Origin of the sequence: Pannonibacter sp. SL95 (assembly GCF_026672425.1) — a bacterium.
Taxonomy (GTDB): Bacteria; Pseudomonadota; Alphaproteobacteria; order Rhizobiales; family Stappiaceae; genus Pannonibacter.
Window position 1 is genome coordinate 394,597 of sequence record NZ_JAPPRC010000006.1, and the last position, 113,307, is coordinate 507,903.

General features: G+C 64.0%; 104 protein-coding genes, 1 pseudogene and 1 riboswitch (2 of these 106 cut by a window edge). Of the genes and pseudogenes, 51 read left to right on the top strand and 54 right to left on the bottom strand.

Annotation, left to right across the window (positions count from 1 at the left end; translation table 11 throughout):
- On the bottom strand, nt 1-342 hold the 5' portion of the coding sequence (gene bfr, locus OVA12_RS18900; RefSeq protein ID WP_106755220.1) for a bacterioferritin. The gene continues 147 nt to the left of window position 1, outside the view; the window shows 342 of its 489 coding nt (coding positions 1-342); it begins with the start codon at nt 340-342; its stop codon lies beyond the left edge, outside the window.
- A 181-nt stretch (nt 343-523) separates the two neighbouring features.
- Between bfr and OVA12_RS18905 the strand changes: the two genes are divergently transcribed.
- On the top strand, nt 524-1,738 hold the full coding sequence (locus tag OVA12_RS18905) for a TsoY family (seleno)protein (RefSeq protein ID WP_268140050.1): 1,215 nt from the start codon (nt 524-526) through the stop codon (nt 1,736-1,738).
- A 113-nt stretch (nt 1,739-1,851) separates the two neighbouring features.
- On the opposite strand, the gene OVA12_RS18910 is transcribed toward OVA12_RS18905, so the two are convergent.
- Together OVA12_RS18910 and OVA12_RS18915 are read right to left on the bottom strand one after the other, a co-directional pair.
- Nucleotides 1,852-2,400 (bottom strand): prolyl hydroxylase family protein, encoded by a 549-nt coding sequence (locus tag OVA12_RS18910; protein ID WP_268140052.1) that lies wholly within the window; start codon nt 2,398-2,400, stop codon nt 1,852-1,854.
- 68 nt (nt 2,401-2,468) lie between these two features.
- Nucleotides 2,469-3,362 carry a DMT family transporter gene (locus OVA12_RS18915; protein ID WP_268140054.1) on the bottom strand — a complete coding sequence of 298 codons (894 nt, stop codon included), beginning with the start codon at nt 3,360-3,362 and terminating at the stop codon, nt 2,469-2,471.
- Nucleotides 3,363-3,497: 135 nt separating this feature from the next.
- Here OVA12_RS18915 and OVA12_RS18920 point away from each other — a divergent pair, with 135 nt between their 5' ends.
- On the top strand, nt 3,498-3,929 hold the full coding sequence (locus tag OVA12_RS18920) for an Lrp/AsnC family transcriptional regulator (protein ID WP_106755223.1): 432 nt from the start codon (nt 3,498-3,500) through the stop codon (nt 3,927-3,929).
- A gap of 12 nt (nt 3,930-3,941) precedes the next feature.
- Here the strand turns inward: OVA12_RS18920 and mutY are convergent, their stop codons facing one another.
- Nucleotides 3,942-5,042: an A/G-specific adenine glycosylase gene (gene mutY, locus OVA12_RS18925; protein WP_268141428.1), complete on the bottom strand. Its 1,101-nt coding sequence runs from the start codon at nt 5,040-5,042 to the stop codon at nt 3,942-3,944.
- 209 nt (nt 5,043-5,251) lie between these two features.
- Here mutY and OVA12_RS18930 point away from each other — a divergent pair, with 209 nt between their 5' ends.
- From OVA12_RS18930 to OVA12_RS18965, 8 genes and pseudogenes are all read left to right on the top strand, one after another.
- Nucleotides 5,252-5,776: a DUF721 domain-containing protein gene (locus tag OVA12_RS18930; RefSeq protein WP_268140056.1), complete on the top strand. Its 525-nt coding sequence runs from the start codon at nt 5,252-5,254 to the stop codon at nt 5,774-5,776.
- A 169-nt stretch (nt 5,777-5,945) separates the two neighbouring features.
- Complete coding sequence (locus OVA12_RS18935; RefSeq protein ID WP_268140058.1) at nt 5,946-6,587, top strand: DsbA family protein; 642 nt, start codon at nt 5,946-5,948, stop codon at nt 6,585-6,587.
- 66 nt (nt 6,588-6,653) lie between these two features.
- Nucleotides 6,654-10,111: pseudogene (gene smc, locus OVA12_RS18940) on the top strand (chromosome segregation protein SMC).
- Nucleotides 10,112-10,316: 205 nt separating this feature from the next.
- On the top strand, nt 10,317-10,739 hold the full coding sequence (locus OVA12_RS18945; protein WP_268140060.1) for an AtpZ/AtpI family protein: 423 nt from the start codon (nt 10,317-10,319) through the stop codon (nt 10,737-10,739).
- 77 nt (nt 10,740-10,816) lie between these two features.
- Nucleotides 10,817-11,566, top strand: coding sequence for a F0F1 ATP synthase subunit A (locus OVA12_RS18950; RefSeq protein WP_268140062.1), 750 nt, complete (start codon nt 10,817-10,819; stop codon nt 11,564-11,566).
- 69 nt (nt 11,567-11,635) lie between these two features.
- Nucleotides 11,636-11,863, top strand: a complete 228-nt coding sequence (locus tag OVA12_RS18955; protein ID WP_106755230.1) for a F0F1 ATP synthase subunit C — start codon at nt 11,636-11,638, stop codon at nt 11,861-11,863.
- Between the two features lie 81 nt (nt 11,864-11,944).
- A complete protein-coding gene (locus tag OVA12_RS18960; RefSeq protein ID WP_268140065.1) occupies nt 11,945-12,502 on the top strand; it encodes a F0F1 ATP synthase subunit B in 558 nt (185 codons plus the stop codon).
- Between the two features lie 16 nt (nt 12,503-12,518).
- The gene (locus tag OVA12_RS18965; protein ID WP_268141430.1) at nt 12,519-12,998 is read left to right on the top strand and encodes a F0F1 ATP synthase subunit B family protein; all 480 of its coding nucleotides are present in this window, start codon (nt 12,519-12,521) and stop codon (nt 12,996-12,998) included.
- A gap of 90 nt (nt 12,999-13,088) precedes the next feature.
- Here the strand turns inward: OVA12_RS18965 and OVA12_RS18970 are convergent, their stop codons facing one another.
- From OVA12_RS18970 to OVA12_RS18985, 4 genes are all read right to left on the bottom strand, one after another.
- Complete coding sequence (locus tag OVA12_RS18970; RefSeq protein ID WP_268140068.1) at nt 13,089-13,739, bottom strand: ribonuclease HII; 651 nt, start codon at nt 13,737-13,739, stop codon at nt 13,089-13,091.
- Nucleotides 13,740-14,139: 400 nt separating this feature from the next.
- Entirely contained in the window at nt 14,140-16,443 is a 2,304-nt protein-coding gene (locus tag OVA12_RS18975; RefSeq protein ID WP_268140070.1) for an NADP-dependent malic enzyme, read from the bottom strand.
- Nucleotides 16,444-16,586: 143 nt separating this feature from the next.
- Nucleotides 16,587-17,267, bottom strand: coding sequence for a hypothetical protein (locus OVA12_RS18980; RefSeq protein WP_268140072.1), 681 nt, complete (start codon nt 17,265-17,267; stop codon nt 16,587-16,589).
- Between the two features lie 91 nt (nt 17,268-17,358).
- Entirely contained in the window at nt 17,359-18,582 is a 1,224-nt protein-coding gene (locus tag OVA12_RS18985; protein WP_268140073.1) for an aminotransferase-like domain-containing protein, read from the bottom strand.
- 258 nt (nt 18,583-18,840) lie between these two features.
- Here OVA12_RS18985 and moaB point away from each other — a divergent pair, with 258 nt between their 5' ends.
- Nucleotides 18,841-19,398 (top strand): molybdenum cofactor biosynthesis protein B, encoded by a 558-nt coding sequence (moaB, locus tag OVA12_RS18990; RefSeq protein ID WP_268140075.1) that lies wholly within the window; start codon nt 18,841-18,843, stop codon nt 19,396-19,398.
- A gap of 429 nt (nt 19,399-19,827) precedes the next feature.
- Here moaB and OVA12_RS18995 read toward each other — a convergent pair whose 3' ends face one another.
- Nucleotides 19,828-21,504: an electron transfer flavoprotein-ubiquinone oxidoreductase gene (locus OVA12_RS18995; protein WP_268140078.1), complete on the bottom strand. Its 1,677-nt coding sequence runs from the start codon at nt 21,502-21,504 to the stop codon at nt 19,828-19,830.
- A 328-nt stretch (nt 21,505-21,832) separates the two neighbouring features.
- On the opposite strand from OVA12_RS18995, the gene OVA12_RS19000 reads away from it, so the two are divergent.
- The 4 genes from OVA12_RS19000 (at nt 21,833) to OVA12_RS19015 (ending at nt 24,599) form a co-directional block, all read left to right on the top strand.
- On the top strand, nt 21,833-22,753 hold the full coding sequence (locus tag OVA12_RS19000; protein ID WP_268140080.1) for a uracil-DNA glycosylase: 921 nt from the start codon (nt 21,833-21,835) through the stop codon (nt 22,751-22,753).
- A gap of 108 nt (nt 22,754-22,861) precedes the next feature.
- Entirely contained in the window at nt 22,862-23,455 is a 594-nt protein-coding gene (locus OVA12_RS19005; RefSeq protein ID WP_268140082.1) for a PilZ domain-containing protein, read from the top strand.
- An 85-nt stretch (nt 23,456-23,540) separates the two neighbouring features.
- Complete coding sequence (locus tag OVA12_RS19010) at nt 23,541-24,392, top strand: S49 family peptidase (RefSeq protein ID WP_268140084.1); 852 nt, start codon at nt 23,541-23,543, stop codon at nt 24,390-24,392.
- Between the two features lie 21 nt (nt 24,393-24,413).
- Nucleotides 24,414-24,599: a hypothetical protein gene (locus tag OVA12_RS19015; protein WP_268140086.1), complete on the top strand. Its 186-nt coding sequence runs from the start codon at nt 24,414-24,416 to the stop codon at nt 24,597-24,599.
- An 89-nt stretch (nt 24,600-24,688) separates the two neighbouring features.
- Here the strand turns inward: OVA12_RS19015 and thiE are convergent, their stop codons facing one another.
- From thiE to OVA12_RS19030, 3 genes are all read right to left on the bottom strand, one after another.
- Nucleotides 24,689-25,330, bottom strand: a complete 642-nt coding sequence (gene thiE / locus OVA12_RS19020) for a thiamine phosphate synthase (protein ID WP_268140088.1) — start codon at nt 25,328-25,330, stop codon at nt 24,689-24,691.
- Nucleotides 25,317-26,120: a hydroxyethylthiazole kinase gene (thiM, locus tag OVA12_RS19025; RefSeq protein ID WP_268140090.1), complete on the bottom strand. Its 804-nt coding sequence runs from the start codon at nt 26,118-26,120 to the stop codon at nt 25,317-25,319. The genes thiE and thiM overlap by 14 nt, the downstream gene beginning before the upstream one ends.
- 173 nt (nt 26,121-26,293) lie before the next feature.
- A riboswitch (TPP riboswitch) is annotated at nt 26,294-26,389 on the bottom strand.
- 68 nt (nt 26,390-26,457) lie between these two features.
- Nucleotides 26,458-26,847 carry a hypothetical protein gene (locus tag OVA12_RS19030; RefSeq protein WP_268140092.1) on the bottom strand — a complete coding sequence of 130 codons (390 nt, stop codon included), beginning with the start codon at nt 26,845-26,847 and terminating at the stop codon, nt 26,458-26,460.
- A gap of 301 nt (nt 26,848-27,148) precedes the next feature.
- On the opposite strand from OVA12_RS19030, the gene OVA12_RS19035 reads away from it, so the two are divergent.
- The 3 genes from OVA12_RS19035 (at nt 27,149) to OVA12_RS19045 (ending at nt 30,873) form a co-directional block, all read left to right on the top strand.
- Nucleotides 27,149-28,078: a glycine--tRNA ligase subunit alpha gene (locus OVA12_RS19035; RefSeq protein ID WP_442793924.1), complete on the top strand. Its 930-nt coding sequence runs from the start codon at nt 27,149-27,151 to the stop codon at nt 28,076-28,078.
- Between the two features lie 276 nt (nt 28,079-28,354).
- Complete coding sequence (locus OVA12_RS19040) at nt 28,355-28,912, top strand: LemA family protein (RefSeq protein WP_268140096.1); 558 nt, start codon at nt 28,355-28,357, stop codon at nt 28,910-28,912.
- An 11-nt stretch (nt 28,913-28,923) separates the two neighbouring features.
- The gene (locus tag OVA12_RS19045) at nt 28,924-30,873 is read left to right on the top strand and encodes a DUF2207 domain-containing protein (RefSeq protein ID WP_268140098.1); all 1,950 of its coding nucleotides are present in this window, start codon (nt 28,924-28,926) and stop codon (nt 30,871-30,873) included.
- A 5-nt stretch (nt 30,874-30,878) separates the two neighbouring features.
- Here the strand turns inward: OVA12_RS19045 and OVA12_RS19050 are convergent, their stop codons facing one another.
- Entirely contained in the window at nt 30,879-32,444 is a 1,566-nt protein-coding gene (locus OVA12_RS19050) for a putative bifunctional diguanylate cyclase/phosphodiesterase (RefSeq protein ID WP_268140100.1), read from the bottom strand.
- Nucleotides 32,445-32,934: 490 nt separating this feature from the next.
- On the opposite strand from OVA12_RS19050, the gene glyS reads away from it, so the two are divergent.
- On the top strand, nt 32,935-35,019 hold the full coding sequence (gene glyS / locus OVA12_RS19055) for a glycine--tRNA ligase subunit beta (RefSeq protein WP_268140102.1): 2,085 nt from the start codon (nt 32,935-32,937) through the stop codon (nt 35,017-35,019).
- Nucleotides 35,020-35,176: 157 nt separating this feature from the next.
- A complete protein-coding gene (gene hisC / locus OVA12_RS19060) occupies nt 35,177-36,232 on the top strand; it encodes a histidinol-phosphate transaminase (RefSeq protein ID WP_268140104.1) in 1,056 nt (351 codons plus the stop codon).
- Nucleotides 36,233-36,367: 135 nt separating this feature from the next.
- On the opposite strand, the gene OVA12_RS19065 is transcribed toward hisC, so the two are convergent.
- The 10 genes from OVA12_RS19065 to OVA12_RS19110 all read right to left on the bottom strand — a co-directional run bounded on the left by OVA12_RS19065 (nt 36,368) and on the right by OVA12_RS19110 (nt 47,423).
- Nucleotides 36,368-37,579: a cell wall hydrolase gene (locus OVA12_RS19065; protein ID WP_268140106.1), complete on the bottom strand. Its 1,212-nt coding sequence runs from the start codon at nt 37,577-37,579 to the stop codon at nt 36,368-36,370.
- Nucleotides 37,580-37,815: 236 nt separating this feature from the next.
- Nucleotides 37,816-38,802: an NUDIX hydrolase gene (locus tag OVA12_RS19070; protein WP_268140108.1), complete on the bottom strand. Its 987-nt coding sequence runs from the start codon at nt 38,800-38,802 to the stop codon at nt 37,816-37,818.
- A 19-nt stretch (nt 38,803-38,821) separates the two neighbouring features.
- Complete coding sequence (locus OVA12_RS19075; RefSeq protein ID WP_268140110.1) at nt 38,822-39,328, bottom strand: tyrosine phosphatase family protein; 507 nt, start codon at nt 39,326-39,328, stop codon at nt 38,822-38,824.
- Between the two features lie 54 nt (nt 39,329-39,382).
- Nucleotides 39,383-40,045 (bottom strand): HD family hydrolase, encoded by a 663-nt coding sequence (locus OVA12_RS19080; RefSeq protein WP_268140112.1) that lies wholly within the window; start codon nt 40,043-40,045, stop codon nt 39,383-39,385.
- Between the two features lie 34 nt (nt 40,046-40,079).
- Nucleotides 40,080-40,976 carry a CAF17-like 4Fe-4S cluster assembly/insertion protein YgfZ gene (ygfZ, locus tag OVA12_RS19085; protein ID WP_268140113.1) on the bottom strand — a complete coding sequence of 299 codons (897 nt, stop codon included), beginning with the start codon at nt 40,974-40,976 and terminating at the stop codon, nt 40,080-40,082.
- A 264-nt stretch (nt 40,977-41,240) separates the two neighbouring features.
- A complete protein-coding gene (locus OVA12_RS19090) occupies nt 41,241-41,936 on the bottom strand; it encodes a class I SAM-dependent methyltransferase (RefSeq protein ID WP_442793925.1) in 696 nt (231 codons plus the stop codon).
- The gene (locus OVA12_RS19095; RefSeq protein ID WP_268140115.1) at nt 41,929-43,215 is read right to left on the bottom strand and encodes a DUF3419 family protein; all 1,287 of its coding nucleotides are present in this window, start codon (nt 43,213-43,215) and stop codon (nt 41,929-41,931) included. The genes OVA12_RS19090 and OVA12_RS19095 overlap by 8 nt, the downstream gene beginning before the upstream one ends.
- Before the next feature lie 410 nt (nt 43,216-43,625).
- Nucleotides 43,626-44,888 carry a L,D-transpeptidase family protein gene (locus tag OVA12_RS19100; RefSeq protein ID WP_268140117.1) on the bottom strand — a complete coding sequence of 421 codons (1,263 nt, stop codon included), beginning with the start codon at nt 44,886-44,888 and terminating at the stop codon, nt 43,626-43,628.
- 308 nt (nt 44,889-45,196) lie between these two features.
- Entirely contained in the window at nt 45,197-46,534 is a 1,338-nt protein-coding gene (locus OVA12_RS19105) for a dihydroorotase (protein ID WP_268141434.1), read from the bottom strand.
- Between the two features lie 130 nt (nt 46,535-46,664).
- Nucleotides 46,665-47,423, bottom strand: a complete 759-nt coding sequence (locus tag OVA12_RS19110) for a hypothetical protein (RefSeq protein ID WP_268140119.1) — start codon at nt 47,421-47,423, stop codon at nt 46,665-46,667.
- A 257-nt stretch (nt 47,424-47,680) separates the two neighbouring features.
- Between OVA12_RS19110 and OVA12_RS19115 the strand changes: the two genes are divergently transcribed.
- Nucleotides 47,681-48,322 carry a LysE family translocator gene (locus OVA12_RS19115; protein ID WP_268140121.1) on the top strand — a complete coding sequence of 214 codons (642 nt, stop codon included), beginning with the start codon at nt 47,681-47,683 and terminating at the stop codon, nt 48,320-48,322.
- Nucleotides 48,323-48,398: 76 nt separating this feature from the next.
- On the opposite strand, the gene OVA12_RS19120 is transcribed toward OVA12_RS19115, so the two are convergent.
- The 4 genes from OVA12_RS19120 to OVA12_RS19135 form a co-directional block, all read right to left on the bottom strand.
- Complete coding sequence (locus tag OVA12_RS19120; RefSeq protein ID WP_268140123.1) at nt 48,399-48,671, bottom strand: hypothetical protein; 273 nt, start codon at nt 48,669-48,671, stop codon at nt 48,399-48,401.
- A gap of 201 nt (nt 48,672-48,872) precedes the next feature.
- A complete protein-coding gene (locus OVA12_RS19125; protein WP_268140124.1) occupies nt 48,873-49,337 on the bottom strand; it encodes a TIGR02301 family protein in 465 nt (154 codons plus the stop codon).
- An 86-nt stretch (nt 49,338-49,423) separates the two neighbouring features.
- Complete coding sequence (locus tag OVA12_RS19130; RefSeq protein ID WP_268140125.1) at nt 49,424-49,912, bottom strand: NUDIX domain-containing protein; 489 nt, start codon at nt 49,910-49,912, stop codon at nt 49,424-49,426.
- A gap of 44 nt (nt 49,913-49,956) precedes the next feature.
- The gene (locus OVA12_RS19135; RefSeq protein ID WP_268140127.1) at nt 49,957-50,469 is read right to left on the bottom strand and encodes a hypothetical protein; all 513 of its coding nucleotides are present in this window, start codon (nt 50,467-50,469) and stop codon (nt 49,957-49,959) included.
- A gap of 161 nt (nt 50,470-50,630) precedes the next feature.
- Between OVA12_RS19135 and OVA12_RS19140 the strand changes: the two genes are divergently transcribed.
- The 5 genes from OVA12_RS19140 (at nt 50,631) to OVA12_RS19160 (ending at nt 56,074) form a co-directional block, all read left to right on the top strand.
- Entirely contained in the window at nt 50,631-51,392 is a 762-nt protein-coding gene (locus OVA12_RS19140; RefSeq protein ID WP_268140129.1) for an SOS response-associated peptidase, read from the top strand.
- Nucleotides 51,393-51,457: 65 nt separating this feature from the next.
- A complete protein-coding gene (locus tag OVA12_RS19145; protein ID WP_268140130.1) occupies nt 51,458-52,573 on the top strand; it encodes a GNAT family N-acetyltransferase in 1,116 nt (371 codons plus the stop codon).
- A 70-nt stretch (nt 52,574-52,643) separates the two neighbouring features.
- Nucleotides 52,644-53,471 carry a methyltransferase gene (locus tag OVA12_RS19150; protein ID WP_268140133.1) on the top strand — a complete coding sequence of 276 codons (828 nt, stop codon included), beginning with the start codon at nt 52,644-52,646 and terminating at the stop codon, nt 53,469-53,471.
- A 199-nt stretch (nt 53,472-53,670) separates the two neighbouring features.
- On the top strand, nt 53,671-55,059 hold the full coding sequence (locus tag OVA12_RS19155; protein ID WP_268141436.1) for a cytochrome ubiquinol oxidase subunit I: 1,389 nt from the start codon (nt 53,671-53,673) through the stop codon (nt 55,057-55,059).
- 10 nt (nt 55,060-55,069) lie between these two features.
- A complete protein-coding gene (locus tag OVA12_RS19160) occupies nt 55,070-56,074 on the top strand; it encodes a cytochrome d ubiquinol oxidase subunit II (protein WP_268140136.1) in 1,005 nt (334 codons plus the stop codon).
- 47 nt (nt 56,075-56,121) lie between these two features.
- Here OVA12_RS19160 and OVA12_RS19165 read toward each other — a convergent pair whose 3' ends face one another.
- Nucleotides 56,122-57,081 (bottom strand): IS110 family transposase, encoded by a 960-nt coding sequence (locus OVA12_RS19165; protein WP_268134326.1) that lies wholly within the window; start codon nt 57,079-57,081, stop codon nt 56,122-56,124.
- 475 nt (nt 57,082-57,556) lie between these two features.
- Between OVA12_RS19165 and OVA12_RS19170 the strand changes: the two genes are divergently transcribed.
- Nucleotides 57,557-58,348: a DUF1194 domain-containing protein gene (locus OVA12_RS19170; protein ID WP_268140139.1), complete on the top strand. Its 792-nt coding sequence runs from the start codon at nt 57,557-57,559 to the stop codon at nt 58,346-58,348.
- A gap of 342 nt (nt 58,349-58,690) precedes the next feature.
- Here the strand turns inward: OVA12_RS19170 and ribB are convergent, their stop codons facing one another.
- The 3 genes from ribB to OVA12_RS19185 form a co-directional block, all read right to left on the bottom strand.
- Entirely contained in the window at nt 58,691-60,010 is a 1,320-nt protein-coding gene (ribB, locus tag OVA12_RS19175; RefSeq protein WP_268140141.1) for a 3,4-dihydroxy-2-butanone-4-phosphate synthase, read from the bottom strand.
- 69 nt (nt 60,011-60,079) lie between these two features.
- Nucleotides 60,080-61,162, bottom strand: coding sequence for a chorismate synthase (gene aroC / locus OVA12_RS19180; RefSeq protein ID WP_268140143.1), 1,083 nt, complete (start codon nt 61,160-61,162; stop codon nt 60,080-60,082).
- A 39-nt stretch (nt 61,163-61,201) separates the two neighbouring features.
- Complete coding sequence (locus tag OVA12_RS19185; RefSeq protein WP_268140145.1) at nt 61,202-62,458, bottom strand: DUF3095 family protein; 1,257 nt, start codon at nt 62,456-62,458, stop codon at nt 61,202-61,204.
- A gap of 265 nt (nt 62,459-62,723) precedes the next feature.
- Between OVA12_RS19185 and OVA12_RS19190 the strand changes: the two genes are divergently transcribed.
- On the top strand, nt 62,724-62,990 hold the full coding sequence (locus OVA12_RS19190; protein ID WP_268140147.1) for a DUF1344 domain-containing protein: 267 nt from the start codon (nt 62,724-62,726) through the stop codon (nt 62,988-62,990).
- Between the two features lie 19 nt (nt 62,991-63,009).
- Here the strand turns inward: OVA12_RS19190 and OVA12_RS19195 are convergent, their stop codons facing one another.
- From OVA12_RS19195 to fabI, 3 genes are all read right to left on the bottom strand, one after another.
- Nucleotides 63,010-63,522 (bottom strand): GNAT family N-acetyltransferase, encoded by a 513-nt coding sequence (locus tag OVA12_RS19195; RefSeq protein WP_268140149.1) that lies wholly within the window; start codon nt 63,520-63,522, stop codon nt 63,010-63,012.
- 50 nt (nt 63,523-63,572) lie between these two features.
- Nucleotides 63,573-64,193: a histidine phosphatase family protein gene (locus tag OVA12_RS19200; protein ID WP_268140152.1), complete on the bottom strand. Its 621-nt coding sequence runs from the start codon at nt 64,191-64,193 to the stop codon at nt 63,573-63,575.
- A gap of 324 nt (nt 64,194-64,517) precedes the next feature.
- The gene (fabI, locus tag OVA12_RS19205; protein ID WP_106755375.1) at nt 64,518-65,336 is read right to left on the bottom strand and encodes an enoyl-ACP reductase FabI; all 819 of its coding nucleotides are present in this window, start codon (nt 65,334-65,336) and stop codon (nt 64,518-64,520) included.
- Nucleotides 65,337-65,527: 191 nt separating this feature from the next.
- Here fabI and OVA12_RS19210 point away from each other — a divergent pair, with 191 nt between their 5' ends.
- From OVA12_RS19210 to OVA12_RS19220, 3 genes are all read left to right on the top strand, one after another.
- Nucleotides 65,528-66,940: an FAD-binding oxidoreductase gene (locus tag OVA12_RS19210; protein WP_268140156.1), complete on the top strand. Its 1,413-nt coding sequence runs from the start codon at nt 65,528-65,530 to the stop codon at nt 66,938-66,940.
- 784 nt (nt 66,941-67,724) lie between these two features.
- The gene (locus tag OVA12_RS19215) at nt 67,725-68,570 is read left to right on the top strand and encodes a hypothetical protein (RefSeq protein WP_268140159.1); all 846 of its coding nucleotides are present in this window, start codon (nt 67,725-67,727) and stop codon (nt 68,568-68,570) included.
- Nucleotides 68,571-68,586: 16 nt separating this feature from the next.
- Entirely contained in the window at nt 68,587-69,312 is a 726-nt protein-coding gene (locus tag OVA12_RS19220) for a 3D domain-containing protein (RefSeq protein WP_326493924.1), read from the top strand.
- A gap of 283 nt (nt 69,313-69,595) precedes the next feature.
- On the opposite strand, the gene OVA12_RS19225 is transcribed toward OVA12_RS19220, so the two are convergent.
- From OVA12_RS19225 to OVA12_RS19280, 12 genes are all read right to left on the bottom strand, one after another.
- A complete protein-coding gene (locus OVA12_RS19225) occupies nt 69,596-70,831 on the bottom strand; it encodes a class I SAM-dependent RNA methyltransferase (protein WP_268140161.1) in 1,236 nt (411 codons plus the stop codon).
- 50 nt (nt 70,832-70,881) lie between these two features.
- A complete protein-coding gene (locus OVA12_RS19230) occupies nt 70,882-71,625 on the bottom strand; it encodes a TlyA family RNA methyltransferase (RefSeq protein WP_268140163.1) in 744 nt (247 codons plus the stop codon).
- A 30-nt stretch (nt 71,626-71,655) separates the two neighbouring features.
- Nucleotides 71,656-71,793 carry a hypothetical protein gene (locus OVA12_RS19235; protein WP_268140166.1) on the bottom strand — a complete coding sequence of 46 codons (138 nt, stop codon included), beginning with the start codon at nt 71,791-71,793 and terminating at the stop codon, nt 71,656-71,658.
- 21 nt (nt 71,794-71,814) lie between these two features.
- Nucleotides 71,815-72,438: an SCO family protein gene (locus tag OVA12_RS19240; RefSeq protein WP_268140169.1), complete on the bottom strand. Its 624-nt coding sequence runs from the start codon at nt 72,436-72,438 to the stop codon at nt 71,815-71,817.
- Nucleotides 72,439-72,450: 12 nt separating this feature from the next.
- Nucleotides 72,451-72,969: a copper chaperone PCu(A)C gene (locus tag OVA12_RS19245; protein ID WP_268140171.1), complete on the bottom strand. Its 519-nt coding sequence runs from the start codon at nt 72,967-72,969 to the stop codon at nt 72,451-72,453.
- Between the two features lie 63 nt (nt 72,970-73,032).
- On the bottom strand, nt 73,033-73,422 hold the full coding sequence (locus OVA12_RS19250; RefSeq protein ID WP_268140174.1) for a hypothetical protein: 390 nt from the start codon (nt 73,420-73,422) through the stop codon (nt 73,033-73,035).
- Nucleotides 73,423-73,517: 95 nt separating this feature from the next.
- Nucleotides 73,518-74,750 carry an MFS transporter gene (locus tag OVA12_RS19255; RefSeq protein ID WP_268140176.1) on the bottom strand — a complete coding sequence of 411 codons (1,233 nt, stop codon included), beginning with the start codon at nt 74,748-74,750 and terminating at the stop codon, nt 73,518-73,520.
- A gap of 149 nt (nt 74,751-74,899) precedes the next feature.
- A complete protein-coding gene (dxs, locus tag OVA12_RS19260; protein WP_268140178.1) occupies nt 74,900-76,819 on the bottom strand; it encodes a 1-deoxy-D-xylulose-5-phosphate synthase in 1,920 nt (639 codons plus the stop codon).
- Nucleotides 76,820-77,256: 437 nt separating this feature from the next.
- Complete coding sequence (locus OVA12_RS19265) at nt 77,257-78,396, bottom strand: helix-turn-helix transcriptional regulator (protein WP_268140180.1); 1,140 nt, start codon at nt 78,394-78,396, stop codon at nt 77,257-77,259.
- Nucleotides 78,397-78,473: 77 nt separating this feature from the next.
- Nucleotides 78,474-78,725 carry an exodeoxyribonuclease VII small subunit gene (locus OVA12_RS19270; RefSeq protein WP_268140182.1) on the bottom strand — a complete coding sequence of 84 codons (252 nt, stop codon included), beginning with the start codon at nt 78,723-78,725 and terminating at the stop codon, nt 78,474-78,476.
- Nucleotides 78,726-78,870: 145 nt separating this feature from the next.
- Nucleotides 78,871-79,800, bottom strand: coding sequence for a histone deacetylase family protein (locus OVA12_RS19275; protein WP_268140184.1), 930 nt, complete (start codon nt 79,798-79,800; stop codon nt 78,871-78,873).
- Between the two features lie 727 nt (nt 79,801-80,527).
- Complete coding sequence (locus tag OVA12_RS19280) at nt 80,528-81,517, bottom strand: L-threonylcarbamoyladenylate synthase (RefSeq protein ID WP_442793926.1); 990 nt, start codon at nt 81,515-81,517, stop codon at nt 80,528-80,530.
- Nucleotides 81,518-81,701: 184 nt separating this feature from the next.
- Between OVA12_RS19280 and OVA12_RS19285 the strand changes: the two genes are divergently transcribed.
- Both OVA12_RS19285 and OVA12_RS19290 read left to right on the top strand, forming a co-directional pair.
- The gene (locus OVA12_RS19285) at nt 81,702-83,480 is read left to right on the top strand and encodes an acyl-CoA dehydrogenase (RefSeq protein WP_268140188.1); all 1,779 of its coding nucleotides are present in this window, start codon (nt 81,702-81,704) and stop codon (nt 83,478-83,480) included.
- A 20-nt stretch (nt 83,481-83,500) separates the two neighbouring features.
- Nucleotides 83,501-84,247 carry a crotonase/enoyl-CoA hydratase family protein gene (locus tag OVA12_RS19290; protein ID WP_268140190.1) on the top strand — a complete coding sequence of 249 codons (747 nt, stop codon included), beginning with the start codon at nt 83,501-83,503 and terminating at the stop codon, nt 84,245-84,247.
- Between the two features lie 93 nt (nt 84,248-84,340).
- Here OVA12_RS19290 and OVA12_RS19295 read toward each other — a convergent pair whose 3' ends face one another.
- Both OVA12_RS19295 and OVA12_RS19300 read right to left on the bottom strand, forming a co-directional pair.
- A complete protein-coding gene (locus OVA12_RS19295) occupies nt 84,341-85,324 on the bottom strand; it encodes a J domain-containing protein (protein WP_268140193.1) in 984 nt (327 codons plus the stop codon).
- Nucleotides 85,325-85,464: 140 nt separating this feature from the next.
- Entirely contained in the window at nt 85,465-85,911 is a 447-nt protein-coding gene (locus OVA12_RS19300) for an RT0821/Lpp0805 family surface protein (RefSeq protein WP_268140195.1), read from the bottom strand.
- 124 nt (nt 85,912-86,035) lie between these two features.
- Between OVA12_RS19300 and pdxH the strand changes: the two genes are divergently transcribed.
- Nucleotides 86,036-86,674 (top strand): pyridoxamine 5'-phosphate oxidase, encoded by a 639-nt coding sequence (gene pdxH / locus OVA12_RS19305; protein ID WP_268140197.1) that lies wholly within the window; start codon nt 86,036-86,038, stop codon nt 86,672-86,674.
- Between the two features lie 33 nt (nt 86,675-86,707).
- Here pdxH and OVA12_RS19310 read toward each other — a convergent pair whose 3' ends face one another.
- Nucleotides 86,708-87,682, bottom strand: a complete 975-nt coding sequence (locus OVA12_RS19310; RefSeq protein ID WP_268140199.1) for a magnesium transporter CorA family protein — start codon at nt 87,680-87,682, stop codon at nt 86,708-86,710.
- 171 nt (nt 87,683-87,853) lie between these two features.
- A complete protein-coding gene (locus OVA12_RS19315) occupies nt 87,854-88,261 on the bottom strand; it encodes a hypothetical protein (RefSeq protein WP_268140201.1) in 408 nt (135 codons plus the stop codon).
- A 265-nt stretch (nt 88,262-88,526) separates the two neighbouring features.
- On the opposite strand from OVA12_RS19315, the gene OVA12_RS19320 reads away from it, so the two are divergent.
- Nucleotides 88,527-89,252, top strand: a complete 726-nt coding sequence (locus OVA12_RS19320) for an HAD family hydrolase (protein WP_268140203.1) — start codon at nt 88,527-88,529, stop codon at nt 89,250-89,252.
- A gap of 184 nt (nt 89,253-89,436) precedes the next feature.
- The gene (locus OVA12_RS19325; protein ID WP_268140205.1) at nt 89,437-90,399 is read left to right on the top strand and encodes a DUF1499 domain-containing protein; all 963 of its coding nucleotides are present in this window, start codon (nt 89,437-89,439) and stop codon (nt 90,397-90,399) included.
- 4 nt (nt 90,400-90,403) lie between these two features.
- Here OVA12_RS19325 and OVA12_RS19330 read toward each other — a convergent pair whose 3' ends face one another.
- Nucleotides 90,404-91,315 carry an MBL fold metallo-hydrolase gene (locus OVA12_RS19330; RefSeq protein WP_268140207.1) on the bottom strand — a complete coding sequence of 304 codons (912 nt, stop codon included), beginning with the start codon at nt 91,313-91,315 and terminating at the stop codon, nt 90,404-90,406.
- A gap of 168 nt (nt 91,316-91,483) precedes the next feature.
- Here OVA12_RS19330 and OVA12_RS19335 point away from each other — a divergent pair, with 168 nt between their 5' ends.
- The 9 genes from OVA12_RS19335 (at nt 91,484) to phoB (ending at nt 101,014) form a co-directional block, all read left to right on the top strand.
- Nucleotides 91,484-91,957: an SRPBCC family protein gene (locus OVA12_RS19335; protein ID WP_268140208.1), complete on the top strand. Its 474-nt coding sequence runs from the start codon at nt 91,484-91,486 to the stop codon at nt 91,955-91,957.
- 118 nt (nt 91,958-92,075) lie between these two features.
- Nucleotides 92,076-93,428: an ATP-binding protein gene (locus tag OVA12_RS19340; RefSeq protein ID WP_268140210.1), complete on the top strand. Its 1,353-nt coding sequence runs from the start codon at nt 92,076-92,078 to the stop codon at nt 93,426-93,428.
- A gap of 81 nt (nt 93,429-93,509) precedes the next feature.
- Complete coding sequence (locus OVA12_RS19345; RefSeq protein WP_326493925.1) at nt 93,510-94,532, top strand: PstS family phosphate ABC transporter substrate-binding protein; 1,023 nt, start codon at nt 93,510-93,512, stop codon at nt 94,530-94,532.
- 266 nt (nt 94,533-94,798) lie between these two features.
- On the top strand, nt 94,799-95,830 hold the full coding sequence (locus OVA12_RS19350) for a substrate-binding domain-containing protein (protein WP_268140212.1): 1,032 nt from the start codon (nt 94,799-94,801) through the stop codon (nt 95,828-95,830).
- A 69-nt stretch (nt 95,831-95,899) separates the two neighbouring features.
- Nucleotides 95,900-97,369, top strand: coding sequence for a phosphate ABC transporter permease subunit PstC (gene pstC / locus OVA12_RS19355; RefSeq protein WP_268140213.1), 1,470 nt, complete (start codon nt 95,900-95,902; stop codon nt 97,367-97,369).
- Complete coding sequence (gene pstA, locus OVA12_RS19360) at nt 97,366-98,724, top strand: phosphate ABC transporter permease PstA (RefSeq protein ID WP_268140215.1); 1,359 nt, start codon at nt 97,366-97,368, stop codon at nt 98,722-98,724. Before pstC ends, pstA begins: the two co-directional genes overlap by 4 nt.
- Before the next feature lie 21 nt (nt 98,725-98,745).
- Entirely contained in the window at nt 98,746-99,534 is a 789-nt protein-coding gene (pstB, locus tag OVA12_RS19365; RefSeq protein WP_268141442.1) for a phosphate ABC transporter ATP-binding protein PstB, read from the top strand.
- Nucleotides 99,535-99,569: 35 nt separating this feature from the next.
- Nucleotides 99,570-100,280, top strand: a complete 711-nt coding sequence (phoU, locus tag OVA12_RS19370) for a phosphate signaling complex protein PhoU (protein ID WP_268140217.1) — start codon at nt 99,570-99,572, stop codon at nt 100,278-100,280.
- Between the two features lie 35 nt (nt 100,281-100,315).
- The gene (gene phoB, locus OVA12_RS19375) at nt 100,316-101,014 is read left to right on the top strand and encodes a phosphate regulon transcriptional regulator PhoB (RefSeq protein WP_268140219.1); all 699 of its coding nucleotides are present in this window, start codon (nt 100,316-100,318) and stop codon (nt 101,012-101,014) included.
- A 211-nt stretch (nt 101,015-101,225) separates the two neighbouring features.
- Here the strand turns inward: phoB and OVA12_RS19380 are convergent, their stop codons facing one another.
- Complete coding sequence (locus tag OVA12_RS19380) at nt 101,226-101,762, bottom strand: GcrA family cell cycle regulator (protein ID WP_268140220.1); 537 nt, start codon at nt 101,760-101,762, stop codon at nt 101,226-101,228.
- A gap of 429 nt (nt 101,763-102,191) precedes the next feature.
- On the opposite strand from OVA12_RS19380, the gene OVA12_RS19385 reads away from it, so the two are divergent.
- The 5 genes from OVA12_RS19385 to OVA12_RS19405 all read left to right on the top strand — a co-directional run bounded on the left by OVA12_RS19385 (nt 102,192) and on the right by OVA12_RS19405 (nt 110,349).
- Nucleotides 102,192-103,394 (top strand): aspartate aminotransferase family protein, encoded by a 1,203-nt coding sequence (locus OVA12_RS19385; protein ID WP_268140222.1) that lies wholly within the window; start codon nt 102,192-102,194, stop codon nt 103,392-103,394.
- A gap of 4 nt (nt 103,395-103,398) precedes the next feature.
- On the top strand, nt 103,399-104,322 hold the full coding sequence (gene argF / locus OVA12_RS19390; RefSeq protein ID WP_268140225.1) for an ornithine carbamoyltransferase: 924 nt from the start codon (nt 103,399-103,401) through the stop codon (nt 104,320-104,322).
- A 10-nt stretch (nt 104,323-104,332) separates the two neighbouring features.
- Nucleotides 104,333-105,316, top strand: a complete 984-nt coding sequence (locus OVA12_RS19395; RefSeq protein WP_268140228.1) for an Hsp33 family molecular chaperone — start codon at nt 104,333-104,335, stop codon at nt 105,314-105,316.
- Between the two features lie 190 nt (nt 105,317-105,506).
- A complete protein-coding gene (locus OVA12_RS19400) occupies nt 105,507-106,937 on the top strand; it encodes an efflux RND transporter periplasmic adaptor subunit (protein ID WP_268140230.1) in 1,431 nt (476 codons plus the stop codon).
- Complete coding sequence (locus tag OVA12_RS19405; RefSeq protein ID WP_268140233.1) at nt 106,927-110,349, top strand: efflux RND transporter permease subunit; 3,423 nt, start codon at nt 106,927-106,929, stop codon at nt 110,347-110,349. The genes OVA12_RS19400 and OVA12_RS19405 overlap by 11 nt, the downstream gene beginning before the upstream one ends.
- 36 nt (nt 110,350-110,385) lie before the next feature.
- Here the strand turns inward: OVA12_RS19405 and OVA12_RS19410 are convergent, their stop codons facing one another.
- The gene (locus tag OVA12_RS19410; RefSeq protein ID WP_268140235.1) at nt 110,386-111,027 is read right to left on the bottom strand and encodes an alpha/beta family hydrolase; all 642 of its coding nucleotides are present in this window, start codon (nt 111,025-111,027) and stop codon (nt 110,386-110,388) included.
- Between the two features lie 95 nt (nt 111,028-111,122).
- Nucleotides 111,123-112,208 (bottom strand): transporter substrate-binding domain-containing protein, encoded by a 1,086-nt coding sequence (locus OVA12_RS19415; protein ID WP_326493926.1) that lies wholly within the window; start codon nt 112,206-112,208, stop codon nt 111,123-111,125.
- 38 nt (nt 112,209-112,246) lie between these two features.
- Here OVA12_RS19415 and OVA12_RS19420 point away from each other — a divergent pair, with 38 nt between their 5' ends.
- Nucleotides 112,247-113,307: the 5' portion of a glycosyltransferase family 2 protein gene (locus tag OVA12_RS19420; protein ID WP_268140237.1), read on the top strand. 712 nt of this gene lie beyond the right edge of the window; 1,061 of the gene's 1,773 nt are visible here — the first part of the coding sequence; it begins with the start codon at nt 112,247-112,249; its stop codon lies off the right edge, out of view.

The following is a 113,307-nucleotide window of genomic DNA, read 5'->3' on the forward strand; positions in this document are numbered from 1 at the left end:
GAAGTCGCCTTCTTCACGGCAGATTTCGCGCGACTTGGCGTAGGACGCACGGGCGTCGTATTCGCCGGCGAGGTCGCACTCCAGCACTTCCTTCACGCTCTGGCCGATGCGCAGGGGCGCCAGCTTCTGCATGTTCGGATGGCCTTCGAGAAAGATGATGCGCGTGGTGATCTTGTCCGCGTGCTGCATCTCTTCGATCGATTCGGCGCGCTCCTTCTTGGCCAGGCGCGTGAAGCCCCAGTCGTCCAGCAGGCGGTAGTGCAGCCAGTACTGGTTGATGGCGCCAAGCTCGAGAAACAGCGCCTCGTTCAGACGCTCGATGACTTTCGCACTGCCCTTCATGATGCGGCCTACTCCCTGGCTCGAAATCGTTAAATGAATCTAGAACGGTTCTAAGTGAATGTCCAGCGGCTCCTGCAACTTAAACGGAGGATCCCTGAACCCCGATCCACGTAGTTCTGCGCGGTAGCCGAAATCCCTCCCGGCCTGATATATTCAAAAAAATGAAACTAAGGAGGGTTCCATGCCGTTCCGTCTTCCTGATCTGGGCAATCGCTACACCCCGCAGTATTTCCTTGCAGCGCTCGGGGCTGGCGGCATTGCGGTGACGTTCTTTCTCTATCTCATGTTCTGGATCCCGCATCCGGGTCAGACTGTGCCTGTCTTCGAAGATGTCGCCAGCGCTTATGCCGATGGCTCGTGGCTCCTGCGCGGCATGATTGTGCTTGCCTATGCGGGGGTCGCTTTCTTCGCGCTGCTGCACATCCGGCTGATGGTCTGGAATGTCCGCCAGTTTGTCGCCTGGCGTCAGACACCAGCCTTTGCGCAGTTGAAATCGGGCAACGGCGAAAGCCTGCTGATGACCGTTCCGCTGGCGCTCGCCATGTCCGTCAATGTCGGCTTCATTGCTGGTCTGCTGTTCGTGCCCGGCCTGTGGTCCGTGGTGGAATATCTGTTCCCGCTGGCGCTCGTCGCCTTCGCCGGGATCGGGGTTTACGCCCTGTCGCTGATCGGCGCGTTCCTTGGCCGGGTGCTGACCGCTGGCGGATTTGACTGTGCCCGCAACAACAGTTTCTCGCAGGTGATGGCGGCCTTCACCTTCGCCATGGTGGCCGTTGGTCTGGCTGCGCCCGCATCGATGAGTGCGACACCGCTGACGGTTGCTGCCAGCTACATGGCCTCGACCTTCTTCCTCGCCGCGGCCACCCTGGTGGGGGCTGTGGGCATCGTGCTTGGCTTCCGGTCGATGCTGGAAAACGGCGCCAACGACGAGGCCGCGCCCAGCCTCCTGGTCGTCATCCCCTTCGCCACCGTGGCGGGGATCGCCCTGATGCGGCAGGCGCATGGTCTGCATGGCCAGTTCGACGCCCATGCCGGGGCCGCTGACAGTTTCACCCTGCTCACCTGGCTGCTCGCGGTGCAGGTGCTGTTCGGTCTTCTGGGGCTCACGGTGCTGCGCCGCCAAGGCTACATCGGCCGCTTCATCACCGGCCCGGCGAAGTCGGTCGGCTCCTATGCCCTGGTTTGCCCCGCCGTTGCCCTTTCGGTGCTCCTGCAGTTCTACATCAACAAGGGGCTGGTCGGGATCGATCTGATCGCCAAGTTCTCGGTCGCCTACTGGCTCGTCACGGCGCTTGCGCTGGCCCTGCAGGCCCTGTCGATCTGGCTGGTCTTCCACCTCAACAGCCGCCACTTCTCCAGTCCCGTCAGCAAGGCAACCCTTGCGCCAGCCGAGTAGTGGGCCAGATCGCCGAGTGCCCGTCCTTCAGCGGAAGGACTGGCCAAGAAAGCGAGAATGGGTCCGTCCTTCAGCGGAAGGACTGGCCAAGGAAGGTAGGATGGGTCCGTCCTTCAACGGAAGGACGGACCATGGCACCAGCAGGTCAGCGAGTAGCGGCGGCCACGTGTCACCGGGGCCACCCGGTGCAGCATGAAACTGGCAAACAGCGTTGCGGTGCCGATCGGACGCGGCGCAGACCATTCCGCACTGCCAAGGTTGAGGTCCAGCGCGCCGCCGTCATAGAGCGCGGGATCTGACAGCTGCACGACGATGGTCAGCTTGCGCTGGCGGGCGATGGCGCCGTCACCGATATCGGAATGCCAGTCGTAATGCCCTTCGTCGCTCTCGTCGTAGCTTGCGACCTGCAGCCGTTCATGGAAATCGGTGATGTCGAAGCGGAAGGCCTCGCGGTTGGCCTCGGCCACACCGCGCATGATGCGCTCCATGACGAACAGCGCGTCGCCCTGATCGTCGAGCCAGTTGATCCGGGCCCGGCGGATTGAGGCTTGTTGTACGCCGCCAACGAGCCCGCCTTCGCGCATCTCGCCGCTTTCGGCAAGATCAATGATACGGGCGCATTCGTCCGGCGTGAAAAGGGCAGGGATCGTATGGGTGAACATGGGCAGCACCTTTGTTGGTTGCCTGCCCATATGCCCGCTTCCCTGCCCAAGGCAACTGCTTTGTTGTCTCAGCGCGATGCCTCGACTGTGCGCGTCCTGCGCTGGCCCCAGCCCAGCGTCATGCCGGCTGCGGCCAGCAGGATGACGGCCATGCCCAGCCCCTGCACCGGCTGCAGGCGGGTGCCCATCGCAAAGACGTCCACCAGGATGGTCACGACCGGATAGACAAAGGCCAGCGCGCCCTGCTGCGAGGTCGGCAGGCTCTGGATGGCTGCGTAGAGCAGGGCATACATCAACCCGGTGTGGATGAGCCCCATGCTGGCCAGCACGGCCCAGGTCTCAGGCGTTGCCGGCAGACCATTGGCCAGGACGAACGGGGCCAGCATGACGCTGCCGACGCTGACGTGGATGAGTGCGATCAGCTGCGGCGGCACGCCTTTCAGCGCCTTGGTGGTGATCGCGGCGGTGGCCCAGCCGAGCGCGGCCAGCAGCGCCATGGCAATGCCCGGCAGATAGTCATCGGAGACGTAGGTCGCATCCGGCCGGTTCAGGACGATGGCCACAACCCCGGCAAAGGCGAGGCCGAGCCAGCCGAGCTTTACCACAGTGATCCGCTCGCCGAAGAACACCGCGCCAAAACACAGCAGCATGAAGGGCTGCGTGTTGTAGACGACCGTCGCCACCGAAACCGAGGCGCGGCTGTAGCTGCCAAACAGCAGCAACCAGTTGAGCACCAGCGCAACCCCGCTGAGCCCGGCCATCAGCAGCTGTTTTCGCGTCAGGCGCACCCGCAGCAGTCCCAGCGCCGCGCACAGGATCACCAAGGCCCCGGCGCCAAACACGCAACGCCAGAACACCACCGTCAGCACCGGCTCTCCGGCCATGACGACAAACCAGCCGATGGTTCCTGAAATCACCATCGCTGCCACCATCTGGATCGTGCCGCGTGTCTGGTCCTGCATGTCCTTGCTCCTGTCTCGATGTGGATGCAGTTTAATCGCTTTGGTGAAATCGGTACTGGTGTATGGAAAGGGGTTTTGCCAGAATGACCTTCGAATTAAAGGTTTAGATGGAAAAACGCTTTTGGAGGCGTGGCAATGGACGAGATTGACCGAAAAATTCTTCAGGCGTTGGTACAGGATGCCCGGATGCCGCTGAAACAGCTTGCAGAAGCAGCCGGTCTCAGCGGCCCGGCAACCTCCGACCGGCTCCGCCGTCTGGAACAACGGGGCATCTTGCGCGGCAGCACGATTGATATTGATCCAGCTGCGCTTGGCTATGGTCTGGAAGCCGTCGTCCGCATCCGCCCCATGCCGGGCCAGTTGCATCTGGTTCAGCAGATGATCCAGGAGACGCCGGAAGTGGTCGAATGCGACAAGATCACCGGCGATGACTGTTTCGTTGCCCGCCTGTTCGTCCGCTCCTTGAATGACATCGATGGCATTCTCGACCGGATCGCGGAACGGGCCTCCACCAGCACGTCACTGGTCAAGGCAAAGGTCATTTCCCGCCGTCCACCGGCATTCTGAGCGCCGGTTCGATCAGCCCAGCCCGTGCGCGATGACCTTGCGCATCACGGTCGGCAGGGCTTCCCCCTCAAGCGCGTCCAGCGTGGACCACCACCAGCCCTCGGGAAGGTCGCCAGCGCCGAGTTCCGCCGTGAACACCGTCACCTCCAGGTGGAAATGCGTGAATGTGTGGCCGACACTGCCGCTGCGCTTGTGCCATTTCGCGGCGACAGGCGCTTGCATCACGGCGGAGGCAACGTCGAAGTCCACCGTCCATTCGCTGCCCGGCACTTCCGCCATGCCGCCCAGCAAGCCCTTCGGCGGGCGCTTGCGCAGCGCCACGGCGCCATCGCCGGCCCGCCGCAGGACAAAGGCTGCCCCGGTCCGTGTCGGCTTGGCTGTCTTGGCTGCCTTCCTCGGCAGGGTCTCGGCCACGCCTGCGGCCCGCGCCGCACAGGGCTCCATCCACGGGCACAGCGCACAGGCCGGCCGCTTCGGCGTGCAGATCGTCGCGCCAAGGTCCATCACGGCCTGGGCAAAGTCGCCAGGCCGGTTCTGCGGCGTCAACGCGCCCATCGCCGCCTTGATCTCGGGCTTTGCTGCTGGCAGCGGCGTCTCGATCAGCCGCAGCCGGCTCATCACCCGCTCGACATTGCCATCCACCACGGCTGCCGGCCGGTCGAAGGCGATGGCCGCAATCGCGGCAGCAGTGTAGGGGCCGATGCCGGGCAGGGCCTTCAGCCCGTCTTCCGTCTCGGGAAACCGGCCGCCGTGGTCCCGCGCCACCGCTTCGGCGCAGGCCTGCAGGTTGCGGGCGCGGGAGTAATAGCCAAGCCCCGCCCAGGCCCGCATCACATCGTCCGCCTCGGCGGCCGCCAGCATCTCCACCTTCGGCCACTTCGCCGTAAAGGCGGTGAAATAGTCCTTCACGGCGGCCACGGTGGTCTGCTGCAGCATGATTTCCGACAGCCACACGCGGTAAGGGTCAGGCACCACGCCCACCTTGCGCTCATGCGGCGGCACACGCCAGGGCAGGTCGCGGGCGTGGCGGTCGTACCAGGCCAGCAGGGCATCGGTCAGCTGTGCGGGAGGCTGCCCGGCAGCGGCCGGGCGGGCAGGGGTGGTTCGCGTCATGCCGGCAAGGGTGGCGCGGTCCCTCCCGAAATCAAGCAATCCCCGCGCTGCCCCTTGGACAGGCTGGGGATAAACCCGCTTCAGCCTGTGGATGCAGCACGCCAAACGATACCGTCTTGATTTTGTCCTAAAGGCCCGTGACCCTTGGGTCAGGCATGACAGGATGCCGGGGCCGGCGCCGCGGGTGAGTGCGGCAGCGGATGGTGACGATGAGTTGGGACAGCAAGGGGCCCGCACGCGGTGGTTCCAGACCGCTCGCGGACCTGATCGGCAAGGCGATGCAACCGGCCTTCCGCAAGCGTGGCTTTGCCACGGCGGATCTGGTTGCCTCCTGGCCGGACATTGTCGGGGAACGTTATGGCGAACGGGTTAGGCCCGAACGCCTCCTCTGGCCGCGCCCTGTCGAGCGCGACGGCGAGACCGTGCCCGAGCCCGCGACGCTGGTGGTCAACACCGATGGCGCAACGGCCCTGCTGCTGACCCACGAGATGCCGCAGATCCTCGCCCGCATCAATGGCTACTTCGGCTGGGCAGCCGTCGGCCGCATCCGCATCGTTCAAAAACCCGTGAGCGTTCCGGTGCGCAAACGCCGGCCGCAGGTGCGTGACCTGACCGAGGCAGAGCAGCGCGAACTTGATGCCCGGCTGGACGGTGTCGAACACGAGGGCCTGCGCAAGGCTCTGGAAAAGCTGGGATCGCAGGTGATTGCCCGCAACCGGCCGCAGCGCAGCTGACGGCTCGGCCACCGTCCCGCTCCTGCGACTGTCGGTCCCATGCGTTGACAAGACCCGGCGCCTTTGCCTTCGCACTGCCGCCACAATTGCCATGTTCGGTTGACGGGTTCGCGACAAGCGGGCACACAGCAACGCATATCGTTTTTCTTGGCAAGGCAGGACCACGCCCGTGAAATTGACCCGCAGAACGCTTCTGGCCAGCACCATGGCCCTCGGACTTGGCACCACACTGTCGGCTGCCTTCCCGCTTGTTGCCCTGGCCGAGACGGTCGATGTCGCGAAGCTGATGGAGCCGTCGCCGCTCGGCGAGAAGTCCCTCGGCAAGGAAGACGCGCCGGTCACCATCGTTGAATATGCTTCGATGACCTGCGGCCACTGCGCCAACTTCCACAAAACTACCCTGCCGGAAATCAAGAAGCAGTACATTGACACCGGCAAGGTTCGCATGATCTTCCGCGAATTCCCGCTGGATCCGGTCTCTGCGGCCGGTTTCATGCTCGCCCGCTGCGCGCCGGAAGAGAAGTACTTCGACGTGATGGACGCCCTGTTCGCCGATCAGCGCGCCTGGGCCTTCACCAATGACCCGTACAACTCGATGCTGAACTTCTCCAAGCAGCTCGGATTCACACAGGAGTCCTTCGAAGCCTGCTTGACAAACCAGTCCCTGCTGGACGGAGTGAACGCAGTGCGCGACAAGGGCGGCAACGAGTTCAAGGTGGACTCCACCCCGACGTTCTTCATCAACGGCGAGAAAGTATCGGGAGCGCTCAGCTTTGAGGAAATGTCGAAGATCATCGACAAGAACCTCTGATTGCCTTGACCGGCGGGCCCACGCCCGCCGGACCGCTCCTGCCTGCCTTCAGCCGGAGGCGCGGCCGTGAAATTCAACAAGCTGCGCGTCGTCGGTTTCAAGTCCTTTGTCGAGCCGATGGAGTTCGTCATCGGCGACGGGCTCACCGGCGTGGTCGGGCCCAACGGCTGCGGCAAGTCCAATCTCGTCGAGGCCCTGCGCTGGGTCATGGGCGAGAACTCCTACAAGAACATGCGCGCGTCCGGCATGGACGACGTCATCTTCTCCGGATCGCTCAACCGCCCGGCCCGCAACACCGCCGAAGTCACGCTGTTCCTGGAGAACTCCGACCGCCGCGCCCCCTCCGGCTTCAACGACGCCGACATGCTGGAGGTCAGCCGCCGGATCGAACGCGAGGCGGGCTCGGTCTACCGGATCAATTCCAAGGACGTCCGTGCCCGTGACGTCCAGCTGCTCTTCGCCGATGCTTCGACCGGCGCCCGCTCGCCCGCCATGGTGCGCCAGGGCCAGATCGGCGAGCTGATCTCCGCCAAGCCGACCTCGCGCCGCCAGATCCTGGAAGAAGCTGCCGGCATTTCCGGCCTGCACAGCCGCCGCAATGAAGCTGAAATCCGCCTGCGCGCGGCCGAGCAGAACCTCGAACGCCTCGAGGATGTGCTGGTCCAGATCGATGCGCAGATCGACAACCTGCGCCGCCAGTCGCGTCAGGCCGCCCGCTACCGCAACCTGTCGTCGGAAATCCGCACCGCCGAGGCCGGCATCCTGTTCCTGCGCTGGACCGAAGCCCGAGCCAGCCTCGAGGAGGCGGACCGGCTCTATGCCGCCGGCCGGGGGGAGGTGGTCAAGGCCGCCGAAGCGCAGACGGAAGCCGCCAAGACCCAGGCCATCGCCGCCCATCGCCTGCCCGAGATCCGCGACGCGGCGGCCCGCGCCGGTGCCGCGCTGCAGCGGCTGGTCATTGCCCGCAATGAACTCGACGCCGAGGATCGCCGCGTCCGCGAAAGGCTCGTCGACCTCGACCGCCGTCTTGGCCAGCTCGTTGGCGACATCGCCCGTGAGGAACAGCTCGTCGCCGAGAATGACGAGGTTCTGGAGCGTCTTGCCGAGGAACGGGCCGAGCTGGTCGAGGAAAACGAGACCGCGATGGAACGCGCGGAACTTGCCGGCGAGCGCGTTGCCACTGCAAGCGAAGCAGTTGCGGCGCTGGAAGACAGGCTGACGGTCGCCACCCGCGCCGCCGCAGAACTGGCCGCCCAGCGGCAGCAGTTCCAGCGCAGCGCCGAAGAAACCCGCCAGCGCGCCGAGCGCCTTGGCTCGCAGGCCGAAGCGATGCCGCGCGTGTCCGCGATGCCCTGCGCGCTGAAATGGCTGCCGCCGATGGGGTGGCGGAATGTACCGAGCTGCTCGAGGAAGCAGAGGCCGCTGTCATGGCTGCCGAAGAAGCCGCCGAGATTGCCGAGCTGCGCACCGCATCTGCACGCGAGGCCGAACAGAATGCCCGCGCCCCGCTTGCGGACGCCGAGCGGCTGCAGTCGCGGCTTGAGACCGAGGCCCGCACCCTTGAAAGCGTGCTGGCGACTTTTGCCGGTGCCTTCACGCCGGTCGTCGATGCACTGACGGTGGAACCCGGTCTCGAAACCGCACTGGGCGCCGCGCTCGGTGATGACCTCGAAGCCTCGCTGGATGCTTCCGCGCCCGTGCGCTGGACGGGAGCGGCCATCGCTGCGGGTGATCCATCCTTGCCGGCCGGGGCTGTGGCCCTGTCCCGCCACGTTGAGGCCCCTGCCGCGCTGGCGCGCCGGCTGGCCCAGATCGGTCTCGTCGATGCCGGTACTGGCGCTGATCTGGCTCGCGCTCTCGCGCCCGGCCAGCGTCTGGTGACCCGCGAAGGGCATCTGTGGCGCTGGGATGGGCTTGAGGTTGCCGCTGATGCGCCGACACCGGCCGCGCAGCGCCTTGCCCAGAAAAACCGCCTTGCGGCGCTCGGTGAAGACATTCGCGTCGCCCGCGACAAGACAGCCGCTGCCCGCAGCACGCTGGAAAACGCCGGGCGCATCGTGCGGCAGGCCGGCGAAGCCGAGCAGGAGGCCCGCCAACGCCTGCGAGACCGGCAGCGCGCCGCCGCCGAAGCCCGTGAAGCGCTGCTGGCCGCCGAGCGTGCCGTCTCGCAGCTCGCCCTGCGCCTGCAAGGGGCCGAGGATCTGGCCCGCCGTCTTGCCGAGGAAGCCGAGGAGGCCCGTGAGCGCCATGCAGAGGCGGTCGAGCGGCTGGAGCAGCTGCCCGATGCTGACGAGCACATCGAGACGATCCAGAGCCTGCAAGGCGAGATCGCCACGGCCCGTGCAGCCCTGTCGGAGGCGCGGCTTCTGGCCGATGGGCTGGCGCGCGAGAAGCAGCTGCGCGACCGCCGTCTGGAGGCCATCGCCCGCGAGACGGAAAGCTGGAAGGCCCGCGCGCGCAATGCCGCAAGCCAGATCGAAACCCTGCGCCAGCGCCGCGAGGAAGCCGAAGAGGAACGGCAGGAACTGATCGAGGCCCCGGAAGACATAGAGTTGCGCCGGCGAGACGTGCTGACGGCCTTGTCCAAGGCCGAAGAGGTGCGCCGCGCCGCCGATGATGATCTGCTACGGGCCGAATCGGCCCAGTCCGGCGTCGATCGTCTGGCGCGCGAGGCGCAGGAGGCGCTGGCCAAGGCCCGCGAGGCGCATATTCGCGCCGAGGAACGGCTTGAGGCAGCGCGTCAGCGGGTGCAGGAAATCGAGGCCCGCATCGACGAGGCCCTGGGGGCGCCGCTGGACCAGCTTGCCAGCCTCGCCGGCCTTGCAGAAGGCGCGCCCTTGCCCGATCTCGATGGCCTGGAGCGCAAGCTCGACCGGCTCAAGGCAGAGCGTGAGCGCCTCGGTGGCGTCAACCTGCGCGCCGAGGACGAACTGACCGAGATCGACGGTCAGCGCTCCACCCTGGCTGGCGAGCGCGACGACCTGATCGAGGCGATCAAGCGGCTGCGCACCGGCATTTCCAACATCAATCGCGAGGCCCGCGAGCGACTTCTGGCGTCATTCGAGGTGGTCAACGGCCACTTCCAGCGGCTGTTTACCCACCTCTTCGGCGGCGGCACGGCCGAACTGCAGCTGGTTGACAGCGACGATCCGCTCGATGCCGGCCTCGAAATCGTCGCACGCCCCCCGGGCAAAAAGCCGCAGACCATGACGCTGCTCTCCGGCGGCGAGCAGGCCCTGACCGCAATGGCGCTGATCTTTGCCGTGTTCCTGACCAATCCGGCGCCGATCTGCGTTCTGGACGAGGTCGATGCACCGCTGGATGACGCCAACGTCGAACGTTACTGCGACCTTCTGGAAGAGATGGCGCGGCGCACAGAAACCCGCTTTGTCGTCATCACCCACAACCCGATCACCATGGCACGGATGAACCGCCTGTTCGGCGTGACGATGGCCGAGCGCGGCGTCTCCCAGCTCGTGTCGGTCGACCTTGAAACGGCGGAACGATTCCGCGATGCGGGATGATGGCCCGGCCCTGACGGGTTTGTCCTCGTCAATCCCTGCGGCACAGTGCCCTGACGAACCTGTCACAATCGCCGAAACCATCAGAATTTCAGATATTTACATAATATTACCGTGTTCTTGACACTGCGCCGGGTGCCGACTATTGTGCGCGCGGCTTGAGGGGGTCTCGGGAGCCATCAAAACCTCGGTTGGATATGGGGCAGTCATGAACCAGTCGTCGCAACCAGGTGGAGATAACGGTGCTGGACGGGACCTGTCTGAAGCCGAACTGTCTGCACGACGGGAAAAGCTGACCCGGAAGCTCGACGAGCATCGCCTGAGCGAACAACGCGCTGAGGCCCGCCAGACGAGCAGCACCGGTGCCGGAATGGCGCAGGCTATGAAGCTCTCTTCCGAGTTCATAGCCGGCATTGCGGTCGGTGCGATGATGGGGTGGCTCCTGGATCACTGGGTCGGGACGTCGCCATTCGGGCTGATCGTCTTTCTTCTCCTGGGATTCGCGGCTGGTGTGCTGAACGTCATGCGTTCGGCGGGCATCGTTGCGGAGCTGGGGCGGCCAGGTTCAGGGCCTGAAGTGCAGAAAAAAGTCGAAAGCCGTGGTTCCGAGCAGGATTCCGGCGACAAGTGACTTGACGCGTTCCATGCGCGAAGACTAAGAGCCCGCGCAGAATGCGCTCATGAACGATTAACGGCGAAGGTAGACCGGTGGCGAACGATCCGATCCATCAGTTCCACATCAAGACTCTCGTGCCGCTCGAAGTCGGTGGCATCGACCTGTCTTTCACCAACGCATCGCTGTTCATGGTGCTGACGGTCGTTGCGGCCTCGGCATTCCTGATCTTCTCCTCCTCCAGCCGTGGTCTCGTTCCGACCCGCTGGCAGTCGCTGGCGGAGCTCAGCTACGAATTCGTTGCCGGACTGCTGAGAAGCTCCGCTGGCACGGAAGGCATGCGTTTCTTCCCGCTGGTGTTCTCGCTGTTCATGTTCGTCCTCGTGGCGAACCTCTTCGGCATGTTCCCGTATTTCTACACGGTCACCAGCCAGATCATTGTCACCTTCGCACTTGCGATGCTCGTGATCCTGACTGTCACCATTTATGGCTTCGCCAAGCACGGGCTGCATTTCCTGCATCTCTTCGTGCCTGCTGGTGTTCCCGGCGCCCTGATCCCGATCGTGGCGCCGATCGAAGTCATCTCGTTCCTGTCTCGCCCGATCAGCCTCTCCGTTCGTCTGTTTGCGAACATGCTGGCTGGTCACATCACCCTGAAGGTGTTTGCCGGTTTCGTTGTCACCCTGAGTGCTGCGGGTACGGCTGGTATCTTCGGTGCCGTCCTTCCGCTTGGAATGACGGTGGCGCTGACGGCCCTGGAGTTCCTCGTCGCGTTCCTGCAGGCCTATGTCTTCACGGTCCTGACCTGCATGTACCTCAACGACGCGCTCCATCCGTCCCACTAAGCTCACCCCATCACGTGGCCCTCGGGGCTGCCTGAACAAGCTGACAACAGTCAACTAGGAGTACTTGTCATGGAAGCAGAAGCTGCAAAGTTCATCGGTGCTGGTATCGCCTGCCTCGGCATGGGTGGTGCTGCTATCGCTCTCGGCACCATTTTCGGCAACTACCTGTCGGGCGCTCTGCGCAACCCGTCCGCAGCTGATGGCCAGTTCGGCCGTCTGGTGTTCGGCTTCGCCGTGACCGAAGCTCTGGGCATCTTCTCGCTGCTGATCGCCCTGCTGCTGCTGTTCGCCGTCTAATCCGTCGCAACCCGACGCATTGGAACAGTTAAGATCGACGGCGGCGCACTTGCGCCGCCTGTTCGATACTTGGAGGCGATAATGGCAGGCGAAACCACTGCGACTGCTGGACATGTCCCGCCGCTGGACGTTCCGGCAACCGAACACGGGGCCGGTTTCCCGCCGTTCGACCCGACCCATTTTGTCTCTCAGCTCGTGTGGCTGGCGATCACCTTCGTTATCCTTTACTGGGTGATGAAGAACGTGGCCCTGCCGCGCATCGCCGGTATCCTTGAGGACCGTCGTGACCGCATTGCCGGTGACCTTGCCGAAGCCGACCGGCTGAAGCGGGAAACCGATGAAGCCATCGCTGCTTACGAGCAGGCGCTGGCTGAAGCGCGTGGTCGTGCCCGGTCCATCGCCCAGGACACCCGCGACAAGCTGAAGGCCGAAACCGACGCCAAGCGTGTTGCCGCCGAAGCCGGTATCGCCGCCAAGCTGTCTGACGCGGAAGCCCGCATCAGCCAGATCAAGAGCAGCGCCCTGGCCCAGGTTGGCGAGATCGCCAGCGAAACCTCCTCGGCTCTCGTCGAGGCTCTCATCGGTGTCACCCCGTCCAAGTCCGATGTGGACCAGGCGGTCAAGGGTGCGATGAACTAAGGGGACCCGGTCCATGATGGATGCATCGTTCTGGGCTCTCGTAGGCCTCATTCTCTTCTTCGTGCTGATCGCCAAGGTCGGCGTTCCGGGCAAGATTGCTGCTGCCCTCGACAAGCGTGCGGATGACATCCGCCGTGAGCTCGAGGAAGCCCGCAAGCTCCGCGAAGAAGCGCAGGCCCTGATGTCCGAATACCAGCGCCGCCGGCACGAAGCCGAGGCCGAAGCGGAAGCCATCGTTGCTGAAGCTCGCGCCGAAGCCGAACAGCTGACCGTGGAAACCACGCGCGCTCTGGAAGAGATGATTGCTCGCCGCAGCAAGCTCGCCGAGGACAAGATCGGTCAGGCAGAGACCCAGGCAATCGCCGAAGTCAAGGCCAAGGCCGCCGACCTCGCCGTCGCCGCGGCCGAGACGCTGCTCAAGGCCAATGTGTCGGACAAGGTTTCCGATACGCTGCTGGCCAAGAGCATCGAAGAGGTCAAGTCGGGTCTCAACTGAGACAACTGGCTACCCAGTCTGAAAAAGCGGCCCTTGTGGCCGCTTTTTTGTTTTTTTGCGGTCAGGGTTCTGGAGCGTATCCGCCCGCGCTCAGCGCGCGTCCAGCAGTGCAGCAATCGGCTTGAACGACATGCGGTGCAGCGGGCAGGGGCCGAGACGCTGCAAGGCCGCCATATGCGCCGGCACGCCATAGCCCTTGTGCACGGCAAATCCATAGCCTGGATACTCCGCATCGGCGGCAACCATCATCCTGTCCCGGACCACCTTTGCCACGATCGAAGCCGCCGAAACGGCAAGACAGCGGGCATCGCCCTTGATCAGGGCCTGGCCGTCGATCCCGAGCCCCGGCGGCACGTCGCGCCCGTCAACCACCACATGCCGCGGCTGCAAGGCCAGGCCCTGCACTGACCGCCGCATGGCACCGAGCGTTGCCGCCCGGATGTTGACCCGGTCGATGGTTGCGGCAGACGCGCTGGCAAAGCTCACCCAGGCACTGGCGCAAATCTCCTCGAACAGCGCCTCACGCTTCGCCTCGGTCAGCTTCTTGGAATCATTCAGTCCGTCCGGCAACCGCGCATAGTCGAGGATTACCGCCGCCGTCACCACCGGCCCGGCCCACGGCCCACGCCCGGCCTCGTCCACCCCGGCAAGCAACCCGTCCAGCCCCTCCGCCAACCGCGCTTCCGCCTTCGCATCCAGCGCGTCACCAAAGGGCAGGTCGAAGAGGCTTGGGGTTTTCATGCAATGGGTTCCGGCACAAACCTGCGGTCACGGCGATCAGGCACGGCTTTGTCGCGCACGTCCTGCCTGCCGCCAAAAAACTTCACTTGGCATGGTCTCAAACCCTCTCCCCCCTTGAGGGGGAGATGCCCCCGGCAGGGGGCAGAGGGGGGTATTGGGCCGCGCCTCTGGCACAGCGTTGCAGGAAAGGCTGCATCACCCCCCTCTGTCTGCTGACGCAGACATCTCCCCCTCAAGGGGGGAGAGGGGCGCTGCGATCCGGTGGACTGCCACGGGCCTGTTGAAGTCCTCAACAACGCCCTGCTGAACTTCTGCCCAAAGCTCCCGCGCGATCACCGTCGTCAACAAGTGAGGCCCCCACCCAAGCCCTCCCACAAGGGGAGGTCTGGAGAGGCCTGTGTCACTCCACCTCGCTCTGCGTCTTCTTCTGCGCTTCCACAACGGCAAGCGCCGACATGTTGACCACGCCGCGAGAGGTCACGGAGGGCGTCAGGATATGCGCCGGCTTGGCGGTGCCGAGCAGGATTGGGCCGACATGCAGGGCATCGGTCGCCACCTTGAGGAGGTTGAGCGCAATGTTCGCCGCGTCCAGCGCCGGGAACACCAGCAGGTTGGCCTCGCCCTTCAGCCGGCTTGTCGGCATCACACGCTGGCGCAGTGCGGCGGAGAGGGCCGAATCCCCGTGCATCTCGCCATCGACTTCCAGCTCCGGAGCTTCCGCCCAGAGGATGTCGAGGGCTTCCCGCATCTTTTCGGCCGAGGCGAGTTCCCGGGAGCCGAAGTTGGAGGCTGCCAGCAGCGCCGCCTTGGGCTCGATGCCGAACCGGCGGATTTCTTCGGCCGCCAGACGCGTCATCTCGGCGATCTCGGCTGCGCAAGGGTCGACGGTCACGAACGTATCGGTCAGGAACAGCGCGCCGCGGTCGTTGATGAGCAGCGACAGGGCGGACAGGTCCTGCACGCCTTCGCGCACCCCGATGATCTGGCGGATGTCCCGCAGATGCCGGATGTAACGCCCTTCAAGACCACAGATGGCGGCATCCGCTTCACCGCGCCGCACGGCCAGCGCCGCGATCACGGTGGAGTTGGTACGCACGATGGTGCGCGCGGCGTCATGCGGCACGCCCTTGCGGCCAACGCAGGCGAAATACTCGTCGACATAGTCGCGGTAGCGCGGATCATCCTGCGGGTTGACGAACTCGAAATCAACGCCGGGCCGGATCTTCAGGCCGAAGCGCTCGCAGCGGGCCTTCAGCACGTCCGGACGCCCGACCAGGATCGGCACGGCCACCTTGTCCTCGATCAGAACCTGCGCTGCCCGCAGCACGCGCTCATCCTCGCCTTCGGCATAGATGATGCGCTTCGGCTCTCGGATGGCCGCCTGGATGATCGGCTTCATCACCAGGCCGGAGCGGAACACGAAGCGGTTCAGCACGTCCTGATAGGCTTCGAAATCAGCGATCGGCCGCGTCGCGACGCCGGTCTCCATCGCCGCGCGCGCAACTGCCGGGGCGATGCGCAGGATCAGGCGCTGGTCAAACGGCGAGGGGATCAGGTATTTCGGCCCGAAGGTCTCGCTGACGCCGCCATAGGCCCGCGCCGCCACGTCTGAGGGCTCTTCCTTGGCAAGGCCGGCGATGGCGGCCACGGCGGCGTGCTTCATTTCCTCGTTGATCGTCGTCGCACCCACGTCCAGCGCGCCGCGGAAGATGTAGGGGAAGCAGAGAACGTTGTTCACCTGGTTCGGATAGTCCGAGCGCCCAGTGCACATCATCACGTCATCGCGGACGCTAAGCGCATCCTCGGGCAGGATTTCCGGATTGGGGTTGGCGAGCGCCAGGATCAGCGGGCGCGGCGCCATCTTGGCCACCATCTCCGGCTTCAGCACCCCGGCGGCTGACAGGCCGAGGAACACATCGGCGCCCTCGATGATCTCGCCAAGCGTGCGCTTGTCGGTCTTCTGGGCGTAGATCGACTTCCACGGGTCCATCAGGACCTCGCGGCCCTCATAGACCACGCCCTCGATGTCCGAGATCCACACATTCTCGCGCTTCACGCCGAGCGAAACCAGCAGGTTGAGGCAGGCGAGCGCGGCCGCCCCCGCACCGGACGCCACCACCTTGACGGTGCCGATCGGCTTGCCGGCCAGCTCCAGCGCATTCTTCACCGCCGCACCGACGATGATCGCCGTGCCATGCTGGTCGTCGTGGAACACCGGAATGTTCATCCGCTCGCGCAGCTTGGCTTCGATCTGGAAGCATTCGGGCGCCTTGATGTCTTCCAGGTTGATGCCGCCGAAGGTCGGCTCAAGTGCGGCAACCGCGTCCACGAAGCGGTCAACGTCCAGCTCGTCCACTTCAATGTCGAACACGTCGATGCCGGCGAATTTCTTGAACAGGACGGCCTTGCCTTCCATCACCGGCTTGGAGGCGAGCGGCCCGATGGCGCCAAGGCCCAGCACGGCCGTGCCGTTGGAAATCACGCCGACAAGGTTGGCGCGGGAGGTGTAGAGCGCAGCCGTCGAGGGGTCGCGGGCGATTTCAAGGCAGGGAGCAGCAACACCCGGTGAATAGGCCAGCGCCAGGTCGCGCTGGTTGCCCAGCGGCTTGGTCGGCTTGATCTCCAGCTTGCCCGGACGCGGATGGGAGTGGAAATAGAGTGCGGCCTCGGTGAGGTCGGATCCGGCCTTCTTGGTATCGCTCATGGTGCCTCTCGCTGCGGCAGGTCCGCCCTGCCTGAACATCACCCGCAAGCCATGGCGTAACGGCATCGCGGGAGCAATCCTTTAGACCTTAGACCAGCCTCTTCGCAAACGGAACCTCAGGAAAGGGCATGAACCGGTCTGTCCTAAGCCGTTGCAGCGCCATGTGTCTTGCCTGCGGCTCCCACTGGCTCCGCCCGCATGTACAGCCACATCAGCAGGAACAGGACGCCGGCGTTGCACACGTGCCAGAGAAAATGCGTGCCGAAGGGCAGGGCGCTGCAAGCTGGGCCGTCCAGTGTGCGGAAAGTCAGCGACAGGGTGAACAGCGCGCCGGTCGCAACAAGGCCGAGCGCCGTGTCCCGGCTGCGCCGAAGGCACAGCGCTCCCACCACGAAAATCGCCGCCAGCGCCGGCAGATACCCGGCCGATGATCCGACCAGCGGCGCGGCCAGCCTGCCGATGAAGGGCGATGCGACGAGAAACAGCGCTGTCGTGCCGCCGGCGACGACCACTCCGGCACCGATGAAGCGGCGCAGGGCAAGAAACAGATAGAGGTGGATGAAAATGGCGATGGGGATCACATCCGCCAGCATCGACCAGCGGTTGGCATAGGTGTGGAACAGGAAGGATCCGATCCCGGTTGCCGTCACCACGCCGATGAGCGCCAGCGCGCTCCAGTCCTTTGGGGCCCGCTGCAGCCAGATCCGCAGCGCCAGCGCTGCCGCCACAAGGAATGCCGCATTGGTCACGGCATTGAGCGGCTCGGCCCAGAACGAGGCATCAAGCCGCTCGCAATACTGATCAAGGCTCTCGGTCCAGTTCATGCCAACGCCCTCCCGTCCGACTGTTGTCGCACCCCGTCATGACGGGCAGATGAGGGCGGGCGAGGGCCGGGACAAGCCCGGCCCGGCATTTTCAAAGCCCGGCGATGGCTTCCTTGAGCAGCTTGCCGAGGCGGGAGATGCCTTCCTCGATCTGCGCTTCGTTGGCGCAGGAGAAGCTGAGGCGCAGGGTGTTGCCGCCCGAGCCATCGGCAAAGAAGGCACGGCCCGGCACGAAGGCAACCTTCACGCTTTCCAGTGAGCGGGCCAGAAGCGTCGCGCCGTCGAGGCCTTCCGGCACGGTCACCCAGACGAACATGCCGCCATCCGGCTTCGACCAGCTGCAGCCCGCCGGCATGTGGGTGGCCAGGGCCTTCAGCATGGCATCGCGGCGGGCGCGATAGGCCGCCTTGATCGTCGCCACCTGGGTGTCGAAATAGGTCTCGGCCACATCGGCCAGCACCATCTGGTTGATGGTGGAGGTGTTGAGGTCGGCGGCCTGTTTCAGCAGCACGATCTTCGAGATCACCGGTGCGGCGGCGCAGATCCAGCCCACGCGCAGGCCCGGCGACAGGGTCTTGGAGAAGGAGCCGCAGTAGAGCACGCGGGTGTCGTTGATGTGTCCCTTGCGGGCGATGTCCAGCGCCAGCATCGGCGGGATTGCCTCGCCGTCATAGCGCAGCGACTGATAGGCCGCGTCCTCGATGACGGCAATGTCCAGCGTGTCGGCAAGGTCGAGGATCTTCTCGCGCGTTGCCCGGTCCAGCGTCTCGCCGGTCGGGTTGGCGAAGTCAGCCGAGGCATAGGCGAATTTAACTTCGCCGCCAGCATCCCTTGCCGCAGAGGCGAAGTCCTCGGCCGGGCGGTTGCCCAGCGGGATCAGGCGGTCGTAGCGCGGCTCATAGGCGTTGAACGCCTGCAGCGCGCCAAGATAGGTCGGCCAGTTGACCAGCGCGGTGTCGCCCGGCGACAGGAACAGCTTGCCGATATAGTCCAGCGCCTGCTGCGAGCCGGAGGTGATGATGATGTTCGAGGCGTCACAGGTCACGCCGAGGCCGGCCATGTAGCTGGCCAGCCAGGTGCGCAGGGCCAGATTGCCCTCGCTGACGGCATATTGCAGCGCCGTTCCGGCCGACGGTCCCGTCAGGACCTTGGTGTAGGCGTCTGCAAATACCTGGGCGGGAAACAGCGCCGGGTCCGGGATGCCGCCAGCAAAGGAGATGATCTCCGGCCGGTCGAGGAGCTTCAAGAGCTCGCGGATTTCGGATGCGCGCATACGGGTCGCGCGCGTGGCGAAGATGTGCTCCCAGTTCAGCATGAGGGTTCTCGGTCCATTTATTGTTTTCAGCGGCGCCTGGTGTGGTGTCGGTGCCGGCCAGTGAGACAGAACCACAGGCGCAAGGATGCGTCAATATTGCTGACCTAAAAGACGCAAAAAATCCCTGGGCAGTGACTGTTGGTAATTTTCGGTCGCCTTCCGATTTGATCCTGACATGGCACTGCGCTGGTTGGCGCACTGGCGCTGCTGCGCCGGCTGGCCTATCTCTGGATCATGACCCGCCGGGAGTGTGCCCCCATGAACCGCATTGATGAAAGCCGTCCCTTTGTCCCTCTCAACATCGCGGTGCTGACCGTGTCCGACACGCGCGACCTTGAAGGCGACCGCTCGGGCACGACGCTGGTCGAGCGTCTGACTGGCGCGGGGCACCATCTGGCTGATCGCCGCATTGTCCGCGACGAAGTGGAGGAAATCAGGGCTGCCGTCCGCGAGTGGATCGCGGCAGAGGGCGTCGACGTCATCATCTCGACAGGCGGCACGGGCTTTACCGGCCGCGATGTCACGCCCGAGGCGATCGAGCCCTTGTTCGAGAAGCGGATGGACGGCTTCTCCGAAGTGTTCCACCGCATTTCCTACGACAAGATCGGCACCTCGACGATCCAGTCCCGCGCCACGGGCGGGGTTGCTGGGGCGACCTACATCTTCGTCCTGCCAGGATCGCCCGGAGCCTGCAAGGACGCCTGGGACGGCATCCTCAAGTGGCAGCTCGACTACCGCCACATGCCCTGCAACTTCGTGGAAATCATGCCCCGCCTCGACGAACACCTGAAACGCGGCAAACTGCGCCAGGCGTGAGGGAACCGGTCAGCGGTTTCGCCTCGCAGTTAATAACCTTACGCTCCGATCATCGCCGCTTTATGCGGGGATCCATCCGGCAATGCCCCCGGTCGCAACACTTCAACGAGCCGCTGGATCCCCGCACGGGGGCGGGGATGACGGTCGGTGGGGTGTCTGGTGCTGAAGGGAAAGCGTCCCTCTGCGGTCATCCCCGCTTTATGCGGGGATCCATCCGGCAGTGCCACCGGTCGCGACGCTTCAACAAGCCGCTGGATCCCCGCACGGGGGCGGGGATGACGGTCGGTGGGGGTGTCTGGTGCTGAAGGGAAAACGTCTATCTGCTGTCATCCCCGCTTTATGCGGGGATCCATCCGGCAGTGCACCGGTCGCGACGCTTCAATAAACCGCTGGATCCCCACACAGGGCGGGGATGACCGTGTGTAAGCCTCACATGTTCGGGTAGTTCGGCCCGCCGGAGCCTTCCGGCACGGTCCAGGTGATGTTGCCGTTCGGGTCCTTGATGTCGCAGGTCTTGCAGTGGACGCAGTTCTGCGCGTTGATCTGGAACCGCGGTGCGCCTTCGCCTTCCTCGATCCACTCGTACACGCCAGCCGGGCAGTACCGGTTGGACGGGCCGGCAAAGACGTCATGCTCCGACGCCTTCTGCAGCGCCAGGTCGCCCACCTTGAGGTGGATCGGCTGGTCTTCCTCGTGGTTGGTGTTCGACAGGAACACCGAGGACAGCTTGTCGAAGGAGATGACGCCATCCGGCTTCGGATAGTCGATCTTCTTGCAATCCTTGGCCGGCTTCAGGCTCTGGGCATCGGTCTTGCCGTGCTTCAGCGTGCCGAAGAAGGAGAAGCCGAACAGCTCGTTGGTCCACATGTCGAGCCCGCCGAGGCCGACGCCGAGGATGGTGCCGAAGCGTGACCACAGCGGCTTGACGTTGCGCACCTTCTTCAGGTCCGCGCCGATTTCGCTCTCGCGCCAGGCGGTGTCGAAATGCGTCAGCTCGCTGTTGGCCTCACCACGTCCGAGTGCGGCCATCACCTCTTCTGCCGCCAGCATGCCGGACAGCATGGCGTTGTGCGAGCCCTTGATGCGCGGCACGTTGACGAAACCGGCCGAGCAGCCGATCAGGAGGCCGCCGGGGAACGACAGCTTCGGCACCGACTGGTAGCCGCCTTCCGTAATGGCGCGGGCACCATAGGCAAGGCGCTTGCCGCCCTCGAAGGTCTCGCGGATCGCCGGATGCGTCTTGAAGCGCTGGAATTCCTCGAAGGGCGAGATGTAGGGGTTCTGGTAGTTCAGGTGCAGCACGAAGCCGACGGCCACCTGGTTGTCTTCCAGATGATACAGGAACGAGCCGCCACCGGTCTTCATGTCCAGCGGCCAGCCGAAGGAATGCTGCACCAGGCCCAGCTTGTGCTTGGCCGGGTCGATCTGCCACAGCTCCTTGATGCCGATGCCGAATTTCGGCACGTCGCTGTCCCGGTCGAGGGCAAACTTCGAGATCAGCTGCTTGGCCAGCGAGCCACGCACGCCTTCGCCGATCAGCACATACTTGCCGCGCAGCTCCATGCCGCGGGTGAAGTTGTGGTTCGGTTCGCCGTTGCGGCTGATGCCCATGTCGCCGGTGGCAACACCCACCACCTTGCCCTCGTCGTCATAGAGCACTTCGGCGGCGGCAAAGCCCGGGTAGATTTCCACGCCCAGCTCTTCCGCCTTTCCGGCGAGCCAGCGGCACACATTGCCCAGCGAGACAATGTAGTTGCCGTGGTTGTTCATCAGCTTCGGCATCAGGAAGTTCGGCAGGCGGATGCCGCCGGCAGGACCCAGCAGAAGGAAATGGTCATCGGTGACCGAAGTCTTGATCGGCGTGTCCTCGCTGCGCCAGTCCGGCAGCAACTTGTCGAGCCCGATCGGGTCGATCACGGCGCCGGACAGGATATGCGCGCCGACTTCCGAGCCTTTTTCCAGCACGACAACGGACAGCTCTTCCCCCTTTTCCAGGGCGATCTGCTTCAGACGGATGGCGGCGGCAAGACCGGCGGGGCCGGCACCGACGATCACCACGTCGAAATCCATGCTTTCGCGCTCAGGCAGCTCCAGCATATCCGTCATTCGTGTTCTCCCTCTGGCGGCAGCCCCTCGGTTGCGCCGGGGCCGCGGTGGACAGCGCCGCAGGTGTCCCGCTGTCCGTCCTCATTCCACTCTCGTCAGACCTCTATTAGAGCAGGGGCAAAGCCCTCGCAATTGCTCCTTTCGCGCAGAGGTGAGAGTTACGTTTACGTAAGCGTAAAGCACAGTTTGTTGCGCGGCGCAAGGCGATTGGCGACATATCCTGCCGCTGGACCGGCATGCGGGCATTCCGTGCGCGCCAGGCCAGTGAACAGTGGTGATGATCGGCCAGCGCGGTTGTCTTTGTGAGGTGAGTGGATAAAGTGCCGCCATGATCGGTTCCGCGCCTGCCGCCCTGAATGCCCGCCACGTCGAGGCCTTGCTGGAGTTCCTGCAAGCTGCCGGCGTCGACGCATTCATCGATGCCGATCCGGTTGACCGCTTTGCCCAGTCCGAGCTTGAAGCCCGGCGGCCGCAATCTGCCCCGTCGCCGCAGCCGATGCCCGGGACCGCGCCGGCACGCGGTCAGGGACTGGCGCCGCCGCCCTTGAACCTTCCTTCGCTGTCGCAGCCACGGCAGGCGAGCGTTGCCCCGCAGTCTGCCCCGCCGTCTTCCCCGTTGGCGGCCATGTCGGGAGCCGTGATCCCCGGCGAGGATGCGGTGCGTTCTGCCCGCGAGGCAGCACGTACGGCTGCAACTCTGGAAGAGCTCAGGGCCTGCCTTGCCGCATTCCAGGGCTGCAACCTGCATCTGACGGCCAAGTCGCTGGTCTTTGCCGATGGCAATCCGGCCGCCCGCATCATGCTCGTCGGAGAAGCGCCGGGGTCCGAGGAAGATGCCACCGGTCTGCCCTTTGTCGGCCGCTCCGGCAAGCTGCTCGACCGCATGCTGGCCGCGATCAAGCTGGACCGGTCCTCGGTGTACATCGCCAATGTCGTGCCCTGGCGTCCGCCTGGCAACCGCACGCCGACGCCGCAGGAAACCGAAATCTGCCGCCCGTTCATTGCCCGCCAGATCGAGCTGGTCGATCCGGACGTGCTTGTTTTCCTGGGGGCTGCCTCCGCCAAGGCACTCACTGGTGCAACGGATGGTATCCGCAAGATGCGTGGACGCTGGATGGATTATGATACCGGCCGGCGCAAGATCCGGGCGATTGCCACCTATCACCCGGCCTATCTCCTGCGCAGCCCGCTCGAAAAGCGCCTTGCCTGGCGCGACTTCCTGGCGTTGCGCAAAGTTCTTGCAGACTGAATTTTCGACGGTTGAATAAAATTGTTTGAACAACTCCAACGCTTTTTTAAGATTCAGATCGCTAGCTAAGTATTGTCAAATTTTAGGATTCCCCTTTGGAATTTGCCAATGAGCACGAGCGCATTCTCTGTCCACCGCAGCCACGCCGTCAGCGTTCCCAAGGAAGCGCCGGTGACGGAAAAGGTGCAGGTGTTTGACGTCGACCGCCTCACCTGCATCGAAGCCGAGATGAGCAACGTCAGCCAATGGGGCTGCCGCCTGACATCCGACAACATCCAGCTGCTCGGCAAGTCGATCGGGATCCGCGTCGGGTCGGAGATGTATCTGCGCGCGGCCACCGTCACGTCGATCACCGGCAATGATGCGGCCATCGTCTTTTCCGCCGCCCAGACCGATGCCGGCGTAAGCCGCCGCCAGGAACCACGCAAGCCCGTGTCGCTGCCGATTGTCATGAGCGATCGGGATGGCAATATCCGCGTCACCGGGCGCATCATTGACGCCTCGAAGTCCGGTTGCCGGGTCGCGGCGGAGGGGCTGAGCAAGCTGCCGGACGAGATCATCATCCGCGTCCTGGGCATGCCCCGTGCCCTCGTTGGCCAGATCATGCGTCGGGAAGGCGACGAGGCAGGCGTTCGCCTGAACTGGGAAGCCGTCCGGGATCTCGCCGCGCGGACGCAGAAGGCGGCCCGCGAAGCCTCCTGACGGTTCATCGCCACCATCATCTTGTTCTGGCTGCCGGCGCGCACCAGTTAGACATGCAGGATCAGTTCCTCCAGGGAGACACCTGATGTTTCAAATGCTTGCCGACAAGGTCCGGGCTCTTTCGGGCCGCTCGCGGCCAGTTATCCCCGTTGTGCGCCTGCAGGGCGTCATCGACAACGGAGGTTTGACCCGCCCCGGCCTGAACCTTGCGCATGTGGCCCAACCGCTCGAACGGGCGTTCCGGATGAAGCAGGCCCCGGCTGTCGCGCTGGTGATCAACTCGCCCGGCGGCTCTGCCGTCCAGGCCCGGCTGATCACCAAGCGTATCCGCGACCTTGCCCGCGAGCATGACAAGAAGGTCCTCGTCTTCGTCGAGGATGTGGCCGCATCCGGCGGCTACATGATCGCGGTCGCAGGCGACGAGATCATCGTCGATCCCTCGTCCATCGTCGGCTCGATTGGCGTGATCTTTGCGGGCTTCGGCATGACCGGTCTGATCGAAAAGCTGGGGGTCGAACGCCGCGTCTATACCGCTGGCACCAACAAGTCGCAGCTCGACCCGTTCAAGCCTGAGAACCCGGAAGAGATCGCCCACATCAAGACGTTGCAGACCGAGATCCACGACGTCTTCATCACCCTGGTCAAGGACCGTCGCGGTGCGCGGCTCAAGGACCATCCGGATCTCTTTTCCGGCCAGTTCTGGACCGGTCGCAGCGCCGTGGCGCTTGGCCTTGCCGACCGCGAGGGCGACCTGCGCTCCGTGCTGCGCGAGAAGTTCGGCGACAAGGCCGAGGCCCGTCTCGTCAATCCGCCGCGTGGGTTTTTCGGTCGCCGGGGTGGCGGCGGTATTGCCGCCTCCCTCTTGCCGGCCGGCTATGCGGATGATCTGATGTCGGCTGTCGAGGCGCGGGCCTTGTGGGCCCGCTACGGGCTGTAAGCCTGACAGGAGACAACTGACATGCCACCGCTGTGGGGACTGGCCCTCCTGGGCGCTGCCGGCTTTGCCGCGTTCAAGATCGTCCGCCGCGAAATGAACCGCGTCGAGGCGCGCCTGTCCGAGGCCGCCCGGCGGTCCGACGATGCGCCGGTGCGTCTGGAGCAGGATCCGTCCACCGGCCGCTACCGCCCGCAGGGCGACGCCTGAGCCGGGCTGCGGAGCGACCCAGGCCGACAGGCCTGCCCCCTCCGCGCCGGGACTTGTCCCGGGTGAAAGCGCCCCGTCCAGGTCGTGATCTACTCGGCCGCCAGCACAGCTGTTTCGTCCCACGCGAGGCGCAACCGGCGTGCGGCCTCTTCCGGGTCGCCATCCGAAAGGATTGCGGACACCACCGCCATGCCGGCGGCCCCCGCTGCCCGGATTCCGGCTGCATCGCTGGCGGTCAACCCGCCAATCGCGACGGCGGGCAGGGTGGAGGTGGCACAAAGCTGCGCCAGCCCTTCGTATCCGATCGGGGCCGCGTGGTCCGGCTTCGTCCGGGTCGGATGCACGGGGCCAACGCCGACATAATCCACATCCGCCGGATCGAACCGGCCAAGGTGACCAGGCTCGGACACCGAGACGCCAATGATGGCGTTCGGTCCGAGCATCTGCCGCGCCTCGGCCGGGGTCATGTCGCGGGTGCCGATGTGCACGCCGGCCGCACCGATCATCCGTGCCACTTCCACCCGGTCATTCAGCAGCAATGGGACACGCAGCGGATCAAGCCGGGCCTTCAGCCTGCGGGCGAAGTCTGCCACCACCGCATGCGGGGCGGTCTTGTCGCGCAGCTGCACCAGGCTGACGCCTCCCCGGACGGCAGCGATCACGTCGTCTTCCAGGCCAGGACGCCGGACTTCGTCGGTCACGAGATACAGGGACAGGTCAAAGCGGCGCATTGGCAAACTCCACATGAGCAAGGCCATCCAGCTGGGACGGCGTCAGCTCGTTGAGGGCATTCAAGAAACCGGTGGCGAAGCTTCCCGGCAGGGGATAGGCCTCGCCAGCCTTCTGCCCGGCGACTGCGTAATAGGCGAGGGCTGCGACTGTTGCGTGAAAGCGATCCTCGGCACTTCCTGCAAAGGCCGCCACAACACCGGTTAGCGCACAGCCGAGTGCAGTGACCTGCGTCATCAGCGCCGTACCGTTGTGGATCCGGGCCAGCCGTCGTCCATCCGTCACCAGATCGACAGGTCCGGTCATGGCAACGATCCCCTTGGTCGCCCTTGCCAGCGCGACGGCCGCCGGCTGTGCCGTGGCAACATCATCGCCGCTTTCCGGTCCCCGGGAGGCGCTCTCCCGGCCTGCCAGCGCGAGGATTTCCGAGGCATTGCCCTTGATCAGGATGCCAGGCACCAGTCGGGCGAGCCGTGTGTTGATCTCGCGGCGATAGGTGGTTGCACCGGCTGCGACCGGATCAAGCACAAGCGGAATGCCGCGCTGCCCGGCAACCAGCGCAGCTGCCTCCATGGCCGCCACCCAGTCGGGTTCGGGTGTGCCGGTGTTCAGTGTCAGGGCCTGCGCAAGGCCAGCAAACTCTGCGGCCTCTTCCCCGGCATGCACCATGGCTGGCACAGCCCCGGCCGCAAGCAACACATTGGCCATGGTCTGCATGGCCACAAAATTGGTGATGTTCTGCACCAACGGACGCCGCGCCCGCATGGCGGCAAGGTGATAGCCGCACGTCATTCCTCGTCCTCACGGCAAGCGGGATTCAGGACGGCGGAAAGGCGCGTGCAGCATGCCATGTGTCCCGGCCGGACAGCGAACGCCAGTCCGCTCACCGGGAAACCACGGTCGACACCTGTTCTGTCTGAACGTGTTCTGTGTGCCCGTGTGCTGTTTGCACGTGTACTGTTTGCAAGGTGCTGCAAACGACTTCCTCCGCCGGCATGACCCGGTTCAGGTTCAAAGGGTTCATCTCAGCCCCCGGTTGTGGGGCGCCCCTGTCGCAAGCAAAGTTATAGGCGGGGATCAGCAGCAGCGCAAGGGGCTTGTCCTTGCGCTGCCGCTGGAGTCGTTCGATTCAGCGGATGAATTCGAGCGGGCGGAAACATTCCCGCTCGTTGACGATGAGGCCATTCGGCCACTGGATCCAGCGATCCTGGCAACGTTCGCTTTCGCGGATCGGGATCGGCTTGCGCGGTTTGCGGGGTTCGCGGTTCGGCACATGCGTCACCACGTGGGTGCGCGGGCCGGATGTCGCTGCCTGCTGGTCCATGCAGCTGCGCGACGCGCAGATGATCGGCGCGCTGTCCGGGTTGCCGCTGTCATTGGCCCCCTGGGGGCCAGAGCCGGAAAAGGACGAGGTGTTGCTGCTCTGGTTGTTGCTGCTGTGCGTCTGGGCAGCCGCCAGGCTGGCGCTGGCGATGAGGGCGGCACTTGCAATGACTGACAAGAAAACGGGGCGGATCATGGTGTTCTCCTCTGGTTGCGGGTTCCTCACCCGCCGATCCGGCTGCACCTTGCTGCGGCCGGTGAAATGAAGGTGACGTAACGTCGCCCGGCGCGATAGAGGGGGGGAAGCCGGAAGCCGACAAGGTGTGATCCGCACCACGTTTGTGCGGGCGATTTTTGCAAATAAGCCGGTCCTTACCGCCGCCCTTGACCTTGCCAGCCGCCCGTGGCACCTGTCCGGCCAAATATCTGCGGCTTTGGCCGCCCCTCCTTTCGCAATCGGGAACCGCCCCATGTCGAACGAAGCCATCCCGGCCCACATGCGCCCTGAGAACTCCTTCCAGGGTCTGATCCTGACCCTGCAGCGCTATTGGGCGGATCAGGGCTGCGTCGTGCTGCAGCCCTATGACATGGAAGTTGGCGCCGGTACGTTCCATCCGGCAACCACGCTGCGCTCGCTCGGGCCCCGTCCCTGGAAGGCGGCCTATGTGCAGCCCTCGCGCCGTCCCTCCGATGGCCGTTACGGCGAGAACCCGAACCGCCTGCAGCACTATTACCAATTCCAGGTGATCCTGAAGCCGTCGCCGGAAAACCTGCAGCAGCTCTACCTCAACAGCCTCTACGCCATCGGTCTCGACCCGACGCTGCATGACGTGCGCTTCGTCGAGGACGACTGGGAAAGCCCGACCCTGGGCGCCTGGGGCCTTGGCTGGGAATGCTGGTGCGACGGCATGGAAGTGTCGCAGTTCACCTACTTCCAGCAGGTCGCCGGGTTCGAGTGCTCGCCGGTCTCGGGCGAACTCACCTATGGCCTCGAGCGTCTCGCCATGTATATCCAGGGCGTCGATAACGTCTACGACCTGAACTACAACGGCCGCGAAGGCGCCGAGAAGATCACCTATGGCGATGTCTTCCTGCAGGCCGAGCAGGAATATTCCCGCCATAACTTCGAACACGCCGACACCGAACTCCTGTTCCGCCACTTCCGCGACGCCGAGGAAGAGTGCCGCCGCCTTCTGGCTGCCGGTGCTGCGGCACGCGACGCGATCGGCGCGGATGTGCACCAGATGGTGCTGCCGGCCTATGACCAGTGCATCAAGGCCAGCCACGCCTTCAACCTTCTGGACGCGCGCGGCGTCATTTCGGTCACCGAACGCCAGAGCTACATCCTGCGCGTCCGTGAACTCGCCAAGGCCTGCGGCGCCGCCTTCCTCGAAACCCGCGCCGGCGGCGTCGGCTACGAAGGCTGATTGCTGGCATTCTGGGCAGGGCCATACTCTCCGCGGTCATCCCCGCCCTGTGCGGGGATCCATACCATATCGGCCAGTCCTGAGTTCGTTGGGGGATCCCCGCACAAGGCGGGGATGACCGCCAAGGACGGAGCAAGCTTTCGTGCAAACGTCAGGCATGGTCCTGACCGCCGCCACAATTTGCTCCAGGGCACACACCAGCATCACCACGGATGACATCTGCAGCGTCAGGCGATAGCGTCACGCCGGGATTTGGTCTCGCCTGGAGAAGCCGTCATGGGGTTCTGGATTGTCATTGCGGCACTGGTTGCCGCCACGCTCTATCTCATTGCGCTCTACAACGGCCTCGTGAAGAAGCGGCAGATGGTCGAGGAAGGCTGGAGCGGCATCGACGTGCAGCTGAAGCGCCGGTCCGATCTCATTCCCAACCTCGTCGAGACGGTCAAGGGCTATGCCAGCCATGAGAAGGCCTCGCTCGAGGCGGTCACCGAGCTGCGCACGGCGGCGTCGCGTGTATCGCCCGGCGACATCGCCGGCCGCGCTGCGGTCGAAGGCCAGATTTCCCAGGCCCTCGGCCGCCTCATGGCCGTCGCCGAGGCCTATCCCGACCTGAAGGCCAGCGACAATTTCCGCGAGCTGCAGGCGGCGCTCGACAAGGTCGAGGACACGTTGCAGATGGCGCGGCGCTACTACAACGGTGCCGTGCGCGGCCTCAACGTCATGGTCGAGAGCTTCCCGTCCAATCTGGTCGCGGGCAAGTTCGGCTTCACCAAGGCGGAGTATTTCGAGATCGAGGACCCGGCCGACCGCGCGCTGCCCAAGGTCTCATTCTGACAGGTCCCGCCATGCGCTTGCTCTCGGCCTCGCGTCTTGCCGCGTTTCTCGTTTCGCTCACGGTGCTGATGCTGGGCACGCTCCTGCCAGTGACTGCGGCGGAGCGCATCATCCGCTTCACCTCGACCATCGCCGCCAGCAGCGACGGCAGCCTGCGCGTGACGGAGGTGATCGAGGTCCAGGTGGAAGGCAAGCAAATCCAGCGCGGCATCTTCCGCGATGTGCCGCTGCTTTTCGAGATGGAAGGCGGCCGCATCGCCCGGGCGGGATTTGACCTCGTCTCCGTCCAGCGGGATGGAGAGGATGAGCCCTATCAGGTCAACTCCAGCGACAGCGGCGTGCGCATCCTGATCGGCCAGGAAAGTGTATTTCTGGCGCCCAGACGCTACACCTACCGCATTGTCTATGACACCACCCGTCAGATCCGCTTCTTTGGCGAGGCCGACGAGATCTACTGGAACGCCACAGGGAATGAGTGGGCCTTCCCGATCGATCAGGCAACCGCCCGCGTGGTGCTGCCGGAGGGTGCAAGCGCGCTGGACTGGACCGCCTACACCGGTCCCTATGGCGCCGATGGCACCGACTACGCCGCCTATGTGGAGAACGGCGGGCAGGCCGTCGTCTTCTCCACCACCCGGCCGCTGAAGGCTGGCGAAGGCCTGACAGTTGTCGTCGGCGTCGACAAGGGCGTCATTGCCCCGCCAACCGAGACACAGGCGCTGCTCTACTATCTGTCCGACTTCCGCAACGAGATCTTCGGCGGCGGCGGCATCCTGATCGTGCTGGTCTATTACACGCTGACCTGGTGGCGCGTTGGCCGTGATCCGAAGCCGGGCGTGATCTTTCCCCGCTTCGAGCCGCCACAGGGCCTGTCGCCGGCGCTGGTTCACTACATCGTGCAGCGCGGCTTTTCCGATGGCGGCTGGCGCGCCCTGACGGCGGCCTGTCTCAATCTTGCCGTGAAGGATTTCATCCGGCTCGACACCACGGACGGCGCGCTGCGGCTGGCTGCCGTCGAAGGCGAAGCCGCTGCCAAGGGCGAGCTGGCACGCAACGAGGCCGTAACGCTGAAATGGCTGCGCGGTCGGGGCGGAGAGGTGGCCATCGACAAGGCCAACGGCGAGGCCGTTTTGAAGCTTGGCCAGCTGTTCCGCACCTCGGTCGAGCAGGATGGCCAGGACGCCTATTTCCGGCACAACACCGGCTTCCTGGTCATTGGCGTGGTGCTCAGCGTGCTCACTGCGGCCTCGATCATCTTCTTTGGCCGAATTACTGAAATCGACATGATCCTGCTTGTGCCGGTCGTGGCCGGCGCCGGCTTCGTCAGCCTTGTCGCCGTCCGGATCGGAAAGGCCCTGAAACGCCGGGCATCCCTGTCCTCGCGCCTGTCCGCCGTCTTCCTCAGTTTCGCCATTGGCGCTGCCATCTATCTCGGGATCGGTCACGCCAACCTGTCAAAGGTGACGGATGCGCCGCTGTTACCGCTGCTGGCGGCGCTGCTGCTGGCGGTCAACTATCTGTTCTTCCGCCTGATGGGCGCACCAACCGCGCTTGGCCGCCAGGTGCTCGACGAGATCGAGGGCCTGCGCATGTATCTGGAGGTGGCCGAAGCCGAGCGCATGAACATGGACGGCGCGCCGCTGATGAGCCCTCAGCACTTCGAAACGCTGCTGCCCTATGCGGTGGCGCTGGACGTGGAGGAGCCGTGGTCGGAGGCCTTCGAGGTCTGGCTCGGCACGGCGGCCGGGGCGGCAGCTGCGGCCAGCTATCATCCGCACTGGACCAGCGGCAGCTTCGATCCCGGCAGCATCGCCCGCGACCTTGGCGGCACGGTGGACGCGATGTCCTCGTCCTTCACCAGCTCGCTCCCGGCCCCCAGTTCCTCCAGCTCCGGATCATCCGGCGGTGGCGGCGGCTTTTCGGGCGGCGGTGGCGGCGGCGGCGGCGGTGGCGGCTGGTAACCGGGTCAGCTGATCGAGCTGCGGCGGCTGGTGCCCGCAGACTTGTCGGCGAGGTCCTTGGTCGCCCCTCGCAGGTCTTCGCTGGGCGACAGGGTTTCGATCAGCCGCTGCACATCCGTGCCCGGGATCGCGGCGGAGAAAAGGAAACCCTGGCCGAACCGGCAGCCTTCCGTGTTGAGCACGTCGCTCTGTTCGAGCATCTCGATGCCTTCGGCGACCGCTTCAATGCCCAGCCCCTGTGACAGTCCAAGGATCGCCCGCACGATGGCCGCGCTTTCCGGGTCGCTGGACATGCGGGCGACAAAGGACTGGTCGATCTTCAGCGTATCGATATGGAATTCGCGCAAGTAGCGCAGGCTCGAATGCCCCGTACCGAAATCATCCAGCGCGATACGGATTCCCACGTCGGACAGCTGGTCCAGGATTTCCTTGGTGGCCTTCGGATCGCGCACCAGCGAGTTCTCGGTGATCTCCAGTTCCAGCCTGCGCGGATCAAGCCCTGATTGTCCGAGGATGGAAACGACCTTCAGCGGCAGCATCCGGTCCTGCAGTTGCACGGGCGAGATGTTGAACGAGAGATACATGTCCTTGGGCCAGGTCATGGCCTGGGCGCAGGCGCAGGTCAGCAGATGCTCGGTCAGGTCCGGCATCAGGCCGCAGTCTTCCGCAATGGCGATGAACTGTGACGGCGGAACCGTCCCGAAATCCCGGTCGGTCCACCGCGCCAGCGCTTCGAATCCGACAATCCGGCGTGTCTTGAGGTCGAGGATCGGCTGGAAATGCGGCTCGATGGCCTTGGACGCAATGGCCACGCGCAGGCGTTGCTCCAGCAGCGTCCGATGCAGGATTGCCGCGTCCATCTCCACCTCGAAGAAGCGGAAGGTCGCCCGTCCCGATGTCTTTGCCCGGTACAGGGCAACGTCGGCGCGGCGCAGCAGCTCGACGATGGAATAGCCATTGTCCGGGAACACCGCAATGCCGATCCCGGAGCTGACCGTTACCTGCCGCTCTCCGAGAACGAAGGGCTCCTGAATACGATTAAGCAGCCGACGGGCAATGCCCGTGGCTGCGTCCTTGTTCTCCAGGATCGGGGTAACGATCGCGAATTCATCGCCGCCGAGACGGGCCACCAGCCCTTCATCGCCGACGGTTTCCACAAGCCGGCTTGCGAATTCCCGCAGGAGTTCATCGCCGAAGCTGTGACCGTAGACATCGTTGACTGGCTTGAACCCGTCCACATCCATCATCATGACGGCCCGGTGTTGATCGGGATCCAGCAGATGCACCATGGCGGGGAAGGCTTGTTCGAGGCGTCTCCGGTTTGGCAGGCCGGTCAGGGCATCGTGCTGGGCAAGTGCCATGGCCTCTACGGCCGCCGCTTCCTGGCGCTCTGCTTCCTGGCGCAAAAGCCGGATCCGCCACAGCGCAAAGGCGACACCGCCGGCAATCGCCCCCGCCACAAGTGCAAGGGCAAGGTCTGTAATCCAGAGCGACGACCCGGAGCGCAGCCGCAGCTCACCAATGCGTGGCAGCAACCAGAAGGCGGCAAACGTAGTCGCAAATGCAAGCATTGGTATAAAAAGGGCAACGATCGCTCGTGAAAGCGATCTGTTCCTTACCACCAATGCCCACCACCAATTCTTCAAGTTCATGATACCGCACAGCCCGCATCCTCATTCCTGTGTAGCGACTTTTTCTTGCGAAACAGTGAAGTGCTTCATCCGTCATTTTGACGAGACATTAATTCTGCGGCGCCCAATATTAACTGTGCGCTGCAGCAGATGGCGGATTACTTGGATCTTGAGAGTCCCGTTCTGGGGCGGTCCACATCTCGGGTGGGCTTTACGATTCGCGCCAGAGCCGGAATTGACACACTGCACCGGCCGCTTTCTGGCGAATCAGCAAGGTGTCGGCAGCGCGCGCAACCCGGGCCTGCTGCATCCTGCAATGCAGGGGGTGACAACGGCCCTTCGAATTGGTAACGGACACGGCCGGTTTGTGCCGCGCGCGCCGGTTCTGGCAGCGCGTGGTTTTCTCCTCTAGCGAAGGCTTTGCACCACGATGCCCGATCTCCTGCTTGAGCTGTTCAGCGAGGAAATCCCCGCCCGCATGCAGCGGCGCGCAGGCGAGGACCTCAAGTCGCTGCTCACCAACGCGCTGGTTGAAGCGGGTCTGACCTACGAGGGTGCCAAGTCCTTCTCCACGCCGCGCCGTCTGGCGTTGCACATCGCCGGTCTGCCGGCGGCGTCCAGCCCGACCCGCGAAGAGAAAAAGGGCCCGCGCGTCGGCTCGCCCGACCAGGCGATCCAGGGTTTCCTGCGCGGCGCCGGCCTTGCCTCGCTGGACGAGGCCACCATCCAGAGCGATCCGAAGAAGGGCGACTTCTATATCGCCGTGATCGAGAAGCCGGGCCGTCCGACGGCGGAGATCATCGCCGAGGTGATGCCGGGCATCATCCGCACCTTCCCCTGGCCGAAGTCCATGCGCTGGGGCTCGGGCTCGCTGCGCTGGGTGCGTCCGCTCAAGTCGATCATCGCCACCTTCGGTCCGGAAACGGAAGAGCCGGACATCATCGACTTCGAGGTCGATGGCATTCGCGCCGGCAACATCACCCGTGGTCACCGCTTCCACGGCAATGAGGACTTCACTGTCCGCCGCTTCGACGACTACATGCCGAAGCTTGAAAAGCACAAGGTCATCCTTGATGCCGACCGCCGCAAGGACGTCATCCTGCATGACGCCCGTAACCAGGCCATGGCGCTGGGGCTGGAACTGGTCGAGGACGAGGGCCTCCTGGAAGAAGTCTCCGGCCTCGTCGAATGGCCGGTCGTGCTCACCGGCACGTTCGAGGAAGAGTTTCTGACCATCCCGGACGAGTGCATCCGCCTCACCATCCGCGCCAACCAGAAGTGCTTCGTTTTGCGCAATCCGGCCACCGGCCGCCTTGCCAACCGTTTCGTGCTGACCTCCAACCTGATCGCGGCCGATGGCGGCACCACCATCATTGCCGGCAACGAGAAGGTCATCCGCGCCCGCCTGTCCGACGCCCGCTTCTTCTGGGAAACCGACCTGAAGACGAAGCTGGAGGACAACCTCGCCAAGCTCGACGGCATCGTCTTCCACGAGAAGCTCGGCTCGCAGGGCGAGCGCGTGAAGCGCCTTGAGGCTCTTGCGGCAGACCTCGCGCCGTCCGTCGGTGCCGATGCCGATCTCGCCCGCCGGGCTGCGCGCCTTGCCAAGGCCGATCTCGTCACCGGCATGGTGGGCGAGTTCCCCGAGCTGCAGGGTCTGATGGGCCGCTACTACGCCACCCACCAGGGCGAGCACGCCTCCGTCGCCACGGCCATCGAGGACCACTACCGGCCGCAAGGGCCGTCCGACCGTGTGCCGTCCGATCCGGTGGCCATCGCCGTCGCGCTCGCCGACAAGCTCGACCTGCTCGCGGGCTTCTGGGCCATCGACGAGAAGCCGACCGGCTCCAAGGACCCCTTCGCCCTGCGCCGCGCCGCCCTCGGTGTCATCCGCATCATTCTCGACAACGGCCTGCGCCTGAAGCTCGGCGCGCTGATCGAGGGCATCATTGCCGCGCGCGTCGGTGCCGGCGCTGCTGCTGCCCTGCGGGACGACCTCCTTTCCTTCTTCGCAGACCGTCTCAAGGTCCATCTGAAGGAGGAGGGCGCCCGTCATGACCTGATCGACGCCGTCTTCGGCCTTGGCGGCCAGGATGACCTGCTGATGGTCGTGCGCCGCGTCGAGGCGCTGGGCCGGTTCCTCGCCACCGAGGATGGGGTCAACCTGCTCGCCGGCTACAAGCGTGCGATGAACATCCTCAAGGCGGAAGAGAAGAAGGACGGCGCTGCCGTCTCCGGCCGCCCGCAGGCGGATCACTTCCGCGAACCGGCCGAGATCGCACTCGCCAGCGCCATCGACACGGCCCGGGCCGGTGTGGCCGAGGCGCTGAAGGGGGAAAACTTCGAGGCTGCCATGGAGGCGCTTGCCGCCCTGCGCGGTCCGGTCGATGCCTTCTTCGCCGACATCCTCGTCAACGCCGACGACGCGGCTCTGCGCCTCAACCGTCTGCGCCTGCTCGCCGAAATCCGCGACACCGCCGGCCTCGTCGCCGACTTCTCCCGCGTCGCGGGCTGACCGCGACCTGAACCTGGCTCAGGCCTCTCCGCTCCCCTTCCCGTCGTGGGGGGAGCTGAGAGGAGAGGCTGAGCGGCTTCGAATGCAGCGCGGGTCCCTGGGGGGCTTGGGTGTCAACGCGGCTATCCGTTTCGTCAGCAAAAGGGAGCTGTAGAGAATGAGCCGTTTCTGGTCCTCCGCAGTGCACGCACTGGAACCCTATGTGGCTGGCGAACAGCCAAAGGTCCCAAACTTGGTGAAGCTGAACACCAATGAATGCCCTTACGCTCCCTCCCAGCGCGTGCTGGATGCGATAGCTGCCACAACAGACAACCGTCTTCGGCTTTATCCTGATCCGGCGTCTGCCGATCTTCGTCAGGCAATTGCCGCCCGCTTTGGCCTGACATCGGAAGAAGTGTTCGTTGGCAACGGATCGGACGAAGTGCTGGCCTTCGCTTTTGCTGGCCTTCTCAAGCACGACGCGCCGCTCCTCCAGCCGGACATTACATATAGCTTTTACAAGACCTATGCGCGTCTGTTCGGCATCACAGTCGAAGAAATCCCGCTTGATGCCACATTTCGTGTCGATGTATCGGACTACAGTCGTCCCTGCGGTGCCATCATTCTTTCCAATCCCAATGCACCAACCGGAACCGCCCTGCAGCTTGAAGAAATTGAAAAACTCGTCGTAGGCCATCCCGATCAGGTCGTGTTGATCGACGAAGCTTATGTGGATTTCGGGGCCGAGACCGCCGCTTCACTTATTCCGCTACATGAGAATCTGCTGGTTGTGCAGACATTTTCCAAGTCCCGGGCGCTCGCAGGCCTGCGTGTTGGTTTCGCGCTTGGCCAGCGGCCGCTGATCGAGGCATTGGAGCGGGTGAAGGACAGCTTCAATTCGTATCCCTTGGACAGGCTTGCGCAGGCGGCTGCCAAAGCCGCGATCGAGGACGAGGCCTGGTTCCTGGAGACACGTGGCAAGGTCATCGCCAACCGGGACATGATCACAGCGGAGCTTCGTTCGCGCGGGTTCGAGGTTTTGTCCTCTTCGGCCAATTTCGTTTTCGCACGCCACCCGGCCCATCAGGGGGCTGATCTATCGAAGCGTCTCCGCGAGCAAGCGGTCTTAGTGCGCCACTTCAACAAACCTCGCATTGCCGACTTCGTCCGCATCACCATTGGCGCAACCGAGGAATGCCGTCAGTTTCTGAGGGCAATTGACCAAATAATATGACGGGTGGAAATCCGCGGTACCGCCGGCCTCGTCGCCGACGTCTCCCGTGTCGCGGGCTGACACCGCCAATTCGCTGCAACGCCCCTCTCCCCCTCAAGGGGGGAGAGGTTCAGCCTCGTGCCAGACTGCCAGTCCTCAGTCCCACGCCCCGGCATAGGTCTTGTAGAACAGGTGCAGGCCGATCTTGCCGCGCTTGGACATCTGGCTGGCCCAGCGGGGCCGCACATAGGTCGCGTGATAGTGGGTCGAGGCGTCGACCACCTTCAGATACTGCGTCCCGGCCACGAGTTCCTTGGCCAGCCGCTGCGCCCGGGTCCAGGGCGCGCCTTCGCTCACCCGGTCGGGAATGGTGTCACAGGCAAAGGAGAACTGGCAGCGGTTGCGCTTGTGCCGGTTCTGGTAGACCACCTCGCAGATCGTGTCCGGATAGGCCGGGTTCTTCACCCGGTTGAGCACCACCTGGCCAACGGCAACCTGGCCTTCCTCACTCTCGCCGCGCGCTTCGAAATAGATCGCTTCAGCCAGGCACCGCAGCTCCTTGGCCTCATGCACGGAGGCCGGCAGCGGGCGCTGGGCCCACCAGTGCGGGTTTTCCGGGTCTTCCGGCGGCGGCAGTTCTTCCTCATATTGCGCGCCAAACAGGGCGTTGAACGGGTCGCGGGTGTCTTCCGCCGTCTCCGGCGCATAGGCCGAGACCAGCGAGAAGCTGGCGGCGGCAGCATTGCGCGCCATCATCACCTGCTGCAGGTCCATCGGTGCCGCATCGCCCGGCTTGCCGCGCCGGTTCGTCTTGGAAACAGCGGCAAGCTGCGTGGTTTCCGCCTGGCTCATCGGCTCCGGCTTGACGAAGGCGACGCGCGGCAGCTCTTTCTGCGTTTCGGTGCCGATCAGGCTGGCCAGCGCATAGACCGATCCGGACGCCTGTTCCAGCATCGCCCGGTCCGGTGCCATGGAAATGTGCCGGTCGCCCTTGCGGTCACGGTTGATGCGAATTTCCTCCGGCACTTCGGTCGGCAGCGCGTCCTTCACCACCTTGTCGAGGCCACGGATGGCCCCGCTCTGGATGCCCTGTTCCGCCGTCATCACCGACGGATCGGCAGAGGCGGCGCTCGCACCGGCCAGCACCAGCGTCGGCGCAATGACGGTCGGGGCCGCGGAGGATTCCAGCGAGGCCATCCACTCCGGCCGCTGGCCGCCCTGGGTGGCGACAAGGTCGGATACGTCCTGCAGGGCAAGTGGCTGGGACAGCGCCAGAAGCGCGAAGGGCGTCAGCGCGAGGGCATGACGCAGCCGGTAGCGCCGGCGCGGCCGGACCGGCTTTCCGCAAAGATACACGGGGCCAAACATACGCAACGCCACTCCGACAGGCCCGGTCATGCCGGGGGCAAATGTTAAGAGGGGCTTTCCCCCTTCATCTGCCTTCACTGTGCCGGCTTAACCTTGAGGTTCGGTTAATGGCCCGCGAACCCAAGGCTTCCGCTGCGTCGTTTTTGCGATTTGCGAAAGTCAGGGTTAAGGCGCAAGGCCGCAAAAGCCGCCACCGCGCCGTCTGTCAGCTTGGCACCTGTCGCAAATCGGGATGGTCAGCGCCCGCCGACGCGCAGGCCGGGAGCGGGGCGCTCTTTCAGCACCTCGCGGCGGAAGCGGAACAGCGCCGCCGGGCGTCCGCCGGTTGCCGTCGATGTCGCGCCCGTCGGCTCCACCATCTCGGCGTTTTCCACCAGCCGGCGGAAGTTCTGCTTGTGCAGGTGCCGGCCGAAGATCGCCTCGACGGTCTGCTGCAGCTCGGTCAGGGTGAAGGTGTCGGGCATCAGCTCGAACACCACCGGACGGTATTTCAGCTTGCCGCGCAGCCGGGACAGGGCGGTGGCCAGCACCCGGCGATGGTCGAAGCGCATCGGCCGGCCGAATTTCGGCAGGTCCGGGCAGGCCAGTGCTTCCGGCCGCCGGTCGCGCACCGCTTCCTCGACGAGACCGGCCGAGTAGAGCAGTTCATAGCGGTCCAGCGCCCGTTCCTCGTCCCAGGCGCTGCCGTCCTCGCCAAAGGCCAGGCGAATGCGCTCCTCGCGCTTCAGCCCGCCCACCGGCAGCCGGTCGGGCGTCCTGTCCGTCACGGCCCGCAGCGCCGGCAGGATGTCCCGGTCCAGCAGGGCAGGGCGTCCGTCGCGCCAGTCTTCCCAGGGAAAGAAGTCGTACCACGACCGCCAGGACGAATGATGCCGCGCCAGCACATCCTCGCTGTCGGCGCTTTGCCGCGTCAGGGCGAGATAGCCGACGGACACGATATGCGGGCTGGTGTCCCCCGCCGTCATGTGCCGACCCCGGTCACCGAAGGTGTACAGCTGCTCGACATAGCCAATGCCGAGCGCCGTCTGTTCCTCGACCCAGGCCCTCAGGCCGATCTCGAAGGTGCGGTGATGCAGCGGATCAAAAGGGCCGAAGGGCAGCCCCTCCGGCTCGTCGCCGCCCGCCCCGGTTCCAGCAACTGCCAGCACCTGCGGCACCGTGCCATTGACGGAAACGATGACAGCATTGAGCCCGATTTCGATGGTGGCGGTGCCAGGGGTCATCTCGGGCCGCGTCTCCATGTCAGCCGACCGGCATCTCGAACGGGGTGCCTTCAAAGGCATCTGCACCGCGGCCAATGGCGCGCACGCCGTCGATCATGCGCCCGTCCCGTCCCAGGATCTTGTCGGCAAAGGCGACGAGGCGCGCATTGGGTGTTGCCGAAGGCGCGCGGCGGCGCAGCTCGGCCGCCAGTGCCTGCTCGTCCGCGCCAGGGTTCAGCGTGCAGGCGGCAATATAGGCACCAGCTGTGGAGCGGCTGATCCCGGCCCAGCAATGCACCACCAGCGGCCCCTGCCAGTCCCAGCTGCGGATGAAGCGGATCAGCTCGGCCACATGCGCCTCAGCCGGCGGCACGAGGCCCTCGACTGGCGCCACGATGTCGTTGAACCCCAGGAACAGATGCCGGTCCGCTGCAATGCGCAAGGGGCGCGGCACGGCCGTATCGGCATTGATCAGGCTGACCATATGGGTCGCCCCGGTCCGCTCGACCGTCTCGTTCAGGCGCGAAAGGGAACACACATGCAACATCGTCACGTTATCCGGTTCAGCCAGCCTCAACCCTAACTGCTTCGCAGTCAGAGGTCATCGTCCGCTGCTGCGTTTTTTGTTGGCAGTTGCCGCCGAGACAAGCTCTTCGATCGCCGCAAAGCGGGCGATGAAGTCGGCTTGCGCCAGCGAGGCCGGTTGCGGTTCGAGGCCAAGGCGCGGGGCCTCCGCCAGTCCGGTGCCGAAGCCTTTCGGCCGGCCGAAGATCCGCGCTGCTTCCTCGTCGTCAAAGCCGGCCAGCTCCACCGCCTCGAAATAGGCGCAGACGATATCCGCCTTCTTTGCCAGTTTCTTGACAGCGTCCGGCACCTTCGCCGGCAGCCCGAACCGCAGGTGAATTGCCTCCTGCAGCCGGCCCTCGACCAGCTTGTAATCGCCGCCCATGACCGCCTTGAACGGGGAGATCATGTCGCCGATCACATATTCCGGCGCATCATGCAGCAGCACCGCCAGCCGCCAGTGCGGCGCCAGATCCGGCTTCATCGCCAGCGCGATGTCCTCGACGATCAGCGAATGCTGCGCAACGGAAAATGCATGGTCGCCGTGCGTCTGCCCGTTCCAGCGCGCAACGCGGGCAAGCCCGTGCGCAATGTCCGACAGCTCCACATCCAGCGGCGAGGGATCCAGGAGGTCCAGCCTTCGGCCGGACAGCATGCGCTGCCAGGCGCGTTTGGGAAGGTCAGGTCTGTCGGCAGCCATGCGAGGGATATCCACGTCAGGAGGGGAGGGGCCGTCAGCCTTCCGCGGCCGCGCCCTGCGGCCAGCCAAAGCGGGCAAAGGCAGGCAGCGACACGGTCAGCCGGGCGGAACCGCAGGTGAGGTCGGCGTCGTTGTCGAGGGCGGCCTTCACCTTGTCAAGGCGCAGCAGGGCCAGCCCCTGATTGCCTGTGGAGGAGCCGAGCGTGCCCAGCTGCTGCTCTCCGGCCATCACCGGCGTGCCGGCCGCCGGCAGGCTGGACGAGCCCGTCACCTGGATCATCCGCTTGCGCGCCGTGCCCCGGTGCTCCATGCGCGCGACGATTTCCTGGCCGACATAGCAGCCCTTGCGGAAGGACACGCCCGCCAGCTGATCCATGTCCACGTCATGCGGGAACACATCGCCGAGGTCGAAGTCCTCCCCGGACTGCGGCACGCCGAGGGCAATCCGCAGGGCGGTCCATGCGGCCTCGTCCGAGGGGGCAGAGCCGCAGGCCGAGAGGGCCTCGACAATGCCGTCCATCGGGGCAATCAACCGCAGGCCCAGCTCGGCCAGGCGCGGATCATTGGCCGCCACCGCGCCGTCGGGCAGCGCCGCCGGCCCCGTACCGCCCCAGCAGACGGCCACGGCGTGGCTTTCGCTGAGATCGGCAATCACCACTTTCGCCCGGAGCCTGTAGAAGGTCAGCCGCTTGGCAAGGTCGGCGGCTGCCGTCCGGGCGACGTCAATCAGGAACCCGTCCGTTGTGCGGAACACCAGAAAGTCGAACAGGATCTTGCCCTGTGGGCTCAACAGCGCGGCAAAGGCCGCCTGTCCCGGCTCCAGATGTTCCACGTCGCTGGTGACAAGGTTGTTGAGGAAATGCACGGCATCCGGCCCGGTCAGGCTGAGAACTCCGCGGCTTGGCAACAAGGCATGGCGGGCGTCTGGCATGGCGGCTCTCCGGGAAAACACGTAAACGGCTCAGTCCCTTGGAGATAGCCCCGCAGGCGCCGTCCGGCAAGCCTTGAGGCCTGACGGGCTGCCTTGTCTCTTTAGCCAGGACGATCATCGGACTTGAAATCGGAAGCTGGTCGCAACGACACCAAATCCAGCCGAGGCCTCTCTGCTCCCCTCCCCCCTCGTGGGGAGGGGTTGGGGGTGGGGGGCTCAATCAGCAGACCTGTCCCAGACGAAACTGCTCGCAGCAGCCCCGCCTCAGTCCTTGCCGCGCTGCAGTTCCGCCCAGACGGCATAGCCACGATAGAGCGTGCCCGTCGCGGCGGTTGCGCCATGGCGCGAGGCCAGGCCATTCACCACCTCGGCGGTGTCAGCGCGCGGGGACACGTGGAACTTCGTTAGCCAAGCGAACAGCAGCGCCTTGAACCAGCGCGGCAGCCGGTCCTGCTGGCCGAAATCGACCAGGGACAGCGTGCCGCCGGGCGCCAGGGCCTTCAGGCCTGCCGTCAGCGCTGCCTGCCAGGGCGGGATCATCGACAGGGCATAGGAGAAGAACACCCGGTCGAAGGTCGCCCGCCCGAACAGCGCTTCTGCGTCAAAGTCGGTCGCATCGGCGGAGGCCAGCCGGATCCGTGACGACAGGCCGGCGCGGGCAATGTTCGCCCGCGCGGTCTCCAGCATCTCGGCCGAGATGTCGAGGCCAAAGAACTGCGCCTCCGGATGGCGGCGGGCAGCGGCAATCAGATTGCGCCCCGTGCCGCAGCCCAGTTCCAGCACGCTGCCACCGGCCGGCGGATCGAGCCGGTCGATCAGCCGGTCGCGGCCCAGGAGGTAATACTTGCGCGTCAGGTCGTAGAAATGGCGCTGGTGGCGGTAGACCTGATCCATCAGCGCAGCCGCTTCACCGGTCTTGCCGGCCTGGCTGCTCTGGCTCGAGCCCGTCGGATTATCCATTGTAGACATAGAGGTGGAAGCCTCCATAGATCGACGAACGGTCCTGACGGCCGAGTTCTAGGCTGCGCGCCTCTTCATAGGTCCAGCGGTCCAGAATGTCGTCGGCAACGCGGCCCGGCAGCAGGGTCGGCTCGGCGGCGGTGCGGAAGATGACGCGCGCGCCCGGCCGGGCCGTGCGGGTGATTTCGGACCACAGCGCGTTGAGCTGGTCGTCGGTCATCCAGTCCTGGGCATCCAGCAGCACATAGGCGTCCAGGCTGTCCTCGTCCTGGCCTTCCAGATGCTCGGTGAAGGAGCGGTTGATCACAGTGACCCGGTCGGCACGGGCACGGATCGTCTCGAAATGCTCGCGGCGCAGATAGGGCGGCAGCGGGCCGGCTTCGCCGGTTCCGGACGCAACTGGTGCGCTGGCCGAGCCGCCGGCGTTCGGCGCATAGCCGCGGTTGAACGCCTGCCAGGCGAAGTAGTTGTCGGAGAGCTTGAAGTCGCAGGCGAGCTTCTGCAGCCGCTGCTTCAGCACGTCGGACATGCTGCCGGTCGGGCTGGCGGACACCAGCGCCTCATACTGGGCTGGCGGAATGCCGAGACCATAGAGCGACATCTTCTTCGACGTCGCCCAGCGGACCAGCCGCTTGTCGAACAGCGGCGCCAGGGCGGTGTCGAAATAGCTGCGCTGCTCATCCAGCGTCCGGGCGCGCACGAAATGCTTCGGATCGATGCCATAGAGCTTGGCAATGAAGTGCCCGGCGCCGATGCAGTAGCCCAGGAGGCCGTGATGATAGAGGTCGCGCGAGAACAGGGTGATGCGCTTGCGGCCCCAGCCGGTCAGGTCGCGGCCTTCCCAGTAGGCGCGGCTTTCCTCGTCCAGATTGCGCTTCAGGAAGCGCTCGTAGGCAGCGATGTTGCCCTTTTCGTCGGCTTCACCGAAGAAGCGGTAGAAGCTGTCGTAGTTCGGCAGATGCTGCGCGGCGGCCAGCTTCAGGCGGCCAAGGGCAACATGGGCCCGGTTGAGGTCGACAGCCGTGATCTCGGCCGGATCTGCGGTGAGGTAGGACATCACGTTGCAGCCACCCGACGAGATGGTGACCATGCGCGAATGCGGCTTCAGCTCCAGCGCCTGCATGTCGACATCCGGATCCTCCCAGATCTGCGGATAGACAAGCCCCTTGAAGGCGAAGGTGAACAGACGTTCCAAGAGCCCGTCCTTCGACGTGGCGCTGGACCGGTGCACGGCTTTCTTCAAACGGGCCTTGGAGGCCTCCAGAGTGCTGGCGGGCATGCGCTCCTCCTCATCTTCCGCATCAACTGGCGGATGAACGATCCTGTCCAGCGATTCCCTCGCCGGATAAGGACCTCACGTGGGGGGAGCGTTACTTGAGCTTGACGACAATTGGGTGACGCCAGGGGAACCTTGGCCCTTGGCACGACGGCAAGGGTTACATGTTGCCCGGGCCCTACTCCGTGTCACCCCGGCCAAGCGCAGCGCGAGCCGGGGCCTACTCGCTTGCAGAGCCTCAATTTATGCGTGATGCCGAAGACCGGGCGATAGGGACAGGCTGCGTCCATGGAGCAACAAGGTCACTGCTCTGCGAACGAGTAGGCCCCGGGTCTTCGCTTCGCTGCGCCCGAGGTGACGCCGAGGCTTTTTTTTACCCGCTCCGCCGCCCGCCCCCCGGCGGCGTCTGCTGCTCAGCGCGTGGTCACGACGAAGTCGGTGCCAAGGCCGGTGTTGCGGGCAAAGCTGCGGTCGGTGACGATCAGCGAGGAGCCGGGCGTCAGCATCAGGCCGATGTCGCGGGCGACCGATTTCGGCAGGCTGACCCGGTCCAGCACCGCTTCCGGCGACAGGCCAGGACGCGCCTCGGCATTGACCGCGACCCAGTTGACGTTTGCCGCATCCTTGTCGAAGCCGAGCGCGGTGAAGATCATGGTGCCGAGGGGCAGATGCGGATCCTTCAGCGCCACCGGGGCTTCATAGATGTCCTTGAAGTCACGGCGGATGCGCAGGACGGCGGTCAGCGTTTCGTCCTCACCGGTCTCCCGGTAGAGCGCCCGCAAGAGGCCGGTCGTCATGTTGCCGGTCACCGGCAGGTCCGCGCCTTCCTGGAACAGGCGAATGGCGTCACGTGTCCGCTTGCCCATCACACCATCCTCAAAGCCGGCATCGAAGCCGAGCTTGTTGAGGAGCGTCTGGGCCCGGTGAACATCATTTCCAGCCGCTTTCGGCGTGATGATCATGCGCAGCGGCTTGTCGGACAGCGCCTGGTTTGCAGGCACCTTCGCCGGCTCGATCGAGCCCGTGACGATCGATCCGCGCAGGCCCGAATCCGAGGCGACGATCGGCAGGTCCAGGCTGGCAACAGCGGTGCCGGCCTCATAGGGCTGCGGCAGGGCGGCATGGCGCACCGAAACCGGCTCAACCGGCGCGTCGGTGATCACCACATGCGCGCCGCGCCCGGTCATGCCGAACAGCGACTGGGCAAACTCCATCGGCATGCGGACGCAGCCATGCGAGGCCGGATAGCCCGGCAGCTTGCCCTGGTGCAGGGCGATCCCCGACCAGGTCAGGCGCTGCATGTAGGGCATCGGAGCGTTGTCATAGATGTTGGAGAAGTGCTTGCGGCGCTTTTCCAGGATCGAGTAGACGCCCGTCGGCGTGCTGTGGCCCGTCTTGCCGGACGAAATAGGTGACTGGGCCACGATCTCAAGGCCACGATAGACCGTCATCGACTGGGCCTGCAGCGACACGACGATATGCAGCGGATCTTCGGCCCCGGCTTCTGCAGCAGCGGGCTGCGCCGGTGTCCCTGCGACGGCCTGCAGCTTGTCCGTTGCCGGGCCAGACTTGACCGTCGTCACCTTGCGCTCGCTCGCACCTGCGTCTGCGACCGACATCAGGCCGACGAACGCGGCGAGCGCCAAGGCCAGCGCCTGCGCCAGGATCTGCGCCATCCCCGATGCCTTCCGGTGGTCAGGCACAGACGCCTCGACCCGAGCAAGACTGCGGCAGTTCGCCGACGCTGAAAATTCGCCTGTGACCATGACCTCGAGCCTCGCGTTACAAATGACAGGTGCAAGCCCGACCCGGACCCTAACGAAGTCCCGTATAATTACCGTTAGGGAACAGGGTTACTGAAGCATGAGAATTTGAGTGATCCCGTTCATAGCCACTTAACCGGCTGCCCACTGTGGCATCCGTCACAAATTGCGCAAAATCACGTTTGGCGATGCGTTCCCGGTCCATGCCGCCGGGCAGGGGATCACACCTGCGGCAACGCGTCCTGGAAGGTGATGACCTCACCGGTGGAGGGAGCTGTCAGCTCGCCCTGCCACATGACCTTGCGGCCACGCACGAAGGTGCCGACCGGCCAGCCGGTGACGGTGACCCCGTCATAGGGCGTCCAGCCGGCGCGGGAGGCGATCCATTCATTGCGGATGGTCTCACGGCGCTTCATGTCGACAATCGTGAAGTCGGCATCATAGCCGACCGCGATGCGGCCCTTGCGGGCGATGTTGAACAGCCGCGCCGGGCCGGCACTGGACATGTCGACGAAGCGCTCCAGCGTCAGGCGGCCGGCGTTGACGTGGTCGAGCATGGTCGGCACGAGCGTCTGCACGCCGGTCATGCCGGAATGGGAACCGGGATACTCGTGATCCTTTTCCTCGCGCGTATGCGGCGCGTGGTCGGAGCCGAGAATGTCGGCAATGCCCTGGCTGACGCCCCACCACAGCTTCTCCTGATGCGCCAGATCGCGCACTGGCGGGTTCATCTGGGCATAGGTGCCAAGGCGCTCGTAGCAGTCAGGCGCATGGAGCGTCAGGTGATGCGGCGTCACTTCCACGCTCGCAACATCCTTGTGGTCGGCGAGATACTCCATCTCCTCGCCGGTCGACAGGTGCAGCACATGCACGCGCTTGCCGAGGCGGCGGGCCAGTGTCACCAGGCGCTGGGTCGCCAGCAGGGCCGCAGTCTCGTCGCGCCACACCGGATGCGAACGCGGATCGCCCGGCACACGCTCGCCCATGCGGGCGCGCAGGCGCATCTCGTCCTCGCAGTGGAACGAGGCGCGGCGGGTAATCTGCTTCAGGATCTTGGCGAGGTTCTCGTCGTCCTCGACCAGCAGGTTGCCGGTGGACGAGCCGATGAACACCTTGATGCCCGCTGCCCCCGGCAGCTTTTCCAGCGCCGGGATCTCCTCGATGTTCTCCGCGGTGCCGCCGACAAAGAAGGCAAAGTCGCAGTGCATGCGGTGATGACCGGCGGCGACCTTGGCAGCCAGCGTTTCGGCAGAGGTGGTGTTCGGGTTGGTGTTCGGCATCTCGAACACGCCGGTGACACCGCCCATCACAGCCGCGCGCGACCCGGTCTCCAGGTCTTCCTTATGCGTCAGGCCCGGCTCGCGGAAATGCACCTGCGTGTCGATGACACCGGGAAGGATGGTGAGCCCGGCGCAGTCGATGCGCTCGGCTGCCACTTCCGAGCGCAGGTCCCCGATCAGCGAAATACGGCCACCGCGGATGGCAACATCCCGGATCGCCGCCCCGTCCTGGTTGACCACTGTTCCACCGGTGAGGATGAGATCATGCGGCTTTGCCATTTGCGGGGCCATTGTCGGGTCTCCGTTCTGTTGGATGCGGCCAGTCGGTCCCGGCCGGAGCTGGCGGCTTCATAAGCCGGGCCGGGCTTCGGGTCCACCAGTTTCGCCGGGTAAGGAGCGTCCCGCCCGCTTACTCGCCGGCGACGAAATAATGCATGGTTCCATCCGGGCCAATGCCCACCCGATAGAACAGCCAGGCCCCGTAGGAATCCATTTCGGCAAAGTCACCGGCCGTGACGATCCGGTACATCTCCACCTTCTGCTGCGGGGTCAGCTTGTCAAAGGGGTAACGGGCAAAATACGGCCAGACGTACATTTCCTGGGCCGTGCCGGCATCCATCTTGACCCAGCCCGCTTCCAGCACATCCAGCAGGATCGCCAGGATCTCCGCGCCGTTGCCGTCGCCCGAGCTCTCCTTCAGGAAGGTGATCGGATCGCCGATCTCGGTCAGCGACAGGGTCGGCATCATTTCGTTGCCTTCCAGCACCATGCGCATCTTTTCGATATCGCCGGAGCGCGCCGCCTCCATGAGCTGCTCGCGCATCCGCGCCACTGGCGCAGGCAGGCCGTCCGTGCCGTATTTCACCTCCGGAACCGGCAACTGGTTCTGGGCGGAAGGCTTCTCGTCCAGGTCCTGATCCTCGGCGGGGGCAGGCGTGGTGTCGGCGGGCGGCGTTGCCGGCTGCTCGGTTGCAGCGGGCGGCGCTTCGCTTGCCGGGATCTGCGTGCTGGTTGCGGGATTGGCACCCGTTACAGGCTGCGGCGGCTCAACGCGGATCGTCTCCGTGCGCACGGTTGCAGCTTCTGCGGTCGTTGACGCCTGACCAGACAGGGCCGCGCCGCCGAGCGCTGCGCCAGTGAGAAGAAGAGCGAGGCGGACACGTCCCATGTGCGGCAGTCTCGAATCCGGTTTCGGTGCCTCTACATACACACAGCCACCCGGTCTCGGCCACTGATAAGACTGCATGACGGGCATTCGCCAGCGCGTCGCAGCAAATGGCGCGCACCGGCGAGAGATCGATGTCGGCTCGCAAGCGCGCTTAACGGATTGTCCGCACACATGCGCCATATTTGGCTGCCTTTCCTTCTGCAGCCGGTTCCGCTAAAGGGCGGGTGTCCGCCTCTCGAAAGCCCCCAACGGAGACCATGGCGTCAAGTCTGGCATTTGCCCTGATCGGTCTGTTCATCGGCCTGCTCACCAGCGCCCCGGTCGGCCCCGTCAACATCATGGTCCTGCGCCGCGCGTTTCGCTGCGGCTTCCTGCCAGCCTTTCTGGTCGGGCTTGGCGCTGCCCTAGCGGACTCGATCTTTGCGACCGCCGCGATCTTCGGTGTCTCGGCCGTGTCCGATTTCATGGAAGGCCATCGCGGCCTGCTGCAGATTGTCGGTGCGGCCGTTCTGGCGATCTTCGGTCTTGTGATCATGCGCAGCCATCCGCATATCGACCGCGGCCCGCAAGGCCCGCTGGATCACACGGTCCTGCGCGACACGCTCGCCGCCTTCGCCATGGCGATCACCAATCCCGGTGCCGTGCTCGGCTTCCTGGCGATCTTCGGCGGATTGGGGGACTGGGGCCCGGCGCCAGACGACCATGCCGGCGCCTTTGTCATGCTGGCGGGCGTGGTGGGTGGTGCTTGCCTCTGGTGGGCACTTGTCGCCGGCGGCGTCGCAGCCTTGCGCGACCGGCTTACCGACAAGTGGCTCGACGGCGTCAACTGGTTCGCCGGCCTTGCCCTCATCGCCTTTGCCGTCCTCATTGCCGCAAGCTTCGTCATCGAGCGGCTGTGACCGGCATCTGGCAATCGATCTGAATCACAAGGCCCGCCGGGGCGGGCCAGTGTCTGTCAGGTGATCGTCGGACTGCTTACTGCAGAACCCGGTTCACCGAATAATCGCCGCGCAGGATGCGCTCCGGCAGGCCCTCGGCCAGCTTGGCGACGGCCTCTTCGCCGTAGGTCGAAACCAGGTCGGCAAGGGCGGTAAACATCGCCGCATGCGCCACCGCGTCGGTGTCAACGCCACATGCGATCGCTTCGGCCCAGGCATCACTGATGAAGCCAAGCGCGGCGCGACGGATGTCGTCGTCTTCCTGGTACTGCGTGTCGGCCGCCATGTCCGTATAATCGTCGTTGGTCATGCTGTCTCTTTGGCTTCTGGCTGCGCCGGTGTGCCGAACCGGTGCACTTACCCTCTCCCGAATCTCGACAAGACCTTACCATGGTCATTCTTCACGGGAAGCGAGTGTGAAGGCAATCTTAAGATCAGCCCACAAATTATACGATCAGGGTTAAGTGCTTGTTAACTTTCTGAGCCCGTTCAAGCCCTTGGCAGAGCCAGCTCAGCGGCTGTAGCGCGAAGTGACCTCGCGCACCAGCGTGCTGCCCTCGCTGATGTAGCCGGCCATGGCCTCGCGTGCCGCCGGTGTGCAGGCGTGATAGACCGAGGCGAACCCACGGTAACCCTGGTTGAAACGCTCGATGAAGCGGCGCTTGCGTGCCTCGTCCGCTGCCTCGGCCTCCAGCAGGGCTTCCATCTGGTCACGCCACGCCGGTTCATCCGGCCGGGTGCACAATGGCCGCAGGAAATGCAAGGCACCGAGGATTTCCGACAGGCGCAACAGCTGGCGCTCATAGGGCGGTTCGTTCGCCGGGTCCTGCGCCTGAACCGGTGAAACTTGCACGCCGGCGACCAGCGCGCCCGCCAGCACAAGCCCGGTCAGCACAAGCCGGGCCCGCGCCAGCCGGGCTACGGCCGGCCGTCTGGACCGTCTGGCATCCTTTGCGCCTGTGTCTGCTGCGGGCATCTGTCTCGCGGAGCGTTGCGGCCGGGGGGGCCGGCGGGAGTTGCCGCGATCATGGCTTTCTGCAGCCACCATGGCAAGGCTGGCTGTCAGGCTATCCCGTTCTCTTGTCCCGCGCATTGTGCCCCGTCGTCAGCCGCGATCAGCCGGACAATCCGTGCCGCGGTTCCGGGCGTCATTTCCAGCTCAGCGAGATCTGCCACCGCAACCCGCGCCACCGCCGCCGCATCGTCACCAGCCACCGGGCTCGCGTCGACCGGAAGCGGGCCCACGAAGACAGACAGCCGGTATCCAGGGTGCGTCGCCGATCCGCCGGTGTCGAACGTCTCGGCCGGCCCGGACAGTTCCGCCTCGAGGCCGGTTTCCTCGTGCAGCTCGCGCAGGGCTGCGGCCGCCAGTGTCTCTCCCGCCTCCACCCGCCCGCCCGGCAGGCTCCAGGCGCCGGCATAGGGCGCCTTGCCGCGCTGAACCAGCAGCACCATCCCTTCGCCGTGCAAAAGGATGCTGACCCCGGCGACCGGTTCGGCACCTTTGGGCAAGGGGGAGGGGGTGTTGGGGGAGGTCTTCGGTTCGGCCATGCGCGTGTCGTCGCACGACCGGTGGCGTCGGGCAAGCCGGTCGATCAGGCAAACAGGGCGTCGATTTCCGCCTGCGTCTCTTCGCCGTCGAGCTGGGCATCACGCCCGCTGATATGGCCGTGGATGACGCCGCTGGCCATGCCGATGAGTGGCTTGATCTGGTTGGTCGCTTCCTCGGCCAGCGCCGCGGCCACCATGTCAGGGCTTGCAGCTGCGCGCAGCGCTGCCTGCGCCGCCAGAACGGCCGCGTTGATCTGGCCAGTCAGATTGTCGAGATGGGACCGCAGCCGCACGGGTGCCGCATGATAGGCAAGGATTGCAAGCTGGCGTTCGGAGAAGGTCGAATTCTCGAAATGGGCCTCGTAGTCCGCCGGCTCCCAGGCCAGCACGTCTTCGGCGCATTCCGGCATGGCCGGCAGCATTTCGAGCAGCATCACCACTTCGTTGAAGTGATTGAGATAGTCCGTGGCCAGACCGGTCGCCGGGTTGATGTTCGCATGCCGCAGGCGCTCTGCAGCAAGCTCACCAACTCCCAGCACTGGATCCTCCACGGCCATTCCTGTTCCCCGGTTGCCTGTTTCCCTGCACCCTACGCTGCCTTCGTTGCCAAACAGCTAACTTAGCGATACCAAGCTCTTCAGTGTCCTTTTGGCAGAATTGTTCCTTACCAAAGGGCAACTTGCGCCAGACAAGGATTGCAGGAGCCAAGCCCGATCCCATGTGCGGTCGCCTCACACTCACATCCGCGCCCGACGAGGTGAAAGGGCTGTTCGGCTACGCTGACACGCCCAATTTTCCGCCACGCTACAACATCGCTCCCACCCAGCCGCTTGCCATCGTCCGCCAGGATCTGGGCCATCGGCGACGCTTTGGCCTGGTGCGCTGGGGGCTGATTCCGGCCTGGGTCAAGGATCCGGCCAGCTTCACCCTTCTGGTCAATGCCCGCGCCGAGACGGCGGCGGAAAAGCCCTCGTTTCGCGGCCCGATGCGGCATCACCGGTGCCTCATTCCCGCCAACGGCTTTTACGAATGGCGGCGCATGGATGGCTCGAAGCAGGCCTTCTTCATCCGGCCAAAGGGCGGCGGCTTGCTCGCCTTCGCCGGTCTGTTCGACACCTGGTCGGACCCGGCTGGCGGCGACATGGACACGGGCCTGGTTCTGACCGTTCCAGCCAATCAGTCTGTCGCCGCTGTGCATGACCGCATGCCGGCCATCGTGCCGCCACAGGACTTCGACGCCTGGCTCGACTGCGGCACCGTCGACACCCGGGCTGCGACACGGCTGCTCCGGCCCGCGCCGGAGGATCTTTTGGAGCTGATTCCGGTCTCCTCCCGTGTCAACACGTTCGCCAATGACGATCCGGGTGTGCAGGAACCCGTCGAAGATCGCGGCCCGCCGCCACCGCCGGTCCGGACCCGCAAGGCTCCCGAACCCGATGACAGCCAATTCGACCTTTTTGCACCGCCGAAGGATCGGTGAAACTAACGATACGGCAAGTGTTTTCTGTCACAGTGTCTGCTGACAGTGAATGAACGAGAGTGCGGATGACACAGGCAGATACAGGCGCAGGACATCGGCTCGTCCGGCCGCTGCAACGGGACGATTTGCCCGCGGTCGCCAGCCTTTTCACCCGCGTGTTCCGCGCTGGCGCCACTGCTCCGCACCCGGATCTCGAAGCCTATCTGGAACGCCTGTGCCTGACAGCGCCCGGTTATTCGCCGGCCACAGGCACCATGGTCTATGACCACCCTTGCGTCGGTCTGCGCGCGGCGCTGCTCAGCATTCCCTTTCGCTATGCCCTCGACGGCGAGCCTGTCACCGCCCGCCTGCTGTGCTCCTTCATGGCCGACGGCCGGGAAGGGCAGGTCGGGGCGGCGCGCCTGTCGCGCTATTTTCGTGCCGCCAATCATGATCTTCTGATCGCCGACAGCGCCTCCGCTGTCAGCGCTGATCACTGGGTCACCGGCGGCGGAGTGGTTCTCTCCGTACAGAGCCTTGCCTGGCAACGGGTGTTTCGTCCGGCCCGCGCCGCTGCCCTGCAACTGCGCCGCAGCCTGCCGCGCCTTGGCTTGGCGGCGTCCTTTGCCCCCTTGTCGCTGGCGGACCGCCCGCTTCGTCATCTGCGGCCAGCGTTGACTGTCCAGGCGGCGCCAGGGCTAGAGGTTGCCTCTGTCGAGGCCGATGCCTTCCGCGACCCGGCGATGGCCATGCTTGCGCGCTTTCGGCTCCATCCGAGCTGGACCGAGCTGGAGTTCGGCTGGCTGGTTCAGCTTGCCAGTGAAAACACACGCCTCGGCCGCTTGCAGTTTCGTCTCGTTCGCGACGCCTCCGGCGCCAGCGTCGGTGGCTTCGTTTTCTATGGTGCAGCCGGGCGGCGGGCGGAGGTGCTGAATGTCCTCTGTCATCCGGGCGCGGAGAACGATACGATCACGGCGATGTTGGCCGATCTCGACGCCGAGGGCTACGCAATGGCCGTGGGCATGGCACAGCCATTTCTCATGACCGCCCTGCAGCGCCACCGCTGGCTCACGTTAAGGCACCGCGGTTTCTGCTGCATCGCCAGCCGGCATGAAACGGCGATGCAGGCAATCCGGGAGGACAGTTTCTACGTTGGCGGCCTTGCCTCCGAGAGCTGGAGCCGCCTGTTGGCCGACTTCTGACGCGCCGGACTGTCCTTTTGCCGTCATAGCAGGTAAGAGGCGGCCTCAAGTCTGACACGAGAGGCAGGATATGAGCGAATTTGATGAGGAGGCCCTGGCCGAGGTTTACAACCGTGGCCTGGAGCTGGAAAAGGCCGGTGACCTTAAGGCAGCCGCCGAGGCCTATTGTCAGGCGCTCGAACTGGATCCGGAAGACCATTGCGGCGCCAGCATTCGCCTCGCCGCCATGGGCGCCGTGGCAACGCCGGAACGCATGCCGGACGCCTATGTCGCCACCCTGTTTGACCAGCATGCCGATGTCTTCGAAGCCATCCTCGTCGACCAGCTCGAATACTGTGTGCCCTTGCTCCTGCGCGAGCAGCTGCGCAAGCACGCTCCCGGTCCCTATGCCACCAGCCTGGACCTTGGATGCGGCACCGGCTTGACCGGCGAGGCGCTGGCCGATTGCTGCGATGCGATGACCGGCGTCGATCTCTCCGAGCGCATCATCGAGATCGCCTTCGACCGCGAGGTCTATGAAGACCTTTACGTCGGCGAAGCCGTTGCCTTCCTGGAAGAGTTCGAGGAAGAGGACGGCAGCCGTCCGACCTATGACCTCATCGCCGCCACCGACGTGATGCCCTATCTCGGCCGCCTCGAGCCGGCAATCGCCGCCGCTGCCGCCCGCCTCAACCCCGGCGGCGTTTTCGGCTTCTCCACCGAGACCCTGCCGGACGACGCCATGGCCGGTCAGCCCTATATCGTCGGCCCGAAGCGCCGCTTCGCCCATGCGGAAGGCTATGTCCGCGACGTTCTGTCCGCTAACGGCTTTGCCATCCTGGCCATGGACCCGATCACCGTCCGCCTCGAAGACGGCGAGCCCGTCCCCGGCCATCTGGTCCTCGCCCGCCGCGCCTGACGTCCACGTCGTCCGTCTTTGAAGCCCCCTGTGCCGCAATGTCGCGGTAGGCAGGTAGACCGGTAAAAGCGCGGCTTTCCGCCATTGAGCGCCCGCCCTGCGGCACATTCCGCCGCAGGGCCATTCCGTCGCACCGCATTGCAGCATCTACGCAAAACCACATATGGCCCGGTAGGTACAACCCGGAGACCCGGCCATGATGGACACCTTGCTGCTGTCGCGCATCCAGTTTGGAGCGAACATATCGTTCCACATCCTGTTCCCCACGATCACGATCGCACTTGGCTGGGTCCTCCTGTTCTTCCGCCTGCGCTACAGCGCGACGGGCGATGCCAAGTGGATCGGCGCCTACCGCTTCTGGGTAAAGGTCTTTGCCCTCAGCTTCGCGCTCGGCGTCGTCTCCGGCATCACCATGAGCTTCCAGTTCGGCACAAACTGGCCGGGCTTCATGGAGCGCGTCGGCAACATCGCCGGTCCGCTGCTGGCCTATGAGGTCCTGACCGCCTTCTTCCTCGAGGCCGTTTTCCTCGGCATCATGCTGTTCGGCTTCTCCAAGGTTCCGGCCTGGTTGCACACGCTGGCGACCTTCCTTGTCGCCTTCGGCACGACCATGAGCGCCTTCTGGATCCTGGTGCTGAACTCCTGGATGCACACGCCGGCCGGCTTCGAGCTGCGCGACGGCGTCGCCTTTGCCACGGACTGGTGGGCGATCATCTTCAACCCGTCGATGCCCTACCGCCTTGTCCACATGCTGCTGGCCAGCGGGCTGACTGTGGCCTTCCTGATGGCCGGTCTCTCCGCCTGGCGCTGGCTCAAGGGCGAGCGCACGGGCGAGCTGCGCATGGCCCTGCGCACCGGTGTCACGCTGGCCGCCGTCCTCATCCCGCTGCAGATCCTCGCCGGCGACATGCACGGCCTCAACACCCTGCAGCACCAGCCGGCCAAGGTCGCGGCCATGGAGGCCAACTGGGACACGCGCCCGAACGTGCCGCTTGTCCTCTTCGCGCTGCCCAACAGCGAGACCCGCAGCAACGACTACGAGATCAGCATCCCGAGTGGTGCCTCGATCATCCTGAAGCATGATCCGGCGGGCGTCGTCCCGGGCCTGAACGACTTCGTCGCCGAGGACGGCACGCCGCTGCATCCCCCGGTCGCGCCCGTGTTCTGGTCCTTCCGCATCATGGTCGGCACCGGCATGGCGATGCTCGCCGTCTCCTTCGCCGCCGCCGTTCTCGTCTGGCGCCGTGGCCAGCTGGAGACGGCCGCCGGCACCTGGGGCCTGCGTGCGCTGGTGCTGATGACCTTCTCCGGCTGGGTGGCGACGCTCGCCGGCTGGTACACCACCGAGATCGGCCGCCAGCCCTGGCTGGTGCAGGGCGTCTTGTCCACGGCCGAGGCGGTCGCGGCCGTCCCCGCGCCGATGGTCCTATCCACGCTGGTCGTCTATCTCGCGATCTATGTGGCTCTGATCGCCGCCTATGTCAGCGTCCTGTTCTATCTCGCCGGCAAGGCCGTGAAGGGCGCCGTCAGCCCGGTCGCCCCGGCCCCGTTGATGCCGGTTCGCCCCGTGCTCCAGCCGGCCGAATAAGGAGATCACGATGTTTGCTGATCCCGCCCTGTCGCTCCCCGTGATCTTCGCTGGCCTGATGGGCCTGTCGATCCTCGCCTATGTCGTCCTCGACGGTTTCGATCTCGGCGTCGGCATCCTGTTCCCCTTTGCGGGCAATGACGAGCGGGACCGGATGGTGGCCGCCATCGGCCCGTTCTGGGATGCCAACGAGACCTGGCTGGTGCTGGCCATCGGCCTGCTGCTGGTCGCCTTTCCGGCAGCCCATGGCATGATCCTGACCGCGCTCTACCTGCCGGTCGCCGTCATGCTGGTCGGCCTCATCCTGCGCGGCGTCGCCTTCGAGTTCCGCGCCAAGGTCGCCCCGCCGCACAAGGCGATGTGGAATGCGGCCTTCTTCGCGGGCTCGCTGATGACCGCGCTGTCGCAGGGCTTCATGCTGGGCCTCTACATCATGGGCCTCGTCTGGACGCCCTTCACCGTCGGCTTTGCCCTGCTCACTGCCGTCTGCCTTGCCGCCGGCTACGCCTTCATCGGCGCCACCTGGCTGATCATCAAGACGGAGGGCGCACTGCAGAAGAAGGCCGTGCGCTGGGCTAGGAGCGGGCTTTACGGCGTGCTCGCCGGCCTCGGCGCCGTCTCGGTTGCCTCGCCGCTGGTCAGCCCCCGCATCTTCGACAAGTGGTTCACCCTGCCGGACATGCTCTTCCTTGCGCCGCTGCCGCTGCTGGCCGTGGCGCTGGTGGCGATGATCCACATCTCGCTGCGCCACCTGCCCGACAGCCGCGACCGCTTCGCCTATGTCCCCTTCGTCGCGGCCACCGTGCTGTTCGCCGTCTGCTTCGCCGGTCTCGCCTTTTCCTTCTACCCCTATGTGGTGCCGGAAAAGCTGACCATCTACGCCGCCGCCAGCGCCCCCGAAAGCCTCGCCATCATCCTTGTCGGCACTGTCTTCGTGCTGCCGGTCATCATCGGCTACACGGTGCTGTCCTACTTCATCTTCCGCGGCAAGGCCGGCGAGCTCCGCTACGACTGATCGGGGGAAAGGGCGCGCGCGACTGGATGACACACCCTCCGCCGTCATCAACTCTGTTGTTGTGCGTTTTGCCTGATCCTTGCGTTCAGGATGACGATGATCTTTCGCATGAGGGCGGCGATTGCGAGGATTGGCTTCTTCCCGTTGTTGATAAGCCTTTGATAGACCTCCTTTAATGGCCCGTTTGCGCGGCTTGCGGACAAGGCGGCCATGAAGAGGGCCGGCTTGACGGTGGAGCGTCCGCCGTGCATCCGGCGATATCCCTTGAGGGTTCCGCTGTCCTTCGGATGAGGGGCGACCCCGGCGAGGCTTGCGGCCTGGCGCCGGTCCATCGTTCCCAGTTCCGGCATGGTTGCGGCGAGGGTGATGGCGGTGCGCTTGCCCACGCCCGGCAGGGAGCAGCAGACCTCGATCCGGCGGGCGAGCTGCGGCGAGGCGTCGACGAGCGCCTCGATGGCGGCGTCGATGGCCTCGATCTCGTGCAGGATCGCCCGCAGGATGACCTGGCAGGAGCGGCGGATGATCGCGATGCCAGGTCCCTCTCCGGGGATCTTTGAGCGGTTCTGCTCGGCCACCTTGAGGGCGAGAAGCTCCTGACGGCGGGCATTGAGGCTGGCGAGTGTGCTCTGGGTCTCATCGGCCGGCGTGAACAGGGCGAGTGTCTTCCAGCGCTCCTCGCCATAGCGGGCCAGAGCCTGGGCATCGATGGCGTCTGTCTTGGCAAGACGGCCGAAGGACCGGCTGAATGCCTTGACCTTAACGGTATCGGCCCGGTGGCAGGCAAGGCCTGCTGCCGTCAGTTCGCCCACCAGCAGGCGCTCGTGGCCGCCGGTCGGCTCCAACACGCACAGGCAGTCGGCCGACAGGCCTGTCAGCGCCTTGCGGATGCTGGCGGAGCGGTTGGGGAAGGTCGTGACACGGCCGGTGGCGGTGTCGAAGGCGGTGATGCTGTCCTTGGCGACATCGAAGCCGCAGACATGGGCGGGAGGCTGCTGCAGGGCGGGCATGGCCGTGCTATCCTTGACGTGCTTCGGATTGTTTGCGGGCGTGGGTGTCAGCCAGAGGCCCAATCAACTCTCCAAGCGGGAAAAGGGAAGCGTCAGGGAGCCATGATGACAGCGGGTGAAAACCCGACCCCGGGACGGTCGCCTGACGCTGAAGCTGCGGGTTAAGGGTCGCAGCTTCCCCTTTACCCTAGCACCTCGGACAACAAACAATCCCGGGCGCAGCGAAGCGGAGACCCGGGACCGGAGAGCCCGGGCATGTCGTCTGCGCGCGCATTGAAAACGTGAGACCTCGCCCCTCCGGTCCCGGCTCGGCGCTGCGCGTGGCCGGGATGACGCCGGTGAGGGAGGGGCTTCTCGCCAAACGGAGGTCCCGCACCTTCCCCCTCTTCACAATGGCGTCATTGCCCAAAGCTTGCTCTCCCCTCGCTGCGTCAACGCGGTAGCTTGTGGAGGTGTGGAAGCCGGAGGGGCGGGCATGCGATCATTGGTTTTATGGATGCTGATGCTGGTCGCGCTGGCGGGGCAGGGGCTGATCTTGCCCCAGCCTGCCCATGCGCAGACCGAAGTGGATCTGGAACTCATCCTGCTCGCCGATGCCACCGGCTCGATCGACGATGACGAGATCCGCTTCCAGCGCCTGGGCTATGCCGAGGCCATTGTCGATCCATCGGTTCTCTCCGCCATCACCGGCAACATGATCGGCCGCATCGCGGTCGCCTATGCCGAATGGGCCGGACCCGGCTCGCAGGACATGGTGGTCGACTGGACCATCATCGACAGCGCCGAAAGTGCCGCCAGCTTCGCCGCAGCCCTCACCGAAGGCCGCCCGCGCAAGGCCTATGGCCGCAATGCCATCGGCTCGGCGCTGCTCTATGGCAAGGCCCAGCTGGAGACAAACGCCTTCACCGGCATGCGCCGCGTCATCGACTTGTCGGCCGACAGCGCCGGCAACTGGGGCGGCCCGGCGATCACCGTGGCGCGCGACGAGGTGGTCAAGGCCGGCATCATCATCAATGGCCTCGCCGTCCTCTGCCGCTCCTGCTCCGGCCGTCCCTCGTCCTATGATCTCGAGGCCGCCTTCGGCGAGATGATCATCGGCGGCCCGGGCTCCTTCGTCGTCAGCGCCGAGAATGCCGAGAGCTTCGCCGCCGCCGTGCGCCGCAAGCTGATCCTCGAAATCGCCGGCGACGTCCCGCCGGGGCGTTTGGCACGGATCACCGGACTGGAAGAGCGCACCGTCGCCTTCTTCCAGGAACACCTCAAGTAACGAAAAAGCCCCTCTGCCGTCAGGCAGGGGGGCTTTCTTGGCTGTGCTTCAGTTTCGTCACCCCGGCCAGGCGCAGCGCCGAGCCGGGGCCAACTCGCTTGCAGAGCGACGAGTGGGGCAACCGCGTCGACTTGGCCGACGTACCACTTGCCGCTGTCATGCTGCGCACGGCAAGGCCTCAAACCTCGTCGCTCCTGCGCAGGCAGGAGCCCAGTAACCACCAACTTTCCTTGGGGTTTTCCGAGGATCCCCAACCAACTCTCGCCCCGATTACTAGGCTCCTGCCTTCGCAGGAGCGACGAAGGTGACGGAGTATGGCAACCCGCCACCTTCCGTCGCGCCTCAGGTTTCAGCGATCTCCGTCGCCTCGATCTTGATGTCAAAGCCTTCCAGGCCGACGTAGTGCCGCTCGCGTGAGGACAGGAGGCGGATCGAGGTGACGCCGAGATCCTTGAGGATCTGTGCGCCGAGGCCCACTTCACGCCACTGCTCCTGGCGCACCTGCGCCGAGCCATGCTCTTCGGTTTCCGCCGCTTCCAGATCGGAGCGGGCGCGCTTGGACTGGCGGGCAACGCCCACAGAGCCTTCGCGCAGGAACACGATCACACCGCGGCCCCGGTCGGCAAAGCTCTTCATCACCGCGTCGAGCGGCTGGGCAGCGCCGAAGACATCGTCCAGCACCGATTCCAGCTGCAGGCGAACGGGCACGTTGCGGCCATCGAGAATGTCGCCGTAGATCACGGCGACGTGGTGCATCGGGTCATAGGGCGTGGCGTAGGTGACGGCATAGGCAGGTCCGGCAACGGTCTGCACCGGCTGCTCGTTGACGCGCTCGATCAGGCGCTCGGTGCGCTGGCGCCAGGCGATGAGGTCGGAGACGGAGACCATCTTCAGCCCGTGCTCGGCGGCAAATTCCGCCACCTGCGCGCCGCGCTTGACGCTGCCATCGTCATTGACCAGCTCGCAGATGACGCCGACCGGCTCGAGACCGGCCAGACGGCACAGGTCCACGGCGGCTTCCGTATGGCCGGAGCGCATCAGCACGCCGCCTTCCTTGGCAATCAGCGGGAAGACATGGCCGGGGCGCACGAAGTCGGACGGGCCGGCGTTGGGATTGGCCAGACCGCGCACGGTGGCGCAGCGCTCATCGGCGGAAATGCCGGTGGTCAGGCCATGCCGGTAGTCGACAGAAATGGTGAAGGCGGTGGAGAGCGGCGCATCATTGCTGGCCACCATCGGATCAAGGCGCAGCCGCTTTGCCGCTTCGACGGTCATCGGCGCGCAGACGATGCCGGACGTGTGGCGCACGATGAATGCCATCTGCTCCGGCGTCACCTTGGTCGCGGCGACGATCAGGTCGCCCTCGTTCTCGCGGTCGTCATCATCGGTGACGACGACAATCTCGCCGCGCTCAAAGGCACGGATCGCTTCGGCTACACGGGCCTGGGACACGGGATGCTCCTTCGTGGTGGATAGGCCGAGAAAATCATTCGGCGTCACCGCACCGCCCGTGGCCTCGGCGATCTTGCGGGCCATGTCCCGCGACACCCAGGCTCCGGGATCGTTGCAGAGCGCGGTGACCGAGGCAGGCGAAAGCCCTGCGCGGCGCGCAAAGGCGCTGCGGCTTTCCCCGGTCTGTGCAAGCCAATGATCCAGTCTCATGCGCAGAGCCTAGCGCAGGACCTATTCAGTCGCAAGGAAATAGATGAGAAGTTTTCAGTCTCGCTGAAATCAGCCCACCTGACCGCGATGGCGCAAGAAATGGTCGGCCAGGACGCAGGCCAGCATGGCCTCGCCCACCGGCACGGCGCGAATGCCGACGCAAGGGTCGTGGCGGCCCTTCGTCATCACGTCCACTTCCTCGCCGTCGCGCGTGACGGACTGGCGCAGGTTGAGGATCGACGACGTCGGCTTCACGGCAAAGCGGGCAACGATCGGCTGGCCGGAGGAAATGCCCCCCAGGATGCCGCCGGCATTGTTGGAGAGGAAACGCGGGGCAGTGTCACCGGCGCGCATCTCGTCCGCATTGTCCTCACCGGTCAGGCTCGCCGCGTCAAAGCCGTTGCCGATCTCGACAGCCTTTACGGCGTTGATCGACATCAGCGCGCTGGCGATGTCTTGATCGAGCTTGCCATAGAGCGGCGCACCAAGACCGGCCGGCACGCCTTCGGCGACGACTTCGATGACCGCGCCGACGGAGGAGCCGGCCTTGCGGATGCCATCGAGATACTCGGCGTAGAAGGCCGCCATCTTCGCGTCCGGGCAGAAGAACGGGTTGTTGTCGACTTCCGCCCAGTCCCAGGCCGCGCGGTCGATCTTGTGCGGACCCATCTGCACCAGCGCGCCGCGAATGGTGACGCCCGGCAAAACGAGACGTGCAATGGCGCCAGCGGCCACGCGCATGGCGGTCTCGCGCGCCGAGGAGCGTCCGCCGCCGCGATAGTCGCGGATGCCGTACTTGGCGTCATAGGTGTAGTCGGCGTGACCGGGGCGATAGCTCGCCTTGATCTCGGAATAGTCCTTGGAGCGCTGGTCGGTGTTCTCGACATACAGCGAGATCGGCGTGCCCGTGGTCTTCTGCACCCCGTCGTCGTCGATCATGACGCCAGAGAGGATCTTCACCTGGTCCGGCTCCTGCCGCTGGGTGGTGAAGCGGTTCTGCCCCGGCTTGCGCTTGTCCATGAAGCCCTGGATGTCGGCTTCCGTCAGCGGGATCAGCGGCGGGCAGCCATCCACCACGCAGCCGATGGCCGGGCCGTGGCTTTCGCCCCAGGTGGTGAAACGGAACAGATGGCCGAAAGAATTGTGCGACATGGACAGCCCGGACGGAACAACAGGAAAGGCAGGCCGGTTCTAGGCGGGTTTGGCGGCAGCGTCAAATGATTGGCCACCGGCATGACCGCCCGGCAAGGGCCGTTGCATGGCCTGTTCCAGCTCCTTCTGCCTCTGTTTGAAGTCACGCGCGGCCAGCGCCAGTCCTCCATTGGCCCCATCGACGAAATGCACATGCTGGCTGGCAGCAAAGTCGGAGACATAGCAGGTCATCAAGGCCTGGTCGGCTTCGGTCAGGCCGTAGATGAGACGGCCCGACGCGTACTCCCGCGCCAGATACGCCTTGAGCGCCTCCGCCTGAGCCTCGCTCACGTCGATCACCAGCCGCAGCGTATCGTCGAACTTGCGGAAGTCGGTGTTGAGCTGCATCTCGCGCATGTAGCGGACAGGCTCGAGCGATCCGAGCCGCCAGCCGCTCCAGCGCGAAAAGCGCACCATCGCCACCAGCACCAGCGTCCGAAGGATCAGCAATGGCGACAGGCTGCCGCCCGTGAACAGCCGGACTTGCGTCGCCAGCCTCTCGGGCACTGCCCGCATGCGCAGTGTTTCGTCCTGGACGGGCGCTTCCTGCGGCTCGCTGGCCCGCGCATCAACGCCGGCATGGTCGCTGAGACCGTGCATCAACCGGGCAAGGCCCTCCGGTCCGGCCGCCTCGGTGGTCCGGACCATCAGCGACACGATGCGGCCGTTGCGGGCGCGCAGCGGTTCCCAGTTGCAGGAAAAGCCGGTGAGGTCGGGTGTTGCGGGGTTCGGGTCCGTGATGCGATAGGCCGCGCCCTGCAGCTCATCCTTCAGCCAGCGCTCGGCCAGCATCAGCCCGTCGCCGCTGACCATGGCGAGGAAGTTGCCCGGGCTCAGCTCGAACTTGCGCAGGCGGATGTCGGCCCCTGCCGCCCTGAGGTCAGAGACGGGTATCAACGCCACCCGCAGCTCCAGCCCGGCCGCCTCACGGGCAAGGCGCGCAACGCCTGCAAGCGCTTCAGCGGCGGCATCCCGGCCCGAAGCAGGCAGCAACACCATCGCGCCGTCCCCGCCAAACACGAAAGGCAGCCGGTCACGCCCGAGCCGGTTCAGCAGGGCAGAGATCACGGCAACGCCGATCATGTTGACGTCCTTGTAGCGCCCGGCCGCAATTGCTTCGGTTGACCGGACGATATCGGAGGCAGCAACTAGCCAGCCGTCCGGCACGGCGGCATAGGCCATGCCGTCGGCCACCCCGCTGAAGTCGGAGAACGCCGGCAGGTCCAGATAGAAGGTGTCGCTACTCGCCTCGGTCATCCCTGCCGTGCCTCTCATCCGACATGATCGCTGCTCAGGTTGCCATGTGATCGGTCTCACGCCCAGTGCATCGCTGCCAACGCTTCACACGGGATATTCCGATCCTGCCAAGAAAACGCCTTTTGGTTGGCATATAGGCCCGTATAAAGTCGCGCCGTCGGTGCATGCGATCACGTCTCCGGCATGAGTCAGGATCGCAACAGATTGGACCGTACCGGCACGTCAGTCCGGGACCGCTTCCGGCGTGTCCCAGTCGGAGTTGAACATGAAGTCAATCTACAAGGGTCTGGCCGCACTTGGCCTTGCTGTATTCCTGTCAGGCGCTGCGATTTCGGGGGCTGCTGCCGAGGAAGCGGAAGGCAAGATCGTCGAGATCAACCCGGAAACGGCCACCATCACCCTGTCCGATGGCCAGAAGTATCAGTTCCCGGTCGACTTCTACGTCGATGACCTGAAGCCCGGCCAGCTCGTGCGCGTCTTCTACGACGTCGACGGCTCCAAGAAGATGCTCTACGACCTGCAGATCCAGTAGGCAGACGTCCGTCTCCCCGTCAGGGAAGCCACAGGGACGGCTGCCGCCAGGGAGCCGGCACGTCGAGTGTCGACACTGGCGGAATAAACCCCTCGATCAGGCTCTGCCCCTGCCAGCCCGGAGACCATTCGGGCGGCAGTTCATAGGGCGTGCTTATCCTGCGCTCCTGCTGGAAACCGAAGCGGCCGTAATAGTCGGGATCGCCCAGGACGAGCACATAGGCAATTCCGTCTGCCGCAAGCCGCGCGAAACCCTCCCGCACCAGTTGGCCGCCGATGCCCTGCCGCTGCCGTTCCGGGGCAACGCAAAGTGGCGCCAGAAGCCCGACGGCAGGTCCGCCCTGTCCGGCAGCGCAAGTCGTGAACATCACATGCCCGGCCAGGCCGCCGTCGGCCTGCGCCACCAGCGACAGCACGCCATGCGGCAGTTTGGCAAGCGCCTCCACCACGGGCCGCAGATCCTCCTCCGCAAATGCTCGCGGGTAAAGCGCGAGGATGGCAGGAAGATCATCGCTCTCAGCGGTCCGAATCATCAGGCTCTCCGTCATGCGAGGCCGCGCTGTGGGTGTTTGCGCAATCAGCCTTACACCAGTGTCAGGCGGCCGTCGTCCCAGACATAGACCACGTCCTGCGGCACATCGAGGCGCGGAACTGCAGCCGGTTCCAGCCCCTCCAGCAGCCCGCGCAGCACGCGGATGACACCGCCATGGATCACGGCCACCATCGGTCGGTCCACGCTGGCGAGCCAGCCGCCGATGCGGGTGGTCAGCATCGCGTAGCTTTCCCCGCCCGGCGGCGTGAAGCCCCATTTGTCCGCCCGCCGCGCCGCCACGCGGTCCGGATCACTGACCGCCAGTTCCTCGACCGTGAAGCCTTCCCAGGTGCCGAAGGTGATCTCCTTCAGCCGGTCGTCCAGCGCGTAGGCCGCCGCATCAAGGCCCATGGCTCCGCGGACGAGTTCCATCGTCTCCCGCGTGCGCCCCAGCGGCGAGGCCACGAAATCGAACGCCTCCGCCTGCCAGCCCTTTGAAGCCAGGAAGCTCGCCAGCGCGCCGCCGTTGCGGCGAGCCTGGGCGCGCCCTGTTTCGTTCAGCGGAATGTCCTTCTGCCCCTGCATGCGGCCTTCCGCATTCCAGTCGGTCTGGCCATGGCGGATGAAGATGAGGCGATCGGGGAGGCCGGTAGAGGGGAGGCCGGTGGACATGGGCGAATCCAGCGTAAGGAGGAAACGGGAAGGGCGGGCAGCGTTCCTGTGCCCGAGCGCCCGCAGCCCTGTCAATGCCAGCCAGGCACACCGGCCCTCACAAATGCGAAACCCCGGCCCATGGGAATGGACCGGGGGAGTATTTTCAGGCTCGCCACGTCATCCCGGACGCAGCGAAGCGAAGATCCGGGACCGGAGAGCCAGAGCCTGTCGGCTACTCTCTCATTGAAACAACGGAAACCTCGCCCCTCCGGTCCCGGCTCGAGCTGGCGCTCGTCCGGGATGACGCCGGTGAGGTCCCAGCCTGCTCCGCTACCGTCCGGCTCAGTCCTTGACGACGGAAATGTCCGGCGCGTCGACTGCCTTCATGCCGACGACATGGTAGCCGCAGTCCACATGCTGGATCTCGCCGGTCACGCCACGGCCAAGGTCAGAGCACAGGAACAGAGCGGCATCGCCCACTTCCTCGATGGTGACCGTGCGGCGCAGCGGGGCGTTGTACTCGTTCCACTTCAGGATATAGCGGAAGTCGCCAATGCCTGAGGCGGCGAGTGTCTTGATCGGGCCGGCCGAGATGGCGTTGACGCGGATGTTCTTCGGGCCAAGGTCAACGGCGAGATACTTCACGCTCGCTTCCAGCGCCGCCTTGGCAACGCCCATGACGTTGTAATGCGGCATGACCTTCTCGGCGCCGTAATAGGTCAGCGTCAGGATCGAACCGCCGTCGGTCATCAGCTTTTCCGCGCGCTGGGTGACAGCGGTCAGCGAATAGCAGGAGATGTCCATCGTGCGGGCAAAGTTGCCCGGCGTGGTGTCGACATAGCGGCCGGTCAGTTCGTCCTTGTCGGAGAAGGCAATGGCGTGCACGAGGAAGTCGATCTTGCCCCAGGTCTTTTCCAGATGGGCAAACACCTCGTCGATGCTGGCTGCATCAGTCACGTCGCAATGGCCGGCAACGATGGCGCCCAGCTGTTCGGCAAGCGGTTCGACGCGCTTCTTCAGCGCCTCTCCCTGATAGGTCAGCGCAAGCTCGGCACCGGCGTCGGAAAGGGCCTTGGCGATGCCCCAGGCAATCGACCGGTTGTTCGCAACGCCCATGATCAGGCCGCGTTTGCCGTTCATAAGTCCGCGCGTGTCCGCCATCATTTTCTCCAGATGCGTATGCCTTTAGTCTGCCCGGCGGGCTGGCCTCCTATGGCACAGGCCCCTTGCTGCTTCAAGTCATCCCCGTGCGCCTGCGGCTCTGCGAAGTCTGGACCGGCGGCTTGCGATATGGTAGCGGCCCCACACCTGCCTGGCCTGTCCGAGGGCCGTCCGCTTGAGGAGTGACGTGAATGGCTGAACTCGACCACGCTGCCCGTTTTGCCGAGCTGATCGGTGCCGCGAATGTGCTCACCGCGGCCTCCGACAAGGCGCCGTTTCTCGTCGAATGGCGTGATCTCTACCAGGGCGTGACACCGATGGTGCTGCGTCCGGGCACGACGGACGAGGTCAGCGCGGTGCTGAAATATGCCGACGCAAACGGTCTCAAGATCGTGCCCCAGGGTGGCAACACGGGCCTCGTCGGCGGCCAGATCCCCAAGGAATCCGGGGAGGAAATCGTCCTTTCGCTGGCAAGGCTGAACCGCGTGCGCAACGTTGATCCGCAGGGCTTCACCATCACCGTCGAGGCTGGCGTGGTGCTGGAGACGCTGCAGCGCGAGGCAGATGCCGTCGACCGGCTGTTCCCGCTGGCGCTGGGCTCGCAAGGGTCCTGCCAGATCGGTGGCAACCTCTCCACCAACGCCGGCGGCACCGCTGTTCTGGCCTATGGCAACAGCCGCGATCTGGTCCTTGGCCTCGAGGTCGTCATGGCCAACGGCGATGTCTGGAACGGTCTCCGGGCCCTTCGCAAGGACAATACCGGTTACGATCTGAAACACATGTTTATCGGTGGTGAGGGCACTCTGGGGGTCATCACGGCCGCCACGCTCAAGCTTTTCCCCAAGCCGAAGAAGCTGGAAGTGGCCTTCATCGGCCTGTCGAGCCCGGAAGCGGCGCTGGACCTGTTCTCCACCGCCAAGGCGCAGGCGGGACCGATTCTCACCGGCTTCGAGATCATGCCGCGCGTCGGCCTGGAGTTCTGCATCCGCCATCTGCCCGGCGCCCGCGATCCGCTCGCCGGCACCCATCCCTGGTATGTGCTGATGGAGCTGTCCTCGGGCACCGAGGCCTTCCCGGTGCGGGACCTCCTGGAGTCGATCCTGGGCGAAGCCTACGAGAAGGGTCTCGTCGAAGATGCGGCCTTTGCCGAGTCCATGGCCCAGGCCCAGGACTTCTGGCACATCCGCCACGGCATGTCGGAGGTGCAGCGCGCCGAGGGCGGCTCGATCAAGCACGACGTGTCCGTGCCCGTCGCCTCGATCCCGGCCTTCCTCGCCAAGGCGATTGCCGCCGTCGAAGCCATGGTCCCCGGCTGCCGCCCGGTGCCCTTCGGGCATCTGGGCGATGGCAACATCCACTTCAACGTCAGCCAGCCGATCGGCGCAGACAAGGAAGCCTACATCGCCCGCTGGGACGAGATGAACGCCCTCGTCCATGGCATCGTGCACGAGTTCAACGGCTCCATCTCCGCCGAACACGGCATTGGCCGCCTGAAGCGCGACCTCCTGCGCGAGGTAAAGAGCCCGCTCGAACTCGACCTGATGCAACGCATCAAATCCGCCTTCGACCCCAACAACACGCTGAACCCTGGACGGGTGCTGTAAGGGGCCTCGCTAAAGGCTCAGAGCGAAGCTTTGGATTTGGTTGCGGGGCAACGGCAGGTGCTGCAGGCGCGCACGCTTAACGCCTGGAGCGCGGCCCTCTGCCACCCTCCGCCCCCCGACACCACCCCACCCCCGCCGTCCCGGCCCTGTGCCGGGACCTGTCAGGGGCACCGCAGCCTCTCCGCCCGGTCACCGGTCATGCAGAACAATTAGGTCCCGGCTCAAGGCCTGGACAGCGCGGAGAGAGTGGCGAGGCGGGGAGCCGCACCCTCCGCGGTCATCCCCGCCTTGTGCGGGGATCCAGCCTCCAGGCTCCGGCTGACCAGAAGTGTGCACCATCCCCCAAGCCCGCATGGATCCGCGCACGAGGCGGGGATGACCGGCACGGGATGTCGCAGGGTCAAAAGTCACCCTGCCTCTCCCTCGTCGCTCCTGCGCAGGCAGGAGCCCAGTAACCATCAGACTTCGTTGTTGTTTTCCTGCGCCAGCTCCGCCCCTTCACGCCGAAGGACCCGCGCTCCGGCGCCTAAAGCATCCACAACAGCCGCCCCACCCGGCCACCACCCCACCCGCCGTCCCGGCCCTGTGCCGGGACCTGTCAGGTTCGCCGCAGCACGGACATGGTGCCGAGATAGGGAGCCCGAACGTCTCAAATCTGGCTTCCTGAGGGCGCTAGTCCACAAATGTTCACGCTACTTGCAACCGCAAGAAGCATGAATTTTGTGTTTACGATCGGGTCAAAAGGATGCAGAACTAAGTCAACTGTCGGTGGTGGAGTGCGGAAATGTATACTTTTCGACTGTCTGTCATGGCATTAGCGGCCGGGTTGGCGATGCCGAGCGGTGCAAACGGCGCGGTTTACGGTGGCTGCAAGTTCAATTCGGAGACTTTGAGCTTTGCAGGAAGCGCAACAGAGCAAGCTGATTGCCTGCTTCGCAAAGTGAAGCCCAAAGGTACTGGCTCAACAAGCCAAAAGATACCGCAGTGGCTCCTTACTCGTATCACTATTGCGCCGGACGTCAGTGCTCAGCAACTGAAGACTTACCTCGATAAAAAGGGGATTTCTCCGGATGATGTGGGAGGCGCTGTGGCCTCTGGTGATGCTGAGAGCCTGCGTTATTTCGTTATTCACGATACAAGCTATCCCGAAGAGACTGGCAGCTTTCCCAAGAACATTGATGATGCTTCTTACAAAGGTAATAATCTCCGGATCTGGACAGGGATCAAAGACCGAGTCCATTTGATTATAACTCGTGATGGCCGCTCCCGGACCTTTAATGATTGGAAGGCGAGCCGCTCCAAGGCAGGCGTGAAGATCGAGAGCGCCAGCCGTGCGCCTCAATCGAAAAAAGTGTTCGCGCATGTAGAGAATGTGCAGCCTCGAATTAAACCGGCAAATTCATTTGCGTGGATTGCTCCTGAACCAGGGCTGAGTCCTAAGCAGCAGGAGCGCCTTGCACTAGCTTATATTGTTGCAAGTGTCAGAGCCGGGCAATGGCTGATACCTGCGTTCCATTTCAATATAGATGAAGGGCTGCCGGACGGCCACGATGATCCGCAGAATGTCGATCTTGCTAGTTGGGTTAAAGTAATAGGTACTATTCATTCCGAGTTAATTTCAATCAGATGAAAATAGGGGCAAAGTTATGAGGCTCGCAAACACATCAAAGTTAACTCATCTCTTTAGCGGGGCAATGTTCCTCGGATTAACGTTTATCGGTGCTGGGGCGGTCGACGCGAGTGAGAGTATTAAATTCTGGGCCACAAATTACTACGTGCATCTAGCAACAGAACAAGCGGATGGTGTCGCCATTCGAACTGTGACCGATAAAATTCTCGCCCGGGTGTCGAAAAAGGATTGGTGTCTGGGTGCTATTGAGGGAACGATAATCGTTGGGAACGGGGAGAACAGGCGGACCTTCAACTACGCTTCCAAGGGAACTCCCAAGATTGACTGCACGCCCTTTGTTTCATCAAAATCCCGTACCAAGCCTTGGGCAGTTGCACTTGGCCGAACTCGCTGGTCGGAAGTAAATGCCCCGTTTGGACTTGGTGTGAAGGGATTCAAACTCGTCCCATTTCGTACGATTGCTGTCGATCCTGCCGTGGTTCCTATTGGGTCTGTACTCTATATCGAGGCGGCGAAGGGCGTAAAATTTGTGAACGCAAAGGGATCTGAAGAGATACACGACGGCTTTTTCTTTGCCGCCGATGTCGGTGGAGCGATAAAGGGCAATCACATTGATGTGTTCACCGGCTTGGAGCCGAACACTGTCTTTGAGTTCGTGAAGAGTAAGCCTGATGGAACATTTTTAGTAAATATTATCTCTGATAAAAAAGTAATAGAAAAACTTTCTGCGATGCATCGATGAGTATTGATATGAAGTCGACGTAAAGCAATGCATTGTTGGACGAGTGTATTTGGTGGTTTTATTTTGGAGTGGGCGGTTTATTTGAGTGCGAAAAGTAAAAATGTCGCAAGAAATTCGATAGTAAGATCGGGGTCTGGCGTTAATTATTAAGGGAGTTAATTTGGTGGTTGTGTTGGTTTTGCTGCCGTATGTTCCAAAGCTCTGCTGCTAGGTGTTCGTATTAATGCTAGCCAAATCTGTAGTTTAGTCGTCGCTATAAACGCGATGCTACGTACCCGCTCCCTCACCGCTCCAGCGCTGCCACCACTTCCACATGCGGGGAGTAGAGGAACTGGTCGACCGGGGTCACGCGGGTGAGCTTGTAGCCGCCGTCGAGGAGGATGCGCAGGTCGCGGGCAAGCGTCGCCGGGTTGCAGGAGATGGCGGCGATGCGCTTGACCTTGGAGAGCGCAAGCTGTTCGGCCTGGGCTTGCGCGCCGGCCCGCGGCGGGTCGAAGGCGACGGCGTCGAAGGCATTGAGTTCCGCGGCCATCAGCGGCCGGCGGAACAGGTCGCGGCGCTCGAAGGTCAGCTTCTTGAGGCCCGAAGGCACGCGGCTTGCCTTGTCGAGCGCGGCAATGGCGGCAGCATCGGCCTCCACCGCATGCACCGACATCAGCGGCGCCATGCGGAAGGTGAAGGTGCCGATGCCGGCGAAGAGGTCGGCGGCCTTCTTTGACAGGCCAAGGGCTTCCAGCGTCAGCCGGGCCAGTTCCTCCTCGGCAACGGCGCTTGCCTGGGTGAAGCCGCCCGGCGGCGGCACGACGGCGATCTTGCCGATCATCAGCACCGGCGCCCGCGCCTCGATGACGATCTCGCCCTTCACGGCAAGGCGGGCGAGGCCGATCTCGGCGGCGAGCGCCGAGACCTGGATCAGCTTCTTCTCGTAGCCTGTCACCGGATCGTCAATCGCCACATCCAGTCCGGCGGCGGTTGACAGCACGGTCAGGCGCAGCTCGCCCTTGCGCGGGATCAGCGGCTCGGCGAGCTTTTTCAGGCCCGGTACGGCGGCGAGGATCGCCGGGTCCAGAACCGGGCATTCAATGAGGTCCACCAGCCGGTGGCTGCCCTTCTCGTGGTAGCCGAGCAGCACCTTGTGCCCGGCCCTGAGCGCGGTCAGCACGGCGCGGCGGCGGCTGCCGGGAGGGGTGGCGAGGATCGGATCGACGGGCACCTCGATGCCCCGGTCGGCGAGCGCCCGGACCACCTGGTCATGCTTGAAGGCGAGATAGGTCGCATCATCCATGTGCTGCAGGCTGCAGCCGCCGCAATGGTGGTTCTGGTCGGAATTTGTCGCACGGCGGTGGGCCGAAGGCGTCAGAATCTCCAGAATTGTCGCACGATTGCCCTGCAACGACACCCTGAGGTGATCGCCCGGCAGGCCGCCGGTCACGAACAGGGGGCCATCCGGTCCCTCGGCGATGCCGTCGCCGAGATGTCCGAGGGTGGAAATGGTGATGTCGAGGGTCGCGTCAGTCATGGCCGTGCGATACTCCGCTTGAAGGCGGCCCGCAAGCTTTCCCTTGGAAATCAGCTTGTTTTGCGGCCGTAGAGCAGGAATTCCCGGTTGCCGTCACCGCCCGTGACGGGCGAGGGCAGCAGTCCAAGCGCTTGCCAACCGGGGAGAGTGTCGAGCCAGTCCCGCAGCTCCCCGGCCGAGGCCTCGGCCCGGTCTGGAGCCACCAGTCCGCCCTTGCCAACGCCTTCGCGGCCCACTTCGAACTGCGGCTTGACCAGCAGAAGCGCTTCGGCACCGGGTGTGGCAAGGTCGAGGGCAGGGGGCAGGGCGAGCTTCAGAGAGATGAAGCTGACATCGCTGACGATCAGGGAAGGTGCTGTGTTTTCAAGGTCTTGCGCCGTCAGTTCACGGGCGTTGAGACCATCGCGCCGGTTGACGCGCGGGTCGTTCGAGATGCTCTCATGCATCTGCCCGTGGCCGACGTCGATGGCATGCACCCGGGCTGCCCCGCGCTCCAGCAGCACCTGGGTGAAGCCGCCGGTCGAGGCCCCGACATCGAGGCAGGTGCGCCCGGCCGGCGACACCCCGAAGCCGTCGAGTGCGGCAATGAGCTTCAGCGCGGCCCGCGAGACATAGGCACCGGCGGGATCGGAGATCTCGATTTTGGCTGTCAGGTCAACGGGTTGGCCGGGCTTGGTGGCGGTGCGGCCATCCACGGTCACCGTGCCGCGCAGCACCGCGTCGCGGGCCCGTGCCCGGCTGGGGGTAAGCCCCAGATCAACCAGCCGCTGGTCCAGCCTTTCGCGTTGCGCCATGTATCTCAAGTACCTGAAATAACGGAAAGATCAGAAGCAGCCAGCCAGGCCGGACATCAGGCGTTCAAAGTAGATCGCTTCGCCGAACTTCAGCCAGGCGAGGCTCGCCGCCAGGACCAGGGCCCCGCCGCCAACACCTGCGCCTGCCATCCAGTATCGCGACTGCATTTCCACGCTCCCGAATGCCCGTCAGCTGGCCGCAGCTTCAGAGATCATCCGCCGCAACTTGGCCAGAGCCGTTTCCGGATTTTCCTCGTAGGCGATGGTGCCGACAAAGCGATTGTTCTTGTCCATCAGATAGATGGCTGCCGTGTGGTCCATCGTGTAGCCGCCGGCATCCAGCGGCACCTTCTTGGCATAAACCCGGTAAGCCTTGATCATAGCATCGATCTGCTCCCGTGTCCCCGACAGGGCCTGGACCCGCGGATCGAAGGCGGCGACATAGTCCTTCATCACTTGCGGCGTGTCTCGTTCCGGATCAACGGTCACAAAGGCATAGTTCAGCTTCTCCGCGTCCGGCCCGAGCTGCTCGATCCAGCCCTGCAGGTCAGACAGGGTGGTGGGGCAGACGTCCGGGCAGAAGGTGAAGCCGAAGAACATCACGGTCGGCTTGCCCTTGAAAGTGGCATCCGAGACGGGTTCATTGTTGCCATTGACGAGCGAGAAGGGCCCGCCAATCGAGGCAACCGGTTCGATCAGGGTCGCGGGGGCTGAGCCGCCCGCAACCTGCTTGTAGCTGACATAACCTGCGCCGAGTGCAAGGGCGGCAACTGCCGCCCAAGCCCCGTAGCGCACGAATTTGAGCGCCGACATGTTGGTTTCGCCTTAGTTGGAGGGCTTCTTCATGCCATGGCCACCGTGGCCGCCGTGCATGTCATGGTTCATTTCCTTGGCGCCGATCTTCGCAATCGGCATGTCGACGGTGACAGTTCCGGCCTTTTCGAAGGTCAGGGTGATCGGCAGTGTCTCGCCTTCCTTCAGCGGCTGCTTGATGTCCATGAACATCACATGCAGGCCGCCCGGCTTCAGCTCGACTGTCGCACCCGCAGGCACCGGGATGCCGCTTTCCATCTGGCGCATCTTCATCACGCCGTCGATGACGGCCATTTCGTGCAGTTCGGTGCGCGCCGTGACGGGGGCGCTGGCAGCCACCAGCTTGTCGTCGGCCGTACCCTTGTTGGTGATGATCAGGAAGCCACCGCCAGCCATCGCATTCGGCGGCGTTGCGCGGGTCCAGGCATCGCGAACGGTGATGTCGCCAACAGTGGCTTCGCCGGCAAGGGCGCTGGCGGCAAGCGTGGTCGACAGGAGAGTGGCAGCAACGAGGGACTTCAGAAGGGTCATGATCAGGTCCTGAAACAGAATTCAATGTTACGCCTTGACGGCGTCCGGATTGGATCGGGCGTTTCAGGAATGCGGTGGACCACGAATCTGGCGTTTGCTCCGGACAAGGGAGGCAATGGGCGATTGATCTGCGTAGGGCAGGCTCGACGACGCCGTAACGACAAGGATCGTTGGTAGCGCGGAGAAGTCCAGTGCGGGCGAGAAACCGAGATGCAGGCACGCCGGGCCGCAGGCACAATGGATCGGATCATGCCCGCGGACGGGTTCACCAGCGCCAGCCTGCGAGGTGCAGATCAGCCCCTCGGCCCAGGCAGAGGCATCCACCGTTGCGACGGTGCCGGTCAGGCCGATCGAGACCAGAAGCAGCCGGGCGACCAAGGCCACGATGCCAAGCACGACAATCGGATGCCGTTCGCGGCGCAAGAAACGGAATGTGGTGCCTGTCCGGAGCATGGGCGCACTATGGGTGAGCAACGGGCCGTAGGCGAGTGAAATCTTGCCGCAGTCCCGATGCCGAGGTTTGCTTTCGCTGAGGACCGGCCTTTGCATCAGTCCGCAGCATGTCCCGGTTCCGGTGAGATCACCGCGCCGACCGGGGACGTCGCCTCCGGGCCAAAGTCACGCTTCATGTCTTGCGCCGGCGTTGCGCGGGCAAAAAGTCGGGTCAGCACAAAGGCAATGGTCAACAACTGGACGGCGCCGACGAGCAGGTAGAGCCCCGAGGGCCCTACAGTCTGCATCGCGATCGACGCGCCAGTCGGCCCGATGATAGATCCGATCCCGTAAGACAGCAGCAGGCCCGATGAGGTCTCGACATAGTCCGAGGCCTTGGCGTGGTCAAAGGCATGCGCCACAGCCACCGAATAGGCGGGCTGCAGCACGGCCCCGACGCCCACGACGCAGACGGTCGCCATCCATGGCGCGCGGGGCTCGAGTAGCGCAATGGCGCCGGCAATCGCCAGTGTCGCAAGCGCGAGCCCCAACAGCACGTGACGCCGGTCCATCCGGTCTGAAAGCCGGCCGAACGGCCACTGGCCAATGACACCGCCGCCGATGAAGGCTGCGGCGTAGTAGGCGGCTTCCGTGGTCGTCAGGCCGATCTGTGTTCCGTAGATCGGCGCCAGCGTCCAGACGGCGCTGCTGGCCAGTCCGACCAGGAAGCAACCGACGAAGGCCGCCGGCGACGTCTGGTACAGCTTGACCGGGCGAAACCGGACGATGGTGATCGGCGCCGGTTGGGTCGATGTCGTCAGGGATACAGGAATGACGGCGAGACTGACCATGACCGAGGCAAGAATGAACGGCACGAAACTCTCGATGCCGACGAAGGAAATCGAGATCTGGCCAACCATCATCGCGGCGTAGAGAACGACGATATAGAACGACATGATCATGCCGCGGTTGCGGTTGTCCGCTGCCTCATTCAGCCAGCTCTCGACGATCATGTAGAACCCGGCCAGGCAAAAACCGGAGATCACACGGATCACGAACCACGCGACCGGATCAACGTAGACCGGGTGCAGCAGCACTGCGGCCGACATCAGCGACACCAGCGCCGCGAAGGCGCGGACGTGGCCGGCCCGGCGGATAACGAATGGACCCGCCAGGCACCCCGCAACCATGCCCACGAAATAGGCCGAGGAGATCAGGCCGATCGCAAGATCTGAGAAAGCTGCCTGTTGCGCCGCGAGCGGCAGCAAGGTGCCTTGCAAGCCGTGACCGACAAGCAGCAGGGCGACCGAGGCCAGAAGCGCCGAGATCGAAGCAAGAGCCTTGAACATGAGACCGGATTCCTGGTCGCCGACAGCAAGACGGACATGCTGCCACTGGACGCTGGCATGATAGCCGATTTGGGCTGGCTTGTTGCGATGGAGAACAGGGGACTGACCGGCGGATGCGGATCGTGTCCGCAACATCAGCCGATCAGGTCTTATGCTGTCCGGACCGATCCGCTGATGTCACGGCCCAGAGCTTCGAACACGGTGACGAGAATGCCCTCTGACGTCAGCAGCGCATCCTTGTACATCTGTTCGGGCTTGTCCTGATCCTGATAGCGATCCGGCAGGCGCATGCACCGGACCTTGAGACCACGGTCAAGCGCGCCGATATCGGCGAGTGCGGTCAGGACATGGCTGCCGAAGCCCCCGACAGACCCTTCCTCGATCATCACCAGCACTTCGTGTTCGCGGGCGAGCCGTGCGATCAGGTCCATGTCCAGCGGCTTGGCAAAGCGGGCATCGGCAACGGTGGTCGAGAGCCCTGCGGCGTCCAGCTCGTCGGCGGCTTTCATGCATTCCGCCAGACGGGTTCCGAAGGACAGCAGCGCAATCTTGGTGCCTTCCTTGCGGATCACGCCCTTGCCGATCTCCAAAACCTGGCCGCGCTCGGGCAAGTCAATGCCTACGCCTTCACCACGCGGATAGCGGAAGGAAATCGGACCTTCGTCATAGGCAGCAGCTGTCGCCACCATGTGCCGCAGCTCCGCCTCATCGGAGGCTGCCATCACGACAAAGCCTGGCAGGCAGGCGAGAAATGCCGTGTCGAAAGAGCCCGCATGGGTCGGTCCGTCAGCGCCGACAAGACCGGCGCGATCGATGGGGAACCGGACGGGCAGCCCCTGGATCGCCACATCATGCACGACCTGATCGTAGCCGCGTTGCAGGAACGTGGAATAGATCGCACAGAACGGCTTGTAGCCTTCGCTGGCAAGACCGGCGGCAAAGGTGACGGCATGCTGCTCGGCGATGCCCACGTCAAAGACGCGCGCCGGCATGACCTGCTGCATCAGGTCGAGCCCGGTGCCTTCCGGCATTGCGGCCGTGACGGCCACGATCTTGTCGTCCCGCTCCGCTTCCTGGATCAGCGATTGGGCGAAGACGGACGTGTAGCTCGGTGCATTGGCCTTGGGCTTGGCCTGCTTGCCGGTGATGACATCGAATTTTGCGACGCCGTGATACTTGTCCCGTGCCCCTTCGGCAGGCGCGTAGCCCTTGCCCTTCTGGGTCACGACATGGATCAGAACGGGTCCCTGATGCGTGTCACGCACGTTCTTCAGAACGGGGAGGAGATGCTCCAGATTGTGGCCGTCAACCGGGCCGACATAATAGAAGCCCAGCTCCTCGAACATGGTTCCGCCGGTCCAGAAGCCCCGCGCGTATTCTTCCGCGCGTGCCGCCTTTTCCTGCAAGGGACGTGGCAGGGCACGGGCAATGTGCTTGGCCGCATCGCGCAGCGACTTGTAGGTCGGCCCGGACACCAGCTTGGCCAGATAGGCCGACATTGCGCCCACCGGCGGGGCGATCGACATGTCATTGTCGTTCAGGATCACGATCAGGCGTGAGTTCATCGAGCCTGCGTTGTTCATGGCCTCATAGGCCATGCCTGCGGACATGGCGCCGTCGCCGATGACAGCAATGACGTTGTTCTTTCGGCCGTCCAGATCCCGTGCCACGGCCATGCCGAGGCCTGCGGAGATCGACGTGGACGAATGCGCTGCGCCAAAGGGATCGAATTCGCTCTCGCTGCGCTTGGTGAAGCCGGAAAGGCCCTCAGGCTGGCGCAGGGTGCGGATCCGGTCGCGGCGGCCGGTCAGGATCTTGTGCGGATAGCACTGATGGCCGACGTCCCAGATCAGGCGGTCGTCTGGCGTGTTGAAAACGTGATGAATTGCGACGGTGAGTTCCACGACACCGAGGCCAGCACCAAGGTGGCCGCCGGTCTGTGACACCGCGTCAATCGTTTCCGCTCGCAGTTCCTGAGCAAGCTGAGGCAGGTCGGCTTCAGGCATCGATCGCAGCACCGACAGATCAGTCACCAGATCGAGCAGGGGGGTATGCGGCTTGACGGACACGCTTTCAACCACTCCAAATGCCGTGTTTTCTGACCTTTTCCGATCAGGGCTTAGATGCTCAGGCGCAGCCTGACTTGGCGAGTGCCGTGCAAATACGGTTGCCCAAGGCCAGGCGCAAGAGGCGCAAACAGGCATCGACGCTTACACGAAGGCTGCATCGTGTGCAAACACTGCAGCAATGAGATCCGCGTGATCGCCTGCGTCCGCACGCGCTCTGATTGAGGTTGGCCTGCAGATATATATGATGTCACCCATCTGGGTGATGCGACTGAGTAAAAAATGTCATAATGCTTCTGCGTGGTCGATGGGGCCACGTGCACAGTGATAACTGGGGTCGTGCGTGTCGCGGCCCCATTTTTTTATGCATGCACATATTTTTACGTAATAAACCTTACGCAGAACCAGCAATACGACAACAAGTGGCAGGCCCGCAAGCTTCAGTAAAGCGCGGAAATGCGGACAATCAGCTGGAACAATTCTATCTGTGAGGTTGTTCCCGTCTTTTCGTAAATCCGGCGCAGGTGCGTTTTTCCCGTATTGCGGGTGATGCCCAGTGTTTCCAGCGTTTCCGCCAGGGAGCCCGTGATCGCGAGGTAATAGGCGAGGCGGGCCTCGCTTTTCGACAGCCCGAACAGCGACTGCAGCGCGTCGCGCGCTTCACGGCAGATCTGAGGCGCTTCGCGAAGGGTGATCAGAACATGCCCGGCAGATGGGCTCGGATGCATATCCTGCGCCGGCCAAACATTGCGCAGGATAAAGCGGCACAGGGACCCATCTGCGCGGCTGTGCAGACTGTCCCTGATCACGGGAAGCATCGGGGGCTCCGGCAGCGGAGGGGCGGACCTGCGAACCTCGGCCAGCAGCTCGTCGAGGATGTCGTCGACATCCTTCGGTACAATCTGCAGACGCCCACTTCGGGTATCGAACAAGTCTGTGGCCGCAAGGGCGGTGGTGCCGGCGGGAGTGGTCGCAACCACGCGGCGTGCGCCATCCACCAGAATGGCAGCACCGCCGTCATGCCGCATCAACATGCGGTCGCGCAGGAGGCTTTGCGCCTGCAGGCGCTGCTCTTGCACAACTTTCAGACCCTGGCCGAGGGCACGCGCCAGCCGGCGCGAGAACGGATAGTTTTCCGGGCTGAGGCCAGTTCCATCTGGCGGGTAGAGGAGCATGAAGATGACGCGGCCACCGTCGCTCTCAAACACAGGTGACAGCAGCCCGTGGGTTCGGGTCAGGTCATCGTCCGGCAACGCCTCGTACTGATCGTTGATGTGCGACGTCAGGGCCTGCTTGCAATAGAGCGACTGCAGCTCGGCCTCACCCAGCAGAAAAGCCAGCATGGACCGGTTTGCTGATGTCTGGAGGGCGGACAGGAGCTGCAGTGGCCGCTGGGCCTGGTCCTGCGGACAATACCGCTCGGTATGCCGGCCGGCCGCGTTCAGCTCGAAAAGATACGCTGTGCCGCCCAAATGCGCGCCGATCCTGCGTGCTACATCCGGCCACAGGGCTGGCGCATTGACCGCCATGTAAACGCTGTCGATCAACGCATCGAGAGTGTCATCTTCGTCCGCAGTCATGACGCAGAGTATTCTCCCGGCTATCCCAGCGTCGATCGCGCCAGCTCAACGGCGACATGTCAAAAATCTTGTCCTGATCAGCTTTCCGGATCAAGCGGTGTTGTGCCCTGGGCGCGGCCGTCAGCTCCGAGCTGGATCTTTTCGACCTTTTCTTCGGCCTGTTTCAGCAGACGGTCGCAATGCGCTCGCAGCTGGGCACCGCGCTCGTACATCTCGATGCTGCGTTCCAGGGGCACGTTGCCCTGTTCCAGCGCCTGGACAATCTGTTCGAGCTGGCGCAGGGCGTCCTCGAAGGAAAGCGTGGTGAGGTCGGCAGGCGTCTGTGTCATGGCAGGAGACTCGGGCTTTGGCATCTGGCTGCTGAATTGGCGGATGTCTGACCGCAATCGGAATGGCACCCAATTCTGATTGCTGTTGGTCGAATGAATATCGAGCGCGACCCTCGCCGCAACCGCGGCGAAGGTCAAGCGGAGTTCAGCCTGCCATCAGCGTCATGACATGGGCAGCTGTGGACCGCGCCAGTCCCTCGAGGTCGTAGCCGCCTTCCAGGATCGACACGACATGGCCGTTGCTGTGCCGGTCGGCGACGTCCATGAGCTGCCGTGTGATCCAGCCGAAGTCGGCTTCCAGCAAGGCAAGGCCGCCGAGCGGATCGCGGGCGTGCGCATCGAAACCGGCGGAAATCAGGATTAGTTCCGGGGCGAAGATCTCAAGACGCGGAAGAACGGCGGTCTCGACGGCCTCGCGGAAGATCAGCCCGTCGTCGCCGGCCGCCAGCGGCACGTTGACGATGGTGTCGGCCTCGCCGCGTTCATCGGCTGCCCCGGTGCCGGGGTACAGCGGCATCTGATGGGTCGAGACATACATGACGCTTGGGTCCGCCCAGAAGATGTCCTGCGTGCCGTTGCCGTGGTGTACGTCGAAGTCAACGATGGCGACCCGGCCGATGCCGTGGCGGGCCTGGGCATAGCGGGCGGCAATGGCGACATTGTTGAAGAGGCAGAAACCCATCGCCCGGTCATGTTCGGCATGGTGGCCGGGGGGGCGTGACGCGACAAAGGCGTTGTCGACCTTGCGCGTGAGAACCTCGTCAACCGCGCGGCAGGCCCCGCCAACTCCGCGCAAGGCCGCCTCCCAGCTGCCCGGCGACATGGTGGTGTCCGCGTCGATCCGGACGAGCCCTTCCTCGGGAGCCGACTTGTAGAGACGGTCAACATAGGCGCCCGGATGCGCGCGGACGATGTCCTCCACCGTCCCCATCGGGGCAACATCGCGTTCCAGCGACTGAAATCTCTCGTGCTCCAGCACACGGTCAATCGCCCGCAGCCGGTCCGGTCGCTCCGGATGACCGATCGGCGTCAGGTGATCGAGGAAACACGGATGGGAGATGAACAGGGTAGACAAGTCGGCTCCGAAGCTGATCGCCAGAACTGGCAAGAGGCGTCAGTGAGCGTGAAGCCCGTGGGGCTGTCAATGAGGCGTGTCAAACCGCAGCGTTTTCAGATGTCACCGGAAACGGGTTCGAGATACAGGCCGACTGTCGGCCGGCGCAAGAAAAAGGGCTTGGCCCTTGAGGCCAAGCCCTCTGGAAGGTGCGAGCATCGCAATGCTCGAGGGGAGGTCCGCTGCATCACCTGTATGAAAAATAGATACGTGATTCCCTTGCGGGATGGCGAGATGATTACCGTAAATTTGTGGTTCAAACCTGTTAACAATAGTGAATGAGAGCGTCGATCATTTATCGTCAGATTGTCGTTTTTGCCGGTAATCTGCGATGTCAGCATGCCTGCTGGCTTGTTGAATTGCGTAAGAATTATAATTCGTAATATTATGACTGGTGATGTGGCTGGAATAGATGATTTTATCAAGGTGAATACAAGAGAAAGGCGCTGAGAATCTATATATTCCGGAAATGTCACGGATTCCCTTGCAACTTCTGATCCCCAATGTTCGAAAGCATTGATGTTTTTAAAGTGCGCAGCGGGGCGCATGGGCGCAAGAATTGGAAAGCCTGTCGAGGCGAGCAAGCAAGCCGGCTAAAACAACGTTGATATGGCGATCCCATACACCCGGTCGTCGGCACGTTGCTTGGCTCGCGCCACAAGCCAGGTCGGCGAACCGCTGCTCTGGTTCAGCTTCGCGGCGCAGCGGCGCGGCGCAAACGGTCGTTGATCGCCTCGCCGAGTCCTTCCGAGGGAATCGGCTGGACAGCGATTGAGCCGGCACCAGACAAATCGAGCCTGCGCAGACCCGTAAAGAGATTGGCCGCCGCTTCGGACAGGTCGCCGGTCGCGGACAGATTGAACTGTGCGACAGCCAGATCCGCATTGCGGGGGAGGGCAGGGCCAAAGGCCAGCAGGGCCTCGCCCGGATGCAGCTCCGTAACCGCTAGGCGCACACTGGCGCCAGGTGCGTAGTGCGACGTCATCATGCCCGGCGCCATGGGAGCGGCATCATCACTGGCCGCAAGGGCGAGAGGTTCGCCTATCAAGGCTTCGATCTCGGCGCGCGGCAGTCCGCCCGGTCGCAGCAGGGTCGCTCGGGGCCCTGCGAGACTGACAATCGTGGACTCAACGCCGATGGGGCAGGGGCCAGCATCAATCACATGGCCGATCCTGTCGCCAAGATCCGCGATGACGTCGTCAGCCGTGGTTGCGCTGATCTTGCCAGACAGGTTGGCGCTGGGGGCCGCCAGCGGCCGCCCGCTGGCCTCAGCCAGCCAGCGCATGACCGGGGCGTCCGGAACGCGCAGGGCCAGCGTGTCGAGCCCGGCCGTGACCAGGTCCGCGATGGGAGAGCCATCGCGCCGTGGAAGAACCAGCGTCAGCGGGCCTGGCCAGAAGGCGCGGGCCAGCTTCAACGCGCGCTCGTCAAAAACACCATGCCGCTGTGCGGCATCGAGGCTTTCCACATGCGAGATCAGTGGGTTGAAGCTCGGCCGACCTTTTGCCGCATAAATGTTGGCACAGGCGCGCCCATTCGTTGCGTCCGCGCCGAGGCCATAGACTGTCTCCGTCGGAATGCCCACAAGCTCGCCGGCAACCAGCGCATCAGCGACAGGCTGTAGCAATCTTGAGGTCATCCAAGCGGTGGACTTCAAATCCACGGACCAGCGTCGCATTGTGGTGCTCATCCCGGCCTCATCGGCGGCTGGCAGACGTGCGGTGGCAGTCTGCCGCTGGGTAACGGTATTGACGTTTACGTAAACGTCTGTACGTTCGCCTTAAATCAGAAACGTCGCGCGGCGTTGTGAGGGCTGAGCCTTCGGTCGTCAAGCAGGAAGCGCGCGATCTAGGGAGAAACGGATGTATCGCGCTCCATTGTCCGAAATTGCCTTCACTCTGAACCACGTTGCGGGTCTGTCCGAATTGCGGGCCTTGCCGGGGATGGAAGACCTCTCTGATGACCTCGTCGAGGCGATCCTGACCGAGGCAGGGCGCTTCACCGCCGAGGAAATCGCTCCGCTCAACGCCATGTCCGACAAGACCGGGACGCCTTTCAAGGACGGCAAGGTCACGATCCCGCAAGTCTGGACCGATCTGTATCACAAGTGGATCGAAGGCGGCTGGAACGGGCTCGCTGCTGATCCGGCGCATGGCGGACAGGGACTGCCGCTGATGCTCTACATCGCCACACTGGAGATGTGGAATTCGGGTTCCATGGCCTTTGCCATTTGCCCGACGCTGACGGTCGGTGCCATCGAAGCGCTGGAAAAGCATGCCAGCGAGGAACTGAAGGCCACGTATCTCGAGAAGCTCGTTTCCGGCGAATGGACCGGCACGATGAACCTCACCGAGCCGCAGGCTGGTTCCGACCTCAACGCCCTGAAGGCGCGTGCGGAGCGCAATCCTGACGGCACTTACCGCATCTTCGGCCAGAAGATCTACATCACCTATGGCGAGCACGAGATGACGGACAACATCGTCCATCTCGTTTTGGCCCGCCTGCCGGATGCACCGGCCGGAACGCGCGGCATCTCGCTGTTCCTGGTGCCGAAATTCCTGGTCAATCCGGACGGCAGCCTTGGCGCGCGCAACGACGTGCGCTGCGCAGGCGTTGAACACAAGATGGGCATCCACGGCTCGCCGACCTGCACCATGATCTATGGTGATGAAGGCGGGGCGACGGGATGGCTGATCGGCGAGGAAAATCGTGGCCTTGCCTGCATGTTCACCATGATGAACAACGCCCGGCTTGCTGTCGGCGTGCAGGGGCTGGGTGTGTCGGAACGGGCTTATCAGAAGGCCCTGTCCTATGCGCTGGATCGCCGCCAGGGCAAGGCACCGGGTGACACCGGCGAAGGCATGAGCGCCATTGCCCTGCATCCGGACGTCAAGCGCATGCTGCTCGGCATGCAGGCCCGCACGCAGGTGGCACGGGCGATCTGCTACGCCTGCGCCCACGCCATCGACCGCGCGCGCCTTGCCACGACCGCCGAAGACAAGACCTACTGGAGCGACCGGGCCGGTCTGCTGACCCCGATCGCCAAAGCCCTGTCGACCGACTTCGGCGTTGAAAGCGCGTCGCTCGGCGTGCAGATCCACGGCGGCATGGGCTTCATCGAGGAAACCGGCGCGGCGCAGCACCTGCGCGATGCCCGCATTGCCCCGATCTACGAAGGCACCAATGGCATTCAGGCCATCGATCTGGTGCAGCGCAAGCTGCCGCTGTCCGGTGGCGCGCATGTGAAGCGCTTCATCGAGGAGCTTTCGGCCATTGCGTCCTCGGCGAAGGCCCATGCAGACGCTGGCGTCGCAGGCCTGGCCAAGCCGCTGGAGATCGCGATTGCGGACCTCACCGAGGCGACCGGATGGATGCAGCAGGCACTGGCTGACGGTCGCATTGCCGAGGCGCAGGCCGGTGCAACGCCTTATTTGCGCCTGGCCGGACTGACGCTTGGGGCGGCGTTGCTTGCCAAGGGCGCTCTGCATCAGGACGTTGATGCAAAGGCAACCGCGCATCGCCGTCTGCTGGCCCGGTTCTTCGCCGAGACGATGCTGACCGAGGTGGCCGGCCTTGCCCGGGACGTGACCGGCTCGTCCGCCAGCATCCTTGCCTATGACCCGCTGGCCCAGGCGTCCTGAGCGCACAAGGAGTATCCGAGATGATCCGCATCCACCGCGACGGCGGCGTCAACGTCCTGCGCTTTGACCGCCCTGAAAAAAAGAACGCCATCACCGGCGACATGTACACGGCGCTGGCCGAGGGACTGAAAACTGGCGACAGCGATGGCGACGTGCGCTGCCACCTGATCTGCGGCAGTCCCGGGGCCTTCACTGCGGGCAATGACATCGCCGATTTCTTGCAACATGCCGGCAAGGGCGACTTTGCCAAGATGCCGGTGCTGCAGTTTCTCGATGCTCTGGCGCGTGCGCAGAAGCCGCTGGTGGCTGCGGTCGATGGCCTCGCCATTGGCGTCGGCACGACGTTGCTGTTCCATTGCGACATGGTGTTCGCCAGCTCGCGCACGCTGATCAAGTCCCCGTTTGTGGACCTGGGGCTGGTGCCGGAGGCCGGTTCGAGCCTGCTGGCTCCGCGCCTTATGGGGCACCAGCGTGCCTTCGAGCTGCTTTGCCTTGGCGAAGGCTTCAGCGCAGAGGCGGCGCAGGCAGCAGGTCTCGTCAATCACGTGGTGCCGGAGGAGCAGCTGGAAGCACGCGCGCTTGCAACGGCGCATGCCATCGCATCCAAGCCGGTCGAGGCCATGCGGCTGTCGCGCGATCTGCTGCGCGGCGATCGCACTGACCTGCTGCAGTGGATGGATGAAGAGGCCAAGCTCTTTGCGGCCCGGCTGTCCTCTGCCGAGGCGATGGCTGCCTTCACGGCCTTCATGTCGAAGGGCAAGGCCTGAATCTGACCTGATCTGGTTTGCCCTGATTTGAAAATGGAAAAGCCTGTCACGGCAACTGCCGCGACAGGCTGATCTGTTTATGGAGCCTCGTGCTCAGTCGAATTCCGGACCGCGCGCGGGATAAGGAGTGATCTCGCGCCAGGCCTTCATCAGGGTGTCGAGCTCGTCGTCCCCATGTGGCGGCAGCACGATGTCGAGGCGCACGAGCAGATCGCCATGGCCGCCTGTTTTGGTTGGCAGGCCTTTGCCCTTCAACCGCATGATCTTGCCACCGCTGGATCCTGCCGGGATCGTCAGGTTCACTGCGCCGTCCAGCGTCGGAGTCCGCACCTTGGCTCCCAATACCGCTTCATAGAGCGTCAGCGGCAGGTTCAGATGCAGATCCGAGCCCTTGACCTCGAACAGCTTGTGCGGGCGGAACCGGATTTCAACCACCACGTCGCCGGCCGGGCCGCCGTTCAGTCCGGGGTGTCCCTGTCCGCGCAGGCGAATCTTGTCGCCTTCCTCGGTTCCGGCCGGGATCTTCATGTCGACGGTCTTGCCGGAAGGCAACGTGACGCGCGCCTTGCCATCGCGGGCCAGCTCTTCAAGCGTCACCTGCAGCAGCACATCCACCGATTTGCCGCCCTGCGGCATCGACGAGCGGCCTGCGCCAGCCCCGGCACTTCCGGACGGTCCGCCCCCCCGGCGCGCACCAAAGCCGCCGAGAATATCGTTCAGGATGTCGTCGAAGCCGCCACCACCGCTCGCGCCGCCCGCCGGTCCACCCGAGGCGCGGAACCCGCGCGTGGCGCCGGCGTCACGGAAGGGGTCGAAGTCCGAAAAGCCTTCGAATCCATGCGCCTGGAACTTCGGCTTGCCTTCGGCATCGATCTCGCCACGGTCAAACTTCTGCCGCTTGTCCTTGTCGCCTATGATCTCATAGGCCTGATTGATTTCGGAAAACCGGGACTGAGCCTCCGGATTGTTGGCGTTCTGATCCGGATGGTACTGTTTGGCGAGCTTGCGGAAGGCTCGCTTGATGTCCTGTTCGGTCGCGGACTTGGGTACGCCAAGCACGGAGTAGGGATCACGCATGTTTTTTCCGCTTCTAGGGCAGGCGCGCCGAGGGATCGGCGCAGGCGTCTGCCAGTCATTCTAACGTGTCTGGCATATATGATGCGAGACCGAGTTGTGCCAGATCGGGCTTGTCCCGGACTGACTGAAATGACGTTGGGTTATCTTGTCGCTTCGGCCAGTGTGATCACGGCCAGCTGCTGGCGGGCATCGCGACAGGCATTGCCGTCATAGGCCCGTACGCCCTGGATGGTGTTCGCCGTGGTGCGAAACGCGACACAGCCAAGCAGCTCCTTGCCTTCCTCGGTCAGGGCCGTGATTGTCCCCGAGTTTCCGGTTTGCGGATTGATCCAGGGCACGGAGAGTGCGTTGCCGGGGCCCGCTGCACTGGCCAGAGCCAGCGCGATCAGTTGGCGGTCGGAACTGTCGATATCGGCAGCGGTCGAAGACTGCGCCGTGCTGTCTGGAGCAGAGGGCGTCGGCACGCTGGTGGTCCCGATCGAGCCGGTCACATCGGACATGTCCACGACATCGCTGTTGCCCAAGGGGCCACCCATCTGGGCGCAGGCACCAAGATACGCGCCCGCTGACAAAATCGTCGCAAGCATCCCGAGACGCTTGGAAACCGGTCGCGGATATGGAAGGTTACGCATCACCAAGGGCCCTTCTCACCCGGGTCACGCTGCATCGCCGGCGACCGGGCACCCCACCCAAAACCAGCCGAACGAGCCTATGACCCATAGCCACGACAGTTCCGCAAAAGACTTAACAAACGGTGATTTCACGGAAGTAGCGGAGCCATTTGACCTTTTCGCCAAATGGCTTGCCGATGCCGAGCCCAAGGAGATCAACGATCCCAACGCTGTTGCCCTGGCGACGGTGGACCCGGATGGCCTGCCAAATGTGCGTATGGTGCTCTTGAAGGGTTTCGATGAGCGCGGCTTCGTCTTCTACACCAATCTGGAGAGCGCCAAGGGACGCGAGCTGATGTCGGCCCGCAAGGCTGCCCTGTGCTTCCATTGGAAGTCGCTGCGTCGTCAGGTCCGCGTGCGCGGGCTGGTGGATCTGGTGAGCGATCAGGAGGCGGACGAGTACTATCAGTCGCGCGCCCGGGGCAGCCGGATCGGCGCCTGGGCCTCGAAACAGTCACGCCCGCTCGAAAGCCGTTTTGCGCTCGAGAAGGAAGTTGCCCGCTACACCGCCAAGTTCGGCCTCGGCGAAATCCCGCGGCCGGAAAACTGGACGGGCCTCAGGATCACGCCCCTGGAGATCGAGTTCTGGCACGACCGTCCCTTCCGTCTGCACGACCGCGTCCGGTTCACCCGCGCAAGCGGCGAGGCGGCCTGGGACAAGACGCGGCTCTATCCCTGACGGGTCGCAAAAGGCTGCTTTGGGGCCATGACCTCAGAGCAGCTTCTTCATGCGGAAATAAAGGAAGGTCAGGGCAACCGAGACCACCATCAATCCGAGCGAATAGGGATAGCCATACTCCCACTTCAGCTCGGGCATGCCCTCGAAGTTCATGCCGTAGATCGACGCGATCAGCGTCGGCGGCATGAAGATCACCGCGAGAACCGAGAAGATCTTGATGATCTGGTTCTGCTCGAGGTTGACGAGGCCGACGGTCGCATCCAGCAGGAAGCTCAGCTTGGTGTCGAGCGCGTCAGCGTGTTCCTTGATCGACTGGATGTCGCGGCCATAGGTCTTGCAGGCTGACGTCTGTTCGTCGGTCAGGCCGACACGCGGCGCACGGCTGGCAAGGAACAGGAACAGGCGCAGCAAGCTGGCACAGACATCGTGCATGCGTGCCACCTGAAGGCCGATCCGGCCCTGCGTGCGGATGGCCGAACGATAGCTGTCTGCCTTGCGGGTGCTGAGGCCTTCCTCGAACACCTTCACGGACATCTTGTCGAAGGCGTCCGAGGCCTCCTCAAGGACATCGGCGCAGCGGTCGATGATGATGTCGAGCATGACAAAGAGAACGCCCGGCCCGTTGCGCGGGATGGACGGGTCACTCTGGACCTTGCGCGAGCAATTGATGATCGATTGCGGTTCGCCGTAGCGAACCGTGACCAGACGCTTTGCGCTGAGCACGAAGGTAACAGACGACAGCTTGGGATCCGGCATGCGCGCCGCCATGGGCAGCAGGGCAGTCATGACAATCGCGCCGGGTTCGTCATAGAGACGCTCGGATGTCTCGATGGAGGCGATCTCTTCCCGTGTCGGGATCTCGGCGCCCATGAGGTGCTCTGCGGCGAGCTGTTCCTCGTGGGTCGGATTGAACAAATCAATCCAGACCGCTGTCATCGGAATGCTGCTTCCGGCAGCAACCTCCGAGCGGGCAAAGCCATTGGTGGTCGGCGTATAGGCGATGATCATGTCCAAGGTCTCCGCCGGCTGTCACAACTGGCCGGACCATGGCATGGGAATGGCGCTACGCCAAGCCGAAGTTATTGATTTGTCAGCAAAGTAAACCAGACGACTGGTTTTAAAAAGCGCCCTCCGGCGCAGGCCGCAGCGCAGCCTGACGCCGGGGCACTGGTGAGGCGGTTACCGCTTGGCGGTACCGGCTCCCTTCACGCACATGGCGGCCGACACGGCCTGGATGGCCACCGGCTTGTAATGTTGTGCGAGGTTGGGGGTAGGGGCAGGTTTCTTTTCGGTTGCGCTCGACATGAACGAAAATCCGGTGTTGGGGGCGTTAAACACGAGATCAGGTGCGCTGCGAATACGGCGGCCATATGGCCGAAGCCCCGAAGGCGTGTTCGTTTGCAGCGCAAAATACTGAAAAAGAACACTGATCCCTTCGCCATCGGTTAGGGATGACGATAGGTAAACCTTATCCCGAAGCAAAGCCGGCGAAAAGACCGAAGTTGAGCTGCAGACTTGAACTTTGGTGACAATCCGGGCGACTTGCGTGACACGGGCAAAGGCATGCAATTCGGCTGCGGCGGTCAAATTTTTGCCGGTGCAGCGCCCGGATCGGGGCTATCCACGGGCTTGTGCCGTCAGTCAGCCATGTCGCGTCGTGATTCGGCGTGCTGGGCTTGCACAATTGGCCTTGTCATGTCTGTGTCACGTGTCCGGCATCGAGTCGCCGGCAGCCGATGCCCGCTACCCGGGACCCGACAGCAGGAAGATGTGTCGGGATTGCTCGCGGGAGCAGGGCCCACAAAGACGATGCGGCGCTCCGTGAACCGGATCGCCGCCCCGGAGACGGTACATGAGCGCACGCCCGCAGACGGCGATCAAGGCGATCCTTTTCGACAAGGATGGCACCCTCATCGATTTCCAGCAGACCTGGTCACCGGCGTTCAGCCGCCTGATCGAAACGATGGCAGGGGGCAACGCCGACCTGAAGCTGGAACTCGCCCGCATCAGTGGATTTGACCTCGAACGGGGATTGTTCGACCCGAATTCTCCCTTCGTGGCAGGGGCGAACGACACGGTTCTCGACGATTGGGCTCGCATCCTCGGTGTTTCGGATGCCCGCCAGTTGCTGACCGACATGGAAGCGCATCTGTTCCGCTTCGGTCTGGAAAGCCTTGCTCCGTTCGAAACGCTCGAGCCGACGATCCGCACGCTGCACGCGGCAGGCTATGTGCTGGGCATTGCCACCAATGACACCGAGGCGGCCGCCCGTGCGCAAATGCAGGCGCTGGGTCTTTCCGACTGCTTTGCCGCGATCTATGGCTACGATAGCGGACACGGGCCGAAGCCTGAACCGGGCATGATCCTCGCCTTCAGCCGCGCGACCGGACTTGCGCCGCACGAGATTGCCCTGGTGGGCGACAGCCTCCATGACATGCACGCCGGCCGGAACGCTGGTGTGCGGCGGGTTGCGGTCACCACCGGTACTGTCGGCGCTGATGTGCTCGCGCCGCACGCCGATCACGTCTTTGGCGGCCTCGACGATCTGCTCGACTGGCTCGATGCCATGGGAGCCTGACCTGGCACCTTCGCTCTGGCATTTGCATGTCGTTGCGATAGGGTAGCTGCATGCGACTGGATCAGCAGGGGTTTGGCCGGGATCGGTTGAACAGTTCAGGTCTGACCGGTCCAGGTCTGTCAGGGCATCGCCAGCGCGTCCGGGCGAAAGGCTGAGGCTCTGGCTGCCATCCGGAGAGGTCTGCTTGCGCAAGAGATACCCAGTTCGACGGTCTGAGCTTGCCCGGGCCGCCCGCTTCATCGGCGCCCTTGGGTTACCGACATTGCTGGCGGGTGTGCTGGGGTTCCGCGCAGGTTTGATTGCGGCGCCGGACCTGTCCAACGTGCTTGTCGCCGCTGTTACCCTCGGGCTGCTTGGAGCGCTGATGAGTTGCCTTGCCCTGATCGCCTGGTGGCGAAAGGGCGGTGTGGGGGTGGCGGATGCTGCGCGCGGGCTGTTCTACGGCCTCTTGATGCTTTTGCCTGCCGGTGCGGTGCTGGCAGCTTCAACCGCCTTTCCACCCTTGACCAGTGTCAGCACGGATCTGCGTGACCCTCCCGAGCCGTTGCGCGGGGATGCGGCGGTCCAGCCAACCGGCCCTGCAGGCGATATCGAGTTGCTGCAACGCAGCGCCTATCCCGATATCGTTTCTCGGCGTTTTCGCATTACTCCGTCAGACCTTCACACCGCTGTCCTGCGCGTCGTCGAGAAGGAGCAATGGTCGCTGAAGGCAGAACTTGCGCCGGATATGCGCGACGCGCCGACGCTCGTTGAAGTGACCACGCGTCTCCCAGTCATTGCGCTTGCCAATGACCTGACGATCCGCATTCGCCCCGATCGCACGGGGGCCTTGCTTGATGTGCGCGCGAGCAGCGCCCTTCCCGGACACGACCTTGGGCTCAACGCCTGGCGGATCCGTGGCTTCTACCGTGCGCTCGACGACACCCTGACCGAGGCCTATGGCGATATCGCCAAGCTGACGGTCACGCCGGAAGAGGCTGCTGCCACCGTTGTCGAGGAATTGCCCCTCCTCAGTCAGTCGCCGCAGGCGGCCGACAACACCGCTGTTCCGCTTCCATCCATGAAACCGTCCAGCAAGCCGGCCGTGCCGGGTCCTGTCCCTGCAGAACTGGACGAAATCTACGAAGACGAGACGCCGCAAGGCTAAGGTTTCACTGTGACCGGGCGTATGTCGCGGACAAACCGGAGCCCGTGTCGATACGCACATGGCCCAGTTCGGTGAGGCGTTCGAGCTGCGCAAAGACAGACAGGGCGGCGGCCACCTTCAGCGAAGGATCAAGTCCGAGATAGACGGCATCTACGATCTGCGGGATCGTCAGCGGCGTCGCAGTGAGAACGGCCAGAACCGACGCTTCCCGGCGCAACCGATGCTCCTTCAGGGCGGCCACGTAGGTCCGGGCGTCCCGTACCGGTGCGCCATGTCCGGGCAGGTAGACTGTCTCGGCACGCGCGCTCAGCCGGTCGAGCGAATCGAGATAAGCCTGCATCGATCCGTCCGGCGGGGCGACGATGGATGTGGACCAGGCCATGACATGATCTGCAGAAAACAGCAGGTTTTCATCCGGCAAGGCAAAGGACAGATGATTGGCGGTATGGCCGGGCGTTGCGACAACACCGAAGCGCCCCGCGGAAAGGTTGAGTTCCGCGCCGTCTGCCAGTTCCTCGTCTGCCCGGAATTCGGTGTCCGCACTGGCATCCAGGGCATTGATCTCGCCGAGCGCAAGCTCCCGCGCGCTGCGATGCGGCGTGCACCCCAGGATCTTCGCGCCGGTCCGGGCTGCGAGGACGGGGGCCGCTGGCGAATGATCCTTGTGGGTGTGACTGACGAGAATCGTGCTGATCCTGGCGCCCTCGGCCGCTTTCAGGATTGCTGCGACGTGTTCTTCGTCCTGCGGGCCGGGATCGACCACTGTCAGGTCACTTGTGCCGATCAGATACGTGTTGGTGCCGTGAAAGGTGAAGGGGCCGGGATTGCGGGCGGTCAGCCGCCGGATGCCGGGGCGAATCTCCACCGCAATGCCATAGGCGGGGTCAAACTCAACATCATGCACGAGCCTGGACATCGGGAACTCTCCGGAACCGGACGGACGTCGCGGGAAAAGGGACTTGCAGGTCAAGGGACTGCGCCCATTGCCGAACTGCCGTGAATCGGTAATGTGCCTTGGATAGGTTCGAGACCGCAAAGACGCCCGTCTGCGGGCCCGTTCACACGAAACCGGCGGCAATAGACCATGTCCAATCCCGAACAGTCCATATCTCTTGAAGTCGTGCTGCCGTTGCCGCGGCAACAGGCCTTCGAGCTGGTGGTGGAACGATTCGCAGCCTGGTGGCCACGCGAGTACACGTTCCTGGGCGAAACACTCGACGACATCGGCATCGAGCCCCGGCTTGGCGGCCAATGCTATGAACAGGATCGCGGCGGCAAGAGAATCGTCTGGGGCACCGTCCTCTCCATTGAAAAGCCCCTCTACATGCGCATCGCCTGGCAGATCGCGCCGGACCGTCAGCCGGTCGTCGATCCGGCCGCGGCGAGCCGCGTGCTGATGACATTCCGCGATGCAGGGGATGCAACGCGACTGGAACTCGTGCACACGGACTTCATCCGTCACGGTGAAAGCGCAAATGACTACAGGGCTGCAATGGCTTCGCCTGCTGGCTGGCCCTTGTGCCTGTCCCGATTGACCGCGATGGCGTCGCGTCGCTGAAACCATGCGTTGAGGATCACGGGCCCGTCTGTCGCGCTAGTGACATCTGGCCCGTGTTATTTGGCCGGTTCAATTTTCTTTCAGTCTCATGCGCCGGGAGGAGGCGCCGGAGAGTGCCATGGCCGAGAATACCGAGCTGACCGAATCCGCCGCCCGCGCTGGCGCTGCGGCAACCCCCTTGCGCAAGCTGCGCGACGCCAAATGGCTGTTGCTCGCGGCAGCGGGTAGTCTTGGGCTTGCATCGTCCGTCTACGGCATGCCGGCCAGCGTTGCCGTGGCTGCCGCCGCTGCGTTGGTCGTGATCGCTCTGCTTGCACCGCGCCGTGACAGCGCAGCACTTGCCTCGCCAGCGGAGGACCGGCGCAACCAGCGGCGGATGTGGCCTGGCACGGGCATGAAGGCGACCGTCGATGCGCTGTCGCTGCCTTGCTTCCTCGTCGATGGCCGCGGCATCACCCGTTACGTCAACGCAGTCGCACGATCGCGCTATGCTTCGGTGCGGCCGGGTGACCCTGTGTCCTTCGGCCTTCGTGCACCGTCGCTGCTGGAGGCATTCGACCGGGCCCGTTCGCAAGGCACGGCTGAGCGGATCGAGTGGGCCGAGAAGGTGCCGACCGAATCCTGGTTCGAGGCCAGTATCGCACCGATCCACCTGCCGTCAGCCAATGGCTCGACCGCTTCGGGCGGCGATCCCGATTTCCTGCTGGTCGTCATCCGCGATCTGACAGAGCAGCGCCGGCTCGAACGGATGCGCACGGATTTCGTGGCCAACGCCAGCCATGAACTGCGCACGCCGCTTGCCTCCCTGACTGGCTTCATCGAAACCTTGCAGGGGCCTGCAAAGGATGACGCCGTGGCGCGCGAGCGCTTTCTCGGGATCATGCTTGACCAGGCGAACCGCATGCGGCGTCTGATCGACGATATCCTGTCGCTGTCACGCATCGAATTGAAGGCCCATGTGCGCCCGGACACACAAGTGGATCTGGCGGAGATCGTCCGTCACACCATGGACGCCCTGTCGCCGCTGGCGCGGGAGCTGGAGCTGGAGATCGCGCTGACGGCACCCAAAGGGGAGGTTCTGGTGCGCGGAGACCGGGACGAACTGATCCAGGTTGCCGAAAACCTGATCGAGAACGGCCTCAAGTACGGCAGTACCGGCAACCGCATCGACGTGACCATCGAGGAAGGCAAGCCGAGTGGCTGGTGCCTCTCGGTTCGCGACTACGGCGAAGGCATCGCACCCGAGCATCTGCCGCGACTGACAGAGCGTTTCTATCGGGTAGATGTCGCATCAAGCCGCGCCATGAAGGGTACCGGGCTGGGGCTCGCAATCGTGAAGCACATCCTGACCCGTCACCGCGCCCGGCTCGACATCGAAAGCAAGCCCGGAGAAGGCGCAAAGTTTGCTGTCACATTCCCGGAACCTGCCGTCGCGGTTCCAGATCGTCAGGCGACACGTGTTGCCAGCTAAGCAAAAAGCCCGGACCTGTCACATTACTCTCAAGCATCTCCGATAACTGTTGCGTGCGAAACCGGCAGGCAGGAGGTCCAGATGGCTGTGACAGCAGGTGTGAAGCTTGGGCTCATCGCGCTCATGGGCCTGTCCCTGACGCAACAGGCACAGGCCTTCGGTCGTGACCAGCTGCAGATTGTCGGCTCCTCGACGGTGTTTCCCTTTGCCAAGGCCGTCGCCGAGCGCATCGGCATGACGGGCAATTTCATGACCCCGGTTGTCGAGTCCACGGGCACAGGCGGTGGCATGGAGCTGTTCTGCGCCGGCACAGGCCCGCAGACACCGGACATCACCAATGCCTCGCGCGCCATGAAGTCATCGGAGGCCAAGACCTGCGCGGCCAATGGTGTAACTCCGGTCGAGTTGAAGATCGGATTTGACGGGATCGTGGTCGCCGGCTTCCGCGACGGCCCGGACTTCAACCTCTCGCTCGAGCAGCTGTTCCTGGCGCTCGCGGCGAAGGTTCCCGTCAACGGCAAGCTCGTCGACAATCCTTACAAGTCCTGGGCAGACATCGACAAAGCGCTGCCCGACAACCCGATTGAAGTCCTGGGGCCACCGCCGACATCGGGAACCCGTGACGCCTTCATGGAAATGGCCATGGAGGGCGGCTGCGCCAAGCTAAAGGATGCCAAGGCGCTTGGGCTGCAGGGCAAAGCCTGTCATGCCATTCGCGAGGATGGGGCGTTTCTCGATACCGGCGAGAATGACGATCTGATCGTCCAGATCCTAGATGCCAATCCGAAGGCCGTTGGGATCTTCGGCTATTCGTTCCTCAGCCGAAACAGCAGTCATTTGAAGGGGGCGCTGATCCAGGGCATTGCTCCGGACTTCGCAAATATTGCCAATGGCAGCTATCCGTTGTCGCGGCCGCTGTTTGTCTATGTGAAGGCAGAGCATGCGGGCGAAGTGCCCGGGCTGAGGGAATACCTGCGCGAACTGACGCGCGATCAGGCCTGGGGCGCGACGGGCTATCTGAAGGAAAGGGGGCTCATTCCCCTCCCGGAGGAAAGCAGAGCGGAACAGCTCGGCCAGATCGGGACAGTTCTGACCGGCAAGTGATTTACGCCGACGCCAGCGTGCCTCGCCCCTGACATTCCCTGCAAGGGAGTGGGCGAGAGGCGCTGCGTAAGGAAATGTCACAAAATTGGCATTTCCGAGCATTGGAAAGCAAAAAACTACTTTCCGATCAAAGGCCTAAATTGTCATAAAACTGATATTCAACCGTCATACAAGTCACATCACGGCGACCTAAGGTCCGCCCATCGCCCGGTCCAGTGGGATCAGGTGGTGATCCAAAAACCTTGACATTCGAAGGGAGTGGTCAAGTGAAGTTCAAGTCTCTCGTCAGCGTTGCGGCCCTTGCCGTTGCTGCTACCGCCGTCTCCGGCGTCGCCCAGGCCCGTGACCAGATCCAGATCGCTGGTTCGTCCACCGTTCTCCCCTACGCTTCGATCGTTGCTGAAGCTTTCGGCGAAAACACCGACTTCCCGACCCCGGTCGTGGAATCCGGCGGTTCTTCCGCTGGCCTGAAGAAGTTCTGCGAAGGCGTTGGCGAAAACACCATCGACATCGCTAACTCCTCGCGTCCGATCAAGGAAAGCGAAGTCAAGGCCTGCGCCGAAGCCGGCGTCAAGGACATCATGGAAGTCCGCATCGGCTATGACGGCATCGTCTTCGCCTCGGACATCAAGGGCAACAAGTTCGCCTTCACCCCGGCTGACTGGTACAAGGCTCTGGCTGCTGAAGTCGTCGTCGACGGCAAGGTTGTCCCGAACACCGCCAAGACCTGGGCTGACGTGAACCCGAAGCTGCCGGCTCAGCCGATCATGGCTTTCATCCCGGGCACCAAGCACGGCACCCGTGAAGTCTTCGAAGAGAAGGTCATCGCGCACGGCTGCAAGGACAGCGGCGCTCTGGACGTTTTCAAGAAGGCCGATGAAAAGGGCGCTGCCAAGAAGTGCCTTGCACTGCGCACCGACGGCGTGTCTGTCGACATCGACGGTGACTACACCGAGACCCTCGCTCGCATCGAAGCCAACAAGAACGGCATCGGCGTGTTCGGTCTGTCCTTCTTCGAAAACAACACCGACAAGCTCCAGGTCGCTACGATCAACGGCGTCGTTCCGTCGACCAAGTCGATCGCTTCCGGCGAATACCCGGTCTCCCGTCCGCTGTACTTCTATGTCAAGAAGGCTCACATCGGCGTGATCCCGGGTCTGCAGGAGTTCGCTCAGTTCTTCGTGTCTGACGACCTGGCTGGCGCCAAGGGCCCGCTCGCCCAGTACGGCCTGGTTTCCGATCCGGAACTGGCCAAGGTTCAGGCTGACGTCGCAGCTGGCAAGACTCTCGGCAAGTAAGCCGACCTCACACTGAAAGGGCGGCACCAGCCGCCCTTTCTTGTCCCTATTGCTGGTGGGTCGCGCCTCATGTCCTTTCCGTTCATTCTTCTGGTCATTCTCGGCCTTGCGGTTCTCGGCTACTTTGCCGGGCGCATGCGCGCTCTGAAGAGCGCCGGCGGTGATCCCCGCCACATGCATTCGCTGCCTGGTTACTACGGCTGGCACGTCAGCCTGCTCGTTCTGGTGCCTTCGGCGCTGGTGCTTGCTGCCTGGCTGCTCATTCAGCCGGTCATCATCAATTCGCAGGTCTCCGCGATGATTTCGCCGGATGCCATCGCCAAGAGCTCGCTGGATCTCGTTCTGAGTGACGTTCGCCGCGTTGCCGATGGCCTTGATCTCGCCGTCGCGAACGGCGTTATGGCCGATGAGCAGGCACGCTCGATCCGGACCGAGCTGACCGACGTTCGCGGTCGCCTTGGCGAGATCGGTGTCGCTCTCGGATCGGATGTAACAGCTGAAACGCTGCGCGCAGCACAAAAGTATCGCGAAATCGCATCGACCGGCAATCTGCTGCGCTCGGCCCTCGTGATCTTGGTCGCGCTCGGCGGCTTCGCCTACGCGGTTCTCGTCACCAACAAGGACTTCCGCGCCCGTAACCGTGTCGAGCAGATCGTCATGGCGATGCTGGTCTGCGCTGCATCGATCGCAATCCTGACGACGGCCGGGATCTTCTTCTCGCTCGTTTTCAACACGATCGAGTTCTTCCAGCTCTACCCGGCCAGCGACTTCTTCTTCGGTATGACCTGGAGCCCGAGCTTCCACGGCGGTTCATCCTTGGGCATCGTGCCGCTGCTCTGGGCGACCTTCTACATCTCCATCATCGCTCTGCTGGTTGCCGTTCCGATTGGTCTGTTCGCTGCGATCTATCTTTCGGAATACGCCAGCCCGACGGTCCGTGCCGTTGCCAAGCCGCTGCTCGAAGTCCTCGCCGGCATCCCGACCATCGTCTACGGTCTCTTCGCACTGCTGACGGTCGGTCCCGCCCTGGTGAGCCTCTTTGGCGAGAATGGTGCCCTGGGCCTCAACTGGATGCAGGGTGGTACTGCCGTCATGACGGCGGGTCTCGTCATGGGCATCATGATCATTCCGTTCATGAGCTCCCTGTCCGACGACATCATCAACGCCGTTCCGCAGTCCCTGCGCGATGGTTCGCTGGGTCTGGGTGCGACGCACTCCGAAACCGTCAAGAAGGTTATCCTTCCCGCAGCACTTCCGGGCATTGTCGGCGCGTTCCTGCTGTCTGCATCCCGTGCTGTTGGCGAGACCATGATCGTCGTGATGGGCGCTGGTGCTGCCGCCAAGTTCAGCCTCAATCCCTTCGAGGCCATGACCACGGTGACGGCCAAGATCGTCAGCCAGCTGACGGGTGACGCCGACTTTGCCTCGCCGGAAGCACTCGTTGCGTTCGCCCTCGGCATGACTCTCTTCGTCATCACCCTGGGCCTCAACATCATCGCCCTCTACATCGTGCGCAAATACCGGGAGCAGTACGAATGACCGACGCGACCGCAAATGCCCCTGGGCTGCCGGGCGAAACACACGATGCCCCCGTTCGCGCATCAAAGTCTCTGTATGAGCTGGATGCACTGACCCGCAAGCGCAATGCCAGCGAGCTGCGCTTCAAGTCCTACGGCATCGTTGCCGTGCTGATTGGCTTGTCGTTCCTTGTCGCATTGCTCTACGCGATCCTGAGCAATGGCTCCGTCGCCTTCACACAGACCTTTGTTCAGGTCTCGATCCCGCTCGACCAGGCAAAGATCGAAGCCGCAGAAGCATCGGTCGTGAAGACGACAGCCTACAATGCGCTCATTGACGCGGCGCTGCAGGAAAAGCTGGCTGCTGCCGGCATCACGACAGACATGAAGCCGGCCGACCTGCGCAAGATGCTTTCGTCTGGCGCAGCAACCCAGGTTCGTGAGCATGTGCTCAAGAACCCGGGAGACATTGGCAAGACCGTCAGCTTCGACATCTATGCCGCAGCCCGCGTCGACGGCTACCTGAAGGGCCGCGTGACGCGCGAAGCGCTCGCCAATGACAAGAACCTTGACGCAGCACATCTCGACATTGTCGACAAGCTGCTGGACAAGGGGACGGTCGAACGCCGGTTCAACTGGGACTTCATTCTCGGTTCGGACGCTTCGGACTCGCGTCCGGAAAAGGCCGGTATCGGCGTGGCCATGATTGGCTCGTTCTACATGATGCTGGTGGTGCTGTTCTTGTCGCTGCCGATCGGTGTCGCGGCATCGATCTATCTCGAAGAGTTCGCGCCCAAGAACCGGTTTACTGACCTCATCGAGGTGAACATCGCCAATCTGGCCGCAGTTCCCTCCATCGTGTTCGGTATCCTCGGTCTGGCAGTCTTCATTCAGTTCGCTCACCTGCCACAATCCGCACCGCTGGTGGGTGGCCTGGTGCTGACGCTGATGACCTTGCCGACGATCATCATCTCGACACGCGCCGCGCTCAAGGCTGTTCCGCCGAGCATCCGCGACGCAGCTCTGGGCGTCGGTGCGTCAAAGATGCAGTCCGTGTTCCATCACGTACTGCCTCTGGCGATGCCGGGCATCATGACCGGCACGATCATCGGCATGGCTCATGCCCTTGGTGAAACCGCCCCGTTGCTGCTGATCGGCATGGTTGGCTTCATTGCCTCCAACTACCCCGATGGCGTGACCGCCGGTTTCCTGTCCCCGAACTCCGCCATGCCGGCCCAGATCTATGAATGGGCAAAGCGTGCGGATCCTGCCTTCTATGAGAAGGCTTGGGGCGGGATCATCATCCTGCTCTGTTTCCTCCTGGCCATGAACATCATTGCGATCATTCTGCGTCGCAAGTTCGAGCGCCGCTGGTAAGGGAGAGCGACCATGAACGACATGCCCGTGACCATGAAGGCTGCTTCGATGAGTGACCAGAAGATTTCCGCCACCAACGTTCAGGTCTATTACGGCGAAAAACACGCCATCAAGGACGTGAACATCAACATCCGCCCCCGTTCCGTGACCGCATTCATCGGTCCGTCGGGCTGTGGCAAGTCGACGTTCCTGCGTTGCCTGAACCGCATGAATGACACCATCGACATCTGCCGTGTCGAAGGCGACATTTCGATCGACGGCGAAAACATCTACGATGCGAAGGTCGATCCGGTGCAGCTGCGCGCCAAGGTCGGGATGGTGTTCCAGAAGCCGAACCCGTTCCCGAAGTCGATCTATGAAAACGTGGCCTATGGCCCGCGGATCCATGGTCTTGCCCGGAAGAAGTCGGAGCTCGACGAAATCGTCGCCGCCTCGCTTCAGAAGGCAGGCCTGTGGAATGAAGTGAAGGATCGTCTCGACGGTCCGGGGACCGGCCTGTCCGGTGGTCAGCAGCAGCGCCTCTGCATTGCCCGCGCCATCGCTGTCAGCCCGGAAGTGATCCTGATGGACGAGCCCTGCTCGGCGCTTGATCCGATTGCGACCGCGAAGGTGGAAGAGCTCATCGACGAGCTGCGCGCCAACTACACGATCGTGATCGTGACGCACTCGATGCAGCAGGCTGCCCGTGTGTCCCAGCGCACCGCGTTCTTCCACCTTGGCAATCTTGTCGAGGAAGGTGCTACTCAGGACATCTTCACGAACCCGCAGGACAAGCGTACGCAGGACTACATCACCGGCCGCTTCGGCTGAGTCCTCTGGTCCTCCAACGCGAGAAGGATTTGAACATGTCCGAGCATACCGTCAGCTCCTATGACGAAGAACTGCGCGCGCTGGCTGGCCGTGTTGCCGAGATGGGCGGCCTGGCCGAGGCGCTCGTCAACGATGCGGTGACCGCGCTGCTGTCGCAGGACCTGGAAAAGGCCCACAAGACCATTCTGCAGGATGCCCGTCTTGACGAGCTGCAGCAGGAAATCGAAGCCAAGTTCATCCGCATCGTGGCCCTGCGCCAGCCGATGGGGCAGGACCTGCGCGAGATCATGGCCGCTGGCCGTATCGCCAACGACCTCGAGCGCGTCGGCGATCTTGCCAAGAACATCGCCAAGCGTGTGATCGCCATCGATGGCGACTTCAACTCGAAGAAGGCCGCCTTCGGCGTCGAACACATGTCCGAACTGGCTCTCAGCCAGCTCAAGGCAGTTCTGGATGCCTACACCAGCCATGACGCTGTGGCGGCTCAGGCCGTGCGCGAGCGTGATGACGAGGTTGATGCGATCTACACCTCGCTGTTCCGCGAGCTGCTGACGTACATGATGGAAGATCCGCGCAAGATCACCCAGTGCGCGCATCTCCTGTTCTGCGCCAAGAACATCGAGCGTATCGGCGACCACGCAACCAACATTGCGGAAAACGTCTACTTCATGGTCACCGGCAACCAGTTGCTGGAAGCCCGTCGCAAGATCGACGAAACCGGTCTGGCCGATCTCGAGAACGCCTGACGCGGTGCTCCGCGTCTGTAAGTTGGAGCGTGTGTATGCCTAAGGTTCTGATCGTTGAAGACGAAGAGCCCCTGAGCCTGTTGTTGCGCTACAACCTGGAAGCTGAAGGCTACTCCGTCGAGGCCTGCGCCCGCGGTGATGAGGCGGAAATCCGGCTGCGCGAAAGCCAGCCGGACCTTCTGCTCCTCGACTGGATGCTCCCGGGGCTGTCTGGCATTGAGCTGTGCCGCCGCCTGCGTGCCCGGGCCGAGACCGAGCGTCTTCCGGTGATCATGCTGACGGCTCGCGGAGAAGAGGCCGAGCGTATCCGGGGCCTGGCGACCGGTGCCGACGACTATGTGGTCAAGCCGTTCTCAATCCCGGAACTGATGGCGCGTGTTCGGGCCATCCTGCGCCGTGCAAGGCCAGAGGTGGTCTCGACCATGCTCCGGTCGGGCGACATCGAGCTTGACCGCGAGACACACCGCGTTCGTCGCAACGGCAAGGAAATCCATCTGGGGCCGACGGAGTTCCGTCTGCTCGAGTTCCTGATGACGTCCCCGGGCCGTGTCTTCTCCCGCGAGCAGCTGCTCGACGGCGTCTGGGGCCACGATGTCTACGTGGACGAACGGACTGTCGATGTGCACGTTGGCCGCCTGCGCAAGGCAATCAACCGCGGCAAGGTCAAGGATCCGATCCGCACTGTGCGCGGCGCAGGCTACGCCTTCAACGACCAGTTTGCCGTCGCTGTCTAACTCGCAGCGTCTTGTCATCGACTTGCAAAATCATTGCCTTGAAAGCCCGCTTCTGGCGGGCTTTTTTGTTGCCGGTTGTCTGGCCTGATGTCCGGCCGCTTGGGCGCACCCCGAGCGTAAAAGCAAAAGCCCGCCGGCTTCTGACCGACGGGCTTGCGATTGGGTGAGGAGGCCACAAACTGGTTGGCCCCCTCGAAAACTAAGAACTGGATCAGGCGCGAAGGGCCTTGCGATCCTTGTCACGGCGGCGGTCATTGACCGGCTGATAGGCGATGCGGCAGTGGTGCGCGCAGTAAGGCACGCCCGGATCGGAATGGCGGCCGCAGAAGTAGAAGTCCTGCGTGCTCGGGTCGCCAATCGGCCACTTGCAGGTGCGCTCGGTCAGGGTAAGGATCGTGGCCCGTTCCGTGATCGGAACGATCTCGGCAACGGGTTCGGTCTGCGGCTGAACCTCGACCGCGGCCTCTTCCATCGGTTCCATCTTCAGCGCAGTTGCACCGCGGCTTTGCGCGACCGGGGCCTGGGCAGGCCGTGGTGTTGCAGGGGAAGCAGTCGCCGGGGTGCGGGCACGGCGCGGCTTGGCTGCCGGAGCAACCGCCTTGGCGCGGCCCGAAAGACCCAACCGATGCACCTTGCCGATTACCGCATTGCGCGTGACACCGCCGAGCTCGGCGGCGATCTGGCTCGCGCTCAGCCCGTCAGTCCAGAGCTTCTTCAAGAGCTCCACGCGTTCGTCAGTCCAGCTCATCCGTCACACCCCGCCGTTGCCGGCTGTAGATTGAATTTCAGGCAGTAACCAAGTGTTAAGGCACGCGTGTTCCGCGCCCCGCTTGGCATATCCAGTATGATTTGGTGGTCTACAGCACGAGATGTCGTATCCGACAGACAGGACAGTACAATGTCGGCCAAAACCGAGGCAAGGAGACGGGGCACATGAACCGGGGACGAAACGACTTTTCCCCAGATAACGGCGCGGTGATGCGCCGCGTCCGGCAGTGGCGGAAATGCGCCAATTGCATTGACAGCCGCAGCCTACGGCGGTGTATAAACAGCCCTCGTTTCCTGTGCCGCCTGTCCGGGGCGGCACAGTTCGTTTTGGCATTCGTTTCACATATCCCTGAACCGGAGAGGATTTCCGGGGCATGGCGCCCCGGACCCCGCATGAGGAGTTGAGCATATGACGGCGTCGGCACTTTTCGGCACCTACGCTCGGGCGGAACTTGATTTCGTCCGTGGAGAAGGCGTGTGGCTGGAGACGTCGGACGGCCGCCGATTTCTCGACTGCGGTTCGGGCATTGCGGTGAACGCGCTTGGTCACTCGCATCCCCATCTGGTCGCGGCCCTGAAAGACCAGGCTGACAAGCTCTGGCATGTCTCCAACCTCTACAAAGTGGATGGCCAGGAGAAGCTGGGCCGGCGGCTGAGCGAGGCGACCTTCGCGGATCGCGTTTTCTTCACCAACTCCGGTGCTGAAGCGATGGAGGCCTGTTTCAAGACGGCCCGCCGCTTCCACTATGCCAACGGGCATCCGGAGCGGGTCGATATCATCACGTTTGAAGGCGCGTTCCATGGCCGCACCATTGCGACCATCGCGGCTGGCGGCCAGGCAAAGTATCTTGAGGGCTTCGGGCCGAAGGCTCCCGGGTTCCTGCAGGTGCCCGCTGGCGACCTCGACGCGCTGAAGGCCGTCATCGGTCCGACGACGGCTGCGCTCTGCATCGAACCGGTGCAGGGGGAGGGCGGTATTCGCGAGATCCCGGTCGAGTTCCTGCGCAAGCTGCGCGAGATCTGCGACAACGAAGGCATCCTGCTGATCTTCGATGAAATCCAGACCGGCGTCGGCCGGACGGGCAAGCTGTTCGCCCATGAATGGTCCGGCATCCATCCGGATCTGATGGGTGTTGCCAAGGGCATCGGCGGTGGTTTCCCCATGGGCGCCTGCCTTGCCACCGAGGCCGCCTCTGCCTGCATGGTGCCAGGCACCCATGGCACCACCTTCGGCGGCAATCCGCTGGCGATGGCCGTTGGCAATGCGGTGCTGGATGTGATCCTCGAGCCGGGGTTCCTCGAAGAGGTTCAGCGCAAGTCACTGCTGTTCAAGCAGCAGCTCGCCAGCGTGATCGACGCCTATCCTGAGGTCCTGCAGGAGACGCGCGGGCGCGGCCTGATGCTCGGCCTGAAATGCGTGCGTCCGAACACGGAAGTTCTGGCCAAGGTCCGTGCCAACGGATTGCTGGTCGTGCCTGCCGGCGACAATGTGCTGCGTATCCTGCCGCCACTGACGATCACGGATGCCGAGATCGGCGAAGCCGTCGCCCGTATTGAAGCCGCCGCCAAGGCCGTCGCGGCAGACCTTGCCGCCGAGAAGGCCGGAGCCTGATTACATGTCCCAGTCCCTGCGTCATTTTCTGGATCTCACCGACTTTGAGGGCGACGAACTGCGCGCCATCCTGGACCTCGGCCGCAAGCTGAAGCGTGAGCGAAACGGCGTGCGCCGCGGCGAAGGCCCGCTGGCCGGCAAGGTGCTGGCCATGGTGTTCGAGCAGCCCTCGACCCGGACACGCATCTCCTTCGATGTGGGCATGCGCGAGCTGGGCGGCGAAACGCTGATGCTGACTGGCGCCGAGATGCAGCTTGGCCGCGGCGAGACCATCGCCGATACGGCCCGCGTCCTGTCGCGCTTTGTCGATGCGATCATGATCCGGATCCTGAGCGAGAGCGATCTCCAGGAACTGGCCGCCAACGCGACCGTTCCGGTGATCAATGGCCTGACCAAGCGCTCGCATCCGTGCCAGATCATGGCCGACATCATGACCTTCGAAGAGCATCGCGGCTCGATCAAGGGCAAGTCGATTGCCTGGACCGGCGACAGCAACAACGTGCTGGCGTCCTGGGTTCATGCGGCTCCGCGTCTCGACTTCGAGATGCGTATCGCAACACCGGTAGAGCTCGCCCCTCCGGCCGAGCTGATCGCCGCCGCGCGCGCCAAGGGAGCCTCGATCATCGTCACGGATGATCCCTTTGAGGCGGTCAAGGGCACGGACTGCGTCGTCACGGACTGCTGGGTATCGATGGGCGATGACGACGAGGAAAGCCGTCACAACCTGCTCGGCGCGTATCAGGTGAACAAGCGTCTGATGACCGAGGCGAAGGCAGACGCGCTGTTCATGCATTGCCTGCCGGCGCATCGCGGCGAGGAAGTCACGTCCGAGATCATGGACGGACCGAACTCTGTCGTGTTCGATGAGGCAGAGAACCGCCTGCATGCGCAGAAGGGCATTCTTGCCTGGTGCTTCAACGGCGTTTGAGGACTGATCCTTGGCATTCGACATCGCTGACTATGGCCTGACGGCCGCCGGATCGGACGCTGTCCGGCCCTTCACCGTTGAAGGGCTGGATGTGCGCGGCCGTGCGGTTGCGCTCGGACCCATGCTGAACCAGATCCTGGATCGCCATGATTACCCGGCCCCGGTGGCCCGGTTGCTGGGCGAGGCCATCGTCCTGACTGCCTTGCTGGGCACCGCGCTCAAGTTCGACGGCCGCTTCACGCTGCAGACCCAGTCCGACGGGCCGGTGTCCATGCTGGTGGTTGACTTCTCCGCCCCTGACGCGATCCGCGCCTATGCCCGTTATGAGGCTGAGGCTTTCGGGCCGGGGAAGATCGGCGAAAGCGCAGATCCTGCAACGTTGCTCGGGCGCGGTCATCTGGCGATGACCATCGATCAGGGCAAGCACATGCAGCGTTATCAGGGCATGGTCGAACTGGACGGTGTCTCGCTTGAGGAAGTGGCCCGGCGCTATTTCACGCGCTCGGAACAGATCCCGACCGAGGTCCGTCTGGCCGTCGGGCGGCTGTTTACCCGCCGCGAGGGCCAGGCGCCCGGTGAGGCCTGGACCGCCGGCGGCATTCTGGTCCAGTTCCTGCCCGACGCACCCGAGCGGATGAAGCAGGCCGATCTTCACGCAGGCGACATGCCGGAAGGCACAGAGGCGCATGCGGTCGATGAGGACGACGCATGGATGGAGGCCAAGAGCCTCGTCACCACCGTGCGCGACGACGAGCTGACCGATCCGGAAATCACCGTCGAACGGCTGCTGTTCCGTTTGTTCCACGAGCGGGGCGTGCGCATGTTCGACGCCCAGCCGATCCTGGACCGCTGCCGCTGCAGCCGGGACAAGATCGAGGCCATCCTTGTCAATTTCTCTCCGGAGGAAAAGGCGGAGATGAATGAGAACGGCAAGATCGTCGTAACCTGCGAGTTCTGCAGCACCCGCTACGAGTTCAAGGCCGACGCCGTCTGATATCCGCGACAGATCGCGACAAATCGGCAATTGCCGCTGCCCCGGCCACCGGATTACGGTGATGACCGGACGCAAGCGCTGTGCAGACGTGCCTTGGGCTGCAAGCCCGAGGCGCGGAGTGTTTCCCTGTTGAAACTGATCCAGCCGCCCGCGCCCGCTGTATTTATGGGAATGCGGGAGAAACCGTCGCGTGTTGCAGGCTGTTGAAGTGTCGCGGGACGACAAGGTGCAGGAACTCGAGCAGATACCTCCGGCCGCACCGCCAGTGCGTAAAGGGCGGGCGGTGCTTGTCTTCAAGGCTGTTCTGCAATCCGTCCTTGCGCTGGCTGTCCTCGCTGGGGCCGTCGCCGGAATGCGCTATTTTGTTCTCACAAAACCCGAAGTTCCCAAGCGCCCGGCGCAGGAGCAGACCTACGCCGTCGAAACACAGCCCGTGCAGCTGGCAGATCATACTCCGGCGATCCGGCTTTATGGCGAGGTGACCGCCGGCAGGGAAGTGGACCTGCGCTCGCTCGTGGCTGGTGAAATCGTTGCCGTAAGCCCGGATCTCAAGGCAGGTGGCAGCCTGCAAAAAGGCGCGGAGCTCGTCAGCATCGACCGGTTCGACTACGAGGGCGCCGTGCGCGAAGCGCGCGCCAATCTCACAGAAGCTGAGGCGCAGAAGATCGAGATCGAAGGCCGTGTGGCCCTGTCGCGTGACAGCCTCCAGCGCGTGCGCGAGCAGCTTGCCTTTGCCGAACGCGATCTTGAACGTGCCGAGCAGCTGCGCCAGAGCGGCGCAGTGACGGAGCGGGCGCTGGATGAGCGGCGATTGCTGGTGTCGCAGCGCCGGCAGTCCGAAGAGCAGGTCCGCAACACGCTTGCGGTCGAGGAGGCCGGGATCGAGCAGCAGGCTGCCGTGATCCAGCGGCTGCAATGGCGGCTCGAACTGGCCGAGCGCAACCTTGGCAACACGGTTCTGCTTGCCCCCTTTGACGCGGTCGTCCGCAGCGAGGCGGCGCAGGTCGGCAGGCTCGTCAACGTCAACGACGTCGTGGCCTCGCTCTACGCCCGCGACGAACTCGAAGTCCGCTTCACCTTGTCCGACAACCAGTATGGACGTCTGATCGCCCAGTCGGGAACGCTGGTGGGCCGGCCGGTCGATGTGTCGTGGGTCCTGGGTGCAGAGACCGTCCGTTACTCCGCGACCGTCGACCGGGTTGGCGCCGATGTCGCCCGCACCCGCGGCGGCGTTGACGTCTTTGCCCGTGTCGAGGTCCCCGCCGGCGCTGTCCCGCTGCGGCCCGGAGCGTTTGTCGAAGTCTCGGTGCCCGACCGCACCTATCCGGGAACGGCCCGCCTGCCCGAGACGGCGCTTTACGAAAACGGACGGGTCTACATCATCGTTGATGGCCGCATGGCCCCGCGGGACGTTCGCGTCGAAGCCCTTGATCAGGGCAGCGCCATCGTCTCAGGCGCGCTGCAGGACGGCGACGTCGTCGTGACCACGCGCATCGCCGGAGGTGGCGGCGGCGTCAAGGTCCGGCCCGTTGGTGAGGCACAGTCCGGCGCCGCGAGCCCGGCATCCGGCAAGCCGGAAGGTCAGCGGACATCCTCCGAAGGGGCCAGCAATGCGCACTGAAACGGAAAGCTGGGTTGCCGGGTTCGCGCGCCATCCCAACGCTGCCAATCTGATCATGGCCGTGATGCTGCTGTTCGGTGTCTTCGGCCTCAGCCAGCTCAACACGCAGTACTTTCCGACGATCCGCTCCGACCGGATCAACGTCAGCATTTCCTGGCCCGGGGCGTCGGCCGAGGACGTCGAGCGCAACATTCTGGAGATTGTCGAACCGGAATTACGGTTTCTGACGGGGCTGAAGGAGATCGCAGCCTACGCCCGTGAAGGATCGGGAACCGTCACGCTGGAGTTCATCGAAGGTTCCGACATGCAGACGGCGCTTGGCGACGTCGAGCAGGCTGTGGCTTCCATCTCGACGCTGCCGGAGGAATCCGAAACGCCGGTGATTTCGGCGCCGACCTTCACCGATTCCGTTGCGACATTGGCCCTACGCGGGCCCTTTACCGAAGATGCGCTCAAGGTCTACGCCCGCAAAATCCGCGACGACCTGCTGGCACGCGGGATCGACCGGGTCGACTTCAATGGCTACCGGTCGCCGGAATATCTCGTTGAAGTGCCTGAACGAGAGTTGCGCCGGCTTGACCTGACCATAGCGGATGTCTCGGAGCGGATCGCCCAGAATACGCAGGACGTGCCTGCAGGAAACCTGAACGGCGCAGTGGAGCGCCAGATCCGGGCCATCGCAGAAGCGCATTCGCCCGAAGCGATCAGTTCCATCGAGGTCAAGGCGTTCCAGTCCGGCGAAAAGACCCGCCTCGGGGATATCGCAACCGTCAACCGGTCTTTCGATGATGCCGAATTCCAGGGTTTCTCTGCCGGCGGGCGAGCCATCGAACTGCGGGTACTACGGCTTGAAAACACGGACACGCTGAAGGCCGCGCAGATCTTGTCGGACTATCTCGATGAGGTTCGTCCCACCCTTCCGCCGACCCTCGAATTGCTGCAATACGATGTGCGCTCCGACCAGGTCGAAGGCCGCATCATGCTGCTGGTCGAGAATGGGTTGGGCGGCCTCGTTCTTGTGGTGCTGATCCTCTACCTGTTTCTGAACGGACGCATCGCCTTGTGGGTGGCTGCGGGCATTCCGGTGGCCGTCTGTGCTGCGCTTGGCCTCATGTGGCTGATCGGCGAGAGCATCAACATGATCTCGCTGTTTGCGATGATCATGATGCTCGGCGTGATCGTCGACGATGCCATCGTCGTCGGCGAACATACGGCGACGCGGCTGGCGATGGGTGACGCGCCCGATGTCGCGGCCGTCAATGGCGCCGGCACCATGTTCTGGCCGGTCATTGCCTCAGGCACCACGACAATCGCCTCGTTCCTGCCGATCCTCATGGTTGGCGATGTGCTCGGCCAGATCATGATGTCGATGCCGGTTGTCGTGATTTCCATCATCATCGCCTCTCTTGTCGAATGTTTCTTCGTCCTGCCGGGGCATCTGGCGCACTCGCTGGGGGCAAGGTCCGGCTGGAGCTGGTGGCGCGTGATCCTGGTTGCAGGCCTGCCAGCCGTGTTCCTGATCGGTCTCGCCGAACAACCGGCCATGAGCGTGTCGCCAATCTTTGCTGGGGTCGCGGACCCGCTGCAGCTGATGTTCGCTCAGCTCGGGCTTCTGGCGGGTGGGGCGATCATCGTGATCGTCTGCTTCCTCATCGCGCTGGCCGTCGAAGGGGGGCTCATGTCCCTGCGCCGCAAGATGGGAGGCAGGTCGCAGCCGGCCTTGAACGAGCCCGGCTGGTTCCGCCGCAACTTCGATGCTGGCTTCAACTGGTTCCGCGACAAGCCGTTCAAGGGCTTGGTGCGGCTTGCCGTCAACTGGCGCTATCTCGTGCTGGCTCTTGCCATCGGCTGTGTGCTGCTCACGGTTGGGCTGGTGCAAGGCGGCCGCGTGGGCTTCACGTTCTTTCCCTCTCCCGAGGCCGAGAACATTCAGGCCCAGGTGTTCTTCCAGGCTGGGATTCCGGAACAGGACGCGGTTGCCGGCGTTGCTGCCATCGAGGCGGCGCTGTTCGAGGCTGAGCGCAAACTCACCAAGGACACCGGGGAGAAGCTCGTCGTCGCCAGCTATGCGCTGCTGGGGCGGGCTGGCAACAATCGTGGCGACAATGTTGCCTCGATCTCGGTTCAGCTGACCCTGGCCGAAGAGCGTGAGGTGCGCACGCCGGACATCGTGCAGGCCTGGCGGCGGGCCTTGCCCGAAATCCCCGGCCTTGCCCGCTTCTCCATCGCCCAGACGCGCGGCGGACCTCCCGGACGTGACCTTGACATCCGCCTGTCCGGCGCCCCCTTGCAGAAGCTGAAGCAGGCGGCGGCCGAGCTGCAGGATGCCTTGTCGGCGTTCCCCGGCACGTCGGGCGTGACCGACGATCTGCCTTACGGCAAGCCCGAACTGCAGATGCAACTGACGCCCAGGGGCCGCGCGCTCGGCTTTACCGTCGAAACGGCAGCGCGTCAGATCCGCAACGCCGTCGAAGGGGCAATCGCGCGCCGTTTTGCCCAGGGCGATGAGGAGGTGACCGTCCGCGTCCGCCAGGGCTTTGATGGCGAGGGATCGAGCGCGCTGCGCGATCTCATGCTGCGTGCGCCCAACGGGGAATTCGTGCCGCTGACCGAGGTGGTGGCTCTCAAGGATGTGCAGGGCTTCTCAGTGATCCAGCGCCGCGATGGCCGGACCATTGTCAGTGTCGTTGCCGACATCGACACGAAGATCACCTCCAACACCGCCATTGTTGCGGAGCTGGAGAAGGAGGTCATGCCGCGTCTGGCCGACACCTACGGACTGAGCTACGAATTCGCCGGCAAGGCGGAAGAGCAGGCCAACGCCATGGGCGACCTTGGCATGGGCGTGATCATGGCGCTGGTGATGATCTATGTGATCCTCGCCGCCACCTTCGCCAGCTATTCGCGTCCTCTTGTCGTCATGACCATCATCCCCTTCGGGATCGTTGGTGCCGTGGTCGGCCACTATGTCATGGACTACCAGCTGACCATGATGAGCCTGATCGGGCTGCTTGGCCTGTCGGGCATTCTCGTCAACAACGCCATTATCCTGGTGTCGCGCTATGATGAGAGGATGGCGGAGGGCGACAGTTGCCGCGAGGCGGCGGTGCTCTCAAGCTGTGACCGTCTGCGCGCCGTGATCCTGACGTCCTTCACCACCATCGCGGGCCTCGGTCCGTTGTTGTTCGAGGACAACATTCAGGCGCAGTTCCTGCTGCCCATCACGATCACGATCGTTTTTGGGCTGGGGACGGCGACGTTCCTGGTGCTGTTCCTGGTGCCGGCCCTGCTGGTGATCGGCGACGACATCGGCCGGATTGTCTTCCACCGCGATCCTGACGGCAGTGCCGACGACGGCGCACAGGGTGGTCCGGACGGCGAAAGCGGCCGCGGACTGGTGCCGGCGGAGTAAGGCCGGCACGTCTCTCATCTGGCGTGCTAGATGGCGTCAGGCGACCCGAGCCGCGAACCCGGCAATCGCCTCAGCCGCGCTGTGGATGTTGCCGTCCCAGGTTGCCGGCGACTGGCCGCGCGGGCCCAGGTCGTGGTTGCCATCTTCCAGATAGGTGATGGTGACGCTCGGGGGCAGGGCAACGGTTTCCAGTTCTGCGGCTGATCCGAACGGATCGCGCTCGCCCTGGGTGATCAGGATCGGGCGCCGGCTCTGTTCGAGTGGCTCCAGACGCCAGACATCCGCCTTGCCGGTCGGATGGAACGGATAGCCGACACAGACAACACCCTTCACCTTGGCCGGCAGCGATGCGCCGCCCGCGAGCATCGCGGCAACGCGGCCACCCATCGACTTGCCGCCGATCAGGAGCGTTCCTTCCACCTCGGGCATGATCTGTTGCAGGGCGGTCTGGAAGGCGCTGACCAGAAGCTCAGCCTTCGGCGGCGGGGCTTTCTTGCCACCTGCCCGGCGGGCTGCCATGTAGGGAAACTCGAAGCGCGCGACCTTCACGCCGTTTTCCGCAAGCGCGGCAGCCATGCGGTTCATGAAGCTCGAGTCCATCGCTGCGCCTGCGCCATGCGCCAGCAGGAGAGTGGCGGAGGGCTGCGCGTCCGGACGGGTCCACAGAAGGTCTGTCATGCATTCGGGCTTTCGTTGGAGAGGGCGGCGTGCGTCACAATTGCCCTCAGCCATAGCGAAGGCGGGCAAGTGCCGCAATCGCGCGGCCTTCGGCTTCAGAAAAAGCTGGTGGGGAAGTAGCGGCGGTACAGTTCGGCGTAGATGCCCTTCTCCTGCAGCCGGCGCAGACCATAGTTGATGGCTTCCAGCAGGACGGCATCTTCCTGGCGGACCGCGATGCGCAGTCCATCCCCAAAATAGGCTTCCTCCATCCAGGGGCCGGGAACAAAGACGCAGCACGCCTCCGAAAGCGCACCGCTAAGCCAGAACGAGAGCGCCATGCCATCGCCGAAATGCGCCGCGACCTTGCCAGAGCGCAGCGCCTCACGTGCTTCGGCGAGCGTCTCGAACTCGGTGATCTGCAACTCGGGCATGCGGTCCTTCAGAAACGCTGCATGGCGGCTGCCCTTTTCGACGGCGACGGCGGTGCCGGCAAACGAGGTCCCATCGAAGCGATCCCGGTCCGAAGCGCGGACAACAAAGCGGCCAGGCAACTTGAGATAGGGATCGGAAAAGCTGAAGCGCTCGCCCAGCTCTGCTGTCTTGGCAAGACCGGCAATGGCGGCATCGCCCTCGTCAGCCTCCAGAGCGTCCGGCAAGGCCTCAAAGGCCTTCACCCGCATGCTGCAGGAACTCTGCAGTTCCTCGCAGAGCGCGCGCGCCAGATCGACATGGAACCCTGTGAGCCGTTCGGTCTTGTCCCTGAAGGAGAAGGGCGGAAAGTCATCCGTTGCAAGAAACTCGATGCGCTCCGGTGTTTCTGCCGGTCGTTCCAGCAGGCTACGCGGGTCCCAGAAGTTCGGAACAATCTGCGACGATATTTGCGCGTCTGCAGATTTTGATTGTGTATCGGTTGCATATGCAGCTTGAGCGTTAAGTATAATCGCAAAAAGGGACAAGAGAAAAAATGTAACTATTGCGCGAATTGGCCGGCTTGAGGTTAACGTAGAGTTAAGCGCGAGACGCGAGTGGGTGACACCGAATTGGGAGGCTCGGTCGGCACATGGATCTGGGACAAGGCAACGCAAAGATGGCGCAGCGGCGCGAACCTGTGCTGACTGCCGCAAAGCCTGAGCTTCGCTCCGGCCTTGCGGTCGGACAACATCTTGCTCTGCCACCAGAGATGAAAGTGCTTTTGTCACGCGGGTTTCCGGCTTCGATGGTTGATTGGGCCTGCCAGATGGGATCGTACCACGGCGACAATCCGGCGCGCCATCTCCTGCGTCAGTCCCTGATTACCGAAGAGACCTATTACAGCGCCGTGGCCGAGAGCTGCGGCGTGCCATTTCTGCCCGATGGGTCGTTTCGTCCGCTGGTTGTCGGTGATGTGGTCATGCAGTTTGGCGAAGGGGAGGCCGGCCCGCTGCTGATTGGCATCGAAAGCGGCCGCCCGATCTACGCTGTCGCGCCAGCCCTGGAGGACGTGGCGGACATGCGGACCTTGCTGCAGCGGCATCCGGACTGGTCGAGCTGCATTCGTGTCACGACCCCGTCTGCCCTGCGGATTGCGATCACGGTTCTCAGGGCCCCGGCCGGCGAACTGGAACAGCGGTTCCCGGAAATGTCGGCGCGCGAGAGGATCACGCCTGGCCAGTACTCTGGCTTGTCCATGCTGAGCTCGGGGTTTGCCGCAGGCATGATCCTGCCGCTGGAGACCCAGGCTTTTGCGTTCAGCCTTGTTGTCGGCATGAGCTGTATTTCAACGGGCTGTGGCCGCATCGTCAGTGCGGTCCGTGCCAGCGCATTGGCCTTGTGCGACAGGGTCGAGCCGCATTTCGGCGGCGATGCATCAGGCAGTGCGGACGAATGGCCCCTGTATACGGTGCTTGTACCGCTGTACCGGGAAGCGGCCGTTGTGCCGGGGCTGGTGGCCGCGCTTGCCAGTCTCGATTACCCGCAGGAGCGGCTGGACATCAAGTTTCTGGTCGAATGCGATGACCACGACACCAAGGCCGCTTTCAGCGGCCTTTTATTTTCGCATATGGAAGTGGTCGTGGTGCCGGATGGCCGTCCGCGCACAAAGCCGCGGGCGCTTTCTTACGGGCTTGCAGCGGCGCGCGGGGAGTTTGTCACGATCTTCGACGCCGAGGATCGCCCCGAGCCTGACCAGCTCAAGCGGGCCGTGCGCCGCTTTCGGGCGTCCCCGGACAAGCTCGCTTGCCTGCAGGCCAGTCTGTCGATCGACAATGCCGGCGACAGCTTCTTCACGCGCCAGTTCGCGATGGAATATGCCGTGCTGTT

Bases quoted from the DNA above. Each gene is read 5' to 3' on its own strand.
- OVA12_RS18905 (WP_268140050.1), top strand. From the start codon at position 524: ATGCCGTTCCGTCTTCCTGATCTGGGCAATCGCTACACCCCGCAGTAT.
- OVA12_RS18910 (WP_268140052.1), bottom strand. From the start codon at position 2,400: ATGTTCACCCATACGATCCCTGCCCTTTTCACGCCGGACGAATGCGCC.
- OVA12_RS18915 (WP_268140054.1), bottom strand. From the start codon at position 3,362: ATGCAGGACCAGACACGCGGCACGATCCAGATGGTGGCAGCGATGGTG.
- OVA12_RS18920 (WP_106755223.1), top strand. From the start codon at position 3,498: ATGGACGAGATTGACCGAAAAATTCTTCAGGCGTTGGTACAGGATGCC.
- mutY (WP_268141428.1), bottom strand. From the start codon at position 5,042: ATGACGCGAACCACCCCTGCCCGCCCGGCCGCTGCCGGGCAGCCTCCC.
- OVA12_RS18930 (WP_268140056.1), top strand. From the start codon at position 5,252: ATGAGTTGGGACAGCAAGGGGCCCGCACGCGGTGGTTCCAGACCGCTC.
- OVA12_RS18945 (WP_268140060.1), top strand. From the start codon at position 10,317: ATGAACCAGTCGTCGCAACCAGGTGGAGATAACGGTGCTGGACGGGAC.
- OVA12_RS18955 (WP_106755230.1), top strand. From the start codon at position 11,636: ATGGAAGCAGAAGCTGCAAAGTTCATCGGTGCTGGTATCGCCTGCCTC.
- OVA12_RS18960 (WP_268140065.1), top strand. From the start codon at position 11,945: ATGGCAGGCGAAACCACTGCGACTGCTGGACATGTCCCGCCGCTGGAC.
- OVA12_RS18965 (WP_268141430.1), top strand. From the start codon at position 12,519: ATGGATGCATCGTTCTGGGCTCTCGTAGGCCTCATTCTCTTCTTCGTG.
- OVA12_RS18970 (WP_268140068.1), bottom strand. From the start codon at position 13,739: ATGAAAACCCCAAGCCTCTTCGACCTGCCCTTTGGTGACGCGCTGGAT.
- OVA12_RS18975 (WP_268140070.1), bottom strand. From the start codon at position 16,443: ATGAGCGATACCAAGAAGGCCGGATCCGACCTCACCGAGGCCGCACTC.
- OVA12_RS18980 (WP_268140072.1), bottom strand. From the start codon at position 17,267: ATGAACTGGACCGAGAGCCTTGATCAGTATTGCGAGCGGCTTGATGCC.
- OVA12_RS18985 (WP_268140073.1), bottom strand. From the start codon at position 18,582: ATGCTGAACTGGGAGCACATCTTCGCCACGCGCGCGACCCGTATGCGC.
- moaB (WP_268140075.1), top strand. From the start codon at position 18,841: ATGAACCGCATTGATGAAAGCCGTCCCTTTGTCCCTCTCAACATCGCG.
- OVA12_RS18995 (WP_268140078.1), bottom strand. From the start codon at position 21,504: ATGACGGATATGCTGGAGCTGCCTGAGCGCGAAAGCATGGATTTCGAC.
- OVA12_RS19000 (WP_268140080.1), top strand. From the start codon at position 21,833: ATGATCGGTTCCGCGCCTGCCGCCCTGAATGCCCGCCACGTCGAGGCC.
- OVA12_RS19005 (WP_268140082.1), top strand. From the start codon at position 22,862: ATGAGCACGAGCGCATTCTCTGTCCACCGCAGCCACGCCGTCAGCGTT.
- OVA12_RS19010 (WP_268140084.1), top strand. From the start codon at position 23,541: ATGTTTCAAATGCTTGCCGACAAGGTCCGGGCTCTTTCGGGCCGCTCG.
- OVA12_RS19015 (WP_268140086.1), top strand. From the start codon at position 24,414: ATGCCACCGCTGTGGGGACTGGCCCTCCTGGGCGCTGCCGGCTTTGCC.
- thiE (WP_268140088.1), bottom strand. From the start codon at position 25,330: ATGCGCCGCTTTGACCTGTCCCTGTATCTCGTGACCGACGAAGTCCGG.
- thiM (WP_268140090.1), bottom strand. From the start codon at position 26,120: ATGACGTGCGGCTATCACCTTGCCGCCATGCGGGCGCGGCGTCCGTTG.
- OVA12_RS19030 (WP_268140092.1), bottom strand. From the start codon at position 26,847: ATGATCCGCCCCGTTTTCTTGTCAGTCATTGCAAGTGCCGCCCTCATC.
- OVA12_RS19035 (WP_442793924.1), top strand. From the start codon at position 27,149: ATGCGCCCTGAGAACTCCTTCCAGGGTCTGATCCTGACCCTGCAGCGC.
- OVA12_RS19040 (WP_268140096.1), top strand. From the start codon at position 28,355: ATGGGGTTCTGGATTGTCATTGCGGCACTGGTTGCCGCCACGCTCTAT.
- OVA12_RS19045 (WP_268140098.1), top strand. From the start codon at position 28,924: ATGCGCTTGCTCTCGGCCTCGCGTCTTGCCGCGTTTCTCGTTTCGCTC.
- OVA12_RS19050 (WP_268140100.1), bottom strand. From the start codon at position 32,444: ATGCTTGCATTTGCGACTACGTTTGCCGCCTTCTGGTTGCTGCCACGC.
- glyS (WP_268140102.1), top strand. From the start codon at position 32,935: ATGCCCGATCTCCTGCTTGAGCTGTTCAGCGAGGAAATCCCCGCCCGC.
- hisC (WP_268140104.1), top strand. From the start codon at position 35,177: ATGAGCCGTTTCTGGTCCTCCGCAGTGCACGCACTGGAACCCTATGTG.
- OVA12_RS19065 (WP_268140106.1), bottom strand. From the start codon at position 37,579: ATGTTTGGCCCCGTGTATCTTTGCGGAAAGCCGGTCCGGCCGCGCCGG.
- OVA12_RS19070 (WP_268140108.1), bottom strand. From the start codon at position 38,802: ATGACCCCTGGCACCGCCACCATCGAAATCGGGCTCAATGCTGTCATC.
- OVA12_RS19075 (WP_268140110.1), bottom strand. From the start codon at position 39,328: ATGTTGCATGTGTGTTCCCTTTCGCGCCTGAACGAGACGGTCGAGCGG.
- OVA12_RS19080 (WP_268140112.1), bottom strand. From the start codon at position 40,045: ATGGCTGCCGACAGACCTGACCTTCCCAAACGCGCCTGGCAGCGCATG.
- ygfZ (WP_268140113.1), bottom strand. From the start codon at position 40,976: ATGCCAGACGCCCGCCATGCCTTGTTGCCAAGCCGCGGAGTTCTCAGC.
- OVA12_RS19090 (WP_442793925.1), bottom strand. From the start codon at position 41,936: ATGGATAATCCGACGGGCTCGAGCCAGAGCAGCCAGGCCGGCAAGACC.
- OVA12_RS19095 (WP_268140115.1), bottom strand. From the start codon at position 43,215: ATGCCCGCCAGCACTCTGGAGGCCTCCAAGGCCCGTTTGAAGAAAGCC.
- OVA12_RS19100 (WP_268140117.1), bottom strand. From the start codon at position 44,888: ATGGCGCAGATCCTGGCGCAGGCGCTGGCCTTGGCGCTCGCCGCGTTC.
- OVA12_RS19105 (WP_268141434.1), bottom strand. From the start codon at position 46,534: ATGGCAAAGCCGCATGATCTCATCCTCACCGGTGGAACAGTGGTCAAC.
- OVA12_RS19110 (WP_268140119.1), bottom strand. From the start codon at position 47,423: ATGGGACGTGTCCGCCTCGCTCTTCTTCTCACTGGCGCAGCGCTCGGC.
- OVA12_RS19115 (WP_268140121.1), top strand. From the start codon at position 47,681: ATGGCGTCAAGTCTGGCATTTGCCCTGATCGGTCTGTTCATCGGCCTG.
- OVA12_RS19120 (WP_268140123.1), bottom strand. From the start codon at position 48,671: ATGACCAACGACGATTATACGGACATGGCGGCCGACACGCAGTACCAG.
- OVA12_RS19125 (WP_268140124.1), bottom strand. From the start codon at position 49,337: ATGCCCGCAGCAGACACAGGCGCAAAGGATGCCAGACGGTCCAGACGG.
- OVA12_RS19130 (WP_268140125.1), bottom strand. From the start codon at position 49,912: ATGGCCGAACCGAAGACCTCCCCCAACACCCCCTCCCCCTTGCCCAAA.
- OVA12_RS19135 (WP_268140127.1), bottom strand. From the start codon at position 50,469: ATGGCCGTGGAGGATCCAGTGCTGGGAGTTGGTGAGCTTGCTGCAGAG.
- OVA12_RS19140 (WP_268140129.1), top strand. From the start codon at position 50,631: ATGTGCGGTCGCCTCACACTCACATCCGCGCCCGACGAGGTGAAAGGG.
- OVA12_RS19145 (WP_268140130.1), top strand. From the start codon at position 51,458: ATGACACAGGCAGATACAGGCGCAGGACATCGGCTCGTCCGGCCGCTG.
- OVA12_RS19150 (WP_268140133.1), top strand. From the start codon at position 52,644: ATGAGCGAATTTGATGAGGAGGCCCTGGCCGAGGTTTACAACCGTGGC.
- OVA12_RS19155 (WP_268141436.1), top strand. From the start codon at position 53,671: ATGGACACCTTGCTGCTGTCGCGCATCCAGTTTGGAGCGAACATATCG.
- OVA12_RS19160 (WP_268140136.1), top strand. From the start codon at position 55,070: ATGTTTGCTGATCCCGCCCTGTCGCTCCCCGTGATCTTCGCTGGCCTG.
- OVA12_RS19165 (WP_268134326.1), bottom strand. From the start codon at position 57,081: ATGCCCGCCCTGCAGCAGCCTCCCGCCCATGTCTGCGGCTTCGATGTC.
- OVA12_RS19170 (WP_268140139.1), top strand. From the start codon at position 57,557: ATGCGATCATTGGTTTTATGGATGCTGATGCTGGTCGCGCTGGCGGGG.
- ribB (WP_268140141.1), bottom strand. From the start codon at position 60,010: ATGAGACTGGATCATTGGCTTGCACAGACCGGGGAAAGCCGCAGCGCC.
- aroC (WP_268140143.1), bottom strand. From the start codon at position 61,162: ATGTCGCACAATTCTTTCGGCCATCTGTTCCGTTTCACCACCTGGGGC.
- OVA12_RS19185 (WP_268140145.1), bottom strand. From the start codon at position 62,458: ATGACCGAGGCGAGTAGCGACACCTTCTATCTGGACCTGCCGGCGTTC.
- OVA12_RS19190 (WP_268140147.1), top strand. From the start codon at position 62,724: ATGAAGTCAATCTACAAGGGTCTGGCCGCACTTGGCCTTGCTGTATTC.
- OVA12_RS19195 (WP_268140149.1), bottom strand. From the start codon at position 63,522: ATGATTCGGACCGCTGAGAGCGATGATCTTCCTGCCATCCTCGCGCTT.
- OVA12_RS19200 (WP_268140152.1), bottom strand. From the start codon at position 64,193: ATGTCCACCGGCCTCCCCTCTACCGGCCTCCCCGATCGCCTCATCTTC.
- fabI (WP_106755375.1), bottom strand. From the start codon at position 65,336: ATGGCGGACACGCGCGGACTTATGAACGGCAAACGCGGCCTGATCATG.
- OVA12_RS19210 (WP_268140156.1), top strand. From the start codon at position 65,528: ATGGCTGAACTCGACCACGCTGCCCGTTTTGCCGAGCTGATCGGTGCC.
- OVA12_RS19215 (WP_268140159.1), top strand. From the start codon at position 67,725: ATGTATACTTTTCGACTGTCTGTCATGGCATTAGCGGCCGGGTTGGCG.
- OVA12_RS19220 (WP_326493924.1), top strand. From the start codon at position 68,587: ATGAGGCTCGCAAACACATCAAAGTTAACTCATCTCTTTAGCGGGGCA.
- OVA12_RS19225 (WP_268140161.1), bottom strand. From the start codon at position 70,831: ATGACTGACGCGACCCTCGACATCACCATTTCCACCCTCGGACATCTC.
- OVA12_RS19230 (WP_268140163.1), bottom strand. From the start codon at position 71,625: ATGGCGCAACGCGAAAGGCTGGACCAGCGGCTGGTTGATCTGGGGCTT.
- OVA12_RS19235 (WP_268140166.1), bottom strand. From the start codon at position 71,793: ATGCAGTCGCGATACTGGATGGCAGGCGCAGGTGTTGGCGGCGGGGCC.
- OVA12_RS19240 (WP_268140169.1), bottom strand. From the start codon at position 72,438: ATGTCGGCGCTCAAATTCGTGCGCTACGGGGCTTGGGCGGCAGTTGCC.
- OVA12_RS19245 (WP_268140171.1), bottom strand. From the start codon at position 72,969: ATGACCCTTCTGAAGTCCCTCGTTGCTGCCACTCTCCTGTCGACCACG.
- OVA12_RS19250 (WP_268140174.1), bottom strand. From the start codon at position 73,422: ATGCTCCGGACAGGCACCACATTCCGTTTCTTGCGCCGCGAACGGCAT.
- OVA12_RS19255 (WP_268140176.1), bottom strand. From the start codon at position 74,750: ATGTTCAAGGCTCTTGCTTCGATCTCGGCGCTTCTGGCCTCGGTCGCC.
- OVA12_RS19265 (WP_268140180.1), bottom strand. From the start codon at position 78,396: ATGACTGCGGACGAAGATGACACTCTCGATGCGTTGATCGACAGCGTT.
- OVA12_RS19270 (WP_268140182.1), bottom strand. From the start codon at position 78,725: ATGACACAGACGCCTGCCGACCTCACCACGCTTTCCTTCGAGGACGCC.
- OVA12_RS19280 (WP_442793926.1), bottom strand. From the start codon at position 81,517: ATGCGACGCTGGTCCGTGGATTTGAAGTCCACCGCTTGGATGACCTCA.
- OVA12_RS19285 (WP_268140188.1), top strand. From the start codon at position 81,702: ATGTATCGCGCTCCATTGTCCGAAATTGCCTTCACTCTGAACCACGTT.
- OVA12_RS19290 (WP_268140190.1), top strand. From the start codon at position 83,501: ATGATCCGCATCCACCGCGACGGCGGCGTCAACGTCCTGCGCTTTGAC.
- OVA12_RS19295 (WP_268140193.1), bottom strand. From the start codon at position 85,324: ATGCGTGATCCCTACTCCGTGCTTGGCGTACCCAAGTCCGCGACCGAA.
- OVA12_RS19300 (WP_268140195.1), bottom strand. From the start codon at position 85,911: ATGCTTGCGACGATTTTGTCAGCGGGCGCGTATCTTGGTGCCTGCGCC.
- pdxH (WP_268140197.1), top strand. From the start codon at position 86,036: ATGACCCATAGCCACGACAGTTCCGCAAAAGACTTAACAAACGGTGAT.
- OVA12_RS19310 (WP_268140199.1), bottom strand. From the start codon at position 87,682: ATGATCATCGCCTATACGCCGACCACCAATGGCTTTGCCCGCTCGGAG.
- OVA12_RS19320 (WP_268140203.1), top strand. From the start codon at position 88,527: ATGAGCGCACGCCCGCAGACGGCGATCAAGGCGATCCTTTTCGACAAG.
- OVA12_RS19330 (WP_268140207.1), bottom strand. From the start codon at position 91,315: ATGTCCAGGCTCGTGCATGATGTTGAGTTTGACCCCGCCTATGGCATT.
- OVA12_RS19335 (WP_268140208.1), top strand. From the start codon at position 91,484: ATGTCCAATCCCGAACAGTCCATATCTCTTGAAGTCGTGCTGCCGTTG.
- OVA12_RS19340 (WP_268140210.1), top strand. From the start codon at position 92,076: ATGGCCGAGAATACCGAGCTGACCGAATCCGCCGCCCGCGCTGGCGCT.
- OVA12_RS19345 (WP_326493925.1), top strand. From the start codon at position 93,510: ATGGCTGTGACAGCAGGTGTGAAGCTTGGGCTCATCGCGCTCATGGGC.
- pstC (WP_268140213.1), top strand. From the start codon at position 95,900: ATGTCCTTTCCGTTCATTCTTCTGGTCATTCTCGGCCTTGCGGTTCTC.
- pstA (WP_268140215.1), top strand. From the start codon at position 97,366: ATGACCGACGCGACCGCAAATGCCCCTGGGCTGCCGGGCGAAACACAC.
- pstB (WP_268141442.1), top strand. From the start codon at position 98,746: ATGCCCGTGACCATGAAGGCTGCTTCGATGAGTGACCAGAAGATTTCC.
- phoU (WP_268140217.1), top strand. From the start codon at position 99,570: ATGTCCGAGCATACCGTCAGCTCCTATGACGAAGAACTGCGCGCGCTG.
- phoB (WP_268140219.1), top strand. From the start codon at position 100,316: ATGCCTAAGGTTCTGATCGTTGAAGACGAAGAGCCCCTGAGCCTGTTG.
- OVA12_RS19380 (WP_268140220.1), bottom strand. From the start codon at position 101,762: ATGAGCTGGACTGACGAACGCGTGGAGCTCTTGAAGAAGCTCTGGACT.
- OVA12_RS19385 (WP_268140222.1), top strand. From the start codon at position 102,192: ATGACGGCGTCGGCACTTTTCGGCACCTACGCTCGGGCGGAACTTGAT.
- argF (WP_268140225.1), top strand. From the start codon at position 103,399: ATGTCCCAGTCCCTGCGTCATTTTCTGGATCTCACCGACTTTGAGGGC.
- OVA12_RS19405 (WP_268140233.1), top strand. From the start codon at position 106,927: ATGCGCACTGAAACGGAAAGCTGGGTTGCCGGGTTCGCGCGCCATCCC.
- OVA12_RS19410 (WP_268140235.1), bottom strand. From the start codon at position 111,027: ATGACAGACCTTCTGTGGACCCGTCCGGACGCGCAGCCCTCCGCCACT.